This is a genomic window from Rothia sp. HMSC058E10 (assembly GCF_001809415.1).
GTDB lineage: Bacteria > Actinomycetota > Actinomycetes > Actinomycetales > Micrococcaceae > Rothia > Rothia dentocariosa.
The window spans coordinates 344-115,686 of the sequence record NZ_KV797641.1 but is presented as its reverse complement, the minus strand read 5'-3'; the positions used below and the strand labels follow the sequence as shown (position 1 = coordinate 115,686).

Here is a 115,343-nt window from a genome sequence, read left to right as displayed (position 1 = left end):
TGAAATCGGCCGCGCCCTCAAATTCATGGAAGCCTGTGGGGTTGATTTTGATGCGCTCAAAACTACCGATATGTATGTGGGGCATGAGGCTTTAGTCCTTGACTATGAAAGGTCCCTCACTCGCATCGATTCACGAACCGACTTGCCCTATGACACCTCAGCCCATTTCTTGTGGATTGGTGAGCGAACTCGTGGGATTGATGATGCGCACGTGGATTTCCTCTCTAAAGTGCGTAACCCCATCGGTGTAAAACTCGGTCCCACAACCACCGCTGAAGATGCACTGGCCCTTATCGATAAACTTGACCCGAATCGTGAACCCGGTCGCCTCACTTTTATTACCCGTATGGGGGCTAAGAATATTCGAGAGAAGCTGCCTCCTATCGTCGCAGGGGTACAAGCTGCTGGTGCACAGGTTATCTGGGTAACCGATCCTATGCACGGTAATACAATTTCCGTTCCTTCTGGCTATAAGACCCGCCGTTTTGATGATGTACTCGATGAAGTTCGCGGTTTCTTCGAGGTACATGATGCTCTCGGCTCATTCCCTGGCGGTATTCACGTTGAGATGACCGGGGATGACGTTACTGAATGCCTAGGTGGCTCAGACGCTATTGATGAAGAAGCCCTAGCTGATCGTTATGAATCTCTTTGCGATCCCCGGCTGAATCACTCGCAGTCGCTTGAAATCGCGTTCTTGGTATCCGAGTATCTCAGGAACCGATAAGCAATCTAGTTTTAGCTTTATGCTGAAGGTCGCATAGAACTTTACAGAGTTTCTATGCGACCTTCGCATATAGGATTACTCTATAATCCGCCGAAAAGCCTGGAAAAATCTTGCCACCAGGCGGCCTGCAGCACTGATGTGGCGAGCATCCAGCCCGTAAAACCAGCCGCCATAAAGAGAACGACCACCACTAATGCGGCGAGGCTCCACGCTGTAGCTGAAGGTGGCTCGGCAAGAGACTCGGTAGGGAATCGAGGATCAAGAATGTGCCGACGTTCGCGCTCCTGCGTTTGAGAAATCCAGCTTTGTTCAGAGTCTAGAGAGGAATTTTGCTCCTGGTTTGCTTGGACAGGAACACTTGAATTCCGGCGATCATATATTCGTTGCGGATCTGCATAGGCAGAGAACGATTCATCATCCAGCTGCTCTTTGGACATAGACTTTTCTTGCTGAGGAACGTGCTGAGTGGAAGGTGATTCTGATCGTGGTACTGGCGATGGCTCTGGTTGTAGCGCGTTATGGAGATTTGCTGGTGCACTAGGGGTTGAAGATGGGGGAGATATTAGGCTCTCGTCGGGACCATGTGGTTCTGGACCAATACCGATATGCCCTTGTTCATGGACAGCAGGGGAGAGAGGGACACCGAAATCGTCAATTACCGAATTCTCTGCATCTACGTCGAGAATCAAATCTACCGCGCTGCCGTACGCGCTAATAGGAGTATCACGCACCATTTGCGCCATGCCGCTGCGCTCAGCAATATCACCCACCTCATCCCAAAGTGCAAACTCGGGAGGCTCAAGATGCGGGGAACGCCATGCACGATCTTTAGGATTCATCCGCTGGGCTATCTCGGATAAAGCAGTGAAAAGTTCCGTGGCGTCCTCGGGGCGTGCATCCGCTTGTTTACGTGTGCACCACCTGATAATCCCCGCTATATCGGGGTCGATTCCCGGAGCTACTTCCGTAATTGGAGGCATCTCAATGTTGGCGTTGTGGTAGAGAACCTGTTGATCGTTGTGTAAACCGGTAAACGGTAAACGACCGGAGAAAATACGGTACATCATAACGCCCAGCGCAAAAATATCCGCTGGAGCACCAACACGTCCTTGCGGGTCTAAAATTTCAGGCGCCACATAGGCGGGGGTACCCATAAGAACCCCAGAGTCATATTGGTCATTGCGGCGCGTAAGACCAAAATCTGCTAACTTAATGCGCCGCTGAGTATCTAAAAGAATATTCCCCGGCTTCATATCGAGGTGAACATACCGATGCGCATGCACCTCTGAAAGCCCCTCAACAACGGGAAGCAAAATTTCAAGACCTTCCCCCATAGACAGCGCTTGGCGAGAGCGAAGGAGCTGGCTGAGCGTACACCCATAAACGTACTCCAAAGCGATATACATAATGCGCTGCCCCTGAAGATACTCGGTACCTGAAGACAACACACCTACTGTGTGACCCCCGCCAATTTTACGCAGAGAGCTTTCCTCACGATGGAATTTTTGCCTGTTCTCCGCTTGTTCGGCAAGTTCGGGCGTAAGCACTTTAATAGCTACGGGATTATTCGACCACAAGTCAGAAGCGTAATAGACTTCACTCATGCCTCCGCGGGCTATCATTCGTCCCATGAGGTAGTGCTTTTCGAGCACTTGACCGGTTAACCGCAGCGGCTGCTTATGATTCGTCTGGGGAGCAGGACCGGGTACAGAGGAACCGGAATTGGGCTGTGGAGTATGACTCATAGTGATAAAAATTTTAGGCGATGCATTTGAATGATGCGACCCTATTCGTCATGTCGGAACCCAACCCTCAGCAGACTTTCAGGAAAGGTGTATACCTGTGATTTAGTCGTAGGCTAGATGAGCACGCTACTTGCAACACACCAGCTTGCGGTACGGAATAAGTGGTAATTGATTAGGCTCTCTGGCACTCTTAAAGGGTGACTAACGAAAATATTGCTCAGACCTTTGCCCTTGTAGGCGAGTGGGTCACTATTCCAGAGATCGCTGAGATCCTCGATCTGAAGATCACTCGCATACATAATCTTCTTTCTGACGGGTCTTTGATAGCCTTGCGTGATCCCGAAACCAACGTGCGTAAAGTCCCCGCACTCTTTTTGAACGGGAACCGCGTCTTGGAATCTTTAAAGGGAACTCTAGTCGTACTCAAAGACTCAGGGTTCAGCGATGAAGAAGCAATCGTCTGGCTATACACGGATGATGACTCTCTTCCTGGGCGCCCTATTGATGCTTTGAAAGACGGACGCAAGACAGAGATCCGCCGTCGCGCACAGGCGCTTGCCTGGTAGAACAAAACTAAGAAGAGTTTTTATCAAGATCGAGTTCCAACGGTACCCGAAAAATATATAGTTATGCGGCGCATCTAACAGCTTGGATGCGCCGCATCACCATTCTCTCTAAGCTTTACGGTGCAGCGCCTTAGCCGCTATCGCGCTGAGCGCGCAGCGTATCGGCTCGGATACCGGCAGCGCATGAAGAGCAGTATCTACAGCTTCTGACTTCTGAGCGATAAGCTCTTCGACATGCTCTAGAGCCCCAGAGCCTATCATAAGCTCTCGGATTTTAGAGATTTGCTGGTTCGTGAGTTCCGGGTTCCCTAAGGCGCCTTCAAGCATCCTGCGGTCTTCAGCAGAGATATTTTGTGTTGTTAGCGCTATGAGAACGGTGCGTTTTCCCTCACGAATATCATCTCCGGCGGGTTTGCCTGTGGCGCCAGGTTCTCCAAAGACACCAAGTTCATCATCACGAAGCTGAAATCCTTCTCCCAGCGGAAGTCCGAAAGCACGATATTTCCCAAGAATCGGGTGGTCTTGATGCGCGATTGCGGTGAGTGCTAAAGCCCCTCCTAAGACGAGTGGGTGCTCACAGGAGTACTTTGCGGATTTGTATTGAATAACACGGTGAGCACGAGCGAGGGCGTTCTCAGGAGCCTCTGCTGGAATAACTTCGGAAAGCACATCAAGGTATTGGCCAGCCATAACTTCGGTACGCATAGTATCGAAGATGTTTCGCGCTTCGGTGCCGGATAAAGCACCTTCTCCGATGGATGAGAACATCTGTTCCGACCACGAAAGGCACAGATCGCCCGCGATGATTCCACCGGTTAGTCCGTAGTTGAAAGTATCGCCCACCCATGAGTTCTGGATGTGCTGTGTTTCAAACTTTTTATGTACTGAGGGCTTTCCGCGGCGTGTATCAGAGCGATCGATAATATCGTCGTGAATAAGAGCCGCTGATTGAAAGAGCTCAAGGGCAGCCCCTGCTCGAATAATAGGGGCAGGAGCCGATCCTTCGAGTATGGAGTCTCCTCCAGCGCCTCGCCATCCCCAATAGCTCAGAAGAGCCCGGAGACGTTTCCCCCCGGAAGAGAGCGACTCGATAGCTTCAAGAAGGGGCAGTGCATCGTGAGATATAGCGGTCAGCAGAGTGCGTTGTTGTGCGAAAAATTCTGACATAGTAGCTTCGACTGCGCGTAGGTAAGCTTCTTGCTCAGACTTAACGCCGTCGCTGAGATTTTCAGGTTTCGGCTGTTCTGCCATGTTTGTGTTCCTTAGGGGAGTGCGCGCGAATACTCCTCTAGAGTAAAGCACCGGTCGATATTTGCGAATATTATAACCTTCCTAAGGTCTGAGGTTTCTATAATATAGAATACAAGTACTAATTATAGAATATATATGCTATTATATTGTGAATTGGGAAGGAGGGGTATGAACCAGCAGCAGGGGCGCGTTGTTATGCATCTTGATATGGACGCTTTTTTCGTTAATGTGGAGCTTCTGGAGAGCCCCGAATTACAGGGTGCACCTATCATCGTTGCTCCACAGGGGCCTCGCGCCGTGGTGTGTTCTTCCTCGTATGAGGCTCGCATATATGGAGTTCGTTCTGGTATGCCCCTTTCACGAGCTCTTTCTCTATGTCCTGCTGCTGTGGTCATGCCTCTTCGCGGTAACTATAGGTATTATTCGCAGGCTGTTATGGATATTTTGCGTACAGAAAGCCCGTTGGTAGAACAGGTAAGCGTGGACGAAGCTTTTGTGGATCTCACGGGTGCAGTTATCCATGGAACGAGTCCTGTAGATATCGCTCAGCGTGTGCGTTCACGAATTGCGGAGGAACTTCATCTACCAAGCTCGGCAGGGATTTCCGTCAATAAACTTATTGCCAAGATGGCTTCGACCGGTAGTAAACCTAACGGGCTATGGGTGGTTCCTCCCGCAAAAGTCCGTGAGTTTTTAGATCCACTTCCTGTCTCAAAGCTCTGGGGTGTAGGGTCTAAAAGTGCTGCAGCCCTCGGTAAATACGGTATTACAACAATTGCTGGTTTACGCGAACTCGACATAAGCTGGCTGCGTGCACGGTTCGGACGAGCTGCTGGAGAACACCTTTGGGCTACATCTCGTGGGCTCGATAGCCGTGATGTTGTGCCCTATCGTGAAGAGAAAAGTATAGGCGCTGAGCACACATTCGGGACTGATACTACGTCGGGGTATGAGATTACAGATGCTTTGCGCTCGCTTTCGTTTAAAGTGGGTATACGTTTGCGCCGTGCACGTAAGCTGGCAGGTTCTCTCAGCCTCAAAATTCGGTATGAAGGATTTGAGACTCATACGAAATCTGTGCCGTTGTCAGTTTCTTGCGATTCAGGTATGGAAATTTATCGGGCATCTCATGCTGCACTGCGCGGGATGGGGCTTTTGGCCTTTTCTGCTGAGCAGTCTCAGGAGTATGCGACACGCGCTATTCGCCTCATTGGTGTTCGCGCCGAAAAACTTGAACGTAGTGAGCTCGGAGTGCAGTATCCACTCTTCGACGATGCAATACTGTTAGATTTAGAGGCAGGTTCTAAACATCTTGAAGATACTGTGGGTGATGATAGATTCAGGCCTGGTGCTTGGAATGGAATCCGCAATGCTCCTGACTGGAGCGCAGTGGAACATACTCTCGATAGTATCCGTCAGAAGTTTACTGATGCAGCTGTTTCTAGTGCTTCTGATCTTTCATATATTCACAAGAGCAGCCCAGAAAAACAGAAAACTTCTTAGGGGAGCGCTCTGGAGTATAGGGGAGTAAAAAGTGGAGGGAATCGAAGGATCTGGGGTAGAAAAATCTGTCCTGAGGTGAATCTTCCCATAAAGAGTGTAAACAAGACCATATTTGGTTAGAGAAGAAAATTTTCACGCGAGCGAGCGGTAGGTATCTTAAAAAAGGATTGCGGGGTAGTATAAAAGCAACGGAGTGTTGTAGGTTTAGGATAGACGAATAAGCACTCATGTCACCGGTTCGTTCAAGGAGAATGAAATGGCACTTTCTGAGCGTGAACAGAAGGTTCTCGACCAGCTCGAAGAACTGATGAGCGCTGAGGATCCACATTTTGCGTCATCAATGTCATCAACGGGTAATACAGCTCCCGTATTTAGTGCCCGACACATGGCTCTCGGCATTTTAGGCGTGTTAGCTGGGTTGGGTATTATTATCGGTGCCGTTGCCTCAAAGATGATATGGCTGGGCATTATTGGATTTATTATTGCTGCCGGTGGTGTTTATTTGGCGACAACAAGTAAGAAGACTCCGGTGGATTCGTTCTTAGGAGACAAGGCGCAGGGAGCAACCCAAGCTCGCCGGAAAGGTGCGGGTTCTTCTGAAAAATCTACAAAGCAGTCGAAGTTTATGTCTCGCCTCGAAGAGCGTTGGGACGATCGTAACCGTGGTGAAAACTAACTTTTGATGATTTAAATTTTACTAATAAGTTTAAAGAAACGTCCGAGAGGGCGAGTGGTTTTTGATAAACCACTCGCCCTCTTTGGCGCTTAAAACTAAGGAAAAGCTGTGTTCTTTCTGAGAAAACTCCTCATGAGGTAGGAATAGTGGAGCAAAATGGAGTAAAGTGGAGGGGAAGATAGTTTCAGGGGTAGACATGCCTAATTGGAGTCGCGGGTATTCCGCTTGTCAGGAAAGGGGTGCCGCATGTTTCTTGGAACATATACACCCCGCCTGGACACCAAGGGGCGCATCATCCTGCCAGCGAAATTTCGCGATGAGCTATCAGCTGGTCTCGTGCTAACACGCGGTCAGGAACGCTGCCTATACGTGTTTCCTGTCGCCGAGTTTGAGCGTATCCACGAAACGATGCGAAGCTCTCCGCTTCCTGGGCGGCAAGCACGTGACTTTATGCGCATGTTCCTTTCGGGAGCTTCTGATGAGGTGCCTGATAAGCAGGGACGTGTAACGATCCCGCCTGTGCTGCGTGAGTATGCAGGTCTGTCGCAAGAGCTGACTGTGATTGGTTCAGGAAGCCGTGCGGAAATCTGGGACACCAAAGCATGGGAAGAATATATGGCACAGACAGAAGCAGAATTTGCGTCGTTGGACGAAGATCCTTTCGCCCCAATTCTGTAATGACTATGTCACCACACAGTTTTGTTGCCCCAAACGTAACCTGTGATCCGCTGTGAACGACCGCTAGAGCTATGGGAAGGAGCATCATGATCGCCGAGTCTCACTCACTTACCGGCGTGGTTGCCCCAACGCACGATGTTTCGACATCCCCCAATGCTGTATCTGGCGACCCTGGATATCGGGAAGGGCTTTTGGGGCAGCTTTCACAACGACAGGCACAGGAACGCCATGTTCCGGTTATGCTCGATCGTTGCCTGGAGCTGTTGGAACCCGCTATTTCGCGCCAGGATGCGGTTGTCATTGACGGGACTTTGGGCATGGGGGGCCATACAGAAGCAATGCTTGAAAGGTTCTCCAACCTAACGGTTATCGGCATAGACCGTGATGCACAGGCGCATGCTATTGCTGCCGAACGTCTGGCACGTTTTGGAAATCGCTTCGTGCCTGTGCACACCGTATATGACCATATAGAAGATGCGATGTCTGCGGCGGGAGTCACCTCTGTAGATGGCGTTCTTCTGGATCTAGGCGTGTCTTCGATGCAGCTGGACGAGCGTTCCCGTGGGTTCGCGTATTCCTATGATGCACCTTTGGACATGCGCATGAACGGTGATGATGAGCTAACTGCCCGCATCGTTGTCAATGAGTACAGCGAGAATCAGCTGCGTCGCATCATCAAAAACTGGGGTGAAGAGAAATTTGCTGCCCGTATTGCCCGGCATATTGTGGAACAGCGAAAGCACGCACCCTTCACCACGACTGGGGAACTGGTAGCTGCCATTCAGAAGGCTGTACCCGCTGCAGCACAGCGCAAAGGCGGTCATCCGGCTAAGAGAACTTTCCAGGCTTTGCGTATCGAGGTTAATCATGAGCTAGAAGCTCTTGAACGGGCGGTTCCAGCGGCTTTGGATGCTCTGAGACTCGGCGGTCGTTTTGTCGCTATGAGCTATCACAGCCTTGAAGACAAAATCGTCAAATGTGCTTTGACCGAGGCTGCTACGTCGAAGGCCCCTAAAGGCTTTCCCGTGGAGCTTGACGAACATCAGCCGACGATAAGAGTTATCACCCGCGGTGCAGAGCCGCCTACAGAGGCTGAAATCGCCGAAAACCCGCGTGCAGCAAGCGCTAAACTGCGTGCCGGAGAAAAAATCAAAGTATCCAGCTGAATCTCTAAGACAGCTTAATTTAACTCTCCCGGCACATCTACCTAATTGGCATAACAACAGATACAGACTTGAAAGAGCAGGATATGACCCCTCCGCAACACTCTCCGAGCGTTACCACTCCCGAAGCGCCGACTGTAACCGGCGTAGAGGAGACGCCCCGCACTGCCAATCGGCGCAGGGGAACTCGGAACGCTAATTTGCGTATTATCCCTGAGCATAAACCTGCTCAAAAACACCCAACGCGCCGGGGTGTACCGGGGCGGAATAAACCTGCGTCAAATGTGAAAAGCCGTGTTTCTCAAATCCAGGTTCCACGTACTTCTGTAACTTCTGATACGCACGCTCGAATTGCTCATCGTGCGCAGAACCGGTTGTCGGAACATGTAACCGCATACGCTGGTCCGCGCACTGGCGGTGCTCAGCATCCGCGTACTATCGGATACCCGGCGAAATCTGCATACCCAGCTCGTTCGATTGCGGCTAAGAGCTCACGAGTAAAAGCTCAGGCTCGGGAGACTCGTCGTGTACCGCTTGCCCTGTCACTGGTACGTCCGCGAAGCTGGAGTCCTGTGGCGTTGGTGGGTGTATTTGTTGCTATCCCGTTGACCTTGGTCTTTATCTTGATGCTCAATATCTTGATCGCAACCCGTCAATACGACCTTGTGGACTTGCGTACCCAAGAGCAAACACTGACCCAAGAGAACCAAGCCCTGCAACAAGAAATTGGGTACCAACAGGCCCCGCAAAACTTGGCGAACCGTGCAAGCTCACTGGGTATGCATGCGACGGATATTCCGGCAACTTTGGATATCAACAGCGGGCAGATTAACGGCACGGCTACTCCTGTAGCGAAGCCTAAAGATGATGCCCCGGGCGCTCGCAACCTCGTGGATGCCCCCGCCGTTCCCAGTCAGGGGAGCCGCGCTTCGACATCTGCAACACCGAGTGCAGCACCGTCTGCATCGGCAGATAAACAGCAGCCGGCTTCGAGTGCGTCTGCTTCATCGTCAGCGTCTGCAAAACCCTCGGCATCCACTAACCCTTCAGCATCTCAACGATAGTATATTGGTGGAGACTGGAACGAACTGTTTAAGAGTTTGAAAGGACACCTTTGAGCTTTCATGAGAATGCGCCCGTGCCGCCCGAGCCTCAACAGCTTGGGCGTCGCGGGTTTGTAGTGGGTGCTTTGGCCACTGGCGGCTTGGCAGCCGTGGGTGCACGGCTTCTCTATCTACAGGGGTTTGATCCACAGCATACTGCCGAGAAATCGCGTGAGAAACGCATGCGCTCTCAGATTGTTCCAGCGGTTCGAGGTCAGATTCTCGATATTAACGGAGTGGTGCTTGCTCGAAGCGTGCAGCGGTACAACATCATTGCGGATCAGACTATTGTTGCTTCGTATAAGCGCTACGATAATGACCGCGATACTAAGAGTGAAATCACTCCAGAACAGTTGGTGTATGAGCTAACCGACATTCTGCATACCGTTGACCCTACGATTACAGACGAGTTTATCAAGTCTAAGCTTGACGGAGACTCAAAATATGCCGTCGTGAAATCAAATGTCACCCCTGAGATATTTCGCCGTATTGATGCTCTAGGAGCCCCGTTCCTTTATGGGGAAGCCATCTCTGAGCGCCTGTACCCAAACGGACCCGTGGGCGGCTCTGTTGTGGGCCGTTACCGCATTGTTGATGAGGCAACCGGTAACGAGAACGAGACGATCAAGAAGAATTTATCTGTAGGTATTGAGCGCGTCTTTGAAAAAGATCTTGCGGGCGTGGACGGTCAGCGTACCTACGAAATTAGTGCCGATGGTGTGCGTATTCCTGTTACTAAAGAAGAGGCGACCGATGTAGAAAATGGGAAGAACGTACGTTTGACCATTAACCAGGACATCCAGTATTTCGCGCAGCAGATTGTCAAAGCGCGTGTGGACGAGCTCAAAGCGGAATGGGGCACCGTTATCGTTATGGATGTGCGGGATGCCTCGATTTTGGCAATGGCCGATTCTACGATGATGGATCCCGGCGCCGAGAAAGTTAAGAACGAGCAGGATACAAGCCCACGCGCTATTTCCCAGGTTGTTGAGCCTGGCTCAACTGAGAAGATTCTGACTGCATCAGCTTTGATCGAAAGCGGCATTACGACCCCTACCTCGGCGTATGATGTTCCGGAACGTTTGGTGATCAACGGGCAAACATTCACGGACGCCTTTGACCACCCCGCACAGCGCCGAACTTTTTCAGGTATTATCACCGATTCAATGAATACCGGAACGGTACTTGTCGGGCAGAAACTCCCCAAGGAAGACCGCTATAACTGGCTCAAAAAATACGGTATGGGGGATTATACGGGTATTGAGCTGACTGGCGAACAGCAGGGGTTAGTAACTGATTGGCATGAGTGGGACGGTCGTCAGGAATACACAGTTTTCTTCGGGCAGGGTATTGCCCAGACCCCTCTACAAACCGCCATGATTTTTCAGGCACTCGGTAATAACGGTGTGAAACTTAAACCGCGCATCGTTGACGCTTTGATTGATGCCGATGGTACGGTGCATAAACGCGATGTGGAACCCGGCACCAGGATGGTGAGCGAAAAAACTGCTGAACAATGTCGAGAACTAATGGAGAATGTTGTACTTCAAAGCCATGCGAAAACGGCCACGGTCGAAGGGTACCGAGTCGGCGGTAAGACGGGTACAGCTGAAGCTCCCAGCGATAAAGGCGGATATGACGGATACACCACATCCTTTATAGGGCTTGCGCCTATAGACAACCCGCAGTTTCTCGTAAGCGTTACTCTGCAGCGCCCTCAGGGCGATGTGCGTAGTGTGGGAGCAACAAGCCAGTTCTCACAGATTATGGAGAAAGTACTGCACACGTATAATGTGCCTAAATCCACCACAGATCCAGTAAAAATTCCTATTTTTGCGGATGGAAAATCTAACGGGTAAGTCACATGCAGTCACCCGACTGTGCAGAACTTATTACAATAGGAACGTACCTTGGCGTTGATCGAGGACGATAACAATAAAAATCTCGGCGGCAAGAAATGCGTATGACCGTCAGGAAAGAAGGATAATGGACAGCGAAACGCGCTTGGCTCAAGACGCTCGTCGCACCCCGCACTTGGGCGGCGATGCGCAGAGTCTGCGACCTCAGAATTCACGAGGGAGCACGGTTACTGAGCTCGTGGAGCATCTAGAGGCCTTAGGCGCGCATCCTGTTCTAGAACATCAAGGCTCTGAAGAAGATGTGCGAGGGATCAGCATGGATTCTCGCGCGGTTCGTCCTGCAGACCTATATGTTGCTCTTCCAGGCGCGAAAGCTCATGGTGCACAATTCGCGCAAAAAGTGCTGGAGGCCCAGGCTCACGCTATCCTCACGGATACTGCAGGCGTTCGGATGATTCGGGAGGCAAATCTTTCTTTAGATAGGTGCTCCCTGCTGGTCTGTGACTCTTTACGTCCTGTTATAGGATCACTCGCCGCTTTGATCTATGGGTCACAAGATCACAAGGATCTGAATCGCTACGCTGTCACAGGAACCAATGGAAAAACGACGACTACCTACATGCTGGAGTCGGTATTCCGAACTGCTCTCAAGGCTAAGACCGGTCTTATCGGTACTATCCAAATTCTTGTTGATGGTGTGAGCGTTCCTTCAGCTCTAACCACCCCAGAGTCTGTTCACGTTCATTCGCTCCTTGCGATTATGGGGGAGTGCGGTGTGTCTCATGCAGCAATGGAAGTTTCCTCGCATGCTATCGACTATCACCGTGTGGATGGTGTAGTTTATAAGGTCTCTGGGTTTACAAACCTCACCCAGGATCATTTAGATTTGCACGGCACCATGCAGAATTATTTTGATTCTAAAGCACAGCTTTTTACGCCCGAGCGGACTGAGCGCGCTGTCATCACTGCCGATGACGAGTGGGGCGAGAAGATGCTTCGCCACGCCCAGATTCAGCTGGGGACCGGTAATGCTGTTCGGCTTGTTACTGAGCACGGCGCGGGTCTAGCCGAGGTCCCGGCTGAGTTCGGTCCGCTCGATTGGGCGGTAACCAACGTTGAACGTGATGGTTTAGGGCATCGTTTTACGTTGGCTAACGGCGCGGGAGACACTATTCCCTGTTGTACCCATCTTCCGGCAGATTTCAATGTCTCAAACGCCGCGCTCGCCGCGCTGATGGTATATATTGGTGCTTCTGAGGAAGAACGCATTATCCTACGACCTGCCCTAGCTGATGGCACGGCACTAACCCCTATAGTGCCCGGGCGTATGCAGCTGATTTCTCTGGCACCGCATACTATTGTCGATTTTGCCCACAACCCTGACGGGCTCACTCGGGCGCTTGAAGCCATGGACCGACCAGGTGGTGGGCGAGTCATTATTGTTTTCGGGGCAACAGGCGAACGCGATCATCTCAAACGTCCCCTAATGGGAGAAATTGCTGCACAGCACGCCGATATTGTGATTGTGACCGATGACGATCCGCACGGTGAAGATCCCGCCCCAATTCGTGAGGCTGTTGTTGCCGGGGCTGAACGAGCTAATGCCGAAGGTGCGCGAGCATCCCAAATCCTTAATCTTGCTCCGCGAGAAGTGGCGATTGCTCGGGCAATTGAACTCGCAGATGCGAGAGATGCTATTCTTATCGCCGGTCGTGGACATGAAACGGCACAGGATGTTGCCGGTACCGATGTGCAACTTGACGACCGCGTGGAGACCGCGAAAGCGCTTGTCTCCAACGACTTCGAAATTCTTCCGGATTATCGACGCATGCTTGAAGAAGCATAAGGAGCATAGATGATTAAGCTTTCCGCCGCCGAAATTATTACGGCAACAGGCGGCTCACCGCTCGGCTTAGCCGGGCGTGAGAGCGAGCTAGGTGCTACCTTCGCGACCACCGATTCGCGTGAGGCTATACCAGGCACCCTATTTGTTGCTAAGCCAGGTGAGGTGACCGACGGACACAACTTCGTGTCGGGAGCCTTCGACAAAGGTGCTGTCTTAGCGCTTGTCGAACGCCCTGTTAAAGATGAGCGGGGTATTCTGTACCCCAGCATCCAGGTTGATGATGTGGTTCTCGCCATGGGTAAGATCGCACAGTACGCTGTTGAAAAGATGCGGTCTCTAGGCGATCTTACGGTTATCGGTATTACCGGTTCTGCGGGGAAGACCACCACAAAAGATTTATTAGCAGCGATCCTAAGTTCTCAGGGCGAAACTATAGCCCCTGTAGGTTCGTACAACGGCGAAGTTGGCGTACCTTTGACTGTATTCCGCGCTGACGAAAGTACTCGCTACCTTGTGATTGAGATGGGTGCCGATCATGTGGGGAATATCGAATACCTGGCAAATATTGTGCACCCTGACCATGGTGTGATCCTTAAAGTTGGCACCGCACATGCTGGCGAGTTTGGCGGGGTCGACAACATCGAACGTACTAAAGGGGAGCTTGCCGAAGGTATTCGTACTGGCGGAACCTTGATCCTCAATGCTGATGATGAGCGTGTTGCACGCATGTCAGCTCGTGCAAGTGCGCCGGTAACCTACTTTGGGGTGGGGGAGAAACCGCAGTACGAACGCTATACTGCCGCTTTGGGGCTGCATACTAATGATGATGGTTGTCCGGAATTTACTCTTCGCCTTCCCGACGCCAGCGAATATGAGATTTCCTCCAAACTCATTGGTGAGCATCATGTATGCAATATTCTGGCGGCTGCTACGGTAGCCTATAACGCTGGTGTTCCTGGAGACGCTATTGCGCATGCCCTCAATAACACCGGGGCGCTGTCTAAATGGAGGATGGCTCGCACAGACCGCGCAGACGGCGTGACTGTCATCAACGATGCGTATAATGCTAATCCCGAGTCAATGACAGCCGCTTTACGCACTTTGGCCCAACTGGGACGAGGCGCGAAGCCACGACGGACATGGGCAGTTTTGGGGGCCATGCTCGAACTGGGCGAGGCCTCTTTGGAGGAGCACGATCGACTCGGTCGTCTGGTGGTACGCATGAATATATCAAAGCTTATTGCGGTTGGTAATGAGGCGAAACCAGCCTACAACGCCGCGCATCTTGAAGGTTCATGGGGTAACGAAGCTACCTGGGTAGAGACACCGCAAGAAGCACTAAATATTTTGCGTGCAGAGTTACGTTCTGGCGATATCGTGCTGTTTAAATCTTCAAATGGCGCTAAACTAGGTTCTTTGGGCGATGAGGTTGCCTTCTGCACCGAAACCTTTGGCGAGGCTCAAGAACAGGCTCCAGCTTGGCTGAGTGCTGGCGATTTTGTTGAGGTAACGGAGTTAACGGGCGCCGCTCTGAGCACGGTATCAACTAGTAGTTCTGCAGCGCAAACCTCGACGACCGCCCTAGACCGTAGCCATCTTCACGAAGGAACACATTAACCATGATTACTGTGCTTATTGCTGGAATCCTAGGGTTTATTATCTCCTTCTCAGCAATACCGCTCTTCATCAAGCAGATGCAGAAGCTCAAGTTGGGGCAGCTGATTCGTGAAGAAGGCCCCGCCGCGCATCAGCATAAGGCGGGGACGCCCACGATGGCAGGTCTTATTTTTATCCCAGCCGCCGTTGTTGCCTACTTGCTTGCGTTGCTGATTAACGCTGCAGTTTTTGGAACCTCGCCGGTTCCTAGTGCGACGGCTTTATTGACCCTCGGGTTTACACTAGGAATGCTCGGAGTCGGTGCCGCCGACGATATTATGAAGTTCCGCAACCAGGGGAACGAAGGACTTACCGAGAACCAGAAGACTATTGGTCTGCTGGCGATGACTCTTCCTTTTGCGTATTTGGTGTTTCAATTTCCTAATGCGGCGGGAGTGACCCCCGCCTCAACGGCGATTTCGTTTGTGCGTGATCTTCCGTTCGACTTCATGGCTGCGGGGGCTATAGGCGGTACTATCCTCATGGTGTTGTGGATTACCCTGATTTCTCTTTCGGGCACTAACGCCGTGAATTTCACTGATGGTCTCGATGGACTTGCGGGTGGCGCAACGATGACCATCTTTACTGGATACCTTGCCATGACTATCTGGCAATACGTACATGCCTGCAGCGGTGGGGCGGGAAACGCATGCTATGATGTGCGGGATCCAGGGTCGCTGGCACTTATTGCAGCCGCACTTGTTGGTTCCCTCGCCGGGTTCCTATGGTGGAACGTTTCTAAGGCACAAATCTTTATGGGGGACTCTGGATCTCTTGCTTTGGGAGGCGCGCTGGTTTCCTTCGCTATTTTCACTCGTACCGAGCTTCTGCTTCCCATTATCGCGCTTGTGCCGGTTCTGGAAGTGTTCTCGGTGATTGTGCAGAAAGTTGTCTTCAAAGTTAGCCGTAAACGTTCTGTATCTGTTGGTGATAAAATTCCTCATGCCTACCGTTTCTTCCGCATGACTCCTTTCCACCATCATCTTGAGAAAACCGGTGCAAACGGAAGATACTCCATAGATAAGAAGGGCCTTGTCCCCGGCTCTGTCAGCAGTGGTGAAGTGAACTCGGTATTCCGTCTGTGGATTGCAAATGCGCTTTGTGTGCTGGTTGCTCTTGCAATTTTCTTTGGAGATTGGTTCTCACAGACGTCTGGAGTGATTCACTAATGCCTGACACTAAGAACTCGCAGCGGGCCTCCAAGTATCAGGCACAGCGTGCCCAATATGCAGATGCTATCGCCGTCAATCCAGTCGTCAATAATCCGCGACTTGTTGAGCTTACTACCTGGGACGGACCTTGGGCAGGGCTGCGGGTGGTCGTAATAGGTCTCGGTACTAGCGGCGACGCTGCTGTGGATGTGCTGGCTCAGAAAGGCGCCCATATTACCGCCATTGATGCGCAGGATACGCAGGAAAAGCGAGAGCGCATCCGAATTTACCAAGAAGCCTATGGGAACGTGACGGGTTTATTTGGCGAGGAATACATGGAATGTGTGCCTCGTGTCGATGATCAAGACCCGGATGTTATCGTGACTTCGCCCGGAATCCGTCCAGATAGCCCTGTAATGCTTGATGCATATGAACGAGGGATTCAAATTTGGAGTGAAATCGAGCTGGCATGGCGTCTGAATCAACGTCAAGGTCGGGTTACTCCAAAGTGGCTGTGCCTGACGGGAACCAATGGGAAAACTACGACCGTGGGCATGGTCGATTCGATTCTTAAAGCAGCCGGTAAAAAATCTCTGCAGGTTGGGAACGTGGGCATGCCAGCAGTCTACGCTGTTGCCGACGATGAACCCTATGAATTTTTTGCGGTAGAGCTTTCGAGCTTTCAGCTGCATTGGACTTCTTCACTGTCGCCATACGCTTCCGTGGTGCTTAACGTAGCGGAAGATCACGTCGATTGGCACGGTTCTTTTGAGGCTTACAAGGCCGATAAAGCACGTGTGTACGAAAATACTCAGGCAGCGTGTATCTTCAATACCGATCATGTTGATACTTTGCGTATGGTTGAAGAAGCAGATGTTATAGAAGGTGCCCGTGCCATCGGTATTAGCTCAACCGATATCCCCTCAGTCTCCATGTTGGGCTTGGCGGAAAACATTATTGTTGACCGTGCGTTTTTGAAGAATCGATACAGCGAGGCACTTGAGCTTGGTGTTCTTGAAGATTTAGCGCCCGTTCCCGGTCAAGCTCCCGCACAGCACACCGTGGAGAATGCGCTAGCCGCTGCCGCATTATGTCGTGCCGCAGATATTGCTCCTGAGGCTGTGCGGGATGGACTGCGTTCTTATAAGCCTGGTGCGCATCGTAATCAGACGGTGCTGTACCGCGATGGAATCCAGTGGGTCAACGATTCTAAGGCTACTAACCCACACGCCGCTAACGCTTCAATGAGCGCTTATCCTTCGCTGATTTGGATTGCTGGAGGTCTTTCTAAAGGGGTGGAGTATGATGATCTTATAGCTCAGCATGCTTCACGTTTGAAAGCAGTATTAATCATTGGCACTGATACGGCGGGACTTAAAACATCTTTGGCGAAGTATGCAAGCCATGTTCCTACCTATAATATGACGGCTTCGGCGGATGATCCCTCTGACGGGGTTAATGTTATGGAAGCTGCCGTAGTCAAAGCAGAAGAGCTAGCCGCTGAGGGTGATACAGTACTCATGGCGCCTGCCGCTGCTTCGATGGACCAATTTAACAATTATGCCGTTCGTGGCAACGTTTTTGTGGATGCGGTCAAATCTCATATTGTCGGTAACTGAAGGCATATTGATTGCTCTGAAACGATAAACGCCGTGTAGACTTTTCTGCTGTAGGAAAAATCTATTGAGTTTGTCGTGTTAAGACACAGAAGAGGAGAGCGCATGAGTAATGCACCCGGTCAGACTCACTCGTCGGCCCGTGGAGGCGTAAGTCATGCACAGCGCCAGGGGAGGAACGGCTCAACGAGGCTCGGTTCTTTTCTGCATAACGCTATCTCGTCTCTTTATAAGCGTTCCGCATCGCGTGATTTAGCGGATGTGCCGCGACTGATTCTTTTAGTATGCGCTGGTCTCACGGTTTTTGGCGTGATCATGGTACTGTCTGCATCATCTGTGAGCATGATTTCACAGGGAATGTCCCCTTTCTCGCAGGTAACCCGTCAGGTAATGTTTGCCGCTCTAGGCGCCGCTGCATTAGGGGCTATAGCAGTATTGAAAGTACAGCGGTACCGCAAAATGTGGGTCGTTAATATCCTCTTAGCCCTGGCGATTCTTGCCCAGATTGCCGTTCTTGCTATTGGTACCGATATTAATGGCAACCGTAACTGGATTAGGTTCAGCGGCATTCAGATTCAGCCTTCGGAATTCTCTAAACTCGCTATTGTGCTGTGGATGGCGATGGTCTTGACTCGGCAGGGCAGTAAACTCAAAGAGAAGATATCTCGTGCAATTTTTCCCGCACTTTTTGGGCTCTTGCCCTTGATGCTGCTTATTCTGGCAGGTAAAGATCTCGGTACCGTGATCGTCTACGCCTTTATCTTCTTAGGTATGGTATATATTGCGGGCGCAAACCGTAAGACTATGGTATGGCTTTCGATTATTCTGATCGTGAGTGCCATAGTGGGGTCAATTTCAAGTTCAAACCGTCGTGAACGACTGATGAGTGTTTTCGGTGTGTGCACCGGTTCTGTCTGTGATCAATCTCAGGCTGGCGGGGTTGCGTTGGCAACCGGTGGGTTCTGGGGCGTTGGGCTAGGACAATCCCGCCAGAAGTATAACTATTTGCCCGAAGCACATAACGATTACATTTTCGCCATTATCGGCGAGGAACTGGGGCTTTTGGGTACGCTTACCGTGGTGCTTTTGTACCTGGGTCTGATCTATTGCGCATTACGCATTATTGCCCGAACAGCAGACCCGTTTATTCGTATTGCCACGGGCGGTATTATTGCGTGGCTTTCTACCCAAGCTATCGTGAATATGGCGATGGTTTCCGGTATTTTGCCTGTGATCGGTGTGCCGCTTCCCTTTATCTCATACGGCGGTTCATCGCTGATTTCATCGATGCTGGCTGCGGGGATGCTTTATGCTTTTGCACGTCAAACTCCACTTGTAGGCGGGCCTATACCGGCCGCCGATTTAACGAAGCAGACACCTCGCGAAGTGCGACGCGCTAATGAAGACTGGAAGCGACGACTGCCTCTTCAAGCTATCGTTGAAGATGAGCGGCTTCAACTGCAAGAAGCTGGTGGAGCCCTCGGTAAAGATTACTGGGGCGCTGGCTTACTGCGTAGAGTTAAGGAGCTGCCATCGTGGTTAGGCGTAACCCAGCGACAGCGTGAGCATACTCGCAAGACGTATGAGCAGCGCGCTCAAGCACGTGCCGATCGTGCTGCTGAGCGTCGCCGTAAGGCGGAGCATCAGGAAGCTCTCGCTCATGAAGAGCAGCGTATTCAGCGTGAACGGCAGCGACTTCGTGAGCAGCGGTTCCAAGAGGAACATCCAAATGGATTGCATACCCATGAACGGGTTCCCCAATTGCGCCGTAAGGGAGATGTGCAGCCTGCATCTCGTCCCTCGCAGGGCAGGCAACGGTCAACCCCTGCAGACCACGAAGATACAATTCCCCTGCAGAACCTGCAAAAGCGCACAAACGCCAATCGAGCGCGTCACCGCTCTTCGTCATCGGGACGTTTGCCAGCCGGGTTGCGACCTTTGCACCCTCAATCGGGCTCCCAAACATCTTCTTCAGGGCAGCCTTCTGCGGGAACCTCACGTCAGATACGTCGGCAGCAGCCTTCACAGAGTCAGCAGAACCCGCGAGGCCGTAAACCTGGCCAGGGTGGTTCACACTCATAGCCCCTGGAATAGGGAAAGGAGGAATACTAGACTCGGGACGTGGGTATATATCCGACTTATAATATTCTTTCAGTACGGGGTTGGCTCTGCTATGTCGTAAAATGAGGTGAATGTATTTGTTGGGAGTTATTATCTATGTCTAAGGCACCCTCTGTGGTCCTCGCTGGCGGCGGCACCGCTGGTCATATTAACCCGATGCTTGCTATAGCACGCGAAATCCGCCGGATCGAGCCGGAAGCTAATATTCTGACTCTTGGCACCGAGGATAAGATGGAAGCTCAATTAGTTCCTGAAGCTGGATTTGATATTGAGTTTATTCCGCGTGTAGCTTTCCCCCGAAGCCTATCGCTTAACGCATTAACCTTTTTACCAAGATTCGCAAAAGCGATTTCGCAAACCCGTAAAATTCTCAAAGATGCGAATGCAGATGTTGTAGTAGGCGTAGGCGGTTATGTGTGTCCGCCAGCATATCTTGCCGCTTTTTTCTCCCGCATTCCTGTTGTTATTCACGAGGCTAATGCAAAACCAGGTTTAGCAAATAAACTGGGTGGTCCTCTAGCGAAGTTTGTGGGTGTGGCTTTCTCCAACACCCCTTTCCCTCGCGCCAAACTTGTGGGTATGCCCATGAAAGATGAGATCGCGCATCTGAACCGTCGAGCGGCACGAGCACAGGCGAGGCATACTCTAGGTCTTGACCCCGATAAGCCCGTTCTGATCGTGACGGGCGGTTCCTTAGGCGCACAAAGCCTTAATAACGCCGTCGCTGAGAACATTACAAATTTTGAGGACTGGGGTTTTCAGGTTTTGCATATTACTGGTAAAGGCAAAGCTATTGTGGATGATTCAGGCGAGCCCGTTACAGCCCCAAATTATCGTCAGATTGAGTTTAGCCACGGCATGCAGGATGTTTATGCCGCCGCCGATCTTTTGATAGTCCGTGCTGGAGCCGCAACCGTAAGCGAAGTTGCTGCGGTGGGTGTACCCGCAATTTTTGTTCCGCTCCCGTTTGGTAATGGTGAACAAAGTCTCAATGCTCGTTCTCTGGTTATGGCAGAAGCTGCGCTTCTCATCGAAGATAAGAAAATGACCGGGGCGTGGTTTGCCCGTGAAATTCCATCGTTGATGGCTGATGCTCAGAAGTTAAAAGAAATGGGTCGTCGAGCATATAAATTGGGCATTCGTGATGCCGCACATGTTATGGCTGAGGCAACCCTGAAGGTGGTTAAATAAATGTCCGAACTGATGAACCTTAACATGGTGCTTCCTGAGCCCCTGAACCCGCCGTTTCCCGCGCGCGCATCCCTGCAGGAGTTGGGACGTGTGCATTTTGTAGGGATCGGCGGTGCCGGTATGAGTGCTATTGCAACGTTGATGCTGAAAGCTGGTATTCCCGTAAGCGGCTCTGACCGAGCAGAAACGGCGACTATTCAGGCTTTACGCGAAGCGGGTGCTCGTGTTTATACTCCCCAAGATGCTGCGAATATTCACGATATTGATACCGTTGTTATCTCAACGGCCATTCACGAAGATAACCCCGAACTGATTGCGGCTCGTGCTCAGAACCTTCGGGTATTGCACCGCTCTGAGGCTTTGGCTGCTGCTATGGGAGCATCACAGGTTGTAGCGGTTGCTGGCACGCATGGTAAGAGCACAACCAGTTCCATGATTGCCGTCATGCTGGATAAGTTAGGGTTTCACCCGTCTTTCGCGGTAGGAACAGTTATTGCGGGATACGGCAGCAACGCGCGATTGGGGGGCACTGGTGAAGGCTCTTGGTTTGTAGCAGAGGCAGACGAATCCGATGGCTCTTTTGTCCGCTATCGACCCGCAATCGCAGTGGTCACCAACGTCGAACCTGACCACTTGGATTTCTACGAAACTCCCGAACGCGTGTATGAGGCGTTTAACCGTTTTGTTGCCTCTATGACCCCCGGGGGCGTCTTGGTGACATGTTGGGATGATGAAGGCGCTCGTGCGCTTGCGGAACGTGCGCGCGATGCTGGGATTGAAGTGGTAACTTACGGTCAGTCTACTGAGGCTGATCTACGGGTTTCACGCATTACGAGCCACGGCTCGGAGTCTTCGGCAACACTGCGCTGGTCTTTCGAATGCGCGAGTAAGCATTACGAAGGCGAGCAGGATGCTCAGCTGCGTGTACCCGGTATTCACAATCAGTTGAACGCAGCGGCAGCTTTTATTACCGCTCTTCTCGCTGGAGCACAACCTGAGGACGCGGCCGCCGCGTTATACGGCTTCGTAGGAGCAGATCGACGTTTTACTCTGCGTGGTGACGTAGCGGGTATTAAAGTCTTTGACGATTATGCTCATCACCCAACAGAGGTATTCCGTGCGCTTGAGACCGGCCGCACGGTTGCCGATGGGCATAACCTCTATGTGGTTTTCCAGCCGCATCTGTTCTCACGTACCCAAGAATTTGCCGCCGATTTCGCGCAGGCTCTTTCGAAGGCTGATCGTTCGTATGTACTGGATATTTATCCTGCCCGGGAACTTCCGATTGAGGGAGTCACGAGTGAACTTATCACCGGTGCTGGATTCTCTGAGGTACATTATGCGTCGGATGCAGCTGCAGCCATTGAAGATATTGCTATGTGTGCTGTTCCAGGCGATATTATTATGACCGTTGGTGCAGGTGATGTTACCGCATTAGGAGAGCGTATTCTGCATGAGCTACATGCCCGTTACCCTAAGGAGTAATAGTGGCTAAAGGACGTCAAGAGCGAAAACCGGGCACGGAAGCGTTCGCGACTTCACCGGTACGTACTCCGAAGTTACCGGTTGTTCGCGGCAAAAAGAAAGCTAAACCTGCTGAAGATACGTCAAAATCTTCTGACGGTGCGAGCCCTCAGAATCAGACGAATCCTGTTGAGCAAGAAACTCATACCGAAAATAAGAGCCAGACGGGTTCTTCCCGTGCAACGTATTCTGAGTCTTCAGAGCCCAAGGACCGTGATATACGTCTGGATGCAGGGGAATCTGAATCGGATGAGCTGGATTCACAATCGGCGAAATCTACGTCTAGTACCTTTGGCCGATGGCGTCGTGAACGTGAGAAGGAACGCCAAACCGAGATAGCGCGGGAACAGGAGATCCGCGAAGAGCAGGGGCGTATCGCCCAATTACGCGATGACCCCGGGCTCGACGGGCTTTTGGCAGAAGACCAAAGTAAGAGTCAGACTTCGAAGCGCCGACGTCCGCTCACTCGATTGCGGAAACTCCTTTACGGCTTTGGTGCGTTCATGCTTGCTGTGCTTCTATATATCGGTTTGGTCTTTTATTCTCCGCTGCTCTCTGTTCAGACTATTCGAGTTGAAGGCGCTTCGCTATTGGATAGCGTGCAGGTTGAGCAGAAACTGGAACCACTCAAGGGCACGCCGCTGACTCGTATTAATGATCAGAAGGTGCGTGAACTTATCGACCAGGAGCATGTACTGCGCGGCGTGCAGATTGAGGCGCATCCTCCGCATGAACTAGTTGTAACCCTCAAAGAGCGTACCCCTGTTGCCGTCATTCATCAGGACGGGAAATATGTGGTTGTTGATAGTGAGGGAATCAAACTTCGTGAAGTTGAGAATGCTGATGGAATCAATGTTCCGCTTGTCGATGTTGGACAGGAAGTTCCCCAGGATTCTGCGGCCTTCCGCACGGTTGCAAATGTGCTCTCTGCTTTGCCCTCATCAATCCTGACGCAGGTGAAGGAGGCACGGGCAAGCTCAACCTCAAATATTAACTTAACCTTGAAGGATGGGGTTGTCGTGCAGTGGGGTACAGCTGAAGAGAGTGACCTTAAAGCTAAGGTTTTAACTAAGCTGATGGAGGCGGTACGTGAGGACCAGTCAAAAACCGCACAACAAGGACGAGCCGCTAATAAAGTAAACACTTATGATGTTTCTTCGCCGCGTGTTCCGGTTACTCGTTAGCCTTTAACCTTATGGTTAAGCATCGGGTAAAAAGATAGATTTTTTATAAAAATCTATAAATAATGCACGTCAAATACCTCAGGCAACTAGGAACCTGGTGAAACTGTTGGTATCCTTGCAGATAAAGTCACTATGAGGTTAGGAAGACTAAGGTTCTACTTGAACCCTTGGGTTTTTCTAGAGATTTACACGAAATAATCGAGGGATAAATGGACGCTGGAACTCCCCAGAACTACTTGGCAGTCATCAAAGTCGTCGGTATCGGTGGCGGTGGCGTCAATGCAGTCAACCGCATGATCGAGGTTGGCCTGCGAGGCGTAGAATTCATCGCTATTAACACAGATGCTCAGGCACTTTTGATGTCTGACGCTGACGTCAAACTTGATGTTGGTCGTGAACTAACTCGCGGTCTCGGAGCGGGCGCAAACCCCGAGGTCGGTCGTCAGGCTGCTGAAGACCACGCCCAGGAAATCGAAGAGGTTATCAAGGGCGCAGACATGGTCTTCGTGACTGCAGGTGAAGGCGGCGGCACCGGTACCGGCGGTGCTCCCGTTGTAGCACGTATTGCACGCTCTTTAGGTGCCCTCACGATCGGCGTGGTAACTCGTCCCTTTACCTTTGAAGGTCGTCGCCGTTCGAACCAGGCGGAAACCGGCATTGCTGCACTTCGTGATGAAGTAGATACCCTCATTGTGATTCCGAACGATCGTTTGCTCTCTATCTCTGATCGCAACGTTTCGATGCTTGACGCCTTCAAATCGGCAGATCAGGTTCTTCTCTCCGGTGTGCAGGGTATTACCGACCTGATTACTACTCCGGGTCTGATCAACCTTGACTTTGCAGACGTTAAGTCTGTTATGCAGGGGGCTGGTTCGGCTCTGATGGGCATTGGCTCTGCCGCTGGTGAAGACCGCGCTGTTAAAGCCGCCGAGCTTGCTATCGCATCCCCACTTTTGGAAGCATCCATTGATGGGGCACACGGTGTACTCCTCTCCATTCAGGGCGGTTCCGATCTCGGTCTATTTGAGATCAATGAGGCTGCCCGCCTGGTCCAGGAAGTCGCACATCCTGACGCAAATATTATCTTCGGTGCTGTGATTGATGACGCCTTGGGTGATGAAGCACGTGTGACCGTTATTGCCGCTGGATTTGACGCCGTCAACCCTGAGACTAACACCAACGCTAACAGTTCAGCTTCGGCAAATGCTCAGGCGCAGCGTACCCAGCAGGCATTCGGCGGCTCTGCGCAGGCCGCTCCTGCAGCTCCCGCATCAACCGGATATGGTTTCGGCGGTGCGCAGAATGGTACTCAGCAGAATGATGTTCCTGCCGCAGCTGGCTTTGATGTTGATCTACCGCCCGTCGTGGAAGAATCCCCGGCACGGCGCGATACCCTCGATGTGCCCGACTTCTTGAAGTAAGTCGCACACATCCTTTTTAGACATAAGGGAGCCAAGGACATATACGTCCTGGCTCCTTTGTGTATGCTTTGACCTTATGACAGCAGAAAGAACCATGAGTACCCTCAACCCGTTTTACTCCACAGGAACTTATACCAGCGGCCCATATACCGTGCATATCGGATTTACTTCACGGTCGGCCGGTAATTTGGGGCTTCATGTTAATGCGGGCGAGCCCCATACCGCAACGCTGAAAAACCGTGCTGATGTACAAAGTCTCTGTGGTTCAGCTCCTTTCCTCTACCTCAATCAAGTACATGGTGCAGATATTGTATGCGCCGATCATATTCTGACTACTCAGATTTCTCCGAATGACGAGTGTGGGGCATATACGTTGAAACGTGCCGATCAATTACGCGAGCAGGCTCCGCAAGCAGATGCTGCCTACAGTACAACGGGTCAGCCTCTAGCTATTATGGTTGCTGACTGCATTCCACTCGTGTTCGTGGGAGAGAAATCTACCCCACATGACGTGCCCATTATTGCTGTGGCGCATGCAGGGCGTCCTGGGCTACTTGCAGGAGTTATTCAACGCACAGTTGCGACGATGCGAGAGCAGGGCGCAACACAGATTCACGCGTGGTTAGGGCCTAGTATATGCGGAAGCTGCTATGAGGTACCCGAAGATATGCGCGAACATGCGACACAGCAGATTCCCGAAACATACGCTCAGACAAGCCAAGGAACACCAGCTTTAGATTTGCCAGCGGGAGCGATTGCTCTCTTGAATAAGCTGAAGATAGAGGTTTCTACCGACTTGGCAGCCTGCACTTATGAAAGCACCAGCCTCTTTTCGCATCGAGGATTTATGAATCGAGGTGAAGCACCCGGACGTATCGCTGGGCTCGTATGGGTGACGAAACCTTCCTAAGATCTTAAAATCGAAGAAAAGCTGAGTATGAGGGTATATCGGTAAAGGGGACTGATGATGAGCGAAGAACAGACATTGACGTACACCTCGGAACGTGCGCAGCAGCTTGCGGATAACTACGCACGGGTTATGGCGCGCGTCCGTGATGCTGAAGCCGATACCAGTGGTGTGCGCACCGAGCATAGCCCTACAGTTCACCTTGTCACCGTGACCAAGTTTTTCCCTGCCTCTGATGTAGCAGCGCTTTACACCCAGGGGGTACGTATTTTTGGTGAGAACCGTGATCAAGAGGCGGCTCCTAAAGCTCGTGCTCTTCGAGCCATCGAAAAACCTGACGACCCCGCTTACTGGGCGTTTATTGGGCAGTTGCAAACAAATAAGGCAAAGTCCGTCGTAAAATATGCCCATCAGGTACAGTCCGTAGATCGTGCGTCTCTGATTGATTCTTTAGCAAAAGCCTATCGCAACCAAGTAGCTCGCTATGAGGCGGGGGAGCAGGACGCCCCAGGGGCTCTATCCCAAGGAGCTCTAGAATGTCTGATTCAGGTTTCGCTTGAAGCGCAGGCAACGGCCGGGCATGCATCGGAAGGGGCGCGTGGTGGAACGGACCAAGACGAGATTTTAGAGCTTGCTGAGCGTATCGAAGCTCAAGAAGAATTACGCTGTGGGGGTATTATGGCGGTGGCGCCACTGGGTGCGAACCCTGACGAATCCTTTGAAAAACTCTGGGAATTGGCGCAGGGTCTGCGCGCCGAGTTCCCGCATGCAGATCAGATTTCGGCGGGCATGAGTGCAGATTTAGAAGCCGCTATTCGCTGGGGGTCTACGTGTGTGCGGGTAGGAAGCGACATCATGGGGAAGCGAGATTACGCCTAGATTTTTACCAGGTTTTGTTGTGCAAGGTATGCAGCAGATGAGAAATACGCTGATAGGATTTTCAAGCGCTGGTAGAATATACACCTGTGAGGGCTGGTTGACGTCGTCTTTAAGAATATGCATCATCGTCAATAAAGCCCGTGGGAATACCCCCAAAATTCTCTGTGAACATATATAATCGGTGTCGAACCGACAGCATGTGCGGTGCTATTTCCCACGTTAGAATCTCAGGTATCGGTGGAGCGAATCTCCCGCATATATGTGAATGTACGACTGCGAAACGAGAGTAAAGAATGGCGAAACAAGGCGGTGGCAAACTTGCCAATAGCCTCGGTTCTTTCTTCGGCGTGACTCGTTATGGGTCGGAAACTGAAGAATTATCGGAAGGTATGCAGGATGTCCATAGTCATGATTCGACGGATGAGGCATCTATTCCTTCCACTGAAACTCCCGCTCCATCACCTGGAATCCGGCTGAATGCATTACCCACACCAGCATCTGCTAACCCTGATACCGCAGCTATGCCACAGGCAACGGGCGCTGCGGAGCCACTATCTGTAGAATCAGAAGCGATTACGGCATCGTCTGCTTATCAAACTTCAGCTCAGCGGCAAGAAACCAACCAGTTTGCCGCGACTTACACGCCAATCCCACACCGGGAACAGAAAACTAACCGAGAGGAATACCAGGTGCAAAATCACTACGAGACCGACGAGTACCCCTACCCTTCCTCCGGCTACGATCAAGTTCATGAGCTTGATGTGAACTCTTACGGCATTGACGAGGGTCTTGGTGCCGGATACCCCTACGAGGAAGATGAGGACGAATTGCGCCGCATTACAACAATCCACCCCCGCTCATACAACGACGCCAAAATTATTGGTGAAGCGTTTCGTGAGAATATTCCCGTGATTATGAATGTCGCTGAAATGAGCGATTCGGATGCTAAACGTCTTGTGGACTTTGCCTCCGGACTCGCATTCGGGCTCTCAGGTCGCATTGAACGTGTGACCGGGCAGGTATTCTTGCTAACCCCCGAAAACCTAGAGGTACTGGGGGCTGACACGACTCCGGCACCGGGCGCTTTTGAGGCTGAGGGCCCGTTTCCTTTTGACCAGGGGTAATGCATGGGGTACATCTTCGCCATCATTACCATAGCCCTGCACATTCTGTACATTGGGTTGCTCTTGCGGATGCTTCTGGACTGGGTGCGTGTCTTTGTGCCGGGGTGGCGTCCGCGAGGGATTGCCCTGCTGTGCGCCTCTGGAGTGTATGCTCTGACGGACTGGCCGATGAACCAGCTTCGCAAGGTTGTACCGCCACTGCGTATTGGTAATTTCGCCCTTGATACTGGGTTTCTGATTCTGATTTTAGGCGTGGGACTTTTATTGTCAGTGATGACCTCTTTGACACTAACTTTTTCACGCTAAATAACAGTTATATTTCCTGGTCAAAGCATAAATTTTTCTGATATGCATAAAGATGTATGAAGCAATAACGGCGAGGCAGACTTTCCGTCAGGAAATACATTTACTATGATGGTAAGAGGTTCTCTGCGCCGAATTCCTGGAAAATCGGGTCTTGAAGTGTAGAGAAGAGTAGAATAATGGGCGGTACCCTAGCCAGCACCGTAAGTTTATTTAATAAATTTATGGGCATCCCAAAACCTATTCACAGATAACTTTATTCCAAAGGAGATAAGCTGTGGCTATCACCCCCGAAGATCTGATTAACAAGAGCTTCAAAATTGTGAGAAACGAATCCGGGTACGACCGCGATGAGGTTGATAATTACCTTGATGAGCTTGTTGTTGAGCTCCGCGCGCTGTACACCGAAAACGAATCCCTCAAGCGTAAGCTTGCAGCCGCCCAGTCTGGTTCGGCAACTCCGGCGACCAACAATACGTCTTCTTCGTCCGCAACGGCTAAGTCCGCTGCACAGGATAAGACCAGCACCCCAGCACCCGTTGCTGCTGGCGGCGCTCAGGATGCAGCAGGTCTGCTTGCCATGGCCCAGAAACTCCATGACGAATACGTCTCTCAGGGTGAAAAAACCCGTGCAGAACTCGTTGCTAAGGGTGAGAAAGAAGCTAAAGATCTGGTGGCAGCTGCACGTTCTCAGCGTGATGAGGTTCTTTCCAAGCTCACCGATGAGCGTGACAGCTTGGAAATCACCGTGGAATCCCTGCGTGGTTTTGAGTCGCGTTACCGTTCGAAGTTGCAGGAACACCTCACCTCTCAGCTTGAAGAGCTGAAGACTCTTAAGTCTTTTGAAGCAGATGCTCGCTAAGCTCTAAGCTTCGATACCTTTTTATAAACACCGTCCGCATCCGTGGCAAGAAGAACTTTGCTACTGGCTTTGCGGGCGGTTGTTTATACCTGGCTTAAGATAAGCTAGAGGAGGGCGAATTCAGGTACAACATCCGCCGCCCTGCTCATTGCCCTTCACCGAGGAGATACATGGAATCTGAAGAGACCACTGCGTCTGCCGCTGGTTCAACAGCATCGCATAAATCTGTTACGCGCATACTCTCATCACGCGGCGCATGGGTAGTCGGGATTCTAACAGCTCTTACTATTTTTTTCATTGACCAGGGCACAAAACTTCTGGTGGTTACCAAGATGCAGATTGGGGAGCGCATCCCCGTGATCGATGGTCTTCTGTGGTGGTATTCCATCAGGAATTCTGGCGCTGCCTTTTCTCTCGGCGAGAATGCAACCTGGATATTTACGGTTATTATGGCGTTTGCCGCGGCAACCGTCCTTTACCTCTTCCGAAGGACGCGGGCTCTGAACTGGACCCTTGCCCTTGGAGGGCTGCTGGGCGGTGTTCTCGGAAACCTTTTTGATCGTCTTTTCCGTGAGCCAGGATTCGGTATGGGACACGTGGTGGACTTTATTTCGGTGCCTAACTTTGCCATCTTTAATATTGCCGATTCGGCGATCTGCGTTTGTATGGCTTTAATCGTACTGCTTAACTTCCGTGGCATAACGCTGCTTGGTACACGTGCTAAATCCTCTGCGAAGAAGGCTTCCGCACTATCTACCCACGTGAAAACTCAGAAGATCTCCGAAGGGGAATAATTGACCGATAATGTTGCGCCAGCAGGCATAACCGCCGAGTTCGATGTTTCTGAGGCTTTAGTAGGTATGCGATTGGACGCTGCTCTCGCCGGTGCCCTTGAGATACCGCGTACCCGCGCATCCAGCTGGATTCGCGACGGGCATGTGCGTGTGGTTCAGCGTGGAAATGAGCTGAAAATCGGTAAGTCGCATAAACTGTCCGCGGGCGAGACTGTGTTTGTGAATGCGCCTGCTCCGCGTGACCTTGCCGATATTCAGCCCGAAAAGGTAGATGGCTTCGGCATAGTCTATTGCGATGACGATATTGTGGTGGTCGATAAACCTGCTGGTGTTGCCGCGCATCCTTCTCACGGGTGGCATGGGCCTACTGTTCTTTCGGCTCTTCTGGGAGAAGGCGTTACCGTGGCTACCTCCGGGGCGGCGGAGCGTCAGGGGATTGTGCACCGGCTGGACGTCGGCACTAGCGGGCTTATGGTGGTGGCACGCAGCGAGCGGGCATATACCGAGCTTAAACGTGCCTTTAAGGATCGTACCGTTGAGAAGGTATATCATACCCTGGTACAAGGACTGCCGGATCCTCTCATGGGGACTATTGATGCTCCTATCGGCAGGCACCCCGGACATGAATGGAAATTCGCCGTTATTGAGGATGGACGTTCTTCTATTACCTACTATGAAACTTTGGAATCTTTCGGGTCTGCCTCTCTTGTTGAGGTGCATTTAGAAACGGGACGGACTCACCAGATCCGTGTGCATTTCTCTTCATTACGGCACCCCTGTTGCGGCGACCTCACTTATGGAGCCGACCCCCGGTTTAGCGCCGAACTTGGTCTGACCCGGCAGTGGTTGCATGCACATCGCCTAGGCTTTACCCACCCGGGAACTGGAGAGCACATTAAGTTTGAGAGTCCCTACCCGCAGGATTTAGACTATGCACTTGAGGCACTTCGCACCGGGAACATTACTAGAGCATAACTAAAACTCAGTCAGCACACTAAGAGACCAACAACCACAGCTAACGAGGAGAAAACGTGGCTAAGAAGGGCTTCGCGCATCTGCACGTGCATACCGAATATTCCATGCTGGACGGCGCTGCCCGCCTAGGCGACCTCTTTCAATACGCACGGGAACTCGGAATGGACTCTATGGCCACCAGCGATCACGGGTTCCTTTTCGGCGCGTTCGACTTTTGGCGTCAAGCGAAGGCCAATGACATTAAACCCATTATCGGTGTGGAAGCGTACCTGACTCCCGGAACCCACCGTACCGACCGTTCACGTGTGCGCTGGGGCGATGGCTCTCGCGACGATGTTTCCGGTGGTGGTGCATACACCCATATGACTATGTGGGCGGAAACCACCGAGGGCATGCACAATCTTTTCCGCGCATCATCTGTCGCCTCTCTGGAAGGTCAGCTGTACAAGCCGCGTATGGACCGCGAAGTACTGCAAACCTACTCTAAAGGGCTCATCGCCACGACCGGATGTCCTTCCGGAGAAATTCAGACTCGTCTGCGCTTGGGTCAGTACCAAGAGGCAGTCGCAGCGGCAGCAGAATTCCGTGACATCTTTGGCAAGGACAATTTCTATTGCGAGGTCATGGATCACGGGCTTGATATCGAGCGTAATGTGCAAGCAGATCTGCACCGTCTGGCCAAAGAGCTTAACCTGCCGTTTGTCGCGACGAACGATCTGCACTACACTCGCCAAGAAGATCACACCGCGCACGCTGCACTTCTGTGCGTGCAGTCTGGTTCGACCCTGACCGACCCTAAACGCTTTAAATTCGATGCTGACAACTTCTACCTGCGCTCGCCGGAAGAGATGTATCAGATATTCGGCGATGTTCCAGGGGCCTGCGAGAATACTCTTGAAATCGCTGAACGATGCAACGTCGAGTTCAATACCAAAGCGAACTATATGCCGAATTTCCCTGTACCCGAGGGGGAAAACGAAGAATCCTGGTTCGTGAAGGAAGTTGAACGAGGACTGCACTACCGATTCCCCAATGGCGTGCCCGATAAGGTACGTGAACAAGCGGAATATGAGGTAGGCGTTATTACCTCCATGGGGTTCCCCGGATACTTCCTTGTGGTGGCGGACTTTATCAACTGGGCGAAGAACAATGGTATCCGTGTGGGCCCAGGGCGTGGCTCCGGTGCAGGCTCGATGGTCGCCTACGCCATGCGTATTACCGATCTGAACCCGCTCAATCACGATCTGATTTTTGAGCGCTTCCTCAACCCCGACCGCGTGTCAATGCCCGACTTCGATGTGGACTTTGACGATCGCCGCCGTGCCGAAGTGATCGACTATGTGACCGAGAAATATGGCGAAGACAAAGTCGCACAGATCGTCACCTTCGGAACCATTAAAGCGAAGCAGGCGCTCAAAGATGCTTCTCGCGTGATGGATCAGCCCTACTCGGTAGGTGAGCGCCTCACGAAGGCGATGCCGCCGGACGTTATGGGTAAGAACATTGCACTTGCCAATGTGTATAACCCCGAAGATAAGCGCTACTCCGAAGCGGGCGATCTGCGTGCACTTATCGAGGACCCGGTCGATAAGATTTACGGCGAAGTCTTCGAGACCGCAAAAGGTCTGGAAGGTCTGAAACGTCAGTGGGGCGTGCACGCCGCGGGCGTTATCATGTCGAGCAAAAACCTGACTGACGTGATTCCCGTGATGCGCCGCGAGGCTGATGGGCAGGTTATTACCCAGTTTGATTACCCCACCTGTGAAGGTCTGGGTCTTATCAAAATGGACTTCTTGGGTCTTCGCAATTTGACGATTATTTCTGACGCACTAGATAACGTCAAGATGAACCGCGGCATAGAGATAGACCTCGAAAACCTAGAGGTTGATGACAAAGAGTCCTATCGCCTACTGGCGCGTGGTGACACCTTAGGCGTATTCCAGCTTGATGGCGGTCCGATGCGCAGCCTACTCAAACTCATGGAGCCTGAAGAGTTCGAGCATATTTCCGCTGTGCTTGCCCTGTACCGTCCTGGACCTATGGGTGCGAACTCACACACGAACTATGCCCTTCGTAAGAACGGTAAGCAAGAGATTCAGCCGATTCACCCCGAGCTTGAAGAGCCTCTTGCCGAGATTCTTGATACTACCTATGGCCTGATTGTGTATCAGGAGCAGGTGATGGCGATCGCCCAGAAGGTTGCAAATTATACGCTGGGTGAAGCGGATCTGCTGCGTCGCGCGATGGGTAAGAAGAAGAAAGCTGAGCTGGATAAACAATATGAGGCTTTCCACGATGGCATGATTTCTAACGGGTACTCGGAGGGCGCAGTTAAGGCCCTGTGGGATATTCTGCTTCCGTTTTCCGATTACGCATTCAACAAAGCCCATACTGCGGCATACGGTTTGGTATCGTACTGGACCGCCTATTTGAAGGCGCATTATCCGCAGGAATATATGGCGGCTCTGCTAACGAGTGTGGGCGATAACAAGGATAAGCTGGCTCTATACCTCAACGAATGCCGTGCCATGGGTATTACCGTGCTGCCCCCGGATGTGAACGAATCCACCCTGACTTTTGCGCCTGTGGGGAAGGATATCCGTTTCGGCATGGGCGCTATTCGTAACGTGGGCGCAAACGTGGTCGACGGCATGATTGCAGCCCGCGAAGAGAAGGGACACTTTGAGTCTTTCAACGACTTCCTGAAGAAAGTTCCGCTGGTTGTGTGTAATAAACGCACCATAGAATCGCTGATTAAGGCGGGTGCTTTCGACGAGTTGAAACATACTCGCCGTTCTCTTTCTCTGGTGCACGAGTCGGCAGTAGATGCTGCAGTCTCCGTGAAACGCAAAGAGGCAGCAGGTCAGTTTGACCTCTTCGGTTCCCTGGGCATGGATGATGCGCTCGGTGACGATCTTTCGGTGACCGTTCCAGATATTCCCGACTGGGAACGCCGCGAGAAACTGAATTTCGAACGTGAAATGCTGGGTCTGTACGTTTCCGATCATCCACTGCGCGGTCTGGAACGTGCGCTTTCGGACGCGGCAACCGCATCCGTGCACGATATTATCGACGAGGACTCGCATATTCGCGACGGCGAAGTGGTAACGATCGCGGGCATGCTCACGAGCGTTTCGCGGCGTATTGCCAAGTCGAGCGGTAATCAGTATGCGTCGGTAGAGCTTGAGGACTCATCGGGTGCTACCCTGACCGTCATGTTCTTCTCCCGTGCATATGAGACGATGGGCAATGCCCTGGCGGATGACCTGATTTGTTCTATTAAGGGCCGTATTCAGCGGCGTGATGACGGTAGCGTGAATATGAGCGCTCAGGAAATGCAGATTCTTGAGCTGAGCGATGATGGTCGCGGCGCCCCGATTACGATTTCGGTGCCCGAGTACCATGTGACGGAGGACCGTCTCAAGGAACTGAAGGACGTTCTGCGTGATCATCGCGGGAATGTGGATGTCCGGATGCTCCTGCGCACTCGTGATAAAGAGCAGCTGGTCCTTCTGGATTCGAGTGTGCGAGTTGATCTCAATCCCAGCCTCTTTGGTGAGATTAAGACGATTTTCGGTCCCAGCTGCATTCGCAGGTAGGGGAGAAGCCCTCAATATCTAGCGGTATAGGTAAGGCTTATTCAGGAGGGATAATTCCCCTGGATAATCCTTACCGAACCGTTAGGTCAGCTCTTCAGAGATCTACACAGCGGGCTAATGCTGGGTGTTAAACCATCGTGGGCGTGGCTGGATGAACACAAGCCTCTGACGGTTCTCTTGACGGCATCTGTAAAATAAGAATGATGATGCTCGACGCGGGTGCTGCACAGTGCCCACCTGAGGAGACACCATGTATTGCCCGTACTGCAAGCACACAGACTCTCGCGTAGTAGATTCGCGAACCACCGACGACGGCGCGGCTATCCGCCGCCGTCGTCAATGTACCGCGTGCAGTCGGCGTTTTACAACCGTCGAAACAACCACTATCTCCGTCATTAAACGCTCCGGTGTGACCGAGCCCTTCGACCGTTCCAAGATTGCTGCCGGTGTGCGTAAAGCCTGCCAGGGGCGTCCGGTGGGCGAAGACGATTTGGCAAAACTTGCTCAAGAAGTCGAAGAACTTATTCGGGCCCGCGGACTCGCCGAAATTAACGCGCACGAAGTGGGACTTACCATCCTTGAACCGCTCTCCAAACTGGATGCGGTAGCCTACCTGCGCTTTGCCAGCGTTTACCAAGCATTCGAGAACCTTGAAGACTTTGAATCTGCGATCGCTCTTCTGCGTGAGGACCGTGTGGGAGATGCTGAACCTCCAGAGGATGCGGTAGCCTCTTCGGATAAAACTTCCCAAGACAAACGAAATAAAGATGCGAAGCCTGCGAAGAAAAATACCGCCAAAACTACCAAGGCTCGCTCCGGGAAATCAAACGAGAGCAACCCGCTTCAGGGGACATTCCTCTAAGCATCAGTTGTTTAATCCCGCGAACAGATAAATATTTTGATTTTGACGAAACAGGTAGCCCTGTTTCGTCAAAATATTTATCTGTTCGCGCTTTATGAAGTTTTACGGGCTTTAGAGTTCGCCGCGCCGCTGACGTTCGGAAGGCATTCCGCCAGCCCAAAGCGCAGCACCCACAATGCCTGCATTATTGCGCAGAGTCGCCATCACCATAGGGGTGCGAATCTCGTCCTCGAAGTAGGGCATAAATTTTTCGGGGTTCTTTGAGATACCTCCACCAATAATGAAAAGGTCGGGGGAGAACAACGCTTCAACATGCTGGAAATATCGGCGCAGACGCTTTTTAGCGTACTTCTTCCACGAAAGATCATGAACTTCGCGTGCTCGCGCGGATGCGCGGGATTCCGCATCATACCCGTCAATTTCAAGGTGTCCGAGTTCGGTGTTCGGCACCAAAACCCCGTTGTTAATCAGGGCGGAACCAATACCGGTTCCTAAAGTGATAACGGCGATGAGCCCCGTCTTGTCTCGTCCTTGCCCGTAGGTGGCTTCGGCAAGACCGGCGGCATCAGCATCATTAATGCCGTAAACAGTCCTTGAATCCAGGGCGTCACTGATGAGCTGCTCAAGGTTAGTGTTAATCCAGGCGGGATCAACATTTGCAGCTGAGAAAACCACACCATTCTTCACGACGGCGGGGAAATCAACGCCGATAGCAGAATAAGGCTCTGGCGCTATCTCACGTGATTGAAGCTCATCAACAATCTGGCGTGCCACCTGTGCGATAGCCTGTGGGGTTGCTGGCTGCGGGGTGGGAATACGAAAACGCTCGGACACCAGGTTACCGGTTCGCAGATCGACGATACCGCCTTTCATACCGGTACCGCCAATATCAATACCGATCATCAGGTCTTTGGGGGTGGGCGCCGGAACATCGACGTATTCTACCGAGTTTTCGACCGGAGGAATTGCAGCAGTAGTCTCGTTCATAGGTCTCTCTTTCGTCGTGTCTGTGTTATTTGGGAGAAAAACTAAGGCAGGGTGAGAACATCCACGCCGTCTGCTGTGACAACCATGGTGTGCTCAAATTGGGCGGTGCGTTTGCGATCGCGGGTGACCACAGTCCAATCGTCATCCCACAGATCCCACTCGATCGTGCCGAGGGTCAGCATGGGTTCGATGGTGAAGATCATGCCCTCTTTGATCTCCATATCATAGGCGGGTGCCGCATCGTAGTGCGGGATAATAAGGCCCGAGTGGAATTCACGCCCCACGCCGTGCCCGGTATAGTCACGCACTACACCGTATCCAAAACGCGCCGCGTATTTTTCAATCACGCGACCGATAACGTTGATTTGACGGCCTGGTTTAACCGCCTTCATCGCGCGGTTGAGGGCTTCTTCAGTACGTTCTACCAGCAGACGGGATTCTTCATCAACGTTGCCCACTAACAAAGTTTTATTGGTGTCGCCGTGCATTCCATCAAGGTATGCGGTGACGTCAAGGTTCAGAATGTCGCCGTCCTCAAGTACCGTGGAGTCGGGAATGCCGTGACAGATTACCTCGTTCAGCGAGGTGCATACCGATTTCGGGTAGCCGCGATAATCCACGGTGGAGGGGTAAGCGCCGTGATCGCAAATATACTCGTGGATCAGCACATCGATCTGATCGGTTGTCGTGCCCGGGACGGCAATCTTTGCCGCCTCCACAATAGCGCCTGCAGCAACCTTACCCGCTGCACGTACTCTCTCAACCTCTTCAGGGGTGTACATATTTGAATCGTTGCCCTCATTGGGGGTTTTCTTACCCACGTATTCGGGGCGAACAATATCTGCCGGTACAGTGCGCATGGGGGTAACAACTCCGGGGGTCAGGCACCCTATGGGTGCGGCACCCGGTTCTGCGGGAAGATTATGAGAAGTAGCCATAAAATTATCTTACCGGCAGAACACAGGTGTATCGCTAGGTACCCCATACAAAACCCGAACCTTTTTCCATATACGCAGAATATTTTTCATCATGCGCGCACAAGCTCTAAAACGGCTATAGAGTAGTCCACGAAAAATAGTGAAACGGTACATGAGGATGTAAAAGATGTGTAAATACGTTACTGTAAAGGGCATAGAAAACCCGCAAGTTTTCTGTCACCAAAGCGCAGGTATGCTGAAGGAGAATAATGAGTATTACCGACAATGTCACCCCAGGCCCACATCCGGTGCAGTACTGGTACAACACCTTTACCGGGCAGGTAGAAGAAGGGCAGCAAAGCAAGATTACCCACCTGTGGGGTCCTTATGCGACACGCGAAGAGGCCGAAAAGGCCATGGAAACAGCGCAGAAGCGTAATGAAGAATGGGACAATCAGGACTAGCCGATTTCCGCGCAAATCTTAAGAGCCAGACTCACCGTGTGTGAGGCTGGCTCTTGTGCTTTGTAGATTTTCCGCTGCTCCCTAAGACGGTTTTTCTGAGGAGATCCTACTCAAAAGTGTGTTCTTTGGCGGGGAACTCACCCGAGCGCACCTCGGCGCGGTAGGCACGTGCCGCATCCTCAAGAAGCGAACCGATCTGCGCAAATTGTTTGACGAACTTGGGGAGTTTACCCTCGCGCATTCCCATAGCGTCTTGCCAGACGAGAACCTGGCCGGTAGTGACGTTACTTGCGCCGATACCGATAGTGGGGACTGCGCCCACCGCCTGATCAACGCGGCGCGCGGTCTCTGTAGTCACCATTTCGAGAAGCACACAGAATGCGCCAGCTTCGGCGAGGGCACGTGCATCCGCAACAACGGCATCGCTTTTTTCGCCACGGCCCTGCACCCGGAAACCCCCGAGAGCATGCTCCGACTGCGGGGTGAAACCGACGTGTGCGACAACCGGAATACCTGCACGAACTATGGCACGAACCCACTCGGTCATAGCGGCGTTGGCCTCGATTTTGATAGCATGTGCCCCGCCTTCTTTCATGAGGCGCGCCGCCGAAGCGACTGCTTGTGCGGGAGACTGCTCGTAACTGCCGAAGGGGAGATCAGCAACCACCATAGCGCGGGATGCGCCGCGTGCTACTGAGGCTACGAGCGGAATCATCTCGTCAAGAGTAACGGTGAGAGTGGACTCATATCCGTAGACGACATTAGCGGCGGAGTCACCGATAAGAAGCATATCGATTCCCGCGCGGTCAAAAATCTGGGCTGTTAAGAAGTCATAGCAGGTGAGCATTGAGAACTTTTCGCCCGCAGCTTTAGCTTGCGCGAGGTGGAGGGTACGCACTTTTTTCACCGTTTCAAGGCTGAAAGGCTTATCTCCGGCTCCCGTGGGGGTGGCACTCGTCGCGTTGTGCGGGTGCTGTGCAGATGTGGTAGACGCGGATGGTGCGTAAGGGGCGTTTTCGTTCTCGCTCATGGGGTCTATTTTATCGTGGTTGCTCCGGTATTGCTGGGGAGCGGTTCGCTGATAGATAACGCCTGACCCTGTGGCTGCGCCAATTCATCGAGGAGTCTAACGTTCTTTAGCGTGAGCGGAACATACAACAACTGAGCTACACCTGCCTACCTGACCCACAGAATTTACATAAACGAAACCTGAACATCAGGCTTTTGCGGGAAGAAACCGATAGTCTAGAAAGAGACATAAAACCGTGCCAGCGCACTCGCGTCTTGCGGCACCAACATATGCGTGAGCACGGCATCACTCACCGCCGAGTCAGCTACCGCCCGGAATACAGGGAGATATCTATGGACCGTCAACAGGAATTTGTACTGCGCACCATCGAAGAGCGCGACATTCGCTTTATTCGGCTGTGGTTTACCGACGTGGTGGGAACCCTCAAATCCGTAGCATTAGCCCCAGCTGAGGTTGAAAGCGCCTTCGAGGAAGGGCTCGGCTTTGACGGTTCCTCTATTGAGGGTCTTTCGCGCGTGTACGAATCCGATATGCTGCTTCAGCCCGATCCCTCCACGTTCCAGATATTGCCTTGGCGCGGGATTGAAGACCATACCTCCCGCATGTTCTGCGATATTCTTACACCCGATGGTGAGGCGAGCGCATCCGACACGCGCGGTGTACTTAAGCGAACCCTCAACAAAGCAGCTGAAATGGGGTTCACTTGCTATACATCGCCCGAAATTGAGTTTTATCTGCTCAAATCTGCTCAGCTGGGTGATGACGGTTTTCCGGTACCGGTAGACTATGAATCCTATTTTGATCACACACCCGGCGGGATTGTACAGGATTTCCGTCGCAAGGCAGTGACCATGCTTGAAGAGGTTGGTATCTCGGTGGAGTTCAGCCACCATGAAACCGGTCCCGGGCAGAACGAGATCGACCTGCGCCATGCTGATGCTCTGCAGACCGCTGATAATGTGATGACGTTCCGTACCGTTATCAAAGAGGTGGCGTACACGCGGGATCTTTACGCAACGTTTATGCCTAAGCCTTTCACCCAATATGCCGGCAGCGGTATGCACACCCATTTCTCGCTTTTTGAGGGCGATACTAACGCGTTCTTCGAGGCCGGGGCTGAGTATCGTCTCTCAAAGACGGCACGGCACTTTATCGCCGGGGTGCTCAAGCATGCCCCGGAGTTTACCTCGGTCACCAATCAGTTCATCAATTCATATAAGCGGCTGTGGGGCGGTGGGGAAGCACCCAGTTACGTTTCATGGGGGCACAATAACAGGTCGGCGCTGGTGCGTGTACCGCTCTATAAGCCGAATAAGATGCAGGCGGCGCGTATCGAATACCGCGGGCTTGATTCGGCCTCGAACCCTTACCTGGCATATGCGGTAATTCTCGCCGCAGGGCTCAAAGGTATTGAGCACGAGTATGAGCTCATGCCTGCCGTGACTGAAGACCTTGCCGCTATGACAACCGCAGAACGCCGCGCTATGGGGTACAACCCGCTGCCTGCTTCTCTGCGTGAGGCTATTAACCGCACCGAGGACTCCGAGTTCATGGCAGAGGCTCTGGGTGAGCAGGTTTTCGAACAATTCTTACGCAATAAGCGTGCCGACTGGGAACAGTACCAGGCGCAGGTCACTCCGTACGAGCTCAAGCATAATCTGGGTATTCTCTAGCGGATAGGCGAGTTTCGGGAGGGAACCATGCCAGAGCAGCAACCTACTGAAGGCACAGCGGCGGTACCGGCGGATGCGGAACGTCAAGAACGCGCACGCAGGCGCAAGCGCATGGTCGCCGCCGGGTTCTACGATGCTGCAAAGAGCGAGCGCTGGCTTGATTCCCCCGAACTCGCCCAGGTTAATACGGATGCTCTCTTCGCCGGGCTCCGCTGGGCACCCTCGCCGGATATCGCGTTACCTTCGCTGGTGAGGCTTATCGAAAAGCACCCCGCAACGGCGGAGCGCGCGAACCGCGGGGATGCCGAATTTAGCATGTTCCGGCTTTTGGGCTCTTCGCAGGCATTGGGCGATTTTCTGTACCGCAACCCGCATTTAATCGACCATGTTCTCGACAGCCACGGGCTAGACTCTGAACCCGAGCTCATCGCCACTCAAGAGCCTAGCACTATTCAGGCAGAGGACATCGAGCCGCAGATAGACCCGCACGATGTTGAAGAAACCCCGCATATTCGCGGGTACAGCGGCGCTGCCGGGGGTAAAAAGCTCGACGATATTGATGAGCCTACGGCCCCGCTGGCAACCGCATACCGCACGCATCTGTTGGAAGCGGTGGGTGCAAACCCCGACGATGAGCGGCCGCGCGCATCACGTGAGATGACGGGTAAAGACGGGTATACAGCGCTGCGCGTGGCGTACCGTGCCGCACTCACGAAAATTGCGCTTGTGGATGTGTGTTCGCCAGACCCTGTGGAACTTATGCCCACGGTTGGGCGGCATCTTGCCGATCTTGCCGCCGCCGCTCTGGAAGGGGCGCTTGCAATAGCCCGCACTGAGGTGGCAGAGGGTCTGGGTGGTGGACTGTGCTCGGCACCCGCGCGGGGCGCATCCGTAGATGCCCTGGATTTGGCGATTATCGGTATGGGCAAGTGCGGGGCACGCGAGCTGAACTATATTTCTGATGTAGACGTAGTGTATGTGATAGCACCCGTTCCCGCCAGCGAACTGCCCGAGGGAGTAGAACCCCTCACCGAGCAGGACTGCGCCCAGATCGGTACTGAGCTGGTGCATGCGCTAACGAAGGCAATCATGGCGCCCGCCGCTGAGCCTCCGCTGTGGGAGGTAGACGCGAACCTACGCCCCGAAGGCAAGGACGGTCCGCTGGTGCGCACCGTCGAATCCTATGTGCGGTACTACAAGCGTTGGGCTGAGAACTGGGAGTTTCAGGCGCTTTTGAAAGCCCGACCAATCGCTGGGTCTGCGCATTTGGGTGAAAAATATGCGCGCGCAATCGAGCCGTTCGTGTGGGAGTCAGCCGCTCGGGATTCCTTCGTGGAATCTGTGCAGGCTATGCGCGCCCGCGTGACCGATAATATTCCCGCCGCCCAGCTGGAACGTCAAATAAAGCTCGGCCCCGGCGGTCTGCGCGATGTCGAGTTCACGGTTCAGCTTTTGCAGCTGGTGCACGGGCGCACCGACCCCGCCGTGCGCACCAAATCTACTCTGGATTCGCTCGCTGCACTCACCCGTGCCAGTTACATTAGCCGTGCCGATACCGAAGCGTTCTCACGCGACTACAAGAAGCTGCGTCTGCTGGAGCACCGCATTCAGCTTATGCACCTGCGACGTACCCACCTGATGCCCGACCGCGCCGGGGAACAGCGCGCCCTTGCCCGCTCCCTGGTGCCCGCCGAACGTATGGGGACGCTCTCGGCCGAGCAGATGCTCAAAGCATGGCAGAAACTTAAACGCAATGTGCGTTCCCTGCATGAACGTATTTTCTTCCGTCCGCTGCTGGCCGCGGTTTCAACGTTGAGCCGCGACGAGGTAGCGCTTTCTGACCAGGCGGCACAGGACCGTCTGGCTGCGCTCGGCTACCGCGACCCGCGCGGAGCCATGCGGCATATCGAAGCGCTCACCAACGGAGTCAGCCGCCGCGCCGAGATTCAACGGCACCTGATGCCCGTGCTCTTGGGCTGGTTTGCTGAGGGGGTGGATGCAGACGCCGGGCTGCTGGGGTTCCGCCTGGTCTCAGAGTCTTTGGGTACCACGAGCTGGTACCTGCGTATGCTTCGCGATTCGCCCGCCGCGGCGGAGCGGCTGTGTCAGATACTCTCAAGCTCGCGGTATATTACCGACCTGCTGGAAGACGCGCCCACTTCCATCACCTGGCTTGATAAGGTTGCCGACCTGCAGCCGCTGAGTGCGGGCGCTCTCAAGGCTGAAATTACCTCGCTCCTGTCACGACATGAAGATTCTGCGGACGCTATGCGCGCGGTACGATACCTGCGCCGCCGCGAGATTCTGCGCATCGCCATGGGAGACGCCCTGAACCTGCTGAGCGTGCAGCAGGTGTGCACCGGGCTGGCGACCGTGGACGAGTGCACCATCGGTGCGGCGCTCGCCCTGGCGGAACGCGAAGAGATTAACGCAGGGGAGCGCAACGAGAAAACCGCGCCTCAGAAGAACGACGCACCGCAGCACGATTCTCAAGATGCGGCGGGGGAGAACCCCGAAGACGAGCAGCGGAACCCGCTACTAACCGAGATCACGGTGATTGCGATGGGGCGCCTGGGCGGTGCCGAGAACGGTTTCGGCTCCGATGCAGACGTAATGTTCGTGCACCATCCCGTGGAAGGCGCCGATGAGAAAGAAGCCCAGGCGCAGGCAAACCGCATTGTGAACCGGCTGATGCAGCTGATTAAACAGCCGGTACGCCCGGCAATCCGTGCCGAACGCCCGCTTGAGGTAGACGCAGATTTGCGCCCCGAAGGTAAGCAGGGTGCGCTGGTACGCTCGCTGGATTCATACCGCGCCTACTATGAGCGCTGGGCAGAGACATGGGAGTTTCAGGCGCTCTTGCGGGCTCGCCCGATCGCCGGTTCTGAGGATTTAGGGCGTGCGTTTGTTGAGCTGATTGACCCGTACCGGTATCCGCGTGAGTTCACGGTGGAACAGGCGCAGCAGGTGCGGCGCATGAAGGCGCGCGTGGAGCATGAGCGCATGCCGCACGGGGCAGACCGCACCCGGCAGCTGAAACTGGGGCGTGGCGGGCTCTCTGATGTGGAGTGGCTGGTTCAGCTGATTCAGCTGCAGCATGCCCATGAGGTGGAGGGGCTGCGTACTACCTCAACCCTGGAGGCACTGGATGCCGCCGTGCAGGCTAACCTGGTGGCTGCCGAAGACGCCGAGGTTCTGCGGGATGCGTGGCTGCTGGCGACCAAGATTCGCGGCGGCAATGTGCTGCGTGGCGTGCGTCAATCCGATCTGCTGCCCACCCTGCGCGATGCCCTGGAGGCGGTAGCCCGCTGGAGCGGCTACACCCCAGGCAGCGCCCGCCAGCTGGAAGAAGATTATTTAAGGGCTACCCGAAATGCTAGGAAAGTTTATGAGAGGCTTTTCTTTGAGGGGTAATTATTTGATATATAGAATGTATCCGTAAGATTACTTGATTAATATCTCAATATGTGGTTAATATATGATTTAGCTAGAAAATGATACATAACCATAGAAAAGGTGTTGTAATGTCCTCGTTATGGAGGCAGAGTCGGTCTCTAAAAAATGAGTCAAAACTATCTTCAGCCACCATAAATAAGTCTAAAGAACCTAAAGGTCCTGTCGGTATTTTTTTTGACTTCATAAAGCAGTGGTGGATTTTTATTACAATTGGGTCATATTTATTTATGGTTTCCGTTTTGGTTTATGCTTATACAGACATATTTTCAGGAGATATCGTTAATGCTACTGACTATGTTCAGTACTACGTTATAAATAATTCCTACCGTGTGATTCTATTCTTAGTTATTACTATAATACCGATCTCGCTATTTTTCTATCCCTGGTTTTCCCTGAGCTATATGGTTTATAAAGAACCCAAAAGCGAAAATAAGAACAAACTTGAAAAATTCTATAAATTAATAAATATGTATATTAAATCTTTTGGACCTATTTGGGTGATATCTATAGTACTTGCAATTCTCTATTATATATTATCATTATCTTCATATTCAACTACATATCGAAATGGGAACCAAATACTTAGCTCGGATATTGAAAAAAATATGTCTTCCATAGTCGTTTTTATGGTGATAATATTCTTCCTTTCTTTAATGATTTTCGGATGTATGTATTTAACTCTTTCAGGTTTATCAAATGGAATTATTTTTATAACAAGTTTCTTTTCAATATTATTATATATTGGTTCTATATTCCTTGTATTTAGAATGGTTATTTTTAGTTATAGTGGTGTTTCCTGTGTTGTAGATTCGTACAATTCTAAAAATAGTGGACGTACTTCATTGCCCGTATCTTACGATACAAGAGGAGTTCATGTTTTTACAGGGAACTATGATCCTGGTACTGGAAAATGGACAAACGTACACCGTGAATACTTGCAATTTGAGAAAGGTTATAAAGTTACCTCCGGTGTTTGTGAATCTAGTTCTAATGCGTCTTCCATATCTCCTCCGCAGGGGCAACAAATTCCGTAGTAAACAGGTCGTTAGATATTCATCTTTAAGAACTATTCTTACCCCCAATAGCGAGACGTCACCCTATGAAAACTTTTTCCTATAACGGTTCTGTCGAGCAGTTTACCGAAATTCTCGACTACGTCGAAGCGCATCGTGAGGAAGCCATGACTACCCGTGCTGGGCATGAGTTCATTGTGGTTTCACCTCTTTCTGAATACGAATCACTCTGAGAAAATATGTACCTGATGAATTCTCCGGCGAACGTTCGTCACCTTATGGCTTCTATAGCCCGGCTTGAGCAGCATATTCACAAAACGGGAGCGGTTTCTTTATCTGAGGGCATTTGAACCGCTCTCGGATAAAGAAACCGCCCCCGAAATGGGTAACGACTCTATGTATGTTTCCCTGCTGAACGTCATACCTGTTGACCGCTTAGATTTTGACCAACTGGGTTCTCCGCAAGATATTGCGGAGCGGCTGCCAATGAGGCTTCCTGCCTCAAAACCTGTTGATCTTCGGGGCTCGTTGGGGAAGGCCAGCGACCATTAATCTGACGAAATACCAGCGCACACATAACCCGTTCACCTCGCAGATACCGGGACGTAAATGCAATCTTGCGCTTATCTGCTGTCTTGAGAACCAGCCATCCACCGGGATGCCCCGAGCTATACGCGTACGAATCAATCTCGTGAAAGGGGATACGGGTAACTTTGCCGTACCATGTGCACTGTTCAATGTAATCTACACCGGTTTCAACATACTGACGTTGGCCCATGAGAATTGCCCAGACGCCAAACACTAAGCAGATTCCAATAACCCCAAACGCCATATACGGAGGCATCGGATTACTGCCCGAGATCAAAGCTGGGGTGATAAGGGTAAAGAGCACTCCCACAGCAACAAGGAAATAACCACAAAATCTATACCAACCGGGCAGCTTTGCCCTGATCGTCCCATCGGGTTGAGGCTTTACTTGCGCGGCATGTTTTCTATAGAAGTAGCCGCTAACCGCACCGATACACACCAGAAGAATCGCAGTAATAATAAAAGTCATATATCCATAATACGTGTTCAAAAACTGAGGAAGGGGAGACCAGATACTTGCGGGCCGATCTTAGAGCAAGGTTTTCTTGCCCACCTCCGAATCGCTTGCTGTTGTAGGTACCGTATCTGTTACCGCCGCAAGCCCCGAGCTTTTGGAGTCTTCGCAAGGTACTGCTGAGCGGCTCTCATGGATGATTCCTCTCCCAAGACTCGTTGTTCCTCCTGGTTGTATGGGGAGGGCCAGCGGCCATTAATCTGGCGAAACGCCAACGCAGCAATCACCCGTTCACCCCGTAGAAAACGAGAGTTAAACGCTATCCTGCGTCTATCCGCCGTCTTAAGAACCAGCCAACCGCCAAGGCCCGCTGGACTATACGAGTACGAGTCAATCTCATGGAAGGGAATTCGGGTCACTTTGCCGTACCAAGCGCGGCGTTCGATATAGTCCACGCCGGTTTCAATGTATTGGCGCTGACCCATAAGAATCGTCACGATACCAAGACCGAAGGTCATAGCAGGAAAGCCAATCGCCATGTTTAGGGGCATAGGATTGCTGCCTGAACTTAAAATAAGTGAAGCAAAGGCTAAGAAGACTCCTGCTGCAATGAGAAAATAACCAAACGCGGTGTACCAGCCGGGCAGCTTCGCTCGGACGGTTCCATCAGGCTGAGGTTTTATCCGCGCGGCATGTTGTCTGTAAAAATAGCTGCTTCCCGCACTAATACCTATCAGAAGAACCAACGTAGCGATAAAACTCATACCATCATCATACGTGTTCAAAACTTTCGGACTGGCGCAGAAATAACTGGAGAAACCGGTCTAAATGTATGGTAACCGAGCTTCATTGCTTTCCTATCAAGCCCTCTGTACATTATACTGTACAGAGAAAGAAGGTGTTTATGAAAACCATGTCTTACACCGAGTCTCGGGCTCGGTATGCTGAAGTACTTGACCACGTTGAAGACCACCGTGAAGAAATTGTTATTACTCGATCGGGGCACGAGCCAGCAGTTATCCTCTCCTTGTCTGAATATGAATCTCTTCAAGAGACTGCCTACCTTATGCGCTCCCCGGCTAATGCACGTCGTCTTATGGAATCTATCTCTCGTCTTGAAGCTGGTCTTGGGTCTGAACATCAGCTGATTGAGGAATAGTTGTGAGAATTATTTTTGACGATTCAGCATGGAGCGACTATCTCTGGTGGCAGGTGCAAGATCGGAAGGTTCTCAAGCGCATTAATCTGCTGATCAAAGATGTTGAGCGAAATGGTAATGAAGGTATAGGGAAGCCTGAAGCTCTCAGACATCAATTTTCAGGCTGGTGGTCGCGCAGAATTACTGATGAACACCGTCTCGTATACAAGCTTACTGACGACTCTATTGTCATAGCTTCATGCCGATATCACTATGGCGCGTAGAAGGGTTGGGTGTTGCCACAAGATTCAGAATCTTGTGGCAACAACCAACCCTTCGAGGAACGAAAACCTAGACAGAGCCTGCCGAAAACCTCTACCTCTTCACCTGCTCCAGTGCCTCGCGTTGTGCCTTGGCGATGCGCTTTTCAGAGACCGTGTACGCCGTGCCGAGTTCCTGGGCGAAGAAGCTCACGCGCAGCTCCTCAAGCATCCAGTTCACGTGGGCGAGCGCATCGGGAATAAGAGTCCCCTCAGGCAGAGACTTGACGGCGGAATCGTAGGAATCCTCCAAATCCTGCACCGTGAGCATGAGCTGATTATCTCGGTTCAGGTTCGGTCCCAGCTTCGTCAAGCGTATCTGCGCGGCCTTCAGATAGCGTGGCAGGTGAACCAGCTGATCGTACCCGGTACTTGCCACGAATCCGGGGTATACCAGGTTATCGAGCTGCCCCTTCACGTCTGAGACGGCGTGCATGGTGCTCAGCGAGGTTGCTTTCTTAATGGCTTTGCGCAGCGCCGCCGCCTCTGAGAGGACTTCGGCAACCAGCTTGGTAACCTCAAAGACGGTATCGATCAGCTCGGCGCGCACATGCTCGAACAGCTCGCGGTATTCGGCGCGCGTGAACACGGGCGTATGAGGCACCAGCTTGTCGAGTGCGGCAACTGTGCAGTCCCGAATCAGCTCGTCAATCGAGCCGTGCGGGTTCTGTGTGAACACAATCTTCTCTTTATTTGACAGGTGATCGCTCACGTACCGCTCAGGCGAGGGCACCTGCAGCTGCAGAAGACGAATAATACCGCGCCGCTGCGAATGCACCTGCTCGGCCTCGGTGGGGAAAATGCGGATGCCCACGCTTGTTTTTTCGTCCACCAGCGCCGGGTATCCGCTGACCGCCTGGGTTGCAATAATGCGCTGCACCTTGCGAGGGATCTCCTCGCCAGGAAAATCGGTCAAACCCGTGGTCTCGCGGATAGAATCTTGAGAATCTGCACCCTGAGCGGTGGCTTTTCCGGGTTTTGTGCCCGACCCTGCGCTGTTTTCCTGCGCGCCCTGCTGCACCGAACCGGTTCGCGATGAAGCCCCCTGCGCGGAGTTCCCGCCCGCGAGCGCCGCCATCTTCGCCACCGTATCTTCAGAAGCGCCCAGCGAATCTGCCAGGGCTGAGCGAATCTGCGCGTGAAGTTTTTGCTGCAGCTCACGAATATCTTTGCCTTCGCCCAGAATCTTATTGCGGGCATCGCGCACCTGGAACGTGAACTTCAGATGATCCGGCACGGAGTCCCAGTCGAAGGCATCCGGTTCAACCACCACGCCGCGCAGACGGCGCAGCACCAGCGCGAATGAGGGCAGAAGCTCGTCAGTCGCGGGGGAGTAGTCCGCCTCTAAAGACTCCAGTGCCATGCGTGCAACATCCGGGGCGGGCACAAAATTACGGCGAATCGCTTTCGGCAGGGACTTAATGAGTGCCGTTAAAAGTTCATGGCGCATCCCCGGAATCTGCCAGCGGAACGGCTCGGGGGTCAGCTGGTTCAAGAACAGAATCGGTACCTGAACCGCCACGCCGTCGCGTTTTGCTGTATCCGTGCGGGCACCGCCCAACCCTGCACCCGGGGCGTATTCGTACCGCAAATCCAGGGTGAGTTCGCCGCCGTCGGTACGCTGCACCCACTGGCGCGGGAACTGCGAATCGTCATAATCGGCGGCATCCTCATTAATAAGGTTTTCCGGGTTGAAATCGAGTAGGTTATCGTTCTCTAAACGCGCGTGCTTCCACCATTTATCGAAGGACCGAACGTCCGTCACATGCTCGGGGATGCGCGCATTATAGAACTCGAAAAGCACGGCGTCATCCACCCGCAGATCGCGGCGGCGCAGGCGGGCCTCAAGCTCCTCAACCTCAGCCAGGGCACGCAGGTTGCGCTTGTAGAACTTGTGCTGGGTGCGCCAGTCGCCCTCCACCAGGGCGGAACGAATAAAAATCTCACGTGCAGCGGCGGCATCCACTCGGGAATACTGCACCGGACGGTCAGCATAAATCGTCAGTCCGTACAGTGTGCCCTTCGTATACGCCACGGCGGCACCCCGGCTTGCCGACCAATGCGGCTCGGAATACTGCTTCTTCAGCAGGTGCCCGCCCACTTCTTCAACCCACTGCGGCTCAATCGCGGCGTTTGTGCGTGCCCACAGCCGGGAAGTCTCCACAAGCTCGGCAGAAAGCACCCAGTCGGGGTTCTGCTTGAAAAGCCCTGAACCTGGGAAGATAGCGAATTTTGTGCCGCGCGCCCCCAGATATTCGCGCGGACCACGCGGGGCTTTGCCGTAGGTTTTCTCACGCTCCTCTTTAGCACCCACATGCGAGAGCAGACCCGAAAGCAGACTCTTATGAATCTCAACCTCACGCCCCGAAGCGTCAATATCGCGCCCGTTCGACACGCGGATATTCGCGGTGCGCCCCATCTCACGCAGCTGGGCGAAAAGATCCTGCCACTCACGAATACGCAAAAAGTTAATAAACTCGCGGTGGCACATTTTTCGCAGCTGCGAAGAGGAAAGCTCAGCCTGGCGCTCATTAATGTACTGCCACAGCAGCAGGAACGATGAAAAATCAGATTTATCGTCCGTGAAACGGGCGTGCATCTCATCGGCGGTGCCACGCACCTCAGCCGGGCGTTCACGCGGATCCTGAATCGTCAAAGCGGCGGCAAGAACCATCATCTCTTTAGCACAGTCACGGCGCGAACCCTCAATAATCATGCGCGCCAAGCGCGGATCGACCGGGAACGCACTCATTGCACGCCCCTTAGCAGTCAGCGTTGAGGTAGCACGATGATGCTTCCCCCTCTTATCCGTGCGCGCCGGTTTTTCAGAAAGCGCCCCAAGCTCACGCAGCAGATTCACGCCGTCATTAATCGCGCGCGATGCGGGCGGCTGCACAAACGGGAAACGCGCAATATCACCGGGCTCACGCACCACGCCGATCGCAATCATCTGCAAAATAACGGCTGCCAGGTTTGTGCGCAGAATCTCCGGGTCGGTAAATTCGCTGCGCGAAGCGAAATCGTCCTCAGAATACAGCCGAATCGCAATACCATCGCTCACACGACCGCACCGACCCGAACGCTGGTTCGCGCTCGCCTGAGAAATCCGCTCGATCGGAAGACGCTGCACCTTCGTGCGTGCCGAATACCGCGAAATGCGGGCGGTACCGGTATCGATCACATACTTGATACCCGGCACCGTCAGCGAAGTTTCCGCAACGTTCGTCGCCAGCACGATGCGCGGCCGACTCCCCGGTGTAAACACACGGTGCTGCTCCGCGAGAGACAGACGCGCGTACAGCGGCAGAACCTCATAGTTCATACGTGGGGACTTGGCGACCAAAGACTCCAAAGCATCGTGAGCATCGCGAATTTCGCGTTCGCCCGAGAAGAAAATCAGGATATCGCCGGGCGCCTCCTTCGACAACTCCTCAACGGCGGCCAGGATCCCATCGGTTGGGTCACGGTCTTCGTCGCCTTCATCTTCATCAGCGTAGCCGTCCCCATCAAGCGGGCGGTAGCGAATCTCCACCGGGTAGGTGCGCCCCGAAACCTCAATAATCGGGGGAGCATCATCGGGAAGAATCTGCTCGGCAAGCTCACGTTCCTCATCGCTGAGAGAATCGTCTACCACACCCTTACCTGGCACGAAACTCGGTGCGAAATGCCTCGCGAATCGTTCAGGATCAATGGTTGCGGAGGTAATAATGACCTTCAAATCGGGGCGCTTCGGCAGAATCCGCTTCAGATACCCCAGAATAAAATCAATATTTAGGCTGCGCTCATGTGCCTCGTCAATAATGAGCGTGGAATACTTGCGCAGCAGCTTATCGTGCTGAATTTCGGCGAGCAGAATACCGTCCGTCATGAGTTTGATAGCGCTGTTCTCGCCCACCTCAGAGGTGAAACGCACCTGATAACCCACGGTCTCACCAATTTTCTGCCCCAGTTCTTCGGCGATGCGCTCCGCCACCGAACGCGCGGCAAGGCGGCGCGGCTGGGTGTGCCCAATCATACCTTCCTCGGCAAGACCGAGTTCCAAGCACATCTTGGGCAACTGCGTGGTCTTACCCGAGCCGGTCTCGCCAGCAACAATGATGACCTGGTGATCACGAATAGCCGTCTTAATGTCTTCGCGGCGCTCGCTGACGGGCAGTTCTTCGGGATAGGTAATCTCAGCGGGAATCAGCGGGTTGTAGGGACGCTGTTCGGGCCGGTCCCGGTGGTTCTTGCGGTGCGCGCGTTTTTGCGGGTTTTTGGAGCGTGAAGCGTTATTTTTACGCGAGGGATTCTTGTGGGCATTACGCCGTTTCGAGCTTGGCTCTGCTGTGGAATCATCGCCGGGTTTCTCATCGGATGTTTGGGATGTGCGCGCGGGCTTTTGAGGTGCGCGCATCGGCGCCGCATGAATAGCAGCCGCCATACTCGCCATACTGGGTGCGGTTCGAGCGGTCTTAGGAGTATCTGTGTGTTCGGTGGGTTTCTGCTCAGACATATCGTTACTAGTTTACTCTTCTGTATTTGGTGCCCAAGAAAACCGTGTTTTCTGCGGAGTCTTGTGTAATCTTGGAGCAGATACTAATAATCTCAAACGCAAAGGCAGGTCATGAAAATAAAACTGCGGGCTTGGCGGGAAGATGATGCCTTAAGACTCTATGACATATACCGTGCAACGCCCGATCTCGTACACCAGATGCCAGCTCTCAACAGTGTAGAAGATGCGCGAACTCTTATCTGCGAAGAGCTTCTTCCATCTTCTGGACACATCCCATGGTGTTTGGAAGCTGATAACCAAGCTGCCGGGTGCGTAGGTTTCAGATGTATGGGGCGCCAGCCTTCTGGAACCTGGGATAGAGCTTGGGTTTACTACTGGATCTCGGCAGAAACCCGAGGGCTCGGTATAACAAGTAGATGCGTGCGTGCGGCGTGCGACTGGGCACAGAATATAGACGCGTCGAATGATAGCGCTGTATCACCCAGAAAACCCGCAGAACAAGCCAAGATCAGCTACGATTTCTCAGCTCTTACATCCGCAAGGTCCCCACGTGTTCGTCGTTTAGAGCTTGGGTACCGCACCAATAACCCTGCATCAGCGGCAGTGGCACGCCGTACGGGGTTCGTGGTTGAGGGCGTAGAACGTGAAAAGTTCTGCTACAACGGCGTGCTCTATGATGCCGCCATAGCCGCGCGCCTTCACAGAGACGTGGACCATATGCTGGCAGCCACCTCATCGTCTGGAGTGTCGGCAGCGCAGCCCTATAAAGATTCAGGTTCTTCTTCCAGAGAACACATAGAATCCTAAGGAACAAGCACCACTTTGCCGCGCACATGCCGGGAGCCCACAAGCTCATGAGCTTTCGCTGCCTGCTCTAGCGGGAAAGTCTGATCCACGTGAATTTTCACGATCCCCAGCGACATGAGTCGAGCAATCTCACCCAGCTGATAACGGTCGGGATGCACCGTCAGCCACTCTGCCGTAAACCCACGCTCGCGTGCAGTCTCTAAAGGATCGGGGCTTGTGAGCGTCACGATTCGTCCGCCCGGAACCAACACATCCAAAGAATCTATGAAGGTTTGTGCACCCGTAGAATTCAGTACCACATCAAGGGTAGGACCTAGAACCTGCCGGAAATCCTGGGTTGTATAGTCGATAAATTCTGCGCCCAAAGACTGTATAAAATCACGGTTTTTCTCAGAAGCCGTGGCGTAAACTGTAGCGCCAGCGTTGAGGGCAAGCTGAATCGCGAGATGACCAACACCGCCAGCGCCCGCATGGATCAGCACGCGCTCGCCGGCAGAAAGTTTCGCAACCTCAAAAAGTGCCTGGTATGCCGTCAAGGCTGCCAGGGGAGCGGCACCCAGCTGCTCATCGGGAATATCTGCAGGTGCGTGCACAAGCTGATGGGCAGGAGCCAAAACGTATTCGGCATATGCCTTACCCGGATGCGGAAACTGCACCAGCCCGAAAACCTTCTCGCCTGGCTGGAATCCCGTGTAATCGCCCGCCGTTTCACAAACCAAACCGGCGACATCCCATCCTAAAACGGCGGGTTCTTGGTCAAGATTAATCAATGATGCCGCAGGGCCCAATCCCTTGCGCGTTGTAAGGTCTATAGGATTAACACCAGCGGCGGTAACTTTGAGAAGAACATGCCCGCGAAGGGGCGAAGGCATAGGAGTCTCTGTAAAATGCAGATTCTCGGGCTCACCCCATACGGTGAGCTGTACCTGGTGCATGGTCATGATGAGCCCCTTCTGCCTTGACGATAACGATTGGAAACATTCTCTCAAGCGCAGGTCACGGGGCAAAATAGCATGTCATAAAAGGCAACTCTCACACGTGCCGTTTTCGTGGCGAGTGTGTGTATATCCTAGCTAAATTGAAGCCCTATAAGTTCCTGTAGCAGAGAGCTATCAGCGCCGCGGGGGCTTATTGCCTAACTATAGAAACCCGGGAACCCTAGTATTACGCGATCTTCTGAATGAACGTTTCAATCTTTCCCGATAGTCGGTAAAGCATATGTAGGTTAATAAGAACTACAGCACTCAAGACCACGGTCAAAATAACTAATTTGAGGTAATCGATATGCTGGGTAGCAAAGATAGCGTATAAGGTAATAGCGTTAAGCGGCATCGTAAATACTGCGGTCCTGCTGCCCGGTGCCCATCCAGGAAAGATAAACGCCTCGCGGATATGAAGGATAAGATGCAGGATATAAGCGATAAAGATAGCTGTGACGGTCTCAATGGAATCAAATATGACCCCGCTAAAAAGGATCAGACAAGCAACAATAAATTCCTCACCGATCATGGCGGCAATAGCTGCGGTTGAGGGGTAATGGTCTTGCCCCGCTATAAAGATTTCGTCGTGGTACCGGTTATCGCTGGAGTACTTCTCGATGTAGCGGCGCACGAAGATGATCTCCTCAAATTCGTGCACCATGAAGAGAGCGATCGTAATAAATGCAAAAGTGCCTATAGACATCCTAGCCTCCCAGGTTCCTGCATAGTTTCGTTTCTCCACGTCATTTCATGGTACGGCTCAGCGGGCTAATTGTCAGTGGTTTAAGTAAAAATGGCCTGCCCCATCAAGAATGAGGGATAAGCCAATAAAAAGTGCCATTAAAGGCTGAGGGGAAGCGGGTTCGAGCGTGCGAGAACAGAGGAGCCGACCGAAGGCGCGTAGCGCAACCTTCGACTTTTGAGCATATATAAGGCCTACCCGCTGAAGTGGATAGACCAATAAAAAAGTGCCCTTGAAAGGATTCGAACCTTCGACTTCTTGCTCCGGAGGCAAGCGCTCTATCCACTGAGCTACAAGGGCTGACATATGAAATTTTGGTGACCGCCTTGGCACCTCAACCGGAAACTAGGCGTTTCAGCCGCATACGGCGCACAAGCGAACCTCTATATCCTATCAGATGTTGCTAGAATATGTAGCTATGACTCCCGAAGAACTATCAGCAGCAATTGCTCAAGAACTCGATAAAACTATCGAATCCGGTCAGCTTACCCTTACAGATAATGCAGAGCTTCCCCTCGCGCGCGTGGAGCGCCCCAAATCTCGCGAACACGGTGACTGGGCGACTAATATTGCGCTGCAGCTCGCCAAGAAAGTTGGCAAGAACCCTCGCGAAGTAGCAACCGTTCTTGCCGATAAAATTGCCTCAATTCCGGGGGTGTCAACGGTAGATATTGCTGGCCCCGGCTTCCTCAATATCACCCTGGATGCGGCAGCGGCAGGCACACTAGCCGCAACTATTGTAGAAGCAGGCGAATCTTACGGTACGAGCGATAAGTTCGCGGGGAAAACCATTAACCTCGAGTTCGTTTCGGCTAACCCCACCGGCCCCATCCACTTGGGCAGCACCCGCTGGGCGGCCGTGGGCGACGCGCTCGCCAATATCCTCGAAGCCGAGGGCGCAAATGTGGTGCGCGAATACTATTTCAACGACCACGGCACTCAAATTGATCGGTTCGTAAACTCGCTTCTTGCTGCAGCCAAGGGAGAGCCTACCCCTGAAGACGGCTATGCGGGCGCCTATATTACCGATATCAAAGATCAGATTCTCGCCCAACGCCCAGACGCGCTCGACGCCGAAAACCCTGCAGAAGTTTTCCGTGAAATCGGAACCGAGCTTATGTTCGCACAGATTAAAGAGTCTCTGCACCGTTTCGGTACCGACTTTGATGTCTTCTTCCACGAAAACTCGGTATTTGAATCTGGCGAGGCCGACCGCATCATTGAGCAGATGAAACAGGATGGTCAGCTTTTTGAATCCGAGGGCGCGTGGTGGATGCGCACCACCGACTACGGCGATGATAAAGACCGGGTGGTCATTAAATCGGATGGTAATCACGCCTATGTTGCTGGAGATATTGCGTATTTCCGCAATAAAATGACTCGTCCTGAGAACCCTGCGGACATAGCCATCTATATGCTTGGCGCAGACCATAGCGGCTACGTAGGACGACTCAAGGCTATCGCTCAAATCTTGGGGTACCGGACCGAGCAGATCGAGGTCATGATTGGGCAGCTGGTGAACCTTGTCAAGGACGGCAAACACGTGCGTATGTCGAAGCGTGCCGGTAATGTCGTCACCCTTGAAGACCTTGTAGAGGCTGTGGGCGTGGATGCGGCACGTTACGAACTCATTCGCTACTCGGTAGACAGCACAATTGATATCGATCTTGATCTGCTTGTGCAGAAGAGCAGCGATAACCCTGTCTATTATGTGCAGTATGCGCACGCCCGCACCGCGGCTGTAGAACGTAATGCCATTGATGCTGGCGTGCATCTTGCCGATGGCGTGGACACAGGGCTTTTGAATACGCCCGCAGATACTGAGCTTCTTGCAGTGCTGGGGCAATACCCGGCAACCGTGCGTACTGCAGCGGAATTCTACGAGCCGCACCGCATGAGCCGTTATCTGGAAAACCTTGCGGCGGCCTACCACAGCTGGTACGGCCTCTCGCGCGTGGCTCCAAAGGGCGATGAGCCAGTGACTGATCTGCACCGTACCCGTTTGCTTCTCAACAATGCAACACGTCAGGTACTCGCCAACGGATTGGGTCTGCTGGGGGTCACCGCCCCCGAGCGTATGTAATGCCGAACCGACCGGAAGCTGCGTACCCCGCCAACACGATGACGGGGCACGCGGCTTTTGTATATTGGTTTATCCGCTATCTGAACACCACCTATGAGCAGCATCGTGGCAGCAAGGCGTTCCGATATAGTGGTGATGGCATCACGAATCTGTGACCGTGACACAAGACCCGAGGACTTCTGCATGAGCGACGCACAATCCCTGTACGCCCCCGACTGGCTTACCTGCCCCGAACATCCGGCTGAGCTGAACCGTACCATCTGGACGGACTCATTTCAGCGTAATCATGGGGGAGAGCTAACCATCGACGGCATTGCAGCGAGTGAGCTTGTCAAAAAGTTTGATACTCCGCAGTACGTATTTTCGGAAGATACATTCCGAGCTAGGGCACGCGGGTACCGCCAGGCATTCGAGGATGCTTTCGCCCGGTATGGCGCGCAGGTGAGTGTCTACTACGCGGGAAAATCATTCCTGTGCACGTCCGTGGCGCGGTGGGCGTATGAGGAAGGTTTGTGTCTTGATACGGCATCGGGCGGGGAACTGGCGATTGCCCTGCGGGCGCAGGTTCCCGGGCAAAATATCGCGCTGCACGGTAATAACAAGTCGCGCGGCGAGATTGCGCGCGCCATCAAACACGGGGTAGGGCGTGTGGTGGCAGATTCCGTTGACGAGCTTAAACTCATCGCGGATGTGCATGCCGAGCTGAACACAGAACGCGCCGCAGCGGGGCAGGAGCCGTATCCGGCGGTACCCGTGCTCATTCGGATTACGCCCGGGGTACATGCCTCCACCCACGAATCTATTGCTACGGCGCATGAAGATCAAAAATTTGGGATGTCGCTTCAGCCTGGAACCGCGCGTCTTGCCGGGTTAGATGCCGATGAACTTGAGTATTGGACGAGTACCGAGAATGAATCCTACGCGATGCTTGCCGCCGGTATTCTCACCGCTACGGATTCCCTGGAATTCCGGGGGATTCACTGCCATATAGGTTCGCAGATTTTTGAGGCTCAGGGTTTCGAGCAAGCGGCAGATACTGCCCTCACCTTTATGCATGCCGTGAACCAGAAATACGGTCTTAGCCTGCCTGAGCTTGACCTGGGCGGCGGCTACGGTATCGGTTATACCGAGGCCGATACCCCGCGCAGTATTGAGCAGATTACCGTCTCGATTGCGGATGCTGTCGCGGCAACCTGCGGGCGTCTTGGCATGACGATTCCGCATATGTCTTTTGAACCTGGCCGCTCGATTTCAGGCCCCTCAGGGGCGACGCTCTACACCGTCGGCACCATTAAAAACGTGAGTATTGAGGATGAGCACGGTCAGATTCGAGTGCGCCGGTATGTCTCGGTGGACGGCGGTATGAGCGATAATGCGCGCCCGGTGCTCTATGACGCCGACTATGCGGTAACCTTGGCGAACCGCGCCCCGGCGGGAGAGCAGGTGCTTTCACGTGTGGTAGGTAAACACTGCGAATCGGGTGATATTGTGGTGCGGTACTGCTATCTTCCCGCTGACCTTCAGGCGGGGGATATTCTCGCGGTGCCAGCCACCGGGGCGTACTGTTATGTGCTGGGGTCGAACTATAACTACCTGAGCCGCCCGCCGGTTATTGCTACGTCGGCGGGGGAGGCGGCGTATCCTATTATTCGTCGACAAAGCGAAGATGAGATGCTTGCTCTAGACACGGGTTTCTAGTACGGGCACTGAATCTTTTCCGCATGATGACACCGCATGGCGCATGTTTGGGTAAGAAGCTGCACGTAATATAACGACACCCCCGTAAATGGCGGTAATGTTGGCGTCTTGACCGCGCCCAGGTTCCGCTCTCTTGATACAGTTGATGATGACGTTGCCCGTTCCGTACTGGCGCGTTCACCACTCGGTCAAAATGTAGGAGATAACGTGACTGACACCATTAAGGTTGCTCTGCTCGGCGCTGGGAACGTTGGTTCTCAGGTAGCGCGTATTTTTAGTGAGGATAGCGCGGTTCTCAAAGAACGTATAGGGGCACCTGTTGAGCTGATCGGTATAGCCGTGCGTGATACTGCGGCTAAACGCCACTGGGATGCCGACCCAGGGCTGTATACCACCGACGCAGACGCCCTGATTGACGCTGCCGACGTGGTGATCGAGCTGACCGGCGGTATTGAACCTGCACGAACCCGCATTATGCGTGCTCTAGAATCTGGTAAATCGGTGGTTTCGGGTAATAAAGCGCTTCTGGCAAAACACGGTGTTGAGCTTCAGGCTGCTGCCGATAAGTCTGGCGCACAGCTTTCTTATGAGGCAGCGGTCGCCGGTGCAATTCCGATTTTGCGTCCCCTGCGTGATTCTTTGGCAGGCGATACCGTCACACGTGTGCTGGGCATTATGAACGGCACCACCAACTACATTCTGGATCAGATGGATACCACCGGCGCAACCTTTGCCGATGCACTCAAAGACGCCCAGGAACTCGGCTATGCCGAAGCAGACCCCACCGCCGACGTTGAAGGCCACGATGCTGCATCAAAGGCTGCTATTGTAGCCTCATTGGCGTTCCACTCTGATTTCACCATTGATGACGTTCACGTAGAGGGTATTACCGCTGTAAGTGCCGATGACGTTGCCGCCGCAGATGCCGACGGCTACGTGATTAAACTCCTGGCTATTTGTGAGCGAGATGGTGACGGAGTCAATATCCGTGTAGCTCCTACGCTTATTCCGCGGCAGCATCCACTGGCAGGTGTCCATGGCGCATTTAATGCCGTGTTTGTACAGGCGCAGAACGCAGGCGAGCTGATGTTCTACGGTCCCGGTGCCGGTGGGGCACCGACCGCTTCTGCCGTTCTGGGTGATTTTGTGTCGTTGGCGCGCCGTCTGGTATTGGGTGGTCCGGGTGTGCCCGAGTCCTCTTACGCGCAGCTGCCTGCTACCGGATTGGGTGACATTATCTCCCGCTATTCGGTAGGCATGTTGGTTGATGACAAATTGGGCGTGCTCGCAAATATTGCTCGTATTTTCGCCGAACACGGTATTTCGGTGGATTCTTTGCGTCAATCTACTCCGCGGGATGGCGCCGCACAGATTCGCTTGGTGACGCACTCTGCCAAGGACTCTGACCTGCGCCGCGCGATCGCGGTGATCGACGGTTTAGATACTGTGCGCGAGATTATTTCCGTGATTCGCGTCGAGTCCGGTAAATAGATCAGGAAGACTAGAATTTCAGCGCGGAAATTCTCAAGTCCGCGCGAGTAAAACCATCAGCAGAAAGTAGGAGAATCCCATGGCACATGTGTGGCAGGGCGTCATTAACGAATACCGCGACCGTCTTCCGTTCGGGGACGAGGTAAAACCGGTAACTCTAGGCGAAGGCGGAACACCGCTGATTCACGCACCGGCGCTGTCAGCGCAGACTGGCAATACGGTATACCTCAAATTCGAGGGGATGAACCCCACCGGATCTTTCAAAGACCGTGGCATGACGAGCGCTATTACCGCCGCTAAACGCGAAGGTGCGAAGGCTGTTGTGTGCGCTTCGACCGGTAATACTTCAGCGTCGGCAGCGGCATATGCGCTTCAAGCGGGGATGCGCTGCGCGGTACTCGTGCCGGACGGCAAGATTTCGATGGGTAAACTCTCGCAGGCAATCGCCCACGGTGCCGATATTATTCAGATTGACGGAAACTTCGATAACTGCCTCGAAATTGCCCGTAAACTCAGCGAGAATTACCCAGTATTCTTGGTGAACTCGGTGAACCCCTACCGCATTGAGGGGCAGAAGACCGGTTCTTTTGAGGTCGTCGATACTCTGGGAGACGCCCCCGATTACCACTTGCTCCCGGTAGGTAACGCGGGTAATATTACCGCTTATTGGAAGGGATACAAGGAGTATTCCGAGCCTTATACGAACCGTGACGGCAAGGTTCTAGAGCCGGTTACCACCAAGCGACCCATCATGTGGGGTTTCCAAGCAGCTGGCGCGGCTCCGATTGTTGCAGGGCACCCGATTGACACTCCCGAAACGATTGCGACCGCAATTCGCATCGGCAACCCTGCCTCGTGGGAGAAAGCTGAGGCGGCACGTGATGAATCCGGCGGCGTGATTGAAGCTGTTACCGATGAGGAGATTCTTGAGGCGCACCGCTGGCTCTCTTCCCGCGAGGGTGTTTTCGTTGAGCCCGCTTCAGCCGCTGGTGTTGCGGGTCTGCTCAAGAAATATCGCACGGGTGAGGCTCCCGAGGGCAAGACCATTGTCATTACGGTTACGGGTCACGGTTTGAAGGACCCGCAGTGGGCGTTGGAACCGGTCAACGGTGCGAAGGTTGAGCCGACTAAGGCAGCCTTTGATGTTGTAGCTGTGGCAGATATTCTTGACCTGAACTAACCACCCTATAGCCTGTTAACCGATAGGTCGATGCGCCCTTGTCCGAGAAAATTTTCTTGGGCAAGGGCGTCTTATTCTGTCCGTAACCCGCTCAATGCTAGGATAAATTCTCGTAAAGTAAGTGACATTAGTGTTGTTCCACCGCTTGAACAGCACAGTATGCGCTCCTAACATCCACATGCACCCGAGGTTTCCATGTCGAATTCCGATACCCCTATCACATGCGCAGATATTCCTGTCGGTAAAACCGTCACCGTCAAGGTCCCGGCATCAAGCGCTAACCTCGGGCCCGGCTACGATACCTTAGGGGTGGCTTTAGGGTTTTATGATGAACTCAGGGTTGAGCGTATTTCTGAAGGTTTAGAGTTTGAGCTTTCAGGCGAGGGCAGCGAGGCCGTACCGCGCGATGAAACCCATCTGGTGATTCAGGCGATGCGTTCCACTTTTGAGAAGGTCGGACTTCATGATTTCCCGGCCCTCAGGCTGACGGCACACAATCGTATTCCGCATTCACGGGGCATGGGCTCATCTGCCTCCGCTATTGTTGCGGGCGTTGCGGCGGCTTCCGGGTTGCTTCCCGAGCACACTCAATTGAGTCGTGACCAGATTCTTCAAGTAGCTTCAGACCTTGAAGGACACCCCGATAATGTGGCGCCTTCGGTGCATGGTTCACTGTCAATATCCTGGGGCGAACTGGGGAACTGGCGCTCGCTGGTCGTACCGGTTCATTCTGCCGTTGTACCTATCGTAGCGGTGCCCGATTATGAAGTTTCTACAAAACTTGCGCGTTCGCTGATTCCTGCCGAGATTCCGCATGAGCAAGCTGCGGCAAACTCAGGCCGTGCCGCTTTATTGATTCAAGCCCTTTCGCAGGCACCGGAGTATCTTATGGATGCAACCGTGGACTATCTGCATCAGGGCTACCGTATTCCTGCGATGCAGCCGAGTGCGGCGCTGGTCGCCTATCTGCGTGATCGGCAGCTTCCCGCCGTAATTTCGGGGGCCGGGCCTACCGTATTAACCTTCTCCCGTAGCTGTGAAGAAGTCGCAGCAGCACAGCGAGCGATCGCTGAGTTTGAGGCTACTCATGAGGGAAGCGAATATGAGGGGCGTCGCCTGTCATGGCGCGTCATGCCCCTTGAAATCGATGCAGAAGGTGTTATAGTTACACAGTAAGGTGTTTTTCACCTGACATGGTTTGTCGTGTTTATTTTATCTCCCGGTCGCACGAAGAACCGCCACATCCGGGAATGGAAAGTATTTTCTTTGAACCACGTCTTTTTGTGTGTTCGCGTATGCTTCTTCTTCCGTGGGGAGCTCGCGAGGAAATATTTTTTCTGTGGTTATGTATTTTTTTGCCTCACTTCACAAGGACTTTGCCGTTTCTTGACCTCACGTAACGACGGTTCGAAAGTGAGTGCCTCGGATATATATGAGGCAATACAGCGTAGCGCGATACCGCACAGTATGCGGTATGTAGTTTCTACACTGTACGCATGATGAGAAAAACCCGATCCTCAATTCTGAGAGGATTTTCTGGGTGTCCCTGACTAAAAGGATAAATCGTTTGGCAAAGAACATTGTCGTGATCGAGGATAATGGCACCGGTTCCGGTGACGCTTTCTCCGAATTCAGCGGCTTGAAGGTCGCACAGCTTCGTACTCTCGCTCAGCAGCTCGGTATTCGTGGATACCTGAAAATGAAGAAGGCTGAGCTTGTGGAAGCGTTAACCCTGCATCAGCGCGGCGGCACCACCGAAGGTGCCGAGGCTGCCTCGACTCAAGAAAGCACGAAAACTTCTAAAAACACCCGCTCAAAGTCGCAAGATTCTCAAGCGCAGGATGAGACTCCGGCACAGAAGCGCGCGCGTAGTCGCAAGGCCGCTAAGGCAGCTTCTGAAGAAGCCGCTAAACCTGATGAGGCTTCCTTAACAAAGAAATCTTCCGAAGAAGCAGCATCTGGCGAGAGTACCGAGACCCTCGAGCACGAGGAACGTACCACTCGCCGCACTCGAAATTCACGATCTCGGAAAGACCGTGAAGCTAAGAACGGTCGCGGTCCCCAAGAGGGTAAGAATGCGGATTTGCCTCCCTTAGATGTGAAAGCAGAACTGGCTTCTGAAAGCATCGGTTCGCGTTCTGCACAACGTGATCTTCCCGAGAATTCCGCCGATTTGAAAGCCACAACTTCGGACGGCTCTACTACCCTGGACTCCATTACGGCGGCTCTGGATATGACTTTCGGCTCTGAACCTGAGAAGCCGACTAAACGTACACGCACACGCGATCGGAATAACCGTCGTAAGGGCGAAGAAGAGGCCGAAGAGCGCACTAGCCGCCGTAACAAGCGTGACCGTTCTGAGAAGAATGAGCGTTCCGAGAAAAACGATCAACGATTCGAAAAACAGAATCAGAATCGTGAGGAGCGCACTAGCCGCCGCAATAAGCGTGACCGCTATGAAAAGAATGATCGTCGTAACCGTCGTGGGGACTCCGATGAGCCTCAGGTGAATGAGGACGACGTACTGGCACCTATTTCCGGTGTCCTCGATATCCTCGATAATTATGCTTTTGTGCGTACCTCCGGCTATCTGCCCGGTCCGAACGATGTCTATGTATCCCTGGCTCAGGTTAAGCGTTACCACATGCGTAAGGGTGACCATATTCTGGGCGCTATTCGCGTGCCGCGCGAGGGAGAACAAAACTCGCGCCAGCGTTTCAACGCGCTTGTGAAGGTAGAGGCTATTAACGGGCAGCCTGTGGAAGAAGCTTCCAGCCGTCGTGAGTTCTCGAAACTTACCCCGCTGTATCCCAAGGAACGTCTGCGCCTAGAGACTACCCCGAAGAAACTGGGTACCCGTGTTGTTGATTTGGTATCTCCGATCGGTAAAGGTCAGCGCGGTCTGATCGTTTCGCCGCCAAAGGCCGGTAAAACCCTTATGCTGCAGTCGATCGCGAACGCTATTACTGCCAACAACCCTGAGGTTTACCTCATGATGGTTTTGGTGGATGAACGCCCTGAAGAAGTAACCGACATGCAGCGCACGGTCTCCGGCGAGGTTATAGCTTCAACCTTCGACCGTCCTGCTGAGGATCACACCACCGTTGCTGAGTTGGCTATCGAACGAGCTAAGCGTATGGTTGAGCTGGGTTACGATGTGGTCGTGCTGCTGGATTCCATGACTCGTCTGGGGCGTGCCTACAACCTTGCGGCTCCTGCCTCCGGCCGTATTCTGTCCGGCGGTGTCGATTCTGCCGCTCTGTACCCGCCGAAGAAATTCTTCGGTGCCGCTCGTAACATCGAAGAAGGTGGCTCGCTTACTATTCTGGCGACGGCTCTGGTAGAGACCGGCTCGAAGATGGATGAAGTTATCTTCGAAGAGTTCAAGGGCACCGGTAATATGGAACTGCGTCTGTCACGTCAGCTCGCCGATAAGCGTATTTTCCCGGCGGTGGATATTAACGCCTCCGGCACACGCCGCGAAGAGAATCTGCTCTCTCCGGACGAAGTTAAGATTATGTGGGGTCTGCGCCGTGCTCTGGCCGGTATGGAACCCGAGCAGGCTCTAAATATTCTTACGAACCAGCTTCGGAAGACTGAGAGCAACGTTGAATTCTTGCTGACCGTTCAGAAGAATGGGCTGCGCCTTGTGGATTAGCAAGGTAACCGTCTCGTAGCGGTTATCGCACAGCATTGTTCGCCCCGTACCGCCCAAAAGATTGTGCGGTACGGGGTGTGCGGTGCCTAGACCCTGTAATAATGAAGTGAAGATATACGCGAGTCCCGAAAATCGGCGCGTATACAAAGGTAAGAGAGCAAAAATGTTTGAGTCTATCCAGGTGCTCCTTGACGAGCACACTGAGCTTCAGGAGCAGCTGGCTGACCCCGCCGTTCAGGCAAATCAGGGGAAGGCTCGCCGCGTGGGGCGGCGTTATGCGGAACTCACCGGTATCGTGACCGCATATAACAAATACAAGTCCTTGGCGGATGACTTAGAAGCGGCGCGTGAAATGGCCTCAGAAGACCCTGAGTTTGCGGCTGAGATTCCTACTCTTGAGGCCGAGCTTGAAGAAGCCCAAGAGAGGCTACGCCGTCTTTTGATCCCTCGTGATCCTGATGATGGTCGCAACGTTATTCTTGAGGTCAAAGCGGGCGCGGGCGGCGATGAGGCGGCTCTCTTCGCGGGTGACCTTTTGCGCATGTATCTGCGTTATGCCGAGCATAAGGGCTGGAAGACTGAGGTTATTTCCTCCACCAGTACCGATGTGGGTGGGTACAAGGATGCCCAGATAGCAATCAAGGGAACCTCCAACGAACCTGCCGAAGGCGTATGGGCACACATGAAATATGAAGGCGGCGTGCACCGAGTTCAGCGTGTTCCCGCGACTGAATCACAGGGGCGCATTCACACGTCGGCTGCGGGCGTGCTCGTATTTCCTGAGGTTGATGAACCCGAAGAGATCGAGATCAGTCAGAACGACCTGAAGATTGATGTTTACCGTTCTTCCGGTCCCGGTGGACAGTCTGTGAATACAACCGACTCTGCCGTGCGTATTACTCACCTTCCTACGGGCATTGTTGTGGCTATGCAGAATGAGAAATCACAGCTGCAGAACCGCGAAGCTGCAATGCGCGTGCTGCGTGCCCGTTTGCTGGCGCATCAGCAGGAGCAGATCGACGCTGAGAACGCCGCGCATCGTGCCTCTCAGGTGCGCACGATGGACCGTTCGGAACGCATACGTACCTACAACTTCCCCGAGAACCGTATTGCCGATCACCGTACTGGGTACAAGGCATATAACTTGGATGCGGTTTTGGACGGCGACCTTGATCCAGTCGTGCAGTCTGCCATCGAAATGGATGAGGCTCACCGACTGGAACAGGTCGGACAAGAGCAGGAATAATCCGAGGCAACGCAGAAGTGACAGGATTACGGGTCACCCCAACAGCACACCGCGGCGAAGGGCTTGATGAAGCCTTGCGCCGCGGTGCTGATGTACTGCGTCACGCCGGGATAGAACAATACCGAGCAGACGCCGAACTTCTTGCCGCATATCTGTTAGATACGGATTCTCAAGGAGTTCAGCGCGGTAGCTATGGGGAATCCTCAGTAACTCGTGCGGACGTGCAGCGGTTCGCCCTGATGGGGCGTAGGATTACCCCACAAGATTCAGTACGCTATACGGAACTGCTAGAGTGTAGAGCTCAGCGCGTTCCGTTGCAGCATATTACGGGGGTCGCACCTTTTTATCACCTGGAGATAAAGGTAGGTCCGGGTGTTTTTATCCCCCGTCCTGAAACTGAGCTTCTAGTGGAGGAAGCTCTGCGGGTCTTGGCGTCATACGAGTCTAACGCTCGCCCTCGCGTCGTGGATTTATGCACGGGATCCGGGGCAATCGCCGCAGCGATTAAAGAAGAGAATCCTCAAGCAGAAGTTTTTGCGGTTGAACTTTCCGAGCAGGCTCTCCTCTGGGCACGCAAGAATCTTGATCCTCAGAACGTACACCTTATTCCGGGCGATATTCGTACCTCGCTTGAAGATCTGCCCGGATACTTTGACTTGGTGCTTTCAAACCCTCCATATATTCCTCCCCACCGCAAACCCCAGGCTCCTGAAGTCGCCGAGTATGACCCGCAAATGGCGCTTTATGGCGGGGGAGAAGACGGCATGGAAATTCCTCGGGAGGTAATCGCTCGGGCTCACTATCTTTTGCGTCCCGGCGGTTTCTTTATGATGGAGCACGATGATTCACAAGAGACCCGAGTGGCTGAGACATTAGCGGCACAGGGGTTTGTGAGCATATACTCAATCCGAGATTTGAACGGCAAACCCAGACATACCGCAGGATATAAACCCCGGTAGAGAGCGGTATATTCGGGTGTGGCTACTCGCTTATTGCGTAACCTTGTCACGCCATCCACCGCCTCGTACCAAAACATGAGAGAATAAGGCACGTGAACGCAAAGCTGTACCCAGTAACGACTGATACCGAGACCACGGAGGCCGTCGAAGCCGCTCGTGAGGCATTGAATGCCCACGAAACTATCGTGATTCCTACCGATACCGTCTACGGCATCGCCTGTGATGCTTTCTCGCATCAGGGCGTTTCGAAGCTTCTGGCTGATAAAGGCCGTTCCCGTACCATGCCTCCGCCTGTGCTGATATTCGACCTTGCAGCTCTTGCGGGCGTTGCTGACGAAATCCCAAACGATGTATATGATTTGGGCAATAAGTTTTGGCCCGGAGCACTAACGATTATTCTGTATTCCTATCCATCGCTGACGTGGGATTTGGGCGAAACCCAAGGGACGGTTGCTGTACGTGTTCCTGACGATAAGTTTGCGCTCAAGCTCCTGACTGAGCACGGTCCATTGGCGGTGTCTTCGGCTAACAAGACAGGACAGCCTGCGGCAGCTAATGCCGAAGAAGCGCTTACTCAGCTGGGTAAGGACGTCACGCTTGTTGTGGACGATGGTCCTCGTCCTGCACCACAGGAAGACGGAAGCGTTGGCGAAAGCAAACCGTCCACAATCCTGGACTGTACTTCGACCCCTTATGTTGTGGTTCGTGAAGGTGCTATTACCGTTGAAGAGCTTCGTGAGGTTGTGCCTTCAATCGTGACCCGTAGCGAGCTCAATGCTCGTAACGATGAGAAAGATAAGCAAGAAACCTCCACTCAAGAAGATACTGAGCAGAAACCTACCGGTCAGGAAGACCTTGATGAAGCATATGACCAGTGGGACGCAGAGCATTCCGGCAGCGGCAAAGAACCGGAACGGGCAGCATCCCCGGTAGCCGGTTCCATCGCAGACATGCTGTTGGGAGCCGTTAATACCGCAACCTCGCTTGCTGCCGATAAAAAGCCTGAGTTTGATCAAAAACGTTTGCGCGGATACCGCAACAACACACCTCAGCCGGTCAAGACAGCGCAGGCTCCAGTTAAGCCGGTATCGACGGATGCTGCTCGCGCCCTTGTGCACGGCGAGGCGAAATCAGAATCTTAGAGGGCAGATAATTCTCACAAGAAAATACGGCTATTCAAAAACGGTGAGGGAATCGAGATACTAACTCTCGAATCCCTCACCGTCGTTGCTTATGCTGTGTAGAAAAGTGTAAGGGCCTGTAGCTAGGCGTTCTTAAATCGCTTATCTTTCTTTTTACCGAGTGCAGTATGGGCATTGCGCAGCACTTCACGCACTCGCGGCTCGGGTAGAAGACCGTTTTCACGAGCCCAGGAATCGTCGAGTTCTTGTCCAAACCACATGAGCTCAACTTTGCGAACGGAACCTTGGAACCTATCGTTCATCATTTCGGAGACTGTATACCCGGTCTTAACCGCCAGATTGCACAGCCATTCAGGCAGGTGCACGGGCTTGCGGCGACCGGCATCCGCCATGGTAGAGGCTACCGTCTCGCCTTCCCACGGCTGCAGCACAATAGAGGGCAGTTCACCCTTAAAGGAGCCGACTTTAACCACAAATTCAGCCAGTGCATATGAGCTCGATACGGGGGATTTGCGGGTTCCTGCACCTGCTACAGAAGCTAACGGGGAAGAGGCTATTTTGGCGAAGACCTCGGTAGTGCGGCGCCCGCGCCCCTGCACGCTGGTGGCTCGCAGGATGCACAGCTCAACAGGTTCAGAGGTTTCGCCATGCGAGGCCTCGTGGAACGTATCCTGCAAGTCTAAAAGAGCTTCTTCACCCAAGGCTTTTGAAAAGGAGTATGCGCTAAAGGGAGCTGTGTATTCGCTCGCATCAAGAACAGATTTTGCGCCCTGAACTGCTGCCGAACTGAGGTGAATAACTCGGCGTACTCCGGTACGGTGTGCTGCTATAGCGATAACCGCCGGTAACAGAGCATTAGCACCCACTAGCGCAGGTACGTCTTGCATATTGGGGGCAGCAAGACCTGCTGCGTTAACAACAACCTGAGCCCCGGCAAACGCATCCGCTAGGGAGTCGATGATGCCTTCAAGGAGCTGAGCTTCTTCGATAATAGTTCTTGAGTCGAGTGCTCGGGTTGCTAAACGGGGTGCCTCAATGGGATCTACGCTGATTCCTTCGGCATTTAGTCGTGCCACGATGGACGACCCCACGAAGCCACTTGCACCGATAACTTTCCATTTAGACTCGGACACGTCTTTTCACCTTTCTCACCCCAAACTGTTACGGAGTGTGTATTTCAACTTTCGCATATTCGGTGGTGTTTAAGAAACAGAAATAACGTTTTAGAGTAGTACTTCAGGGCAGAAGAGAGCTAAAGCATAGTCGTGGCACAGGAGCACGTGGCGGAACTAACTTTTTGGTCTCTAGTCGAAACTGAAGCTGGAACGTAATGTTTAGCTATAGAGCTTTCGACGGGTAGAATAGCTATCTTGGGATGTCTCATATATCCGTGTGTTTATAGGTCCGCCTGAAAAGTGCGTGCTGGGGGAGGAAGCGTCGATGCCTGATGAGAGCGAAAACTCGGTGAGTGCGCCTGTCTGCGGTGTGGCACAGCTCGGTAGGCCGCGTGTTGTAGCGGTTGTTGTGACCTATAATCGTCAAGATTTATTACCCATTACCCTTGCGGGTATCGCCGCAGGGCAGGTTGTGCCGGACGCTGTTGTCGTGGTTGATAACGCCTCTACCGACGGCACGGTCGAGTATCTAAAAAATCTAAGCTATTCGCTTCCGCTCGATATCATCACATTGTCTCAGAATATGGGAGGTGCGGGTGGATTCGCCGTTGGAATCGATCGAGCGTTAGCGCGCCACAATCCAGATCTTGTGTGGGTTATGGATGATGACACTGAACCAACCGAAAACACCCTGCATGAGTCTGTTCAAGCATGGGAATCATATTCGCCGGACCGCAGCCGTCGTCCCGCCTTGATAGCTTCACGGGTTGTGTGGACCAATGGGGAAGACCATCCCATGAATACGATGCGCACTATGTTCGGTGCTGGCTCTGGGCGGCATCGTCGTGCACAAGCGGTGGGGGGTCGGCCTATACGCAGCGCCTCCTTTGTATCTTTGGTGATGGACGCTCAAGTTATTCGTCAGAATGGCGGCCTACCGATTGCGGATTTTTTTATCTGGAATGATGACTTTGAATTTTCGACCCGTCTTGCGCATCACCGAGATGCCATTGCTGTACCCGCCTCGGTGGCTCGTCACCACACGAAAACTTTTGGGACGACGAATGCGAAGCCGGGCCCACGATTTTATAACGATGTTCGCAATAAATTGTGGGTTTTCACGCGAGCCCGTACTCTGAGCCCGCTTGAGAAGTTTTTATATGGCGGGTCGGTAGCAAGACTTTGGGCTTCGACGGTTCTGCGTACGGACGAAAAATCTATCTACTTGGGGTATTTCCTGAGGGGCATCAAGGATGCGCTGCATGCCCCTCGCCTTAATCGTGATGTGCTTCGCGAAGTGTACGACCTTGAATTTCCGGGGCATTATGGTATTCAAGAAGACCATGATTCCTTTGGCGCACCACAATCTCAGGCAGAGTTCTCCGTTCTGATGAGTGTTTACGCTCGGGAATCTGCTGATCATGTGGAGGCGGCTATTGCCTCGAACGCTCAGTATCAGACCCTTCTGCCTGCTGAACTGGTTTTGGTTCAGGATGGCCCGTTGCCTTCTGAAGTGTGCGCGGTCATTGACCGTTGGGTCGAACGTAGCAGGGCGGGGGAATGCGCTCCTATCGTCACAGTCAAACTGCCTCAGAACGTGGGTCTTGCCGCTGCACTCAACGAGGGGCTGAATGCTTGTTCTTACGGCATCGTTGCCCGAGCGGACTCTGACGATATTTCGGAGCCAGACCGATTTGCAACCCTAATTCCGGCGCTTATCGAGAGCGACTGTGCGGTGATGGGCTCTGCCATGTACGAAGTTGATGCGCAGAATACCACAGTAGAGGCTACCCGCCAGACGGTAACTGACGCATCTCGGTTGGCTGACATGATGCCTTCGCGCAATCCCCTGTACCACCCAACGGTGGCTTTCTACAAAGACGTTGTTCAACGTTTAGGCGGGTATGAATATGTACCAGGGGCCGAAGACTGGTGGCTGTGGTCGCGGGTTATCGCCGCCGGTTATAAGATTGGTAATGTGCCTGAGCCATTAGTCCGTTATCGTGTGGGTGCGGGTGCCTACACGCGGCGGGGCGGACTTAACGCCTGGAAACAGGATTGGGCGATTCAACGTCGACTATATACCGGGCACGCGATCTCAAAGCTCGGGTGGATTAAGAATATGAGCGTTCGAACGGCGTACCGGTTTATTCCGGAGAGTACGCGCCGTAAGGCATTTCGAGCGCTCACCGATATACGGCCTAGTAGGAACGTAGAGAATAGTTTGCAGGGGAAGGACGCATAAGTGGAGAACTATCCCACGACTCAACCGATTGCGGTGGTGGATCGCCAACGCCCCTACACCCCTAAAAGCTGGTGGCTTCTCGTTCAGATTGCACTAGATTCCGTAGCCTGGATTATAGGGCTCGTCATCGCGTTTATGCTGCGGTACAGCCTGCTTCTGAACCAGAACTCTGTCTTTGATGTGATTGATCTTCAAAGCGTGGCGCTCAGTATGGGGTTTGCGATTATTCTGCAAATTCTTGTGGGCTACGGTATGAAGGTGTACCGCGGCCTGTATTCTTACGGTTCTTTCGAGGAAGTCTGGCGTGCGGGCGCAACCGTAGGTATCGTCTCGGTGGCGCTTTTCCTCTTCAGCTACGTAGACGAAGCTCTCGGACTAGTACATGTGCCTCATGGTGTGCCGCCTATTTCGGTGGGTATTACATTGCTATTCATGGCGGCGATGCGCATGGTTAAGCGTATTTATGTTGAGCATAAGACTTTGCGTAATCTTGATGGTGAGCCTGTTATCGTCTATGGCGCCGGGTTTACAGGTCGCACAGTTATCGAAGCTCTTATGCATGATGACTCTGCATATATGCGACCTGTTGCGGTAGTGGACGATAACCCTCAGCTACGCGGTATTAACATTCATAATGTGCCGGTTTATAACACCGGTAAAGAACTGGATGCGGTCATCAGGCGCTATGCCCCTAAAAAAATGATCGTCGCTATCACCAACATGCCGCATGATCGTTTCGACAGGGTCTGGGCACGCATGCAAAAACACGGAGTCGAAGTAACTCGTGTAGCGAGCGCCAGCGAAAAGCTCTTCGGCAACAATGTGGTAGAAACCGACGATAACGAGCTCATGAAGCTTATCCGCGGTGAAATCAACTACGATGTCGATACTGAAGTTTTGCGCAGCTACCTTCAAGGTAAGCGGGTCTTGGTGACCGGTGCAGGAGGATCTATTGGTTCTGAGCTATGCCGTCAGATCCACGAATACGACCCTGAGCTGCTCATGATGCTCGATCGTGACGAAACCCTGCTGATGGAAACAAAGCTCTCGATCACTGGCGAGTCCAGCCTGGATGATGAGCGTATTATTCTCGCGGATATTCGTGAGGGAGAAAACCTGCGTAATATCTTCCTTGAACGAAAACCGCAGGTGGTTTTCCACGCCGCAGCTTTGAAGCATGTTTCTGCACTGGAGGCATACCCTGAGGAAGCATGGAAAACAAATTCGCTGGGCACCCTTAACGTTCTATATGCTGCGCAAGCGGCGGATGTTGAAACGTTTGTGAATGTTTCAACTGATAAAGCGGCAGACCCTAAGACCGCTTTGGGGCAGTCAAAACGAACCGCTGAATGCTTAACCTCGTGGTTTGGACAGCAGACGGGGAAGACTTATGTATCGGTTCGATTCGGTAACGTTTTTGGCTCGCGCGGCTCTATCAAACCTCTGTTTACGCAGCAGATTCTCAACGGCGGTCCCATTACACTTACTGATGAGAACGCTACCCGATACTTTATGCTCATCACGGATGCTTGCCTGCTGGTGATGCTGGCAGGGGCTATTGGTCATCCGGGTGAAGTTATGGTGCTTGATATGGGTGAGCCTGTATTTATCTACGATGTTGCACATGAGATGCGTAAAGCCTATGAACGTTACGATGTTGATATTGTAGTGACCGGTCTGCGTCCTGGCGAAAAATTGGATGAAACCCTCTTTGGTGCTAATGAGCAACACACTCGAAGCACTCAAAACAAGTTTATTTCTCACTCGACGGCACCAGCTCTCAATCCTGAGGATTTGGATTATGAGCAGTGGATTCAGAATTATGAAGCGCATCGTTCTTATGAGCGTCATGGATTTACCCGCGTAGTAGATCCGCGTCAGGGTCGTCTTCTGGAAGAACACAGGGACTGAATATTGAACGATGAAATTTTGCCCCGTTAACGTCTACATAGGCGTGTACTACGTGATGAATTCGTCTTGTAGAACCAGCAGCGGGGAAGTAGAATCCCAAATTACACCCTGTTACGAGGTTTTACCGTCTAGAGGAGAGACATGAACCAGGCATCTCTGGTGCTTATACTAGCGTTTGTGTTAGGAGCGCTTCTGCCTTTTGCGGTACGCCCCCTGTTGCACGCGCTAAATATGGTTGATATACCCAATGAGCGTTCCTCGCATACGATTCCGACGTACCGGGGCATGGGGCTGGCAACCGCTAGCGCTACCTGTTTGAGCTTCGCGGTCGCTACCCTCATGGGGTGGACTGTAAATCTCCCCATCTCGTTAACTTTTTTGGCAGGCGGCGGTCTTGCTTTGCTTTTGGGATGGACCGAAGATGTCTATGGGGTCAGCGTTGCCAAGCGTGCCGGGATGCAGCTTGTTATAGGACTCGGTATTGCACTTTCTCTCGCTATTATTCAAGAGGCATCATTGCTGTGGGTTCCTGTAGCGGGGCTCTTTATTGCGGGGTATATAAACGTTACAAACTTTATGGACGGCATCAACGGTATCTCCGGATGCCATGGGCTGGTGGCTGGGCTTGCCTACGCCTATATGGGTGGCGTAAGTAGTTTGCCGTGGATGACGATAGGTGGTCTGGCAGTTGCAGGTGCCTATACGGCTTTCCTACCTTGGAATTTACGCATGGGTCACAATGTTTTCTTAGGTGATGCTGGTTCTTACTTTCTAGGTGCCTCTCTTGGAACAATTGCCGTTGGTGCTTTCTATGCTGGAATTCCGTTCCTTGCGTCGATAGCCCCGCTTCTGGTTTATCTTGCAGATTCTGCGATGACTCTTATACGTCGTATGGCTGCTGGGGAGCAGTGGTACAAACCGCATCGAACCCATGTGTATCAGCGTCTGACTGACGTCGGATTGGGACATATCAGCGCAACAATTATGGTGAGTTCTGCGACTGCGATTGTATGGGCTTTTGTACTCTTTGCCTCAGATCTTTTCCTAACAGGTGCCTTTTTTGCTGGTGTTGGCGTTCTTGCCCTTGCTGTAGCCGTCATTGTTTTATACCTGCGACTTCCCGAACTACTGGATACGCGTCTGCAGCCTGCCGAGCAAGGGCACTCTAATTCCAAGCAGAATATTGCAGATCTGAACACAGAGACGCATCCTATGAGCGAGCGGAAGTCTGAAGGTTCACAGGAGTGAAACAACGGCGGCTAAATTCGATTCGGAGGGCTCTGTGGAACCCAAAATTTATCTATGGTATAGGTAAGAAAGACAATAAGCAAAATAGGGTGCAAGGCTTTTCCTGGGGGCTTTTAGCCTATCGCGAGACCGTAATGTCTGCACTGGTTTTAGTTCTTTGTTTACCGATTCTGGGAATCATATTGGGCATTCGCGGGTCGGCGGGATTTATGGTTGGGTTTCTGGTAGTCTATATATGTTTCACCATGGGCGTAGCAACTGCTTTGGGGGCACACCGTATAAAGATTGGGATTCCTCAGGCTTTGCTTGTAAGTTATGTGGTGAAGGTGTTACTCATGGCGATGGTGCTTTTACTAGTACCTATGCCAGAGGCACTTAAACACGGTTGGACGCTTGGTGGTGCCGTCATAGGAGCGGTACTGTGGTTAAGTGTCGAGGCTGTAACCATTATGAATTCAAGGATTTTGTACTTCGATCCTGAGTCTTAGCACACACAAAGGCTTACTCAGAAGTAGATAGGGAAATTTTTGACCGATTCTGAGAAGAAATGGTGGGACGGAGATAAGAAACTCCGTACCACAGGAGAACTGGTATCCGGCGGTGGATTATCCGGCGGCGTGATGTCTGTTTTGTATCTTATTATCGGCATGGCTTTTTGGGGATTGGTCGGCTTTGGAGCTGACTGGCTCCTCAATACCCGGTGGTTTGTATGGGTTGGTGTTCTGATAGGTGCTTGCGGAGGCATCTACCTGGTATATCTGCATACGAGTCGCTCTAAATAAATAGCCTAAAAATTTTAGGTTTTGCACACATTCCATCCAGTTAGTTGAGCATAGTTTTGCACCAGCAAGTAGCCAGCTAACGGCAAGAAAGGACTTGCTTTGAACGAGAACGGGTCTGTACTCGCAGAAGGCTATACGCCGCCGACACCGGCCGATATGCATCTGCCTGACTTCTTCCAGGTTGATTCTCTTGGGTTCGGCTTTGGTAAACAGATGCTGCTCGTCATCCTGTCTGTCGTAGTCGTTTCCCTATTCTTTATGATGGCTGCACGCAAGCGTGCAATGGTTCCGGGTAAAGCCCAGTTCATTGCAGAATCAGGCTATCTCTTCACCCGTAATTCACTTGGCAAAGACCTGATTGGCGCACAGCATTTCAAGCCTTTCGTGCCCCTGCTCTTTACTTCTTTCTTCTTTATTCTGATTAATAACCTTTACGGTTCAATTCCCCTTATTCAACTTCCTTCTTTTTCTCACCCAGGCAGTGCATATGCATTGGCTATCGTCGGCTACCTTACCTGGGTCGGTGTAGGTATCAAGCGCAAGGGACTGGTTGGATTTTTTAAAGATCTGACGATGCCCTCCGGAGTTCCGGGGTGGGTGTACGTTATTTTGGTGCCGATTGAGTTCCTCTCGAACCTTATTATTCGTCCCGTGACCCACGCGCTTCGTCTTTTCGCTACGATGTTCGGCGGTCACATGGCAATGATGGTGGCAGCATCCCTAACTCAGTTCCTAGTGATGAGCGTCGGCGGGGCTGCAGCTTTGGGCGGTATCGCCTCTGGGGCGTTGGGTCTATTCCTCTACTTCCTGGAACTGATGATTCAGGTAATCCAGGCTTATGTCTTCACACTGCTCCTCGCGGTATACCTGCAAGGGTCGGTTTCCGAAGGACACTAAAATATAGGTTTTCGTAACTGGCTATCTAGTTGCGAAGAAAGCAACCCGTTTTACGGGTCGAATACACATAAGTAGCTCTGTAACTTCGGTATTTTCACTGAAGCACACACTGTTGAAAGGAATCAACATGAACGTTATTGGTTACGGCCTCGCAGCTATTGGTGGCGGCATCGGCGTGGGTCTAATCTTCGCTGCCTACATGACGAGCGTTGCGCGTCAGCCCGAGTCCCAGCGTACCCTGCAGCCGATGCTGTTCATGGGTTTCGCGGTGGTTGAGGCTCTGGCGATTCTGGGTCTCGTTCTGGCCTTCATCATCTAAGCTCAGATATAGCTGTTAACGAACCAACCTAAAGAACAGGAAATCCCTCAATGACTTATCTGGCAGAAGGAGGGGGCGCAGAGCACAGCTCTAACCCTCTAATTCCCAATCTCTGGGAATTGGGCATCACCGTCGTTGGGTTCGTGATTCTCTATTTCATCGTTCATAAATACGTTGTCCCGGCGTTCGAGAAGATCTACCAGGACCGTAAAGAAGCAATCGAGGGTGGTCTTGCCAAAGCTGAGAAAGCTCAGGCGGAGGCCGCAGCGGCTCGCGAAGAGTACAACCAGCAGCTTGAAAGCGCTCGTCTGGAAGCTCAGAAGATTCGCGAGGAAGCGCGTACCGAAGGCGAATCAATTATCGCAGCGGCTCGTGAGCGCGCAACCGTTGAGGCTCAGCGTATTACTGATAATGCGCAGAAGACTATCGAGGCTGAGCGCCTAGCTGCTTCAGTATCTCTTCGTCATGAAGTTGGTACTTTGGCGACTACTCTTGCAGGAAAGATTGTGGGCGAAGCCCTTGACGATGATGAGCGATCGGCCCGCGTGGTAGATCGTTTTCTTGCTGACCTTGAAACCGAGCAACAGAATGCAGGTGCAACTCGGTAATGGCAGGAGTATCTACTGAATCACTGAGCAAGGTGGAAGCGGTTCTTGAAGCCAACGCTTCGTTGAACCCACTCAACCTAGCTAGCGAGCTTTTCGCCGTGGTCGATGTACTTGACCACGATGGCGGTTTGCGTCGTGGTTTGACCGACTCTTCGCGTGAAGGGAAGGATCGAGAAAATATTGCACAGGCTATTTTTAGCGGCAAAATTTCTTCTCAAGCACTCAAGGTGCTGACTACGGCGGTAGCACTGCGTTGGTCTCAAGAGCGTGATCTTGCAGACGCGCTTGAGAAGGCTGCGGTACTCGCATCCATCGCATCCGCTCAGTCTCGTGGTGGTGCTGATGCCCTTGAAGAGGTTACCAACGAGTTGCTGACGTTTGTGCGCAACGTTGATGGTACCCCCGAAGCGCAAGCGGCGCTGTCCGACAACTTGGCAAGCAAAGAAGCAAAGAAGAAGCTCGCTGTAGCATTAGGCGGTCCAGCCGTCACCGCGGAAGGCGTACTTCTCTTGGAACGAATTGGTAGCGAATCCCGTGGTCACCATGCCGCTCGCCTCGCTGACGAATTCGTGGAAATCATCGTCACGCGACAGAACCGTTACATCGCAAAGGTAACTTCTGCAGTAGCGCTTTCGCAGGCACAGCTTGAACGCCTGAGCCGGACCTTGAACAAGATCTATAATCGTCAGCTTAAACTCGACGTATCTATAGATACAGCTGTTCTAGGCGGTATGCGCGTACAGATTGGAGATGAGGTTATCGACGGAACCGTTGGTACCCGTCTTGATGATCTTGAACGTGACCTTCAAGCATAGAGATTAGCTGAACATTTCTGCGATACGTCGCAACGGTGATTTAGAAGATACCTTGGGAAGCAGACAAATTTTTAGAATATTGTTCCTTCCCACGAAGCAAGTTTCGGTTGTTCCGAGAGGTGCAACCACAATTAGGAGAGCAGGGACATAAGATGGCCGATTTGACCATCAACGCCGATGATGTCCGTAACGCGCTGAACGAATTTGCAGCGTCTTACGAACCCGGCAACGTGGAACGTGTTGAAGTGGGGCGCGTTGTAGCAGCCTCCGATGGTATTGCGCGCGTCGAGGGTCTGCCCTCGGTGATGGCGAACGAACTACTTCGTTTTGAGGATGGCACCCTTGGCCTCGCGCAAAACCTTGATACCCGCGATATTGGCGTCATTATTCTGGGCGACTTTACCGGTATCGAAGAAGGACAGCCAGTTCACCGTACCGGTGAGGTGCTTTCGGTCCCGGTGGGCGATGCTTACCTCGGTCGTGTAGTCGATCCGTTAGGTAACCCTATTGATGACCTGGGTCCTATTAAGGATGAAGGGCGTCGTGCTCTTGAGCTGCAGGCACCTGGTGTAACGCAGCGTAAGTCTGTGCATGAGCCCCTACAGACCGGTCTGAAAGCTATTGACGCTATGATCCCGATCGGTCGAGGGCAGCGTCAGCTTATTATTGGTGACCGTCAGACCGGTAAAACTGCGATTGCAGTCGATACGATCCTGAACCAGAAGGCTAACTGGGAAACCGGTGACCCCAGCAAACAGGTTCGTTGTGTTTACGTGGCAGTTGGACAGAAGGCCTCCACCATTGCCGCTGTTCGACATACCCTTGAAACCAGGGGAGCGTTGGAATACACCACGATCGTTGCTGCCCCCGCATCTGACGCAGCAGGCTTTAAATACTTGGCTCCCTACACCGGTTCTGCCATTGGTCAGCACTGGATGTATGGCGGAAAGCACGTCCTGATTATCTTTGATGATCTTTCAAAACAGGCAGAAGCATACCGCGCCGTGTCGCTATTGCTTCGTCGTCCGCCGGGACGTGAAGCATACCCCGGTGACGTTTTCTACCTGCACTCTCGTCTATTGGAGCGTTGCGCTAAGCTCTCTGATGAGTTGGGCGCAGGGTCGATGACCGGTTTCCCCATTATCGAAACCAAGGCAAATGACGTTTCTGCCTTCATCCCGACCAACGTCATTTCTATCACTGACGGCCAGATCTTCCTACAGTCCGATCTGTTCAACGCTAACCAGCGCCCCGCCGTGGATGTTGGTATTTCCGTCTCTCGTGTGGGTGGTGCAGCGCAGACCAAGGCTATGAAGAAGGTCTCCGGTACTTTGAAACTGGACCTTGCTCAGTACCGTGCTATGGAAGCGTTCGCAATGTTCGCCTCCGATCTCGACGATGCTTCCAAGGCACAGCTGACTCGCGGCGCCCGTCTTACCGAGCTGCTTCGCCAGCCGCAGTACACTCCGTATGCGGTAGAAGAGCAGGTTGTCTCCATTTGGGCAGGTACCAACGGTTACCTTGATGATCTTGAGGTTTCTGACGTTCTTCGCTTCGAGGCAGAGTTCATTGACTATCTGCGTCACCGGACCTCGGTGTTGAGCGATATTGCCGCATCCGGCAAGCTTGAGGATGAAACCCTAGATGCCTTGAAAGCTGCCGTTGCAGATTTCAAGAAGGGATTCCGCTCGGAGGGTACCAGCCACCTTGTTGATGCAGGTCATGAGGAGCATAAAGCGGCTCAGGATCGTGACATCACTCAGGAAACCATCGGTTAGCGATTAGTCCTAGGTGTTAGCCCCGCTCTGAACTTTCAGAGTTATGGGCGGGGCAGATGTCCAGGAGAAAGGAAGCTCTATGGGAGCCCAGATTAGGGTTTACCGACAGAAAATTGCTTCGACATCGTCTATGCAGAAGATCTTCAAGGCGATGGAGATGATCGCGACCTCCCGTATTAATAAGGCGCGTCGAAGCGCTCAAACCACGGGTCCTTACGCAAACGCATTGACCCGCGTTGTGACTGCTTTGGCAACGCAACAGTCCGTGCAGCATCCTCTGATCCATCGTCCCGATACCTTTGGCAAGCATGAGCATAAGCGCTCTGCAGTCTTGGTGATGACGAGTGATCGCGGTCTTGCAGGTTCGTATTCGTCGTCTGTGCTGAAGAAAACAGAAGAGCTTATCGAGAGGCTACGCGGCGAGGGGCGCGAAATACAGCTGTACTTGGTGGGGCGTAAAGCGAAGTCTTATTTTGAATTCCGGGAACGTCCCTATGAACGTGCTTGGGAAGGACACACCGATAATCCGCATATTGATACCGCAGTTGAGATTCGCGATGTGTTCTTGGAGGAGTACGAAAAGGGACATGAAAACGGCGGGGTAGACGATTTGCATATCGTATACACCGAATTTAAGTCCATGGTGACTCAAGAGACCAAGATTCTTCGTTTGCTTCCCATTCACGTGGCAGAAGCAACTAAATTGGGGGAGGAAATCGTACCTGACGAAGAACTGTCTTCGGCCGATTATCAGCAACCCGCATCCTTTGAATTTGAGCCTTCTCCTCAGGAAGTGTTGGATGCGCTGCTACCGCGTTATATCGCTTCTCGTATCTTCGCGTGCCTGCTCCAAGCCGCTGCAAGTGAACTTGCGTCGCGTCAGCGTGCGATGAAGACTGCGGGCGATAACGCTGAGACTCTAATCAAGAAGTACACTCGACTGATGAACAACGCTCGTCAGGCTGAGATTACTCAGGAGCTCTCTGAGATTGTGGGCGGCGCAGACGCTCTCGCCTCCTCTTAAGAACATTGCTAACTCGAAGCTATCTACTTTCAACTTTTCAAGGTAAGTGAGAAACATGACTACTACCACCACCCAGGGCGCAACGGGTCGTATTGCCCGCGTGATTGGCCCCGTGGTTGACGTTGAGTTCCCCGCTGGTCAGGTGCCGGATATTTACAATGCACTGACCACTGAACTCACCCTCGACGGGAAAACCTACACCATCACCTTTGAGACTGCTCAGCATTTGGGTGATTCGATTGTTCGTGCTATCTCTATGCAACAGACTGACGGTCTTGTGCGTGGGCAGGCTGTTCTAGATACCGGGGCTCCTATCGCTGTACCCGTGGGCGATGGCGTGAAGGGGCACCTCTTCAACGTTCTTGGTAACGCACTAGATGTGCCGAACTCCGATATCGATGCTGACGCATACTGGCCTATTCACCGCGCCGCTCCCGGCTTCGCAGAGCTAGAGGGATCGACCGAGATGCTAGAGACCGGTATTAAATCTATCGACCTGCTCACCCCTTACATTAAGGGTGGTAAGATCGGTCTGTTCGGTGGTGCTGGTGTTGGTAAGACAGTGCTGATTCAGGAAATGATTACCCGTGTGGCGCGCAATTTCGGTGGTACCTCGGTGTTCACCGGCGTTGGTGAGCGTACCCGTGAAGGTAACGACCTGTGGGTTGAGATGGAAGAAGCAGGGGTTTTGAAAGATACTGCCCTTGTCTTCGGACAGATGGATGAACCCCCGGGAACTCGTCTGCGTGTGGCACTCACCGGCTTGACTATGGCGGAATACTTCCGCGATGTGAAGAACCAGGATGTGCTGCTCTTTATCGATAACATCTTCCGCTTTACTCAGGCAGGTTCTGAAGTTTCGACTTTGCTCGGTCGTATGCCCTCTGCTGTTGGCTACCAGCCTAACCTGGCGGATGAAATGGGTCTGCTTCAGGAACGCATTACCTCGACTCGCGGTCACTCCATTACTTCGATGCAGGCAATCTACGTTCCTGCAGACGATTACACCGACCCTGCACCGGCGACAACCTTCGCACACTTGGACGCGACTACCGAGCTTTCGCGTGAGATTGCATCGCGCGGTCTGTACCCGGCAATTGACCCGTTGACCTCGACCTCTCGTATTCTTGATCCGCAGTACATTGGGCAGGAACACTACGACACGGCTATTCGCGTGAAGGCTATCCTGCAGGAAAACAAGGACCTTCAGGATATTATCGCGATTCTGGGCGTTGATGAGCTTTCTGAGGAGCAGAAGGTCGTTGTTTCACGTGCACGCCGCATTGAGCAGTTCCTCTCACAGAACACCTATACTGCAAAGCAGTTCACTGGCGTTGAAGGATCCACTGTTCCGTTGAAGGACACCATCGAATCATTCCAGATGATCTGCAATGGCGATGTAGACCATATTCCTGAGCAGGCGTTCTACAACATCGGTGGCATGGATGACGTGATGCGTCAGTACGAGGAAATCAAGGCACAGACCGGAGCCAAGTAATTATGGCACTAACAGTTGAAGTTGTTTCTCGCGAAAACGTCGTGTGGACTGGTGAAGCTTCCTATGTACGGGTGCGTACTACGAACGGCGATTTGGGCATTTATCCCGGACTCATTCCCACCTGTGCGCTTCTTGCGGAGGACGGAGAACTTCTGATTCGACCCGTCGATGGTGGCGAACTCACCACGCGTTTGCATGATGGGTTCTTGACCGTCTCAAACGATAAGGTAACGATCGCGGCAAAGCATGCCGAGATCGCTACCCCTACGACGGGTAAGAAGTAAACCGTTAATAAGGTAAAAGCCGGTACAACCAATTGTTGGTTGTACCGGCTTTTACCTTCCCGAATACTTGAGTTTTAGAGTCGCGAAGATCTCTACAGCGCATAAATATTGGCTTAGAAAAGCCGATCTGCAGCGTCGTCGATACCGCGCATCGCATCGTAATCGAGAGAGATGCAGCGGATACCGCGATCTTCGGCAAGAGTCCGTGCCTGGGGCTTGATCTTTTGTGCAGCAAAAACCCCCTTGACGGGTGCCAGCCGTGGGTCGCGGTTGAGCAGATCGAGGTACCGGGTAAGCTGTTCCACCCCGTCAATATCGCCCACGCGCTTGAGCTCTACCGCAATGCTGATACCGTTGGAGTCTCTCGCCATAATATCCACAGGACCAATAGCCGTAGGGTATTCACGGCGTACCAAGGAGTAACCCTTACCGAGTGTTTCGATCTGCTCAGCAAGAAGACGCTGCAGGTCGGCCTCTACGCCGTCTTTGATAAGTCCAGGATCGACTCCTAAATCATGGGTGTGCTCATGAATAACTTCGTACACGCGGATGAGAAGGCGGTCATCACTTTTAGCGGCTTGTACCGTCCACAGCTGCTGCACATCCGTATCAAGATCTTCCCGGGTGCTATCTGGAATCTCGTCATAGTCTGCGACAAGGAGAGAACATGGTGGGCTCATCCAGTTCAGCGGCTTATAGGAACCGCCATCGGAATGGATAAGCACAGAACCGTCATTCTTCACCATAAGTAAGCGGGTAGCACGGGGGAGATGGGCACGCAAACGCCCTTCGTAATCAACAGAACATTCAGCTATAACGATACGCACCCCATCTACTCTACCGAGGAAGACTATGACATGCCAGCTGTAGAAACCGCTGCCTGGCGGCATCAAAGCAGCTAAAAGATGGCAAGCCGTACTGAACGCTAGAATAGAAAGCATGGCACGCAAGAATCACCCCGGTAAACGTTCCTCGGGCACAACCTCCAACAAATGGACGCGGTCTGCACCCGGTGGACGTGATATATCTCGTATTCTTGACCCTGCGCCGCGCATTGAACGTGACCGTTTTGGTGATTGGCTGGTGCAGTACATTCCCGCCGTAAATGCTCTGAAAACCTATACGTGCCCAGAATGCAACCGTCCAATTCCGCCAAGAACAGCGCATCTTGTTGTATGGCAAGAAAGCCATACACTGGGGCGTTCTCGCGCCATTGATGAGCGCCGCCACTGGCACCAACATTGTTGGCGTACCAGACGCGCTTAGAACTATTACGAGATCGGAATACCTATCGTGGGCGCGAAGACCTGTTAGAACGAAGAAAGTGACACTATGGCGACTGAAGAGTCCTCTGGAAAACTCCGAGAGTTTGATCCCTCACGGTATGTTTTCACCCAATCTGATCAGCCTGTTCTCATTAAATCTCGCACGGTACTTCCCGCGCGCCGAGAGAACTTTGATGTTACAACCGCTGACGGGAAGCGCCTTGTGGGTGAACTGGCACTTCCCGAAGGGGAAATTAAAGCTACTCTCGTGACTTTTCACCCGCTTCCAACGCACGGCGGATATATGGATTCGCATGTGTACAAGAAGGCTTCATTCCGTCTGCCAGCGCTTGCAAATATTGCGGTTCTGCGGTTTAACACCCGCGGTACTTCTTCGATCCGCGGTACAAGCGAGGGAGTGTTCGACGGAGGATTTGCTGAGAAAAAAGATTTTGACGCGATCTTACAATATGCCGTAGAACGCCAGCTGCCGAATATCTGGTTAATCGGGTGGTCCTTCGGCACGGAGCTTGTGCTCAAGTACGCCCCAGAACATGCATCAGAATTTGTGGGGGCTATTCTGCTTTCTCCGCCGCTGCACCGAGTGCATCCCGCCGAACTGGACGAATGGAATAAAATCTCAAATCCGCTCTATGCCTTTATCCCGGAGTTTGACGACTATCTACGCCCCACCGAAGCGCGCGAGCGTTTTAAATCAATAGCCCGCACTCAGGTCGTGCCTTTTGAGAACTGTAAACACCTTTGGGTGGGTGAAAAGTCGGTAAACAGCGTGATCAACGCCCTTGTCTCAGTGGTGACGGGTCAGCAGACTACACTTCCTACCGAATACAACGGCCCGGTCGCAGAAGAGATTACTGAACCATAACCTGTCTACTCCGTCTATACGAAGGATGCGCCTGCCGCTTTTCTCAACGGCGGGCGCATCCTTATATTTCTAAGAAAAGGTTTTTTACCGATGGTCTTGGCGGGGAATAAAGACTTCCTTCACCAGAATCAGTAACGATGCGGCGACAGGAATCGCGATAAGCGCGCCCAAGACGCCCCACAGCGCACCGCCTGCAGCGACGGCGATAATAGCGACACCGCCGGGAACCGAAACAGCCTTTGACATAATACGCGGCGAAATTATGTATGCCTCAATCTGTAGGTAGATAAAATAGGCGATCGCAAATGTGACAGACATTTGCCAGCCCTGCGTCAAAAGAATGAGAGACACCAGAACAAGCGCCGCTACGCCGCCAACCAATGGGATAAAGGCCAAAATCAAGACGAACACAGCCACAAGTTGAGGGAATGAGAACCCCAAGATAATCATGGTGATAAGCGCGAAGGTTGCGTTGAGAACAGCGACAACTCCCTGCCCCATCACATAGTTACCAACAGCACCCGTGATACGTTCGGTAAGTTCCTCAACACGTTCCCGCTTGGAAGCCGGAGCCAAACGCGACCCCCACGCCTTAATAGTGCGCATTGATGAGAGGAAATAAAGCGAGAGGAACAGCACAATAATAGTGCCGGTCAAAATCTGCGCAATTGTGGAACCCGCAGTAATTAGGTTGCTCATGAATCCGCCGACCGCAGAGCTTGATGTAAGAGACTCTAGGAACTTTGGAACGTTGTTATTAACCCAGTCGTTAACATGCAGAACGTCATCAATGCGTTTGAAAGTATCAGAATCGATGAAATCCTGATAAATAGCGGGTGCCCGATAGACAAAGCTGCTGGCCTGTGCGCTGATAATAGGCACAATCCACACCACAAGTCCGCTGATGATGGCTGCGAAGGAAAGAACCACAATCACCACACCGGCACTGCGTTTAACGCCGAAACTCTCAAGTTTACGAACAATGGGATCAAGCCCAAGCGCGATGAAGATAGCGCCAGTGACCCAGCCGACAAGCGCGCCGACATTGGTAAAAGCGTAGTAAGCCAGCAGGGCCAGACCAACACCAACCGTCGTCAGGAAACCGAAAGATACAGGATTATGCAGCGGTGAGCTTTTCTCATAAATATGAAGTTCAGAAGCCTCATCGACTTTTGGAGCGATGCGGGGAGGAAGAGAAGCTTTGCGGCGTTGTGAGCGTGCCTGACTGATGCTATCGGTCAAATCGCTGATGGTACCCGTAATATGTGAAGTCAGGGATTCGCGCTTTGTAGACGATACGGAACCGTCCTGTTCAAACATGGGTTCTTCCTGCTCCGGCTTTTTCCGCGGAACCCGGGGAACTGGGGGAGGAGTCTGCTGGGCTTGCGGATTCGAGCTATCGGACATAGTCTGCCTTTCATAAAGCTTACCTGGCTATTCTACCGGGCATCTCTGAAAACTGTATGCGCTCGCAACATTCTTGAGGCAGAAAGCTACCGAGTAAGCCTATCTGAAATTTCGCGCACCTCGAACGATTGCCGAGAATCCTGTAAAACAGTGGGTCGCGCGGGATAATTAGGGAGTACGTTAAATTTTTCTGAGGCTCGCAAAGGATTCTCGATGACAATTCCTCCCACCCCGAACCAACTGCCAACAAACCCCCAAAGCTCAGCAGAACAAATTTCCGCGTCGGTACGTAGCGCTCCAGTGCTTGGCGGTCACGATATCAGTACTTCTACACCCACTGCAGCACAAAGCAATTCGGCGAAAAGTTGGCGTTTCGATGTTGCAACACCTGAAGATTTTCAGAAGTACGTACAAATGTCTACCCAAGGCGCCGTGATCTTTGGGCTATATGCCCCGCATTCTCCAGCGTCGCTTGAAATGCTAGACGCCGTCGAAAACCTAGTCAATGCGGCGGAAGGTGCGATGCTGCTTGCCGCCGTCGATATTACGAAACTTCCGGAGGCTGCCCAAGCGTTTGGCCTGGACGGCGTACCGGCAGGCGTGGCCGTTATCGCTGGTCGCCCGGCCCCTCTTTATAACGGTCAGATTAGCCCGCAGGATCTGTCAGAAATGCTGAAGCAGGTCTTGCAGGTTGCTGCGCAGTATCAGCTTCCCGGTGGATTTGAGCCTGCTCCTTCGGATGAGGAAGAGAAAACCCTGCCGCCGCTGCACGCTAAAGCACTGGAGGCCCTTGACGAACACGACTATGAAGGAGCACGAGCCGCCTATCGCGAGGCTTTGACAGAGAACCCGGGCGACCATGATGCTAAAGTTGGGCTTGCTCAGGTTGATTTATTAGCTCGCGTGGCAGATTTGGATCTTGCCCAAGAGCGTGAAGCAGCTGCATCCGACGCTCTCAACATTGAGGCTGCCTTTAACGTTGCCGATCTTGACGTTATAGGTGGGCATGTTGAAGATGCTTACGCACGACTGCTGCGACTTTTTAAATCTGTTTCTCCGGAAGATAAGACCCGAGTACGTGAACGTCTTGTGCAGCTCTTTGACGTTGTGGGTGCTACAGATCCGCGAACAGTCAAAGCACGGGCTGAGCTGACGATGGCAATTTTCTAGACCCATAGAAGAGAAAATAAGGTGGGATGTATGTAGCTTGTGACGCATCCCGCCTTATTCGCACCTTCAACGTGAAGGTAATAAAAAATACTCTAGTAATCCTTATAGTTCATGCTTTAAAAAGTTTAGAGAATTATTGGTGATATAAGCCCCAAATATGGTTCTGAAGTATTCCCAAACTGGTACCGTTGTATGTATGAAAGAACACAATTCTGTGCCTGGGAAGGCCCCTGAGGACTACGGCTATTCACCAGAGAATACACAAGCTGGTACACCGACGTATGATGTCGGTCAGTCAATGACCGATCAGAGTTATGCAAACGCGCAGCCGGGGAGCTTGCCTCAAGTCACCCGTGAGGCTCTTAGTCACCAACCTGGTGCGCACCTTGTTAATGCCATCGAAATTCATGGTTTGACGAAGGCGTTCGGCATGACTGTTGCCGTTAATCGCATTAACCTTGCTATTCCTACCGGCTCTTTTTACGGTTTGGTAGGGCGCAACGGTGCCGGTAAGACGACGACTATCTCAATGGTTTCTGGCATGCTGCAGCCCACCGAAGGCGTGGCGTTGATTAAGGGAACCGATATGTGGCAGAACCCTTTGGAAGCCAAAAAGCACTTGGGCGTTCTGCCAGATGGCGTGCACCTTTTCGATAAACTTACAGGTGAACAGCTTATTACCTATTCGGGGTACCTGCACGGTCTCGAACGTGACACTGTTGCCGAACGTACCAAGGATCTTCTGCAGGCTATGGATTTAACTGATGCAGCAGGCCGCGCGGTAGCCGACTATTCAGCAGGTATGACTAAGAAGATCGCCCTCGCAGCAGCGCTGATTCATGCCCCTTCAGTCTTGATCTTGGATGAGCCCTTTGAAGCGGTTGATCCGGTTTCAGCGGCTAATATTCAGGATATCCTCAAAGGATTCGTCGCCTCAGGCGGAACAGTTATTCTCTCCTCGCATGTCATGGACTTGGTGCAGCGTTTATGCGATCACGTCGCCATTATGGATGAGGGACGGATTCTCGCTGCGGGTACGGTTGATGAAGTGCGTGGGGAATCTACTTTGGAAGAACGTTTCATACAGCTCGTGGGCGGACGCACCACCTCGGAAGGACTATCATGGTTGCGCACCTCGTCTCATTAAAATGGCGGTATGTGCTTGCTTCGCTCAAACGTAGTGTGTGGGCGATTATTGGTATTGCCTTTGGCGCCCTATATCTGCTTGGCACACTGACTGGTTTGGGATTCGCTTATGTTGGTTTAGGGATTGATGGTAGTTTAGATGGTCCTGCACTCGCCCTATTCCTCGGGTTTCTTGTATCTCTTGGCTGGGCTCTTATCCCCATTGTCTGGACTGGCCTAGACGGAACCCTTGATGAAAGCCGCTTCGTGTTATTCCCGCTAGAGGCTAAGACGCTGCAGAAGGGGCAATTTTTCGGTGGGTTTATAGGTCTTCCAGGTATAGCGACGATTATCCTAATCCTTCTGGGAACCCTTGGATTTATTGGTAATCCTGTGGGACTAGCAGCCTATCTGCTGAGCATAGTGTTGGGGCTGGCTTTGCTGATGACAGTGGCGCGCCTTGCCAATCAGCTTGGCGTTTATTTGAATGCTAACCCCCGTATTGATCTTATCTTCAAGATTATTCTGGGCGTGCTGTTGGTAAGCTCGGGCTTCATATTCAGTGGAGCTATGTTCTATGTGATAGATCATTTCCAGGAGATCGCTCAGAAAGTTCAATGGTTGGGGTATACGCCTTTCGGGTCCGCTTTTGCGATTGCATACCATGTGGCGGCGGGTAACTGGGCTCTAGCAGGTCTAAGTCTGGTACTTTCCCTCATATACCTGGGTGGTGCTTGGGTATTGTGGGGCCGTAGCCTCGAACGCTCAATGCGTAATGTCAGCGGTGAACAAAAACGGGGCAAGGCTAAGAACCTGACGGCAGGAGATATTGGTATTTTTGCGAGGTTCCCAAACACTGGTTGGGGTGCTGTGGCTGCACGTACCATTCATAGCTACTTCAAAGATACGCGCATGACTTTGCTGATCGTCATGACTGCCATGCTCTATGTACTCTTTGCTCTCGTGATGCCGCTCTTCACGAGCAGCATGGGGTCTCGTGTTGCGACGACGGGAATCCAGCTCGCTAATTCCGGGGCTGGACCTGAAACGCTCTTTGGCTTCTGGGTTTATTTCTGCAATGTCTTCACAGGATTCTACATAGCGTATATGGTCTCGTACGATAACACGGCTTTTAGTCTGCACGTGCTCTCGCCTCTGTGTGGGCGTGATGATAGGCTCGGGCGTGCACTCGGACATTCCATCGTAATGCTGCCAATCGTCGTGGTGATGTCCTTTATTATGTGCGCTGTCCACGGGCTTATAGCCTATTACCCGGTCGTGCTTTTGCATCAGCTGGGAGTCTACGCAGGAACCGTAGGGTTCGGATTGATGCTTGATACAGTGCTTTCACCACCGGTCGCGCCTCCTGGAGCCAACCCCTTCAAAACGCCTAAGCAGCCAGACGGCTTTGCGAAGCAGCTTTTACTGATGGGTAGCATGATTATCTGCATGCTGATCGCTCTTCCCGGTGGGATTGGCTCGTTCATCTACATGGTCGGCGGCAAGGACGACATGGTGCTGATTATCTCCGGCGTTATCCAGCTGGTTATCGGCGCTGCACTATTCATTATTGGAATTTCTGCAGGTGGTAAACTCTACGATCGCCATAGCTCGATGATGCTTCAGCAGGTTGCAAAGTTCAATACGAACTAGAGGCTATATAGAGAATATGGGGGCGGTGTTATGGGGCAGCTACACGTATGTTTCCAATCGTCGCCCTTGTTCTCTATGGAATAACCATGCATCCCTTCCCGTTGTTACACTAGTCTCTACAATAGAACTAAGACGGCGAGAACATACTTGGAGGAGAGAACATGAGCTCCATTGAAGGCGTTGAAGATCCCTTCGGTCCCGAGACTGCGGGCGGTACCGCACTACTTGAGCGGGAAGAAGCCCAGCTTTCTGAGCCGGGCGACCATGAACGCTTCTCGCATTATGTGCGTAAGGAAAAAATCATGGAATCCGCCCTTACCGGTGAACCCGTTCGCGCGCTGTGCGGTAAGGTGTGGACTCCTGGACGCGATCCGCAGAAATTCCCAGTCTGCCCAACCTGCAAAGAAATCTACGAGGGTCTTAAGCCTGGTAAAGATAATTCGGATAACGGCGACAAATAACGGAAGTTTCGCTCCGGAATATGCAGAAGTATGTGCTTGTATCCCCAGCATGGGGGTGCAGGCACATACTTTATTTTTGGACTCAAACAGACTTCGCACTGGGCAAAATAATTAAGCGAACCCTCGCGGACGTATCACGACACGGTGGTAGAATTTATAACCTGTGTTTCTGCAGGAGCCTTTGTACACAGGAAATACTGAAGCAGAGGTAAACCAGAGAAAATATGGGGGAGAAAAGCATGAGCGAGTACGAAGAGCCTACATTGTTTGACAGCATGGTTAAGCCAAAGCTCTCCCCGGCATACCCCGATCGTGCCCCGTGGGGTACTTCCGTCAGTCTGCGTGCCTGGCAGGCCGAGGCGATGAAAAAATATTTTGAGACGAACCCTCGGGACTTTATGGCTGTAGCAACCCCTGGTGCGGGTAAAACGACCTTTGCTCTCACCTTGGCACGCGAACTCTTCGATCGCGGGGTTGTGCGAAAACTCACCGTAGTAGCACCCACCGACCACCTCAAGAAACAGTGGGCGGATGCCGCCGCTAAGGTCGGTATTCCGATCGATCCTAACTTCAAAAACGCCGATGTTCACATTGGACGCCAGTACAAGGGCGTAGCGCTCACATATTCGCAGGTTGCTAATAAGCCGCAGCTGCACGCCCGAAATACCGAAAATGACAAGACTCTTGTTATTTTCGACGAAATCCACCATGCAGGTGATGCTTTATCTTGGGGCGATGGTCTGCGTGAAGCTTTCGATGAGGCCACACGTCGCCTTGCGCTGACCGGTACACCATTCCGATCTGATGCCTCACCTATTCCATTTGTTACCTATGAGCAAGACCATGAAGGTATTCGTCGATCGCGAGCCGATTACTCCTATGGTTATGGCCCCGCACTGAAAGACCACGTGGTGCGGCCAGTTATCTTCATGGCATATTCCGGACAAATGCGCTGGCGGACCTCCGCCGGAGAAGAAATGGCGGCGAATCTAGGGGAAGGATTCACTAAAGATATTACCGCCCAGGCATGGCGCACCGCACTTGATCCTCAGGGTGAGTGGATTCCCACCGTGCTCTCTGCGGCTGATAAACGACTCACCGAAGTGCGCCGCACTGTTCCCGACGCGGGAGCGCTCGTCATCGCAACTGACCACGCCGATGCCAAAGCCTATGCTGAAAAACTGCACAAGATCACGGGGGAGAAGCCGACCGTAGTACTTTCTGACGATCGTGAAGCATCCGCTAAAATCGACGATTTTCGTGAAAGCAGCAAGCGGTGGATGGTCGCGGTACGCATGGTGTCCGAAGGGGTGGACGTACCCCGCTTGGCGGTGGGTGTGTATGCTACCAGCACCAGCACACCTCTCTTCTTCGCACAGGCGATTGGTCGTTTTGTGCGAGCCCGTAAACGTGGGGAAACCGCATCTGTCTTTCTGCCGTCTGTGCCGCAGCTGATGATGCTTGCCAATGATATGGAAGTTGAGCGTGACCACGCCCTCGACCGTCATACCACCGACGACGATATCGATCCAATGGCTGAAGGGCTGGACGATGAAGCGCTCGAAGAAGCAAACCGCGAGGAACGTGCTTCCGAACAACTAACGCGCGGTAAATTCGAGGCGATTGGTTCGCAAGCTTCCTTCCACGGCGTGCTCTTCGATGGCTCCGAATTTTCGTCAGGTGGTCTGGAGATCGGTTCGGAAGAAGAACAAGACTTCCTCGGTATTCCCGGTTTGCTGGATGCCGACCAAGTGGGTACTCTACTTCGTGCACGCCAGCGTGAACATGCATCCCGCCGCCCAGCGACAGCAGCTCCCGCGATTGTGGACCACCGCCAGCTCAAAGAGATGCGCAATAAACTGGCGAAAAACGTGGCAGCCTGGTCTATCCGTTCAGGCAAACCACACGGCGTTATCCATAATGAGCTGCGTAAAATTTGCGGTGGTCCCGCAGTTGCACAGGCATCCGCGGAGCAAATTCAGGCTCGCCTGGATAAATTGGCGGATTGGTTCGTGGGCAGGGGCTTGTAGAATAATCTCTCCCCTGGCTAAAGCGCTTCTGTGACGGTAATACCGTCATCCTCCATGTCGGCGATAACATCATCCAGTTTGTCTTCATGAACCGGCGCCGTAAGATCAATCAGAACGCGAGTTTCGTACCCGGCGTCTACTGCATCCTTTGCCGTCGCTAGTACACAGAAGTCGGTCGCGATCCCGACGATATCAACATCTTTAACATCATGTTCGTCGAGCCAATCGGCGAGCGGGGTGTTAGGTGCCTCATCTTCCAACGATGCTTCGGGATCGTGCTCACCAGTCATCACGGAATCTTCGGCAGCTTGAAGACCCTCGAAGCCCGAATATGCCGCCTCATACTTACCCTTGCGGAAATATGCTTCGATATAGTCGGTATCAAGATTTGGGTGAATCTCTGCCCCCTCGGTGTTGGCAACGCAGTGTACGGGCCAGGAATTCACATAATCTGGGGTATCTGAGAAATGATCACCGGGATCAATGTGCCAGTCTTGAGTTGCCACAATGGCATCGTACTGGTGGTGGTGTTCCTCAACGTATTCGCTAATTAGCGATGCCACGTTGGCGCCTTGCTGTGTTGCAAGGGCTCCGCCAGGGCAGAAATCATTTTGAACATCGACAATAATAAGCGCTTTTGCCATGTGTATAGTCCCTTTCTTGGCAATATCTGGATGGGCTGTGGCTAGATAAATTCGGTGGGAATAACGGGTTCGCCTTCTGAAAGGCGACGAGCGGATTCGGGAAGCTCCGCTAGGGATGCGCTATGTCGTTTGGTTGCGGTGCGTACCGCCTCCTCGCCAGTAAAACCGGGCAGGAGCTCGCCAGAAACCACAAAATCGCGAATAAGGTCGCGAGTATTTTCGAGGGCAGCGGGATTGTTCCCCGTTCCGATAAGCTCAGCAGTAGCGATGCCCAAGGAATTGTGGCGGCGCGCAGCTTGCTTTGCACCACCTAGAGAACGTTTGCCAGCAGAGGTTTTAGCGACGGGTTCCAGCTCGCCAGCAGTATTTTCACGTTCCACCAGCTTGTACACCATTGCAGAGGTAGGGGCACCGGAGCCGGTTACCAGCCTGGTGCCCACACCGTAGGAATCTACCGGCGCGGCGGCTAAGGAAGCGATAGCATATTCATCAAGATCACTTGTCACTGTAATCTTGGTGTTGTGGTTGCCCAAAGAATCGAGAAGTTCACGCACGCGCTGCGCCGATGCTACCAGATCACCTGAGTCTAGGCGGATTCCGCCGAGCTCTTCGCCCGCGAGTTCCACGCTAAGGCGTACCGCATTCTCGACATCATAGGTATCAGCAAGAAGGGTCGTGCGTGCCCCTAACGATTGCAGTTGCGCTTCAAAGGCTTCACGCTCAGAATCGTAAAGAAGTGTAAAGGCGTGGGCGCTGGTACCGAGAGTGTGAAGCCCATAGCGCCTGCCTGCTTCTAGGTTAGATGTTGCAGTGAAGCCTGCAATAGCAGCGGCACGTGCCGCCGATACAGCGGCACGTTCGTGCGCACGGCGCGAGCCCATCTCAATACAGGGACGGTGGCCCGCCGCCGCAGTCATACGTGATGCGGCAGATGCAACAGCTGAATCATAGTTCAAGATAGACAACAGGTAGGTTTCTAAGACGCAGGCTTCTGCGAAAGTTGCTTCGACCTGTACAACGGGGGAGTGCGGAAAGAAAATCTCTCCCTCGACATAGCCTCGAATGTTGCCGGTAAACCTAAAGTTCTCAAGGTATTTTAGGGTTTGCGCATTCACAACATTGCGAGAGGCTAGAAAAGATAGATCTTCGTCATCGAAGCGGAAAGACTGAAGCCCTTCGAGAAAGCGTCCTGTACCTGCGAGCACGCCGTAGCGGCGGCCCGCGGGCAAGCGACGTGTAAAGACTTCAAAGGTGCAGCGGCGATGCGCAGTTCCAGAGGCAAGCGCTGCCTGGAGCATCGTAAGTTCGTAATGGTCGGTTAGAAGCGAGGTAGTTGCCATATGTCTCATTTTAGTTGTCTGTTAGGCAGGTTACTACCTTTACGGGATGTGTTGTCCGCGACATAATGTAAATTTGACTTTAAGATATTTATGATTATTTGAACGGAATCAATCCCGCGGGAACAAAGCCCCCACGAGTATAATCTTATGCATGACCAACAAGCTCACCCATCTTTCCAACCACACTGTGACGGCTGTTCTTGCGACCGATACTCTAGATGCCACTGAGCTTGATGCGACGATTGACGAAAATCTTGAAACGCAGACGCCGTGGCAGGTAATCGTCTGGAACGATCCCGTTAATCTTATGACCTATGTTTCCTATGTTTTTCGCGCTCATTTCGGGTTTAGCCGTCGTCGTGCCGAGAAACTGATGCTCCAGGTGCACAATAACGGCAAGGCTGTTGTGTTCACCGGCAGTCGTGAGGATGCGGAAAAGCATACTCAGGCCATGCACGCGTGGGGTTTGATGGCGAGCTTTGAAAAGGCGGAGAACTAATTTATGGCGCAGGGTTTTCGACATACACCGCATGGCTATGCCGCTCGATTTGAGAAGGCTGAATTTGATCTTATTCGAGATCTAGCCGAAGACGTGATTGCTCTTCTGGAATCCCCGGATTCGGAAAATCATGATCCTCTTGAAGCTCTCATCGGTATTGTCGAGAATCCCAGCATCCCAGACGATCCAGCGGTGGCACGAGTACTGCCTGCAGGAAGTAGCGATCCTGAGGCGGCGCTGGAATATCGCCGGTACACCGAACAGGATTTGCGCGCCACGAAGGTGGCAAATCTGAGTCTCCTTGCTTTCGATATTGAAGCGGGAGACATTGTGCTTAGTGATGAGCATGCGCATGCGTGGGCGTCTGCACTTAACGATATCCGTTTAGTTTTGGGAAGCCGTTTAGACATTATTGATGAAGAACGTGCAGACCAGGTGCACCATCTCACGGACTGGTCAAAGGTTGAGAACGACGACGATTATTTGGCGGTCGTGTACAATTTCGTGACCTGGGTACAGGACTCGCTTATGGTTGCGATGCTTGATTCGATGGAAACCCCGCAGTCTTAGAAACGTGCTGATCAGAGACAAGATAAGCGCATCGCACGATGCCTTCCAGATTAACGAATCCAGTACCGCATGCGATATGAAACATCACTGCCCGAACCTTGATGTGGCCCATCCTATAGGGTGGTTTAGGACTCAGAGACGGCTATCTAGAACAGGACAGTATCTGTAACACCTTAGAATGAAAATAAAGTACATCATATGCTGAAGGAAAACAGGTAAAGTTCGTGAGCGATAACTTAGATACCTCAAATCCATATCGTACCCGCACCCCGTGGGGAACCCCCGCGCCACCGGCTGGTCCAACATCAAGCGCACCCATCGGAGTTTTTGACTCCGGGGTGGGTGGTCTGACCGTTGCGCGCGCTATTATGGATCAGTTGCCGCATGAGCGCATTATTTATGTAGGCGACACCGCTCATGGACCTTACGGCCCGCTCAAAATTGCCGAGGTTCGTGCTAATGCCCTGCGCATTATGGACGAGCTTGTTGATTCCGGTGTAAAAATGCTGGTTATTGCGTGCAATACTGCCTCTGCCGCCGTGCTTCGGGACGCACGCGAACGCTACACCCGCCATTACGGTATTCCCGTGATTGAGGTAATTCAGCCTGCCGCGCGTCGAGCACTAGCCGCGACCCGCAACCGTAAGATTGGGGTTATCGCCACAGAGGCAACGGTAACCTCACGCGCTTACGAAGATACATTTGCGATTACCCCGAACCTTATGGTGCAGTCTGTCGCATGTCCTCGATTCGTCGAGTTCGTGGAGAAGGGCGTGACATCCGGACCCGAACTTTTGCGTACTGCCGAAGAATATCTGCAGCCCCTTAAAGATTCGGGAGTAGACACGCTGGTACTTGGCTGCACTCACTACCCTTTGCTGACGGGCATTATTTCCTACATCATGGGGGAGGGCATAACTCTTGTGTCTTCGGCAGATGAGACCGCCAAAGACGTTTATCGGGCACTTCTTACCGATAATATTGAGAACCCTGACCTTGAAACGAATCCGCATCATGAATTCTTAGCGACCGGCGAATCTGAGACTTTCGAGAACCTAGCGCGCAGGTTCTTGGGCCCAGAAGTTCACAATGTGCGGCACACGGCATCTGTGGCAGAACGATTCCCCACAGGCTCTTTGGCGGCTCTTCCCGCACCAGCAGGCAGCGAAAAGGCCACTACGAAAGACTTCAACTCCGAAGAAGCCTCAGGACTGCCTTCCGTCACGATCGACTCAAGTCTTGCTGCTTTCACACACACCGAATAGGAAACACCCCGTATGCGCTTGACGATTATCGGCTGTACCGGCTCGTTTCCCGGACCAAATTCTCCGGCGAGCTGTTATCTGCTCTCAGCAACCGACTATGCTGGGCACACGTGGCGTGTGCTCATGGATATGGGCAACGGCTCACTAGGTGTACTTCAACGGTACATTGACCTGGCTGAGATTGACGCTATCCTGATATCGCATCTTCACCCTGACCATTGCATTGACCTCTCCGGTTTGCATGTCGCCGTGAAATGGGATCCCCGAGGCTGGCCCAAAGGTAGGATTCCTCTCTACGGGCCTGCTGCCATTAACGAATATCTTTCGGCAACGCACGGGCTTGACCCAGACCCGGGCATGAGTACCGAGTTTGAATATCATACTTGGGACGAAGGACATAAAGTCGAAATCGGTCCTTTCACAGTTGAGCCCTTTAGGGTGCTCCACCCCGCTAAAGATCCTTACGCGCTACGTATTACCTGCAATAGCCGGGACGGCAGAACACTTTTTGCCTACTCCGGTGATACCGACACATGCGATGGGCTCATCAAAGCTGCCCGTGGTGCCGATCTTTTCCTGTGCGAGGCGGCTTATCAAGAAGGACGTGACGATGCGTTGCGTGGTATTCATCTGACTGGTAAGCGCGCCGGTGAAGCAGCTCAAGAAGCCGGGGTACGCAACCTTTTGTTAACGCACCTGCCAGTGTGGAATGACCCCGATATCGCCCGTGCCGAGGCACAAAGTGCATTCGACGGGCCGGTAGGCGTCGCCGAGGTTGCAGCAAGCTATCGCGTGCATCCTAGGCCAGCGCCCACGCATCCGCCAACCTCAACCCTGAACGTTATCGAACTGCTCGATCCACCCATGTCAAACATATCTCTTCCCCCGGAAGAAGAGTAGGAGAACTATGACTTTTGTAGCCCGTGCCGATGGTCGTGCCCTCAACGAACTGCGCCCCATCATCATCACTCGTGGGTGGTCAAACCAAGCCGAAGGGTCTGCGCTGGTAGAGTTCGGCGATACCCGGGTGCTGTGCACCGCATCCTTCACGGAAGGGGTACCACGCTGGCTCAAAGGTGAAGGAAAGGGCTGGGTAACCGCAGAGTACGCCATGCTTCCGCGCGCTACAGGCACCCGGTCTTCGCGTGAATCCGTCAAGGGAAAGATTGGCGGTCGTACACACGAAATTTCCCGTCTTATTGGGCGATCCCTGCGTGCCATTATCGATATGAACGCGTTGGGAGAAAATACCATTGTTCTGGATTGCGATGTTCTTCAGGCAGATGGCGGAACACGTACCGCTTCGATCACGGGTGCCTATGTAGCGCTCGCCGATTCTATCGCGTGGGCACAGCGTAATGGTCTGCTTTCACCCAGTGCTAAGCCTTTGAAAGACTCTGTGTCAGCTATTTCCGTGGGTATTATCGACGGTGCTCCCATGCTTGATTTGCCCTATACCGAGGATGTGCGCGCTGAAACTGATATGAACGTGGTCGTGACCGGATCCGGGAAATTTGTGGAGGTTCAGGGTACGGCAGAAGGCGCACCGTTTGACCGTGATGAGCTGAATGCTTTGCTCGACCTTGCTTCAGAAGGCACCGCCGAACTTGCTCGGATACAGCGTGAATCTCTTGAAGAGGGGTAATACTTTTATGGTTAAGGTTGTCTTAGCGAGTCGCAATCAAGGTAAGCTGCGCGAACTTCGCGAAATTTTGCGTAACCGTATTGTTGGGCTGAACGTGGATACCGATGTGGTCGACGCCGCCAGCATCAATGCCCCCGATGTTCCAGAGACCGGGGTAACATTTGCCGAGAATTCATTGCTCAAGGCGCGTGCCGTGGCAGAATCTACAGGGTGTATCGCTATTGCCGATGATTCGGGTCTTTCCGTTGAGGTTCTTCACGGCGCTCCCGGCATTTTTTCGGCGCGCTGGGCGGGGGAGCATGGGGACGATACCGCGAACCTCACCCTGCTTTTGGAGCAACTTCGCGATATTAGCGATGAACACCGTGCCGCTAAATTCTGCTGTGCCGCCTCCCTCGCTGTTCCTTCAGCGCTCGGTGGGTATGAAGCAGTCGAGTACGGCGAGCTTCCTGGAACGCTTTTGCACGCACCGCAGGGGAACGGCGGGTTTGGGTATGATCCTATTATGATGCCGGTGGAGCTTAATGGTGACAACGCGCTTTATGATGGAGCCTATGCGGACCAGTCGTGTGCCCAGATCCCGGCGGAGATCAAAAATTCAATAAGTCACCGAGCGCGTGCCTTTGAAGCATTAGTTCCGCATCTGCAGCAAGCTCTTGAGCATAAATAATCATGCGTCCTATGAGGTTCTTTCATAAAGACACATGATCGGAGTGTTTTAGCACATCAATCGGGTATGTACGACATCTTCTGAAGAAAGAACGTTGCGGTCATCTCTTTCTCAGCTTCGACCGTGAAGATCGTATAAAACGATTCTGGTACAAGGCACAATGGTAAGTAATATATACGGCAACAGATATGCTTTGAGGCCCTGATGATTGTTCTCTTTGCTGTAATGATTATTCTGCTGATTCCCGCGCTGTGGGCATACTCTTATATCTGGCGCGGGCTCAACCGGCGTGTTATCGCCGCTGTTAAAGTAGTTGATCCAGTGATAACTCTCGGGCCCTATGCCATGGGATGCTGGGGGTTCTTAACAGCATGGGTGGGCATCAATATCTGGGCGACAGGTACCGCAGCACTGGTTGGAAGTATCTTAACTCTGAGCGGCGCAGCTTTATGCTTTCTCTGGGCAGGGTTTTGGGTCTTGATGCACTGTTTGGGCGGTCAAACCCCCGGTAAACGGCCCCTTTGGTGGCGCGAAGCAGTTGCCGCAAAATACGCATGGCGCAATCTGGAAAGGATGCCCGCCTACTTCGGTACACGCACCAGCATTCTTCCGGTGCAGAACCCGCGCATCGTCAAACCCTATTCAGGATCATGGACTCGACCGGTGGGAGCAACTCTGGAAGGTTATCTGCCGGATGGAAAATCCCGTGAGGGTTTTGACGAATATGGGCGGCCTATGCCCCGTATGTACCCTGTAGGACCGGAACCAACTATTTTTGAAGCTGCACGCTGGGGCAAATCGGTAAGCGCCGATAGGTTGCTTTACACTTTTCTGCCTACAGCACCCTTTGAACGGTTACGTTTGGCCGGTACTATTCGCGGTCCGTTCACCTTTGCGGGAGAAGTTCCTCATGGAGCCGTCACCAAATGGCCGCGTCGTTCCGGCGCAAACCGCGCTTTTGGGAACTACGCCAAGCTGGGGGACATCACGGAACGTCGGGTAGAGCTCTTGATTGACCACCGCCTTATCGCGGCTTTGCAGACAACCCGTGAATGCTATGAGCGCCGACATAGCTGGATGCTCGCGTTCACCGATATTATGCCCAATGATCTTCTTTATTCCACGACCGACGATGGGTTCTTGCAGATTACCTTCGGTACCGTCGCTGAAGGATACGAGAAACCGTGGATTTTTACCTCGACGCAGAAAGATACCCCACGACTTCGCCGTCAAGTAGCGCGCGCCATGCGTGTGCGTAAGATCCTGAAACAGACAAGCGCCGAACTGATGGACTGGTATTTTGTGCCTAAGATTAGCGAATTTCCGCACGGTCCTGTGACTAACGAACTGCCGGAAGAGTTCTATTTCTCGTCTAATATTATGGTGACTAATAGGCATGAAAGCTCGGCACGGGCGACCGGCGAAACGCATTAGAAACTTCAAGGGTACGACTTTCTTCGTGAAGAGGAAACCGTACCCTTGGTAATTTACTGGCGGATGTCACGCCCTCGGGAATCTCGCCCTAAAGTCGTGACGTCTGATCGTCCCACAACAAGATGCCTTCAAGCCCTTTGAGCTTTTCTTCGTGGGCACGTCCGTGGTGACCGCAGAAGAACAGTTCACTCCCGGAAGGCAAGACCGCACGAATATATGCCTGAGAACCACACACATCGCAACGGTCGTGGGAATTTAACGTACGCGAATCAACAGATTCGAGAGTTGCATGAGCATTCACTGAAAATCTCCCTTACTGAAGTTCTCATAGGTTCCTAGAATTGTCGTAACTCTATCCAACCACATATACCCTCGGTGCCATACCTTCGCCCCGAGCCTTTCGCTCTCAGCGTCCAGGATGGGCTACACATGAAATCGCTACATCGTTCGTAACGAGGGTAAACACAAGTTACCTGCGGTGCACGATAGAATAGACTTACGAAGAAAACCATTTCGAAAGGGAACATCTTGGCTGCATCGAACTATACTGCCCGACACCTCTCGGTTCTCGAAGGTCTTGAAGCGGTGCGTAAGCGCCCGGGCATGTACATTGGTTCGACCGATTCCCGCGGTCTTATGCACTGCCTCTGGGAGATTATTGATAACTCTGTTGATGAGGCTCTTGCCGGTTACGGACAGTCAATTCAGATCATTCTCTACCGAGACGGTTCTGTTGAAGTACAGGACGACGGTCGTGGTATCCCTACCGATGTTGAGCCTCGAACCGGGCTTTCCGGGCTAGAGGTGGTTTTCACGAAGCTCCATGCTGGCGGCAAATTTGGCGGCGGATCGTACACGGCATCGGGCGGTCTGCACGGTGTGGGCGCCTCGGTGGTGAACGCGCTTTCATCGCGTCTTGACGTTCAGGTAGATCGCGGGTCAAAAACCTATCAAATGTCCTTTCGACATGGGCTACCGGGCGTGTTCGATTCCGGGCGCACTCCTAAGCCTGAAGACTCTTTTACTCCTGCAGATGAGAAACATCCTGCGCTTCAGATCGTAGGGCGCGCCAAGCGTGGTGTCACTGGAACCAGAGTACGGTATTGGGCTGATTCGCAGATTTTTACCCCGGATGCGCGTTTTAGCTACGAGGATTTGGTGGCACGTGCCCGCCAAACTTCATTCCTTATTCCCGGGCTGCGTATTGCTATTCGAGACGAGCGGCGCATCCCTGGAACTCCGGGTGAGTTTGGCTCTTACGAAGAGGTCTTTCAGCATGACGGCGGTATTAGCGAATTTGTTGAATTCTTGGCCCATGATTCTGCCGTGACCGATATTTGGCGTTTTAGCGGCAGAGGCTCTTTTACGGAAACCGTACCCGTTCTAGGCTCGGATGGGCGCTCTAAACTCACCGAAGTTGACCGTGAGTGTGAGGTTGATATTGCTCTGCGCTGGGGTATTGGCTACGAGACGACAATCCGCAGCTTCGTCAATATTATTGCCACGCCCAAAGGCGGAACCCACGCCACGGGGTTTGAACAAGGACTTCTCAAAACATTCCGCAAGCATCTTGCCGACAACGCTCGAAAGTTTAAGGTTGGCAATGATAAGGTCGAGAAAGACGATGCCCTCGCAGGTCTTACCGCCGTGCTGACGGTGCGTCTTGCGGAGCCTCAATTCGAGGGGCAGACAAAGGAAATTCTGGGAACACCGGCTGTGCGGCAGATCGTCTCTAAAGTAGTTGGTGATCAGCTCAAGGCTCGGCTGAACTCTACAGCACGCGCTGAGAAAGCGCAGGCTACAGCCCTGTGCGAGAAGGTTGTATCTGAGATGAAAACCCGCATCTCAGCGCGCATTCACAAGGAAACTCAGAGGCGCAAAACCGCCTTGGAGTCTTCCTCAATGCCAACAAAACTTGTAGACTGCCGCTCAACAAACGTAGAGCATTCTGAGCTGTTTATTGTGGAAGGCGATTCCGCACTGGGTACCGCCCGCTTGGCGCGATCTTCGGCCTATCAAGCGCTTCTACCGATTCGCGGCAAGATTCTGAACACTCAGCGTGCCTCAGTAACAGATATGCTGGCGAACGCCGAATGCGCGGCCCTAATCCAGGTAATTGGTGCCGGTTCTGGGCGTACATTCGAGCTGGAGGCGGCACGCTACAGCAAAGTCATCATGATGACCGATGCCGATGTTGATGGCGCTCATATTCGTACCCTGCTTCTTACTCTCATGTACCGGTACATGCGCCCGCTCATCGAAGACGGTCGCGTGTATGCAGCGGTACCGCCGCTGCATCGTGTAGAGGTTATTAACCGAGGTAAACCGAACGAGATGGTGTATACCTATTCAGAACGTCAGCTGCATGAACTGCTGAGCCAGCTGCAGGCTGAGGGTAAGGGCTATAAAGAGCCTATTCAGCGCTATAAAGGTTTGGGTGAGATGGATGCCGACCAACTTGCCGAAACTACGATGGATCCCCGGCATCGTATGCTACGCCGCATCCGAATTGAAGACGCGGAGGCAGCTGAGCAGGCTTTCTCGCTCCTGATGGGGGCGGAGGTTGCTCCGCGTAAGGAATTTATTATTGCTGGTGCGCATCAGCTCGATCAGGACAATATTGATATTTAGCTTGCACCTGTGAACAATCTGACGCAGGAGAGTTGAAACCTCTTTTTGACAGATATTTGACGCTGCAAATATTGGTGATTATACTCACTGTGTCCTTCTTCATAAATCATGTATGACTATAAGAAAAAGGTGTCTCTCCTCATAATTTGGGGGAGTCACCTTAGTACGTGTAAATTGCTGACCTTCGATTTCTTGGAAAGTTTTAGGAAAGGCATCACCAAGGCGTGATGCTTATCTTGAAGTTTCTCCCAATATCTACGGGTCAAAGCGCATAAAAATCAATAATTGTGTTAACTACCTTTATAGATTCGTCAAGCCACGCACACCTGAGTGTAAAACTTGCCTGGTTCATGCCGTTTTTAAAACGCGTTACCTTACCTATGTAAGACATCCTGAGATATGTGCACCTGACTTCCGGAGGTGTGCTACGCTCCCGGGCGTGTCTGCCAACAGTAGACTTTACACATTCTAGAAAAGGATCATGTACATGGATCCCCTTGACATTGGGCGGTGGCAGTTCGGTATCACGACCGTCTACCACTTCTTTATGGTACCCCTAACCCTCGGCTTGGGTATGGTCGTCACCTTCCTGTACCTGCGCTATATCTTCACGAAAAAAGACGAATACAAACGTATGACGAAGTTCTGGGGAAAGCTCTACCTCATCAACTTCGCAATGGGTGTGGCAACCGGTTTAGTGCAGGAATTCCAGTTTGGTATGGCTTGGAGTGAATACTCGCGTTTTGTGGGTGACGTCTTTGGTGCGCCGCTAGCTATGGAAGGTCTTTTTGCCTTCTTTATCGAATCAACCTTCCTGGGGCTTTGGATCTTTGGATGGGACAAACTCAAGCCCAAAGTTCACGCCCTATGCCTCTTCATGGCGGTTCTCGGTTCTTGGGTATCCGCATACTTTATTCTGGTGGCAAACTCCTGGATGCAGCATCCGGTAGGCGTTGAAATGGTCGATGGCCGTCCCCGCATGACCGATATCTGGGCTGTTCTCACGAATAACACCGCACTTCTTACCTTCCCCCACGTGATCTTTGGCGCCATTCAGGTCGCCGGTGGATTCCTGGTCGGTATTTCCTGGTATAAGCTCTGGCGCCGACGCCGTGACGGCATTGACATCGTAGAGGATGGCAAGGTTGTAGTTGGAGATGCCGAAGTTGGCGGTCGTGATAAGACCGACTACAAGGTTTGGTTCCGTTCCCTGCGCATCGGCGCGATTGTGGGTCTCATCGGGTTCTCGGGTGTGGCTCTTAGCGGTCACGCTCAAGCTCAGCTCATGATTCATCAGCAGCCCCTTAAAATGGCGGCTGCCGAGGCGGCATGCCATGACGGTACCGGTTTCTCGGTTCTTTCTATATCTTCTCTGGGGTCTCAAGACTGCGATAAGGTGCAGGCAGTGCTTGAGGTTCCCGGTGCACTCTCATTCCTGGCCCACGAAAATTTCACCACCGAGGTCAAGGGCGTGAAAACCCTTATGCCTGAATACGAAGCTAAATACGGTACGCATCTGGCGGATAACCCCCTCTACGGTGAGCGTGCCGGGCAGAAGATCAACTATTTGCCCCTTATGGAAGTCACCTACTACGGATTCCGCGGCATGATCACGCTTGGTGGTATTGGTGCACTTTCGTACGTCTACGTACTATGGGTTACCCGTAAAAAAGGAACCGGTACTGTTCCCGAAGCCAAGTGGCTGAAAACCCTGGCTTTGTGGGGAATTTGGGCTCCCTTCTTCGGCAACGCCCTCGGATGGATCTTCACCGAAATGGGACGCCAGCCCTTCGTGGTGGCGCCCAACCCTGAAGGGGATCCGTCTATCCTCATGTTCACGGCAGCAGCGGTTTCTCCGGGTGTGAGCGGCGAAGAGATACTATTCTCGCTTATCGCACTAGGAGCGGTGTACAGCATCCTGATGGTGGTCGAAATTTACCTGCTGGCTAAATATATAAAGGCTGGCGTGGTAGCCGCTATGCCCGAGCTCGTGCGTTCTGAACACGAGCAGGACGGCGAAAAGAGCGGTCACGATAAACGCGATGTCTTGGAGTTCGCCTACTAGGCGGGTAAGGATTCTCAACGATGACCTTCGACTTTAATATCTTTGCCGGGCAGCCACTGCTACCAACCATCTGGTTCGTCGCTATCGGTATTTTCTGGATTGGCTACCTTATCCTCGACAGTTTCGATTTGGGCGTAGGTATGCTCATGAGCATCTTCGCCAAAAACGAGAAAGAGCGACGCCTGCTTCTGAACACGATCGGTCCCGTATGGGATGGTAATGAAGTTTGGCTCGTTACCGGTGGTGCTGCCACTTTCGCGGCGTTCCCGTTATGGTACGCGTCCCTATTCTCAGCCCTATATATTCCACTAACTTTAGCGCTGCTTGCCCTGATCTTCCGCGTGATCGCTATTGAGTATCGCGGTAAGAAAAACGATGAACGATGGATTCGCGGTTGGACTATCGCTCTCTCGCTATCATCATTCTTCATCGCTTTACTGGTAGGTGCGCTTCTTGCGCTGACCTCCATTGGCTTACCAATTAATGCCAACGGTGACCGCGTAGGCGGTGCCTTCGCCTGGGCCTCCTGGCCCGTGCTTCTAGGCGGCCTCTCTCTTGTAGGGTTTGCCCTCGTGCAAGGACTTGCCTTTGTTGCATTGAAAACCGATGGAGATATACGCCACCGAGCACGCACCGCCCTGGTGCGTTGGCTTCCGCTTCTGCTTTTGCCTATCGTGCTCTGGGTACTGTACATGCAGGTTACAACCGGTAACGGTATTTCCTGGCTATGCACTATTCTTGCCGTATTTGCAGTGCTCTTCGCATGGATAAGCGCCCGAAGCTCACGCGAAGGCCGTGCCTTCGCAGGTCTGAGCCTCTTCATGGCTTTTGGCGCGCTGGCGATTTTCACCGCTCTTTTCCCCAACGTACTACCTTCAACCTTGGACGCGGCTCATTCGCTCACCATTGCAAACGCCTCAAGCTCGGAGTACACACTCGGAGTCATGAGCGTTGTGAGCGGATTGGGACTGCCCGTTATTATCGTGTACCAAATCTGGACATACTGGGTGTTCCGCAAGCGTTTGCGCGTTGAAAATATCCCCGATGCCCACGATGCTAGCGAGCTGGTGACGCACCCGAACAGGTCGTCATAGCCAAGAACATACCCGGTAATCGGGAGGGGACAGAAGTATTTCCGGTGCTTTCAGCAACACGTGAAGGCACCGGAAATACTTTAAAACCAAAGACAGACAAGCCCGCCACCAATGTCTAAACTAGGAAACACACCGGAGAAAATATCCACACTCACTTTAGCGGTAGGGAAGGAACGAGACGTGAGCCCACGCGCCAATAAAACACAGCGCAACAACGATAAACGTCCTCCGCTAGGACCAGACGCCCGTAAAAACCTAGGGTTTTTTGGGCTTATCACCGGGATACACACACTGGCAACTGTGATCTTTAGTGCGGCGCTCGCATCCCTCATTGCCCGGGCAGCTCACGCCGGATTTACCGCACTCACCGCCGAGCACGAGCATCTAAGGGTCGCCAGCGATCCAGAAACCTATCGCGCTCTCATCGAATTCTCGGGTGACTCACAAGCGAAACTCGACAGTACCAATGGGTGGCTTCTAGGGCTAGGCAATCTTCTTGGCACTGGAAACGCCATAACATGGGGGCTAATCGTTACGGCGCTGATAGCGCTTGCTGTACGTTCGGGTGCCGACTACGCACTGTCTGTAAGTGCTCAGCGTGCAGCCGTAGGAGCCAAAGCAAGTATCCGCCAAAAACTTGTGCATCGTGTCTTAGCCACAGGAGGGGCAGACACTCCTGAAGGTACAGGCGCAACTGCCGTTCTGCTGGCGCGGGGACTGAACGCTCTTGATGATTATTACACTAAAACCCTGACTGCCTTTGTCTCGGTCGCCGTAGTGCCCGTTCTGCTGTGGCTTATTGTGCTCTCATTGGATATCACAAGTGCCCTCGTCCTAGCGTGCACCCTGCCGCTTATTCCCATCTTCATGATACTTATCGGTAAAACCACACGTGAAGATACAGCCGCCGCTCAAGCCGAGCTGCACCGTCTATCAGACCATATTCTTGAACTCATCCGTGGGCTGCCCGTATTGATCGGGCTGGGGCGTGAACGTGCACAAACTCGTGCCCTTAGGAAGCTGGGTGAACAATACCGCGAACGTACCATGCAGACGCTTCGCAGCGCATTTATGTCTTCGCTCGCTTTAGAACTTATCACGACCATCTCGGTGGCGCTGATCGCCGTGCTTATTGGCGTGCGTTTGGTACAGGGTACACTCGGACTCGATACCGCAATCCTTGTACTCCTGCTGGCTCCTGAATGCTACCAGCCTTTGCGTGATGTAGGTGCAGCCTACCACCAATCTGAAGACGGCATAGCCGCACTCCGATCTGCACGTACAGTCCTTGACACTCCTGTACCAGAAGCTTCTGCGGATGCTTCCTGCGAAAAGGTATCGACGACTCCCGAAACACCCGAGCACCTTGTGATTGAGAACCTCTCGGTCACATACCCCGGACGTACACAGATCTTAGACTCAGTAAACCTGAACATTCCACGTACTTCGAAACGCCCAAATACGGTAGGAAAACAGCGCGGAGCGTTAGTAGGCATTCTGGGAGCATCAGGATGCGGTAAATCAACGCTCCTCGGAGTGCTTTCTGGGAGCGTTCGCGACGGACTGGTACCAACCGGCGCATCCGAACCGATTAAAGTAACTGGCCGCATTATAGGTGCCGGAAACACCCTGAGTATTCCGCAGAATCCTATTTTCGCCGCCCCCACGGTCCTGCACGAGATGGCGCTCTACGCCTTCAGCGCCGATCGCAGCGAAGAGGACTATGCGGCTAAACTTCTCACGGGGGAAACACAGATACGCCCCTCAGATCGTGAACGCCTAGAGAACTATTTGTGGAATCTCGGGCTCGAAAACCTGAGCGAGCTCAGCCCCGAATCGCTCAGCGCGGGTCAAGCGCGCAGGTTGGCGTGCACCCGCATCTTAGCTCGCATTGATGCCCTCCACCGTGCAGCCGATCACCATCAAAATCTCCAGATTACCGTTCTAGTAGATGAACCTACCGCCCACCTGGATGCACACGCCGCCCTCCTTGTAACTCAGTCCCTGGACGCACTCGCAGAACGCGGAGTAACCGTTCTAATCGTGACCCATGAAACGGAACTTACCGAGTACTGCGATAGCGTGGTGCGGGCATCGGCGGTAGTCGAGGGAGCGCATGCGGAACCATCGCATGAGCAGGTGTATCGGTGGAGCATCGTCCAGAATGAGGCGCCCAAGATTATTCCCGCTGCAGCCCCGCATAAGCAGGACTCAGCCGATACCTTTGCTGAGCATAGCCCAGCGTTACACAACGCTCCTGAAAAGATGGTTCGAGAAAACACAGAATATACTGTCGGAGTCGTGAAAACCCTCAAAACACTGCGGAATCTTACGGGACTAGGCATATTACAGGGACTGCCGCCGGTAATTCTTGCCGCTCTCACCTCCCTTGCCGCAATTTCTCTGACCGCGCTCTCAGGATGGCTTATCGTGCGTGCAGCCGAAGGTCCAGCCATGATGTTCCTTATGGTAGCTATTGTGGGCGTGCGCTTCTTTGGGCTAGGGCGTGCCTGTGCTCGATATGCCGAGCGTTTACTTACCCACGCTAAAGTCTTGACCGCAGCGAATACTCTGCGTGTGCGCGCCTGGACCGGGGCCTATCTTAATGTTGGCAGCGTGCGGGCCCTGCTTCGCGGCGACGCCCTGCTGGAAAGGCTTATTGGCGGCATAGATGAGCTGCGCGACAGTATTCCGCGTGTTCTTATTCCACCCGCTGCACATGTGCTTGTGATGGTAACAGCGCTAATAACCACCATTGTTGTGCTACCTCAGGCTATTGTGCCCGTAGCGCTCGCAGCTTTGATAACAACAATTTTTGTGCCATGGGCTGTTACGCGCGCGGACGCTCACGCTGAGGAAACCACACGAGAAAGTACAGCTGAGCTTCTGCGTTTAGGCACCGGTGCGCTGAGCGCTGCAGAAGATATTCGCGCTAACGGGGTTGCGCCGAGCATTGAGATTGCTACAACACGTTTGAATGACCGCAATGTTGCCGCATTGACTCGCACCTCGTATGCCCAAGGTCTTGGTAGGGCGCTTGTGACCCTGAGCTGGTTCGGAGCAGCACTGTGGTGCGCAATTATTGCGCATCCGTTAGCGGTATCGGGAACGGTAGGTGCTCCGGAGTCTGCCGCCGTAGTTCTCATGTGTACGGCAATGATAGAAAGTTCCGTGCAGCATATAGAAGCAGTGCGTTCGTGGTCTTCTTTTGCCACTCTGTTGGCGCAGATTGCTCCCGGTATTGCGGATGAAAATAGTATTTCAGACCTTGAGGACGATACACAGGATACATCTCATGCTGGGCGTGTTCGCGCCCCTCAGGGGCAGGAACCTGCTCTTGAACTTGTTGATGCTGCCGCTCGGTGGCCGAGCATGGATAAGCCCGTTTTTGAGCATCTCAACGCTACGGCGCATACCGGAAAGTGGACGGGAATTACCGGTCCCTCAGGTTCGGGCAAGAGCACCGTGCTGGCGACTCTTTTGGGTTTTTTGCCGTTGGAAGCTGGCGAAATTTGCTCCTACGGAAAAGCGCTGGGGAACGATCAGCTTCGAGGGTATGCGGCATGGTGCCCACAGGCTGCGCATATTTTTGAGTCTACTCTTGAAGGTAATTTACTCTTGGCGCGCGATCGTGCTAATCGCCCGAGTGAAGAACAAATGATAAAAGCTCTGCAGCGTGTAGGTTTGGGGGAGTGGTACAGCACCTTGCCGGAAGGTCTGCACACCCGTGTTGGTGCTGGTGGCGGGTTCCTGTCGGGAGGCCAGCGGCAGCGTCTTGCGGTGGCTCGTGCCCTGCTCGTGGAATCTCCGGTGCTTTTGCTGGATGAGCCTACCGCGCATTTGGATTCTGAATCAGCTGCGGCGCTTATGGCTGATCTGGATACGGCAACTCGCACCAGCGGAATGGCAACTGTTTTGGTCTCGCACCGCCCTGAAGACATTGCCCGCTGCGATGCGGTTGTTACATTGGAATAGGTCTATACATGACGTTGTGAGGGGTTCAAGAAAATATTAGAACCCGTTTTAGATGTCTTGAGAAGCGTAAGCTTTTGGAAGGATGAAGCCTACGCTCTATGTACGTCAAGCCAGTTAGATTGCTTTTACCATAATCAGACAGGGAGTATCTTCGCCCCACAGGTTCGTCTCTTCAAGGGGCAAAAACCCTACAGCTTTATAGAAATTTCGGGTGCGTTGGTACGGTTCGTTGAAAAAAGATTCCCCAAGCGTCTTAACCTGTATCAGCCTGATACCACGGTTACGTGCCTCCTTTTCAAATGCACTTATTAGGGAAGTGCCAATTCCGTATCCGTGAAAGGCGGCATCTACTGCCAGCAAATGAATTTCTGCCTCAACCGGGTAGTGCTGGGTGATCAGCATGATACCCACAACTTCGTGGGTTTCCGGATGGGTTACCGTCCACGTTTCCAGTCGTTCAGCAGCATGTATGTATTCGGCATTGGACTCTTCACGTCCAAACCATTCAGGCAGGGTCTTGAGGATACGTGCCACCGCTTGAGGGTTGTGAGCGGTTTGAGCTGCAGGGGGCCAGGGGATAGTCATGACTGTTTCCTTTGCTAGGCTGAGCTTGTACGTATTTCCACGTCAGAGAGCGAGGGCATCATGATTGACGAAACGATGAAAACACTTACCGAAGAATTGATTTCGCGCGGTACCAGCTACGATATTGATTTTCTGAAACGGGTGTATGCCGATGACCTAAAATTTGTGCGGATTCTACCGGATAATACCGTGCAGATTCTCTCGAAACAGGACAACATCGATTTCTTTCAATCCCTCAAAGACAATGGCGCCGCACCCCTGAACACAGCGCACACCATACTTTTTGCCGATTCTGACGGCGAAACTGGAACTATTGTGCTCAAACGCAGGATGAGTCAGGGCTCGCAGGAGCAGAATTTTCTATTCACTATCACCTGGAAAAGCGCGACAAACACTGGCAGATTGTTCAAGAAATCGTGGCGGTACTGAGCGAGTAAACAGCGTGCGCCTTAAAAGCAAGTTGCGGTGATAATACCTCACCGCAACCGCTATCGAGCTATTAGGAATCTTCGTCGTTCAGATATGACTGAGCAACCTCATAGAGCTCAGGAAAATCTGGGGAAACACGTTTCCAAGCCTCAAAAGCCTGATCATTGTGCCCCATCTGCTGGTACAAAACTCCTAAATTCAGCTGTGCTCGTGCATACTGATCGGGAACACTGGCAGGTATTTTCTGATAGGTACTCAGAGCCGTGGTCAGGTTACCATGCAGGTGCAGGAGCACAGCGCTATTGAACTGTGCCATGGAATAGTGCAGAACATCTATTTTAGGAACTTTGCTGTATGCCGCTAAAGCAGACTCATCCTGCTCTAAAGCCTCGTGCACAGATCCGATATTGTACTGTGCTACGGCATAGGGCTGAGTCTCACTTTCGGGAACCTTCTGCCATGCCTTAATGGCCTGCTCATGCTGGCTTTGACCGTCGTAGACAATGCCGATATTTACATGCGCGATGGCGTATTGATCGGGAACACTTTCAGGTACTTTCTCCCACGCTTCACATGCCTGATCGAGCAGACCCTGTTCGTAGTATTGTGCGCCAAGATCTACCTGTTCCTGGGCGTAGCGTTGCATCTCTGCATGAGGCTGATCGACCATGTTTTCCTTTCCTGCACCAGGTGTTGATGAGCACCTATTTTGCCGGGGCTTACCCTCAAGCGAAAACTGTTTTCTCTAACTATACGGGAAGGAGCCTCAGCGCGAAGATAAGCGCATCCTTCATATCCTAACCACCGAAGGGATTCAGGCTAGGCGCAGCGTTTAGGCGGCGACAGATTTCTGCATCAGGATATCCGTCTGCTGGTCGTTACCTAGCTGAAAAATATGCGTACCAAAGGCGATAAACCCGTTTTTCTCATAGAAGCGCAGGGCTCGATGATTATGCTCCCACACCCCTAGCCATACGTAGCTTGCCTTTCGGTCTTCTGCCACACTCATGGCGTGATGGTAGAGGGCCTGCCCAACACCGTTTCCGTGATAGTTGCTCAGCACGTAGATACGCTCAATTTCGAGCGCGTCCGCCGCCTGCGGTTCGGTTTGTGCGTGTGCAGTATTGAGCTTGAGGTAACCCACGACGTGCCCGTTTACCTCGGCAACGTAGAAGAACGATTCAGGGTTGCTGAGTTCCCGGGCGAGCTGATCTTCTGAGAACCGTTCCGCAAGGTAGCGATCCATATCTTCGGCTTTGTTAGCCTCTGAAAATGTTTCGGTAAACGTATCACGGGCAATGCCGCGCAAAATCGGAACATCGCTGATAGTGAGGGGAGTAATCCTCACGTTATCTTAGCCTTCCTGCTTCTTCTGTTCGGAGGGTTTTTCTTGGTGTTCGGCGCTCCCGTCCTGCTGCTCGGTTTCGCCGCTATCCTTGGCTTTTTCCTGGTTCTCGGCGATGATACTCAGGTTGGTTTGTGCCATCTCGTACTGCTCCGAAGCAGACTCGGGAATATTCTTCCAGACAGCAACTGCCTCGTCCGTTTCCCCCAGTTTGTAGTAGGCACCGCCAATATTGAATTGGGCTTTGTAGAAGTGCTCAGAAGCATCCTTGGGAACACGTTCCCATGCCACTAGGGCATCGTCGATATTGCCCTGTTCTTCGTAGATAAGTCCGGTATTGTATTGGGCTACGGCGTAGGGTTCAGAGGCGCTCGCAGGAATACGTTCCCAAGCCTCGACTGCTTTCGTCGGTTTGCCCTGCTCCACATAGGAAGTACCGATATTGTACTGTGCCGAAGCGTAGCGTTCCGGTAAGCTCTCGGGTACACGCTCCCACGCGGCAATAGCCTGTTCTAGCTTTCCTTGGCTGTCGTACACCATGCCCAGATTCATCTGCGCGGTCGCGTACTGCTCGGGAATGTCGGCAGAAACGGTCTCCCAAAGTTCGAGAGCCTGCTCTGTCTTGCCTTGGTTGTAATAGGTTACGCCCAAGTTGTTGAGGGCCATCGCGTACTGGTCAGGAACGGTGCTGGGTACCTGCTGGTAGGCTTCAGAAGCCTGTTCGGCTTTACCCTGCCCTTCATAAAGCACACCCAGGTTGTTGAGCGCTTTCGCGTATTTTGCGGGGGCGGCATCGGGGACGTTCTTGTAGGCTTCAGCAGCCTCGTCCATTTTGCCCTGCTGTGTGTATGTGGCACCCAGGTTGTATTGCGCGTGTGCATAAAGATTGGTGACATCCTTGGGAACACGCTGGTAAGCTTCGATAGCTTCATTAACGTTGTTTTGCTGCGCGTAGGTCACGCCTAGGTTGAACTGCGCCATTGCGTACTGCTTTGGGGCAGCAGAGGGAATGTTCTTCCACGCTTCAAGGGCTTTATCAGTTTCGCCCTGTTTAATATAGGTAGAGGCAAGGTTATTGTGCGCCTTGGCATATAGTTCGGGAACATCTTTGGGAATGCGGTTCCAGGCTTCGACCGCCTGCTCTACCTTGCCCTGGTCTCGGTAAACGATACCGAGATTGTTTTGAGCTGTTGCGTAGGCTTGCGGGTTCTCGTCGGCAGAAATTGTGCCCAGGACGTCGATAGCTTTATCGAAAGCACCAGCTTTGTAGTGCTCCTTGCTCAGGTTAAGGCGCTCCTGCACGGTCATCTGCTCTAACGGGTTCTCTGCTTCGGTCACGGTGATCTCCATAGGCGGTGTCTGTAGAATTTCGGGCAGGGCATAAGATCCTGCCTGAAACGCATATATATAAGAGTAACGGTGTGCAACCTCTGTGTGAAGTTTGACGCCCCCGTAGAAAGATGAAGATTAGAATAAGTTTTTGCGGGTAGACATCATGTTTTCGGGTGGAGGAAGACCCCTTGTGCAGGCTCCCTACTCCTTTACTCCTTGTTTCTAAAGGGGTTTTGAGAGATACGAACCTTGTTGTCGTTTTCTCCTTTATCTAACAGGATGCGGAAGAAATCTTGGTCCTTTGCCGCACCAGGGGAGAGCCAGATTTTATCGATATGTGGCAGTACAGACTCCTCATACTCGACGTACATTTTCTGTTCTTCACGGTCGCTGTGAATTTTCTTGTCACGGAACTGAGTAATATACATAATGCGGCATTCCTGCTCCTCCTGGAAAGCAATATGTTTCACCAAGTACTGCAAGGGGAGAAGGATAAACCGGATGGCTTCAAGAATATACTGCTTTTCTTTTATGCTATATCGCTTATATTTTCTGAAGATAGAATGAAGCGTAGAGAGAATAGATTTATTTTTGGCAAATAAATGTTTATTGACACTTTTCTCTTTTTGGGGAATTGATTTATAATATGTTTTCCACTTTTTTTCTGCTTTCTCTTTGTAGTGGCGGTAGAAAGTGGATTTATCACGTTGAGCCAGAGTCCAATATCCGGTCTCAGGGTCTAGATAAATACAGCGGTAGAGTGTGGATTTACCTATTAATTTTTTCTTATTGTCACTCTCCAGTTTCCCTGCTTCGCCGGAATCATTGTCGCCAGATTTATTAGATGGACCCGATGAGACACCGGCTATATACTTTAGTGCGCCTGAGTGCTCGCTAAAAAACTCTTTGTTGAATACCAAGCTAACGCCTGTTGCTTCCCGACCATTCTCTTTCCCATAGAGACGAAACTGGTTAAGGTTGTCATGGTTAAAAGTGAAACAACTAATAAATGTTGCAGTATCGTTTGTATGTATAGTTTCTCGGATACCTTGTTGATCCCAATAACCATTTAGAACTAGCCCTTCCATTGGGTCATTGACTCCACGGATGGTGCTGAGCCGGAAATTTGACGGTTCTTTATCGTTTTTCTTGTCTTCAAATAGATCAAAAGCTATTTGTGGCCGAGTATAGTGCGCAACTTTTGACTCAAAACCTGGGATTATCTGAAGAGACTTTAGGACTTCATCAGTATTTATAGCTAAACTATGAAGGTATTCCCTTACTTCCAGAGGGCAATTAAGAATCTTGAATCCGCGTTCAGACTTATAGTAGGAGAAGTCACGTACATTATTGTACGCTTTGGGTGCTTGTTCCTCTTTTTCTTTATCTAGTGAGTAAACCTCCCCGAAACCAAGCTGTGCTTCGACATAGGTTTCGGGGTCGGCTTCTTCGCGGTTGATGTTGGACCAGGTTTTGATGGCCTGATCCGGCT

95 protein-coding genes, 1 tRNA gene and 2 pseudogenes (1 of these 98 cut by a window edge) are annotated in these 115,343 nt (G+C 52.6%); 76 read left to right on the top strand and 22 right to left on the bottom strand.

What is annotated here, in order from left to right:
• On the top strand, positions 1-727 hold the 3' portion of the coding sequence (locus HMPREF2609_RS08860; RefSeq protein ID WP_013398830.1) for a class II 3-deoxy-7-phosphoheptulonate synthase. Its footprint begins 635 nt before the window's first position; 727 of the gene's 1,362 nt are visible here — the last part of the coding sequence; its start codon lies off the left edge, out of view; its stop codon occupies positions 725-727.
• 80 nt (positions 728-807) lie between these two features.
• Here HMPREF2609_RS08860 and HMPREF2609_RS08855 read toward each other — a convergent pair whose 3' ends face one another.
• Positions 808-2,472, bottom strand: a complete 1,665-nt coding sequence (locus HMPREF2609_RS08855; protein ID WP_070536454.1) for a serine/threonine protein kinase — start codon at positions 2,470-2,472, stop codon at positions 808-810.
• A gap of 197 nt (positions 2,473-2,669) precedes the next feature.
• On the opposite strand from HMPREF2609_RS08855, the gene HMPREF2609_RS08850 reads away from it, so the two are divergent.
• On the top strand, positions 2,670-3,038 hold the full coding sequence (locus tag HMPREF2609_RS08850) for an Rv2175c family DNA-binding protein (protein WP_004004377.1): 369 nt from the start codon (positions 2,670-2,672) through the stop codon (positions 3,036-3,038).
• A gap of 108 nt (positions 3,039-3,146) precedes the next feature.
• Here the strand turns inward: HMPREF2609_RS08850 and HMPREF2609_RS08845 are convergent, their stop codons facing one another.
• Entirely contained in the window at positions 3,147-4,289 is a 1,143-nt protein-coding gene (locus HMPREF2609_RS08845; RefSeq protein ID WP_070536451.1) for a polyprenyl synthetase family protein, read from the bottom strand.
• Between the two features lie 168 nt (positions 4,290-4,457).
• Here HMPREF2609_RS08845 and dinB point away from each other — a divergent pair, with 168 nt between their 5' ends.
• The 24 genes and pseudogenes from dinB (at position 4,458) to nrdR (ending at position 35,286) form a co-directional block, all read left to right on the top strand.
• Positions 4,458-5,792, top strand: coding sequence for a DNA polymerase IV (gene dinB, locus HMPREF2609_RS08840; RefSeq protein ID WP_048751976.1), 1,335 nt, complete (start codon positions 4,458-4,460; stop codon positions 5,790-5,792).
• A gap of 256 nt (positions 5,793-6,048) precedes the next feature.
• Positions 6,049-6,468, top strand: coding sequence for a DUF3040 domain-containing protein (locus tag HMPREF2609_RS08835; RefSeq protein WP_070536449.1), 420 nt, complete (start codon positions 6,049-6,051; stop codon positions 6,466-6,468).
• 246 nt (positions 6,469-6,714) lie between these two features.
• Positions 6,715-7,146 (top strand): division/cell wall cluster transcriptional repressor MraZ, encoded by a 432-nt coding sequence (mraZ, locus tag HMPREF2609_RS08830; protein ID WP_048751973.1) that lies wholly within the window; start codon positions 6,715-6,717, stop codon positions 7,144-7,146.
• Positions 7,147-7,232: 86 nt separating this feature from the next.
• On the top strand, positions 7,233-8,312 hold the full coding sequence (rsmH, locus tag HMPREF2609_RS08825; RefSeq protein ID WP_256387767.1) for a 16S rRNA (cytosine(1402)-N(4))-methyltransferase RsmH: 1,080 nt from the start codon (positions 7,233-7,235) through the stop codon (positions 8,310-8,312).
• An 83-nt stretch (positions 8,313-8,395) separates the two neighbouring features.
• The gene (locus HMPREF2609_RS08820) at positions 8,396-9,373 is read left to right on the top strand and encodes a cell division protein FtsL (protein WP_135007633.1); all 978 of its coding nucleotides are present in this window, start codon (positions 8,396-8,398) and stop codon (positions 9,371-9,373) included.
• Between the two features lie 50 nt (positions 9,374-9,423).
• Positions 9,424-11,271, top strand: a complete 1,848-nt coding sequence (locus tag HMPREF2609_RS08815) for a peptidoglycan D,D-transpeptidase FtsI family protein (RefSeq protein WP_048751971.1) — start codon at positions 9,424-9,426, stop codon at positions 11,269-11,271.
• 127 nt (positions 11,272-11,398) lie between these two features.
• Positions 11,399-13,117, top strand: coding sequence for a Mur ligase family protein (locus tag HMPREF2609_RS08810; protein ID WP_048751969.1), 1,719 nt, complete (start codon positions 11,399-11,401; stop codon positions 13,115-13,117).
• A gap of 9 nt (positions 13,118-13,126) precedes the next feature.
• Positions 13,127-14,734 (top strand): UDP-N-acetylmuramoyl-tripeptide--D-alanyl-D-alanine ligase, encoded by a 1,608-nt coding sequence (murF, locus tag HMPREF2609_RS08805; RefSeq protein ID WP_070536447.1) that lies wholly within the window; start codon positions 13,127-13,129, stop codon positions 14,732-14,734.
• A 2-nt stretch (positions 14,735-14,736) separates the two neighbouring features.
• Positions 14,737-15,942: a phospho-N-acetylmuramoyl-pentapeptide-transferase gene (gene mraY / locus HMPREF2609_RS08800; RefSeq protein WP_070536445.1), complete on the top strand. Its 1,206-nt coding sequence runs from the start codon at positions 14,737-14,739 to the stop codon at positions 15,940-15,942.
• On the top strand, positions 15,942-17,543 hold the full coding sequence (gene murD, locus HMPREF2609_RS08795) for a UDP-N-acetylmuramoyl-L-alanine--D-glutamate ligase (RefSeq protein ID WP_070536443.1): 1,602 nt from the start codon (positions 15,942-15,944) through the stop codon (positions 17,541-17,543). Before mraY ends, murD begins: the two co-directional genes overlap by 1 nt.
• 102 nt (positions 17,544-17,645) lie before the next feature.
• The gene (locus HMPREF2609_RS08790; RefSeq protein ID WP_070536441.1) at positions 17,646-19,622 is read left to right on the top strand and encodes an FtsW/RodA/SpoVE family cell cycle protein; all 1,977 of its coding nucleotides are present in this window, start codon (positions 17,646-17,648) and stop codon (positions 19,620-19,622) included.
• Positions 19,623-19,757: 135 nt separating this feature from the next.
• On the top strand, positions 19,758-20,852 hold the full coding sequence (murG, locus tag HMPREF2609_RS08785) for an undecaprenyldiphospho-muramoylpentapeptide beta-N-acetylglucosaminyltransferase (RefSeq protein WP_048751959.1): 1,095 nt from the start codon (positions 19,758-19,760) through the stop codon (positions 20,850-20,852).
• Positions 20,853-22,337: a UDP-N-acetylmuramate--L-alanine ligase gene (gene murC, locus HMPREF2609_RS08780; RefSeq protein WP_070449488.1), complete on the top strand. Its 1,485-nt coding sequence runs from the start codon at positions 20,853-20,855 to the stop codon at positions 22,335-22,337. It begins immediately after the preceding gene.
• A 2-nt stretch (positions 22,338-22,339) separates the two neighbouring features.
• Positions 22,340-23,560, top strand: coding sequence for a cell division protein FtsQ/DivIB (locus tag HMPREF2609_RS08775; protein WP_239664738.1), 1,221 nt, complete (start codon positions 22,340-22,342; stop codon positions 23,558-23,560).
• Positions 23,561-23,769: 209 nt separating this feature from the next.
• Positions 23,770-24,981, top strand: a complete 1,212-nt coding sequence (gene ftsZ, locus HMPREF2609_RS08770) for a cell division protein FtsZ (RefSeq protein WP_004004394.1) — start codon at positions 23,770-23,772, stop codon at positions 24,979-24,981.
• Between the two features lie 94 nt (positions 24,982-25,075).
• Positions 25,076-25,891 (top strand): purine nucleoside phosphorylase YfiH/LACC1 family protein, encoded by an 816-nt coding sequence (locus tag HMPREF2609_RS08765; RefSeq protein WP_070449489.1) that lies wholly within the window; start codon positions 25,076-25,078, stop codon positions 25,889-25,891.
• Between the two features lie 54 nt (positions 25,892-25,945).
• Positions 25,946-26,767: a YggS family pyridoxal phosphate-dependent enzyme gene (locus HMPREF2609_RS08760; RefSeq protein ID WP_070449491.1), complete on the top strand. Its 822-nt coding sequence runs from the start codon at positions 25,946-25,948 to the stop codon at positions 26,765-26,767.
• Positions 26,768-27,579: 812 nt separating this feature from the next.
• Positions 27,580-27,891 (top strand): annotated as a pseudogene (locus tag HMPREF2609_RS11180) (cell division protein SepF); the annotation flags it as partial.
• A gap of 3 nt (positions 27,892-27,894) precedes the next feature.
• The gene (locus tag HMPREF2609_RS08750; protein WP_004004398.1) at positions 27,895-28,197 is read left to right on the top strand and encodes a YggT family protein; all 303 of its coding nucleotides are present in this window, start codon (positions 27,895-27,897) and stop codon (positions 28,195-28,197) included.
• A gap of 274 nt (positions 28,198-28,471) precedes the next feature.
• On the top strand, positions 28,472-29,056 hold the full coding sequence (locus HMPREF2609_RS08745) for a DivIVA domain-containing protein (RefSeq protein ID WP_013398846.1): 585 nt from the start codon (positions 28,472-28,474) through the stop codon (positions 29,054-29,056).
• 170 nt (positions 29,057-29,226) lie between these two features.
• Complete coding sequence (lspA, locus tag HMPREF2609_RS08740) at positions 29,227-29,850, top strand: signal peptidase II (protein ID WP_070449493.1); 624 nt, start codon at positions 29,227-29,229, stop codon at positions 29,848-29,850.
• A gap of 66 nt (positions 29,851-29,916) precedes the next feature.
• The gene (locus tag HMPREF2609_RS08735; RefSeq protein ID WP_239662029.1) at positions 29,917-30,825 is read left to right on the top strand and encodes an RluA family pseudouridine synthase; all 909 of its coding nucleotides are present in this window, start codon (positions 29,917-29,919) and stop codon (positions 30,823-30,825) included.
• A 56-nt stretch (positions 30,826-30,881) separates the two neighbouring features.
• Positions 30,882-34,424 carry a DNA polymerase III subunit alpha gene (dnaE, locus tag HMPREF2609_RS08730; RefSeq protein ID WP_070536439.1) on the top strand — a complete coding sequence of 1,181 codons (3,543 nt, stop codon included), beginning with the start codon at positions 30,882-30,884 and terminating at the stop codon, positions 34,422-34,424.
• A 250-nt stretch (positions 34,425-34,674) separates the two neighbouring features.
• Entirely contained in the window at positions 34,675-35,286 is a 612-nt protein-coding gene (nrdR, locus tag HMPREF2609_RS08725; protein ID WP_013398850.1) for a transcriptional regulator NrdR, read from the top strand.
• A gap of 111 nt (positions 35,287-35,397) precedes the next feature.
• On the opposite strand, the gene ppgK is transcribed toward nrdR, so the two are convergent.
• Together ppgK and map are read right to left on the bottom strand one after the other, a co-directional pair.
• Complete coding sequence (gene ppgK / locus HMPREF2609_RS08720) at positions 35,398-36,189, bottom strand: polyphosphate--glucose phosphotransferase (protein WP_172461400.1); 792 nt, start codon at positions 36,187-36,189, stop codon at positions 35,398-35,400.
• Between the two features lie 125 nt (positions 36,190-36,314).
• Positions 36,315-37,211 carry a type I methionyl aminopeptidase gene (map, locus tag HMPREF2609_RS08715; RefSeq protein WP_070523455.1) on the bottom strand — a complete coding sequence of 299 codons (897 nt, stop codon included), beginning with the start codon at positions 37,209-37,211 and terminating at the stop codon, positions 36,315-36,317.
• A gap of 248 nt (positions 37,212-37,459) precedes the next feature.
• On the opposite strand from map, the gene HMPREF2609_RS08710 reads away from it, so the two are divergent.
• A complete protein-coding gene (locus tag HMPREF2609_RS08710; protein ID WP_013398853.1) occupies positions 37,460-37,654 on the top strand; it encodes a hypothetical protein in 195 nt (64 codons plus the stop codon).
• A gap of 106 nt (positions 37,655-37,760) precedes the next feature.
• Here HMPREF2609_RS08710 and panB read toward each other — a convergent pair whose 3' ends face one another.
• Positions 37,761-38,684 carry a 3-methyl-2-oxobutanoate hydroxymethyltransferase gene (panB, locus tag HMPREF2609_RS08705; RefSeq protein WP_070536437.1) on the bottom strand — a complete coding sequence of 308 codons (924 nt, stop codon included), beginning with the start codon at positions 38,682-38,684 and terminating at the stop codon, positions 37,761-37,763.
• A gap of 332 nt (positions 38,685-39,016) precedes the next feature.
• On the opposite strand from panB, the gene HMPREF2609_RS08700 reads away from it, so the two are divergent.
• The 4 genes from HMPREF2609_RS08700 to HMPREF2609_RS11265 all read left to right on the top strand — a co-directional run bounded on the left by HMPREF2609_RS08700 (position 39,017) and on the right by HMPREF2609_RS11265 (position 45,059).
• Positions 39,017-40,357, top strand: a complete 1,341-nt coding sequence (locus HMPREF2609_RS08700; protein ID WP_070536435.1) for a glutamine synthetase family protein — start codon at positions 39,017-39,019, stop codon at positions 40,355-40,357.
• 27 nt (positions 40,358-40,384) lie between these two features.
• Positions 40,385-43,771, top strand: coding sequence for a bifunctional [glutamine synthetase] adenylyltransferase/[glutamine synthetase]-adenylyl-L-tyrosine phosphorylase (locus tag HMPREF2609_RS08695; protein WP_070536434.1), 3,387 nt, complete (start codon positions 40,385-40,387; stop codon positions 43,769-43,771).
• Between the two features lie 110 nt (positions 43,772-43,881).
• Entirely contained in the window at positions 43,882-44,847 is a 966-nt protein-coding gene (locus HMPREF2609_RS10815) for a hypothetical protein (RefSeq protein WP_141745276.1), read from the top strand.
• Positions 44,848-44,912: 65 nt separating this feature from the next.
• Positions 44,913-45,059: a hypothetical protein gene (locus HMPREF2609_RS11265; protein WP_246825631.1), complete on the top strand. Its 147-nt coding sequence runs from the start codon at positions 44,913-44,915 to the stop codon at positions 45,057-45,059.
• A gap of 185 nt (positions 45,060-45,244) precedes the next feature.
• Here HMPREF2609_RS11265 and HMPREF2609_RS08685 read toward each other — a convergent pair whose 3' ends face one another.
• Positions 45,245-45,883, bottom strand: a complete 639-nt coding sequence (locus HMPREF2609_RS08685) for a hypothetical protein (protein WP_070536432.1) — start codon at positions 45,881-45,883, stop codon at positions 45,245-45,247.
• A gap of 119 nt (positions 45,884-46,002) precedes the next feature.
• A complete protein-coding gene (locus tag HMPREF2609_RS08680; RefSeq protein WP_070536430.1) occupies positions 46,003-46,632 on the bottom strand; it encodes a hypothetical protein in 630 nt (209 codons plus the stop codon).
• A 140-nt stretch (positions 46,633-46,772) separates the two neighbouring features.
• On the opposite strand from HMPREF2609_RS08680, the gene HMPREF2609_RS08675 reads away from it, so the two are divergent.
• Together HMPREF2609_RS08675 and HMPREF2609_RS08670 are read left to right on the top strand one after the other, a co-directional pair.
• Positions 46,773-47,027, top strand: a complete 255-nt coding sequence (locus HMPREF2609_RS08675; RefSeq protein ID WP_048751938.1) for a type II toxin-antitoxin system Phd/YefM family antitoxin — start codon at positions 46,773-46,775, stop codon at positions 47,025-47,027.
• A 2-nt stretch (positions 47,028-47,029) separates the two neighbouring features.
• Positions 47,030-47,290 (top strand): Txe/YoeB family addiction module toxin, encoded by a 261-nt coding sequence (locus HMPREF2609_RS08670; RefSeq protein ID WP_013398864.1) that lies wholly within the window; start codon positions 47,030-47,032, stop codon positions 47,288-47,290.
• A 91-nt stretch (positions 47,291-47,381) separates the two neighbouring features.
• Here the strand turns inward: HMPREF2609_RS08670 and hrpA are convergent, their stop codons facing one another.
• A complete protein-coding gene (gene hrpA, locus HMPREF2609_RS08665) occupies positions 47,382-51,821 on the bottom strand; it encodes an ATP-dependent RNA helicase HrpA (protein WP_070536428.1) in 4,440 nt (1,479 codons plus the stop codon).
• 111 nt (positions 51,822-51,932) lie between these two features.
• Here hrpA and HMPREF2609_RS08660 point away from each other — a divergent pair, with 111 nt between their 5' ends.
• Complete coding sequence (locus tag HMPREF2609_RS08660) at positions 51,933-52,628, top strand: GNAT family N-acetyltransferase (RefSeq protein ID WP_048754821.1); 696 nt, start codon at positions 51,933-51,935, stop codon at positions 52,626-52,628.
• On the opposite strand, the gene HMPREF2609_RS08655 is transcribed toward HMPREF2609_RS08660, so the two are convergent.
• From HMPREF2609_RS08655 to HMPREF2609_RS08645, 3 genes are all read right to left on the bottom strand, one after another.
• A complete protein-coding gene (locus HMPREF2609_RS08655; RefSeq protein ID WP_193389112.1) occupies positions 52,625-53,569 on the bottom strand; it encodes an NADP-dependent oxidoreductase in 945 nt (314 codons plus the stop codon). The two genes, HMPREF2609_RS08660 and HMPREF2609_RS08655, sit on opposite strands and share 4 nt — an antisense overlap.
• A gap of 223 nt (positions 53,570-53,792) precedes the next feature.
• A complete protein-coding gene (locus tag HMPREF2609_RS08650; protein ID WP_070536426.1) occupies positions 53,793-54,311 on the bottom strand; it encodes an HXXEE domain-containing protein in 519 nt (172 codons plus the stop codon).
• Positions 54,312-54,577: 266 nt separating this feature from the next.
• Positions 54,578-54,650: transfer RNA gene (locus tag HMPREF2609_RS08645), tRNA-Arg, on the bottom strand.
• Positions 54,651-54,768: 118 nt separating this feature from the next.
• Here HMPREF2609_RS08645 and argS point away from each other — a divergent pair.
• The 10 genes from argS (at position 54,769) to HMPREF2609_RS08600 (ending at position 67,807) form a co-directional block, all read left to right on the top strand.
• The gene (argS, locus tag HMPREF2609_RS08640) at positions 54,769-56,433 is read left to right on the top strand and encodes an arginine--tRNA ligase (RefSeq protein ID WP_210391466.1); all 1,665 of its coding nucleotides are present in this window, start codon (positions 54,769-54,771) and stop codon (positions 56,431-56,433) included.
• Positions 56,433-56,588, top strand: coding sequence for a hypothetical protein (locus HMPREF2609_RS10955; protein ID WP_013398870.1), 156 nt, complete (start codon positions 56,433-56,435; stop codon positions 56,586-56,588). The genes argS and HMPREF2609_RS10955 overlap by 1 nt, the downstream gene beginning before the upstream one ends.
• Positions 56,589-56,616: 28 nt before the next feature.
• Positions 56,617-58,131 (top strand): diaminopimelate decarboxylase family protein, encoded by a 1,515-nt coding sequence (locus HMPREF2609_RS08635; RefSeq protein ID WP_070536422.1) that lies wholly within the window; start codon positions 56,617-56,619, stop codon positions 58,129-58,131.
• 207 nt (positions 58,132-58,338) lie between these two features.
• Positions 58,339-59,622 carry a homoserine dehydrogenase gene (locus HMPREF2609_RS08630; protein ID WP_070536420.1) on the top strand — a complete coding sequence of 428 codons (1,284 nt, stop codon included), beginning with the start codon at positions 58,339-58,341 and terminating at the stop codon, positions 59,620-59,622.
• Positions 59,623-59,701: 79 nt separating this feature from the next.
• On the top strand, positions 59,702-60,802 hold the full coding sequence (gene thrC / locus HMPREF2609_RS08625; protein WP_070536418.1) for a threonine synthase: 1,101 nt from the start codon (positions 59,702-59,704) through the stop codon (positions 60,800-60,802).
• A gap of 195 nt (positions 60,803-60,997) precedes the next feature.
• Positions 60,998-61,978: a homoserine kinase gene (gene thrB / locus HMPREF2609_RS08620; protein ID WP_048754817.1), complete on the top strand. Its 981-nt coding sequence runs from the start codon at positions 60,998-61,000 to the stop codon at positions 61,976-61,978.
• A gap of 391 nt (positions 61,979-62,369) precedes the next feature.
• Positions 62,370-64,460: a transcription termination factor Rho gene (gene rho / locus HMPREF2609_RS08615; RefSeq protein WP_053089336.1), complete on the top strand. Its 2,091-nt coding sequence runs from the start codon at positions 62,370-62,372 to the stop codon at positions 64,458-64,460.
• A 163-nt stretch (positions 64,461-64,623) separates the two neighbouring features.
• Positions 64,624-65,706 (top strand): peptide chain release factor 1, encoded by a 1,083-nt coding sequence (gene prfA, locus HMPREF2609_RS08610; protein ID WP_048754816.1) that lies wholly within the window; start codon positions 64,624-64,626, stop codon positions 65,704-65,706.
• A gap of 17 nt (positions 65,707-65,723) precedes the next feature.
• Entirely contained in the window at positions 65,724-66,665 is a 942-nt protein-coding gene (gene prmC / locus HMPREF2609_RS08605; protein WP_048754815.1) for a peptide chain release factor N(5)-glutamine methyltransferase, read from the top strand.
• Between the two features lie 92 nt (positions 66,666-66,757).
• Positions 66,758-67,807, top strand: a complete 1,050-nt coding sequence (locus HMPREF2609_RS08600) for an L-threonylcarbamoyladenylate synthase (RefSeq protein WP_070449534.1) — start codon at positions 66,758-66,760, stop codon at positions 67,805-67,807.
• 122 nt (positions 67,808-67,929) lie between these two features.
• On the opposite strand, the gene HMPREF2609_RS08595 is transcribed toward HMPREF2609_RS08600, so the two are convergent.
• Entirely contained in the window at positions 67,930-68,940 is a 1,011-nt protein-coding gene (locus HMPREF2609_RS08595; protein ID WP_013398879.1) for an NAD-dependent epimerase/dehydratase family protein, read from the bottom strand.
• A gap of 307 nt (positions 68,941-69,247) precedes the next feature.
• On the opposite strand from HMPREF2609_RS08595, the gene HMPREF2609_RS08590 reads away from it, so the two are divergent.
• The 13 genes from HMPREF2609_RS08590 to HMPREF2609_RS08530 all read left to right on the top strand — a co-directional run bounded on the left by HMPREF2609_RS08590 (position 69,248) and on the right by HMPREF2609_RS08530 (position 82,331).
• Entirely contained in the window at positions 69,248-71,167 is a 1,920-nt protein-coding gene (locus tag HMPREF2609_RS08590) for a glycosyltransferase (protein WP_246825454.1), read from the top strand.
• Positions 71,168-73,078, top strand: coding sequence for a polysaccharide biosynthesis protein (locus tag HMPREF2609_RS08585; RefSeq protein ID WP_048754813.1), 1,911 nt, complete (start codon positions 71,168-71,170; stop codon positions 73,076-73,078).
• Positions 73,079-73,219: 141 nt separating this feature from the next.
• Complete coding sequence (locus HMPREF2609_RS08580; protein ID WP_048754812.1) at positions 73,220-74,326, top strand: MraY family glycosyltransferase; 1,107 nt, start codon at positions 73,220-73,222, stop codon at positions 74,324-74,326.
• Positions 74,323-74,814: a hypothetical protein gene (locus HMPREF2609_RS08575; protein WP_048754811.1), complete on the top strand. Its 492-nt coding sequence runs from the start codon at positions 74,323-74,325 to the stop codon at positions 74,812-74,814. The genes HMPREF2609_RS08580 and HMPREF2609_RS08575 overlap by 4 nt, the downstream gene beginning before the upstream one ends.
• 39 nt (positions 74,815-74,853) lie before the next feature.
• Positions 74,854-75,108: a DUF2339 domain-containing protein gene (locus tag HMPREF2609_RS08570; protein ID WP_048751857.1), complete on the top strand. Its 255-nt coding sequence runs from the start codon at positions 74,854-74,856 to the stop codon at positions 75,106-75,108.
• Between the two features lie 99 nt (positions 75,109-75,207).
• Positions 75,208-76,005, top strand: coding sequence for a F0F1 ATP synthase subunit A (gene atpB / locus HMPREF2609_RS08565; RefSeq protein ID WP_004004435.1), 798 nt, complete (start codon positions 75,208-75,210; stop codon positions 76,003-76,005).
• 127 nt (positions 76,006-76,132) lie between these two features.
• Positions 76,133-76,324 (top strand): ATP synthase F0 subunit C, encoded by a 192-nt coding sequence (gene atpE / locus HMPREF2609_RS08560; protein WP_004004436.1) that lies wholly within the window; start codon positions 76,133-76,135, stop codon positions 76,322-76,324.
• Positions 76,325-76,374: 50 nt separating this feature from the next.
• Positions 76,375-76,932 carry a F0F1 ATP synthase subunit B gene (locus HMPREF2609_RS08555; protein ID WP_048754810.1) on the top strand — a complete coding sequence of 186 codons (558 nt, stop codon included), beginning with the start codon at positions 76,375-76,377 and terminating at the stop codon, positions 76,930-76,932.
• On the top strand, positions 76,932-77,747 hold the full coding sequence (locus tag HMPREF2609_RS08550; RefSeq protein WP_013398886.1) for a F0F1 ATP synthase subunit delta: 816 nt from the start codon (positions 76,932-76,934) through the stop codon (positions 77,745-77,747). The genes HMPREF2609_RS08555 and HMPREF2609_RS08550 overlap by 1 nt, the downstream gene beginning before the upstream one ends.
• 152 nt (positions 77,748-77,899) lie before the next feature.
• Positions 77,900-79,525: a F0F1 ATP synthase subunit alpha gene (gene atpA / locus HMPREF2609_RS08545; RefSeq protein ID WP_037230835.1), complete on the top strand. Its 1,626-nt coding sequence runs from the start codon at positions 77,900-77,902 to the stop codon at positions 79,523-79,525.
• A 79-nt stretch (positions 79,526-79,604) separates the two neighbouring features.
• Entirely contained in the window at positions 79,605-80,549 is a 945-nt protein-coding gene (locus HMPREF2609_RS08540; protein WP_037230839.1) for a F0F1 ATP synthase subunit gamma, read from the top strand.
• Between the two features lie 55 nt (positions 80,550-80,604).
• Positions 80,605-82,047, top strand: a complete 1,443-nt coding sequence (gene atpD, locus HMPREF2609_RS08535) for a F0F1 ATP synthase subunit beta (RefSeq protein WP_013398888.1) — start codon at positions 80,605-80,607, stop codon at positions 82,045-82,047.
• A gap of 2 nt (positions 82,048-82,049) precedes the next feature.
• Positions 82,050-82,331: a hypothetical protein gene (locus HMPREF2609_RS08530; RefSeq protein ID WP_004004442.1), complete on the top strand. Its 282-nt coding sequence runs from the start codon at positions 82,050-82,052 to the stop codon at positions 82,329-82,331.
• Between the two features lie 113 nt (positions 82,332-82,444).
• On the opposite strand, the gene nucS is transcribed toward HMPREF2609_RS08530, so the two are convergent.
• A complete protein-coding gene (gene nucS, locus HMPREF2609_RS08525) occupies positions 82,445-83,158 on the bottom strand; it encodes an endonuclease NucS (protein WP_037231476.1) in 714 nt (237 codons plus the stop codon).
• Positions 83,159-83,270: 112 nt separating this feature from the next.
• Between nucS and HMPREF2609_RS08520 the strand changes: the two genes are divergently transcribed.
• Positions 83,271-83,597: a hypothetical protein gene (locus HMPREF2609_RS08520; protein ID WP_004004444.1), complete on the top strand. Its 327-nt coding sequence runs from the start codon at positions 83,271-83,273 to the stop codon at positions 83,595-83,597.
• A gap of 66 nt (positions 83,598-83,663) precedes the next feature.
• Entirely contained in the window at positions 83,664-84,482 is an 819-nt protein-coding gene (locus HMPREF2609_RS08515; RefSeq protein ID WP_013398891.1) for an alpha/beta hydrolase, read from the top strand.
• 84 nt (positions 84,483-84,566) lie between these two features.
• Here the strand turns inward: HMPREF2609_RS08515 and HMPREF2609_RS08510 are convergent, their stop codons facing one another.
• Positions 84,567-85,889 carry an AI-2E family transporter gene (locus HMPREF2609_RS08510; RefSeq protein ID WP_238789089.1) on the bottom strand — a complete coding sequence of 441 codons (1,323 nt, stop codon included), beginning with the start codon at positions 85,887-85,889 and terminating at the stop codon, positions 84,567-84,569.
• 213 nt (positions 85,890-86,102) lie between these two features.
• Between HMPREF2609_RS08510 and HMPREF2609_RS08505 the strand changes: the two genes are divergently transcribed.
• The 5 genes from HMPREF2609_RS08505 to HMPREF2609_RS08485 all read left to right on the top strand — a co-directional run bounded on the left by HMPREF2609_RS08505 (position 86,103) and on the right by HMPREF2609_RS08485 (position 92,328).
• Positions 86,103-87,059: a co-chaperone YbbN gene (locus HMPREF2609_RS08505; protein ID WP_048751853.1), complete on the top strand. Its 957-nt coding sequence runs from the start codon at positions 86,103-86,105 to the stop codon at positions 87,057-87,059.
• A 298-nt stretch (positions 87,060-87,357) separates the two neighbouring features.
• The gene (locus tag HMPREF2609_RS08500) at positions 87,358-88,206 is read left to right on the top strand and encodes an ABC transporter ATP-binding protein (protein WP_048751878.1); all 849 of its coding nucleotides are present in this window, start codon (positions 87,358-87,360) and stop codon (positions 88,204-88,206) included.
• Positions 88,182-89,837 (top strand): transporter, encoded by a 1,656-nt coding sequence (locus HMPREF2609_RS08495; RefSeq protein WP_070536416.1) that lies wholly within the window; start codon positions 88,182-88,184, stop codon positions 89,835-89,837. The genes HMPREF2609_RS08500 and HMPREF2609_RS08495 overlap by 25 nt, the downstream gene beginning before the upstream one ends.
• Before the next feature lie 161 nt (positions 89,838-89,998).
• Complete coding sequence (locus HMPREF2609_RS08490; RefSeq protein ID WP_004004450.1) at positions 89,999-90,298, top strand: DUF3039 domain-containing protein; 300 nt, start codon at positions 89,999-90,001, stop codon at positions 90,296-90,298.
• Positions 90,299-90,537: 239 nt separating this feature from the next.
• Complete coding sequence (locus HMPREF2609_RS08485) at positions 90,538-92,328, top strand: DEAD/DEAH box helicase (protein ID WP_210391465.1); 1,791 nt, start codon at positions 90,538-90,540, stop codon at positions 92,326-92,328.
• Between the two features lie 17 nt (positions 92,329-92,345).
• On the opposite strand, the gene HMPREF2609_RS08480 is transcribed toward HMPREF2609_RS08485, so the two are convergent.
• On the bottom strand, positions 92,346-92,972 hold the full coding sequence (locus HMPREF2609_RS08480; RefSeq protein ID WP_070536411.1) for an isochorismatase family protein: 627 nt from the start codon (positions 92,970-92,972) through the stop codon (positions 92,346-92,348).
• Positions 92,973-93,013: 41 nt separating this feature from the next.
• Entirely contained in the window at positions 93,014-94,321 is a 1,308-nt protein-coding gene (locus HMPREF2609_RS08475) for a nicotinate phosphoribosyltransferase (protein ID WP_305793657.1), read from the bottom strand.
• Positions 94,322-94,463: 142 nt separating this feature from the next.
• Here HMPREF2609_RS08475 and clpS point away from each other — a divergent pair, with 142 nt between their 5' ends.
• The 7 genes from clpS to HMPREF2609_RS08440 all read left to right on the top strand — a co-directional run bounded on the left by clpS (position 94,464) and on the right by HMPREF2609_RS08440 (position 100,395).
• Positions 94,464-94,811, top strand: a complete 348-nt coding sequence (gene clpS / locus HMPREF2609_RS08470) for an ATP-dependent Clp protease adapter ClpS (protein WP_013398899.1) — start codon at positions 94,464-94,466, stop codon at positions 94,809-94,811.
• A gap of 3 nt (positions 94,812-94,814) precedes the next feature.
• Positions 94,815-95,381, top strand: coding sequence for a DUF2017 domain-containing protein (locus HMPREF2609_RS08465; RefSeq protein WP_013398900.1), 567 nt, complete (start codon positions 94,815-94,817; stop codon positions 95,379-95,381).
• Positions 95,382-95,605: 224 nt separating this feature from the next.
• Complete coding sequence (gene murI, locus HMPREF2609_RS08460; RefSeq protein WP_070536407.1) at positions 95,606-96,646, top strand: glutamate racemase; 1,041 nt, start codon at positions 95,606-95,608, stop codon at positions 96,644-96,646.
• Positions 96,647-96,658: 12 nt separating this feature from the next.
• Positions 96,659-97,546, top strand: coding sequence for an MBL fold metallo-hydrolase (locus HMPREF2609_RS08455; RefSeq protein ID WP_004004458.1), 888 nt, complete (start codon positions 96,659-96,661; stop codon positions 97,544-97,546).
• 7 nt (positions 97,547-97,553) lie between these two features.
• On the top strand, positions 97,554-98,291 hold the full coding sequence (gene rph / locus HMPREF2609_RS08450; protein ID WP_070536405.1) for a ribonuclease PH: 738 nt from the start codon (positions 97,554-97,556) through the stop codon (positions 98,289-98,291).
• 7 nt (positions 98,292-98,298) lie between these two features.
• Positions 98,299-98,961 (top strand): non-canonical purine NTP pyrophosphatase, encoded by a 663-nt coding sequence (locus HMPREF2609_RS08445; protein WP_070536403.1) that lies wholly within the window; start codon positions 98,299-98,301, stop codon positions 98,959-98,961.
• Positions 98,962-99,165: 204 nt separating this feature from the next.
• Complete coding sequence (locus HMPREF2609_RS08440; RefSeq protein ID WP_048754804.1) at positions 99,166-100,395, top strand: peptidase E; 1,230 nt, start codon at positions 99,166-99,168, stop codon at positions 100,393-100,395.
• Between the two features lie 88 nt (positions 100,396-100,483).
• Here the strand turns inward: HMPREF2609_RS08440 and HMPREF2609_RS10685 are convergent, their stop codons facing one another.
• The gene (locus HMPREF2609_RS10685) at positions 100,484-100,696 is read right to left on the bottom strand and encodes a DUF7455 domain-containing protein (protein ID WP_048754803.1); all 213 of its coding nucleotides are present in this window, start codon (positions 100,694-100,696) and stop codon (positions 100,484-100,486) included.
• A gap of 227 nt (positions 100,697-100,923) precedes the next feature.
• On the opposite strand from HMPREF2609_RS10685, the gene HMPREF2609_RS08435 reads away from it, so the two are divergent.
• The 4 genes from HMPREF2609_RS08435 to cydC all read left to right on the top strand — a co-directional run bounded on the left by HMPREF2609_RS08435 (position 100,924) and on the right by cydC (position 110,160).
• A complete protein-coding gene (locus HMPREF2609_RS08435) occupies positions 100,924-103,026 on the top strand; it encodes a DNA gyrase/topoisomerase IV subunit B (RefSeq protein WP_070536401.1) in 2,103 nt (700 codons plus the stop codon).
• 487 nt (positions 103,027-103,513) lie between these two features.
• The gene (locus HMPREF2609_RS08430) at positions 103,514-105,091 is read left to right on the top strand and encodes a cytochrome ubiquinol oxidase subunit I (RefSeq protein ID WP_070536399.1); all 1,578 of its coding nucleotides are present in this window, start codon (positions 103,514-103,516) and stop codon (positions 105,089-105,091) included.
• Between the two features lie 20 nt (positions 105,092-105,111).
• A complete protein-coding gene (cydB, locus tag HMPREF2609_RS08425; protein WP_070536398.1) occupies positions 105,112-106,185 on the top strand; it encodes a cytochrome d ubiquinol oxidase subunit II in 1,074 nt (357 codons plus the stop codon).
• 111 nt (positions 106,186-106,296) lie between these two features.
• Complete coding sequence (cydC, locus tag HMPREF2609_RS08420; RefSeq protein WP_070536396.1) at positions 106,297-110,160, top strand: thiol reductant ABC exporter subunit CydC; 3,864 nt, start codon at positions 106,297-106,299, stop codon at positions 110,158-110,160.
• A gap of 114 nt (positions 110,161-110,274) precedes the next feature.
• Here the strand turns inward: cydC and HMPREF2609_RS08415 are convergent, their stop codons facing one another.
• Positions 110,275-110,745 (bottom strand): GNAT family N-acetyltransferase, encoded by a 471-nt coding sequence (locus HMPREF2609_RS08415; RefSeq protein WP_048754798.1) that lies wholly within the window; start codon positions 110,743-110,745, stop codon positions 110,275-110,277.
• 60 nt (positions 110,746-110,805) lie between these two features.
• On the opposite strand from HMPREF2609_RS08415, the gene HMPREF2609_RS08410 reads away from it, so the two are divergent.
• On the top strand, positions 110,806-111,174 hold the full coding sequence (locus HMPREF2609_RS08410) for a nuclear transport factor 2 family protein (protein WP_246825630.1): 369 nt from the start codon (positions 110,806-110,808) through the stop codon (positions 111,172-111,174).
• Between the two features lie 70 nt (positions 111,175-111,244).
• Here HMPREF2609_RS08410 and HMPREF2609_RS08405 read toward each other — a convergent pair whose 3' ends face one another.
• The 4 genes and pseudogenes from HMPREF2609_RS08405 to HMPREF2609_RS10810 all read right to left on the bottom strand — a co-directional run.
• Positions 111,245-111,844 (bottom strand): tetratricopeptide repeat protein, encoded by a 600-nt coding sequence (locus HMPREF2609_RS08405; RefSeq protein WP_070536393.1) that lies wholly within the window; start codon positions 111,842-111,844, stop codon positions 111,245-111,247.
• Positions 111,845-112,006: 162 nt separating this feature from the next.
• The gene (locus HMPREF2609_RS08400) at positions 112,007-112,522 is read right to left on the bottom strand and encodes a GNAT family N-acetyltransferase (protein WP_070536391.1); all 516 of its coding nucleotides are present in this window, start codon (positions 112,520-112,522) and stop codon (positions 112,007-112,009) included.
• Positions 112,523-112,528: 6 nt separating this feature from the next.
• A complete protein-coding gene (locus tag HMPREF2609_RS08395) occupies positions 112,529-113,857 on the bottom strand; it encodes a tetratricopeptide repeat protein (protein ID WP_246825629.1) in 1,329 nt (442 codons plus the stop codon).
• 203 nt (positions 113,858-114,060) lie between these two features.
• A pseudogene (locus HMPREF2609_RS10810) lies at positions 114,061-115,343 on the bottom strand (tetratricopeptide repeat protein); the annotation flags it as partial.

Bases quoted from the DNA above. Each gene is read 5' to 3' on its own strand.
- HMPREF2609_RS08855 (WP_070536454.1), bottom strand. From the start codon at position 2,472: ATGAGTCATACTCCACAGCCCAATTCCGGTTCCTCTGTACCCGGTCCT.
- HMPREF2609_RS08845 (WP_070536451.1), bottom strand. From the start codon at position 4,289: ATGGCAGAACAGCCGAAACCTGAAAATCTCAGCGACGGCGTTAAGTCT.
- dinB (WP_048751976.1), top strand. From the start codon at position 4,458: ATGAACCAGCAGCAGGGGCGCGTTGTTATGCATCTTGATATGGACGCT.
- HMPREF2609_RS08835 (WP_070536449.1), top strand. From the start codon at position 6,049: ATGGCACTTTCTGAGCGTGAACAGAAGGTTCTCGACCAGCTCGAAGAA.
- mraZ (WP_048751973.1), top strand. From the start codon at position 6,715: ATGTTTCTTGGAACATATACACCCCGCCTGGACACCAAGGGGCGCATC.
- rsmH (WP_256387767.1), top strand. From the start codon at position 7,233: ATGATCGCCGAGTCTCACTCACTTACCGGCGTGGTTGCCCCAACGCAC.
- HMPREF2609_RS08820 (WP_135007633.1), top strand. From the start codon at position 8,396: ATGACCCCTCCGCAACACTCTCCGAGCGTTACCACTCCCGAAGCGCCG.
- HMPREF2609_RS08810 (WP_048751969.1), top strand. From the start codon at position 11,399: ATGGACAGCGAAACGCGCTTGGCTCAAGACGCTCGTCGCACCCCGCAC.
- murF (WP_070536447.1), top strand. From the start codon at position 13,127: ATGATTAAGCTTTCCGCCGCCGAAATTATTACGGCAACAGGCGGCTCA.
- mraY (WP_070536445.1), top strand. From the start codon at position 14,737: ATGATTACTGTGCTTATTGCTGGAATCCTAGGGTTTATTATCTCCTTC.
- murD (WP_070536443.1), top strand. From the start codon at position 15,942: ATGCCTGACACTAAGAACTCGCAGCGGGCCTCCAAGTATCAGGCACAG.
- HMPREF2609_RS08790 (WP_070536441.1), top strand. From the start codon at position 17,646: ATGAGTAATGCACCCGGTCAGACTCACTCGTCGGCCCGTGGAGGCGTA.
- murG (WP_048751959.1), top strand. From the start codon at position 19,758: ATGTCTAAGGCACCCTCTGTGGTCCTCGCTGGCGGCGGCACCGCTGGT.
- murC (WP_070449488.1), top strand. From the start codon at position 20,853: ATGTCCGAACTGATGAACCTTAACATGGTGCTTCCTGAGCCCCTGAAC.
- ftsZ (WP_004004394.1), top strand. From the start codon at position 23,770: ATGGACGCTGGAACTCCCCAGAACTACTTGGCAGTCATCAAAGTCGTC.
- HMPREF2609_RS08765 (WP_070449489.1), top strand. From the start codon at position 25,076: ATGAGTACCCTCAACCCGTTTTACTCCACAGGAACTTATACCAGCGGC.
- HMPREF2609_RS08760 (WP_070449491.1), top strand. From the start codon at position 25,946: ATGATGAGCGAAGAACAGACATTGACGTACACCTCGGAACGTGCGCAG.
- HMPREF2609_RS08750 (WP_004004398.1), top strand. From the start codon at position 27,895: ATGGGGTACATCTTCGCCATCATTACCATAGCCCTGCACATTCTGTAC.
- lspA (WP_070449493.1), top strand. From the start codon at position 29,227: ATGGAATCTGAAGAGACCACTGCGTCTGCCGCTGGTTCAACAGCATCG.
- HMPREF2609_RS08735 (WP_239662029.1), top strand. From the start codon at position 29,917: ATGCGATTGGACGCTGCTCTCGCCGGTGCCCTTGAGATACCGCGTACC.
- nrdR (WP_013398850.1), top strand. From the start codon at position 34,675: ATGTATTGCCCGTACTGCAAGCACACAGACTCTCGCGTAGTAGATTCG.
- ppgK (WP_172461400.1), bottom strand. From the start codon at position 36,189: ATGATCGGTATTGATATTGGCGGTACCGGTATGAAAGGCGGTATCGTC.
- map (WP_070523455.1), bottom strand. From the start codon at position 37,211: ATGGCTACTTCTCATAATCTTCCCGCAGAACCGGGTGCCGCACCCATA.
- HMPREF2609_RS08710 (WP_013398853.1), top strand. From the start codon at position 37,460: ATGAGTATTACCGACAATGTCACCCCAGGCCCACATCCGGTGCAGTAC.
- panB (WP_070536437.1), bottom strand. From the start codon at position 38,684: ATGAGCGAGAACGAAAACGCCCCTTACGCACCATCCGCGTCTACCACA.
- HMPREF2609_RS08700 (WP_070536435.1), top strand. From the start codon at position 39,017: ATGGACCGTCAACAGGAATTTGTACTGCGCACCATCGAAGAGCGCGAC.
- HMPREF2609_RS08695 (WP_070536434.1), top strand. From the start codon at position 40,385: ATGCCAGAGCAGCAACCTACTGAAGGCACAGCGGCGGTACCGGCGGAT.
- HMPREF2609_RS10815 (WP_141745276.1), top strand. From the start codon at position 43,882: ATGTCCTCGTTATGGAGGCAGAGTCGGTCTCTAAAAAATGAGTCAAAA.
- HMPREF2609_RS11265 (WP_246825631.1), top strand. From the start codon at position 44,913: ATGAAAACTTTTTCCTATAACGGTTCTGTCGAGCAGTTTACCGAAATT.
- HMPREF2609_RS08685 (WP_070536432.1), bottom strand. From the start codon at position 45,883: ATGACTTTTATTATTACTGCGATTCTTCTGGTGTGTATCGGTGCGGTT.
- HMPREF2609_RS08680 (WP_070536430.1), bottom strand. From the start codon at position 46,632: ATGAGTTTTATCGCTACGTTGGTTCTTCTGATAGGTATTAGTGCGGGA.
- HMPREF2609_RS08675 (WP_048751938.1), top strand. From the start codon at position 46,773: ATGAAAACCATGTCTTACACCGAGTCTCGGGCTCGGTATGCTGAAGTA.
- hrpA (WP_070536428.1), bottom strand. From the start codon at position 51,821: ATGTCTGAGCAGAAACCCACCGAACACACAGATACTCCTAAGACCGCT.
- HMPREF2609_RS08660 (WP_048754821.1), top strand. From the start codon at position 51,933: ATGAAAATAAAACTGCGGGCTTGGCGGGAAGATGATGCCTTAAGACTC.
- HMPREF2609_RS08655 (WP_193389112.1), bottom strand. From the start codon at position 53,569: ATGACCATGCACCAGGTACAGCTCACCGTATGGGGTGAGCCCGAGAAT.
- HMPREF2609_RS08650 (WP_070536426.1), bottom strand. From the start codon at position 54,311: ATGTCTATAGGCACTTTTGCATTTATTACGATCGCTCTCTTCATGGTG.
- argS (WP_210391466.1), top strand. From the start codon at position 54,769: ATGACTCCCGAAGAACTATCAGCAGCAATTGCTCAAGAACTCGATAAA.
- HMPREF2609_RS10955 (WP_013398870.1), top strand. From the start codon at position 56,433: ATGCCGAACCGACCGGAAGCTGCGTACCCCGCCAACACGATGACGGGG.
- HMPREF2609_RS08635 (WP_070536422.1), top strand. From the start codon at position 56,617: ATGAGCGACGCACAATCCCTGTACGCCCCCGACTGGCTTACCTGCCCC.
- thrC (WP_070536418.1), top strand. From the start codon at position 59,702: ATGGCACATGTGTGGCAGGGCGTCATTAACGAATACCGCGACCGTCTT.
- thrB (WP_048754817.1), top strand. From the start codon at position 60,998: ATGTCGAATTCCGATACCCCTATCACATGCGCAGATATTCCTGTCGGT.
- prfA (WP_048754816.1), top strand. From the start codon at position 64,624: ATGTTTGAGTCTATCCAGGTGCTCCTTGACGAGCACACTGAGCTTCAG.
- HMPREF2609_RS08590 (WP_246825454.1), top strand. From the start codon at position 69,248: ATGCCTGATGAGAGCGAAAACTCGGTGAGTGCGCCTGTCTGCGGTGTG.
- HMPREF2609_RS08580 (WP_048754812.1), top strand. From the start codon at position 73,220: ATGAACCAGGCATCTCTGGTGCTTATACTAGCGTTTGTGTTAGGAGCG.
- atpE (WP_004004436.1), top strand. From the start codon at position 76,133: ATGAACGTTATTGGTTACGGCCTCGCAGCTATTGGTGGCGGCATCGGC.
- HMPREF2609_RS08555 (WP_048754810.1), top strand. From the start codon at position 76,375: ATGACTTATCTGGCAGAAGGAGGGGGCGCAGAGCACAGCTCTAACCCT.
- HMPREF2609_RS08550 (WP_013398886.1), top strand. From the start codon at position 76,932: ATGGCAGGAGTATCTACTGAATCACTGAGCAAGGTGGAAGCGGTTCTT.
- atpA (WP_037230835.1), top strand. From the start codon at position 77,900: ATGGCCGATTTGACCATCAACGCCGATGATGTCCGTAACGCGCTGAAC.
- HMPREF2609_RS08540 (WP_037230839.1), top strand. From the start codon at position 79,605: ATGGGAGCCCAGATTAGGGTTTACCGACAGAAAATTGCTTCGACATCG.
- atpD (WP_013398888.1), top strand. From the start codon at position 80,605: ATGACTACTACCACCACCCAGGGCGCAACGGGTCGTATTGCCCGCGTG.
- HMPREF2609_RS08530 (WP_004004442.1), top strand. From the start codon at position 82,050: ATGGCACTAACAGTTGAAGTTGTTTCTCGCGAAAACGTCGTGTGGACT.
- HMPREF2609_RS08520 (WP_004004444.1), top strand. From the start codon at position 83,271: ATGGCACGCAAGAATCACCCCGGTAAACGTTCCTCGGGCACAACCTCC.
- HMPREF2609_RS08515 (WP_013398891.1), top strand. From the start codon at position 83,664: ATGGCGACTGAAGAGTCCTCTGGAAAACTCCGAGAGTTTGATCCCTCA.
- HMPREF2609_RS08510 (WP_238789089.1), bottom strand. From the start codon at position 85,889: ATGTCCGATAGCTCGAATCCGCAAGCCCAGCAGACTCCTCCCCCAGTT.
- HMPREF2609_RS08505 (WP_048751853.1), top strand. From the start codon at position 86,103: ATGACAATTCCTCCCACCCCGAACCAACTGCCAACAAACCCCCAAAGC.
- HMPREF2609_RS08500 (WP_048751878.1), top strand. From the start codon at position 87,358: ATGACCGATCAGAGTTATGCAAACGCGCAGCCGGGGAGCTTGCCTCAA.
- HMPREF2609_RS08495 (WP_070536416.1), top strand. From the start codon at position 88,182: ATGGTTGCGCACCTCGTCTCATTAAAATGGCGGTATGTGCTTGCTTCG.
- HMPREF2609_RS08490 (WP_004004450.1), top strand. From the start codon at position 89,999: ATGAGCTCCATTGAAGGCGTTGAAGATCCCTTCGGTCCCGAGACTGCG.
- HMPREF2609_RS08485 (WP_210391465.1), top strand. From the start codon at position 90,538: ATGAGCGAGTACGAAGAGCCTACATTGTTTGACAGCATGGTTAAGCCA.
- HMPREF2609_RS08480 (WP_070536411.1), bottom strand. From the start codon at position 92,972: ATGGCAAAAGCGCTTATTATTGTCGATGTTCAAAATGATTTCTGCCCT.
- HMPREF2609_RS08475 (WP_305793657.1), bottom strand. From the start codon at position 94,321: ATGAGACATATGGCAACTACCTCGCTTCTAACCGACCATTACGAACTT.
- clpS (WP_013398899.1), top strand. From the start codon at position 94,464: ATGACCAACAAGCTCACCCATCTTTCCAACCACACTGTGACGGCTGTT.
- HMPREF2609_RS08465 (WP_013398900.1), top strand. From the start codon at position 94,815: ATGGCGCAGGGTTTTCGACATACACCGCATGGCTATGCCGCTCGATTT.
- HMPREF2609_RS08455 (WP_004004458.1), top strand. From the start codon at position 96,659: ATGCGCTTGACGATTATCGGCTGTACCGGCTCGTTTCCCGGACCAAAT.
- rph (WP_070536405.1), top strand. From the start codon at position 97,554: ATGACTTTTGTAGCCCGTGCCGATGGTCGTGCCCTCAACGAACTGCGC.
- HMPREF2609_RS08445 (WP_070536403.1), top strand. From the start codon at position 98,299: ATGGTTAAGGTTGTCTTAGCGAGTCGCAATCAAGGTAAGCTGCGCGAA.
- HMPREF2609_RS08440 (WP_048754804.1), top strand. From the start codon at position 99,166: ATGATTGTTCTCTTTGCTGTAATGATTATTCTGCTGATTCCCGCGCTG.
- HMPREF2609_RS08430 (WP_070536399.1), top strand. From the start codon at position 103,514: ATGGATCCCCTTGACATTGGGCGGTGGCAGTTCGGTATCACGACCGTC.
- cydB (WP_070536398.1), top strand. From the start codon at position 105,112: ATGACCTTCGACTTTAATATCTTTGCCGGGCAGCCACTGCTACCAACC.
- cydC (WP_070536396.1), top strand. From the start codon at position 106,297: ATGTCTAAACTAGGAAACACACCGGAGAAAATATCCACACTCACTTTA.
- HMPREF2609_RS08415 (WP_048754798.1), bottom strand. From the start codon at position 110,745: ATGACTATCCCCTGGCCCCCTGCAGCTCAAACCGCTCACAACCCTCAA.
- HMPREF2609_RS08410 (WP_246825630.1), top strand. From the start codon at position 110,806: ATGATTGACGAAACGATGAAAACACTTACCGAAGAATTGATTTCGCGC.
- HMPREF2609_RS08405 (WP_070536393.1), bottom strand. From the start codon at position 111,844: ATGGTCGATCAGCCTCATGCAGAGATGCAACGCTACGCCCAGGAACAG.